The sequence below is a fragment of the Streptomyces sp. NPDC050416 genome, assembly GCF_044458845.1.
Classification (GTDB): domain Bacteria; phylum Actinomycetota; class Actinomycetes; order Streptomycetales; family Streptomycetaceae; genus Streptomyces.
In genome coordinates, this window is sequence record NZ_JBITII010000009.1 from 226,894 (window position 1) to 337,726 (window position 110,833).

Below are 110,833 nucleotides of genomic sequence, written 5' to 3' on the forward strand. Positions count from 1 at the left end.
GTCCTGGAATCCGTAGGTACGAGGCGTCCCCTTCCCCGTACCTACGGAAGGGCCCGAAGGGGTTTTCCGGTACGGCGGTCAGTGGGCGACGGCCGTCAGCGGGAGAGAACCGTCAGTGGGCGACGACCGGCACCTGCACCTCGTCCGCCACGCCCTCGCCGGAACCGGAGCCGGTCACGGTGGCGCTGCCGGGACGGCCCGCGTTGACGAAGGTCAGGGCGATCGCGGCGGCCACGACGAGGATGCCGACGGCGAACCAGATGGCGCTCGTGTAGCCCTCGACCATGCCCTCCAGCTGGACCAGCTGCTGCTGGGACCGGCTGCCGGCCCCGGCGATGTGGTCCGCGATGTAGGACGTGGTGGCCGAGGCGGCGATCGTGTTCAGCAGCGCCGTACCGATCGCGCCGCCCACCTGCTGAGAGGTGTTGACCATCGCGGAGGCGACACCGGCGTCCCGCGGCTCGACGCCCTGCGTGGACAGCGACATGGCCGGCATGAACGCCGTACCCATGCCAAGGCCGAGCAGGAGCATCGCCGGCAGCAGCAGGGCCGCGTACGAGGACCCGATCTCCAGCCGGGTCAGCAGCAGCATGCCGAGCGCGGCGACCAGGAAGCCGGGGCCCATCAGCAGGCGCGGGGCGACCCGGGTCATCAGGCGGGTGCCGATCTGGGTGGAGCCCGTGATCATGCCCACGATCATCGGCAGGAACGCGAACCCGGTCTTGACCGGCGAGTACCCCTTCACGATCTGGAGGTAGTAGGTCAGGAAGAGGAACAGGCCGAACATCGCGATGATCGCGAGACCGAGGGAGAGGTAGACACCACCGCGGTTGCGTTCGGTGATCACGCGCAGCGGCAGCAGCGGGGCCTTCACCCGGGACTCGACGATCACGAAGGTCGCGAGCAGGACGGCGGAGGCCACGAACATGCCGATGGTGACGGAGTCGCTCCAGCCCTCGGACTCGGCGCGGGTGAAGCCGTAGACCAGGGCGACCAGGCCGAGGGTGGACAGGATGACGCCCGGGATGTCGAGCGGGGAGCGGTTGCGGCCGCCCTCCGGCTCACGGATGACGAAGTACGCACCGGCCGCGGCGACGATGGCGAACGGGATGTTCACGAAGAACGTCCAGCGCCAGTCCAGGTACTCGGTGAGGAAGCCGCCCAGGATCAGGCCGACGGCGCCGCCGCCACCGGCGATCGCGCCGTAGATGCCGAACGCCTTGGCGCGCTCCTTGGCGTCGGTGAACATCACGGCGAGCAGGGAGAGCGCGGCGGGCGCGAGCAGGGCACCGAAGGCGCCCTGGAGAGCGCGGGCGCCGAACATCATCGCCTCGTTGGTGGCCGCGCCGCCGAGCGCGGAGGCCGCGGCGAAGCCGCCCAGGCCCACGACGAAGGCCTTCTTGCGGCCCCACAGGTCGGCTATCCGGCCGCCGAACAGCAGCAGACCGCCGAAGGCGAGGGCGTAGGCCGTGACGACCCACTGCCGGTTGCCGTCGGAGATGCCCAGGTCCTGCTGGGCGGAGGGCAGGGCGATGTTCACGATGGTGGCGTCCAGGACGACCATCAGCTGGGCCAGCGCGATGAAGACGAGCGCTTTCCAGCGACCCGGATCCGGTTCGGCCGGGGCGCCGAGTGCCTTTGAGGCTGTTTCAGACATGGGGATACCCACTTCGGGACAAGGTGACGGAAAAAACGGAAAAGCTGCGAAAAAAGGGTGTCGTTGAGGGACGACTCGACGACCGGCGCCGGCCGTGAGTTCTGCGTGTGATGACTGGGGTGACGCCTGGAACTGATCGGTCCGGCTGGTCAGGCTTGGCGGAGGTCCTCCATGGTCACTGCCGTGCCCGGCAGGACGGAACGGGCCGGGGCCCGCAGTCCGTCCAGGAACAGCTGGAGATGACGGTGTACGAAGGCGTCGGCGCTGAGGCACGCCGTGCCGGCCGGGGGCCGGCTGAGCTGGGCCACGGCGACCATCAGGTCACCGACGCCGACGTCGGGGCGAAGCTGCCCGACCGCCTTGGCGCGGTTCATGACCGTCTCGAGGATCCGCTCCACGCGCTCGCGCGCCGCTTCGAGATCGGGGTGGTTCTCGTCGAACGTGCTGGAGACCATCGGGCACAGCGCGCTGATCCGCTCGTCGGCGGAGGTGTGCACGAAGCGCTCCAGGGCCTCGAACGCGTCCCCGGTCTCCGAGAGCGCGCGCTCGGCCGCCGCGACCGTACGGTCCAGTACGGAGCAGACGACCTCGCGCACGAGCGCGTCGCGGTCCGGGAAGTTGCGGTACACCGTGGCGTTGCCGACGCCGGCCCGGCGGGCGATCTCGTCGAGCGGCACCTCGGGGCCGTGCTCGACGAACATCTCCCGGGCGGCGGTGACGATCCGCTCCCGGTTGCGCAGGGCGTCGGCGCGGGGCCGGGGCGCCTTGCGCGGTGTGGGGGTGGCGGTCTGCACGGCGTACTCCTGGGTGGGTGGGGTCTTGGTGTGCGGTGAAGCGATCCGGGGAGAGGCTCCCCGTTTCGTTCGGACACTTGACTAAACGGGGACTGGGTCCCCGGTATTTCCCGCACTTGGACTTTTTGTTTGTGACCTGACTCACGCTGTCGGCGGGTCCGCTACCGACGGGAAACCCACGACGGGATCGCTACCGACGGGAAACCCACGACGGGATCGCTACCGACGGGAAACCCACGATCGGTCTCCTCCAACGCGCGCCCCCCACACCCCTCGACGCAGGGTGATCGCATGGGCGCAGCCGGAGACCGGGAGGCTGCCGTGGCGCGGGAGGTCCCTTGCAGGTCCCTGGCATGCAGCCACAGCCCCAGCGACCCCGGCCGGACGTCCCGGGGCCGCCCGGCCGCCGGATACCCCGGCGGCGCCTGGCCGCTCTCGCCTGCGTGACCGCCCTGACCTTCACGGTCAGCACCTCGGCCGGCACGGGCCACCTCACTCCGGGCGCCACCACGGCCGGTGCCGGCCCGATCGCCCTGTCCCGCAGCTCCGCGCACGGCCCCTGCCTGATCCGCAGCGCCCGCGAGGTCCAGATGTCCGAGGGCATCCCCACCACCGACGGCTACGCCCGCTCCACCGGCACCGTCCGCGCCCTCACGCTGATGATCGACTTCTCCGACGCACCCGGCGAGGGCAAGGCCCTGGACCGCTACCGGGAGTTCTTCCCGCAGACCCGTCACTGGTTCCGCACCAGCTCCTACGGCCGCCTCGACTACCGCCCCGCGGCCCCGATCCGGGAGTGGCTGCGCATGCCGAAGTCCTTCCGCGAGTACGGCATAGAGCGCGGCGCCCCCTTCGACCCCGGCTACCGCGCGCTGGTCCGGGACCTCGTGGCCGTGGCCGACCCCGAGGTGGACTTCCGCCGGTACGACCTGCTGAACGTGCTGGTCACCCCCAACGCGGGCCCCTCCGCCCTCGACACCGTCCTCTCGGTCACGTTCGCCGGCAACCCAGAGGCCCCGAAAGCCGACGGCATACCCGTGGCTAACGCCTCGTTCGTCTATTCCCGCCAGGACGACGGATCCGGCTCCTACGACCGCACCGGCTACCGCGTCCTCCCCCACGAGAACGGCCACATCTTCGGCCTGCCCGACCTGTACACCGCGGAGGGCGGGGGCGCGGTCGGCCACTGGGACATCATGAGCGAGGACTGGGGCGCCAACAACGACCTCCTCGGCTGGCACAAATGGAAGCTGGGCTGGCTGGACGCCGCGCAGGTGCACTGCGTGTCGGCCCCCGGCACCACGGAGTACACCCTGACGCCGCTGGCCCGCAGGGGCGGCTCGAAGCTGGTCGTCGTCCCCCTGGACAGCGGGATGGGCTACGCCGTCGAACTGCGCACCCGCGCCGGCAACGACGAGGCGGTCTGCCGCCCGGGCGTCCTGATCTACCGGATCGACGCCGCCGTGGACACGGGCATGGGCCCGGTCACCGTCGAGGACTCCCGCCGCGACAGCGGCGGCTGCACTCGTGTGCCGAACGTCCACGCGGAGCTGTCCGACGCGCCGTTCGCGCCCGGGGAGACGTTCCGGGATCCGCGCAGGGGGATCGTGATCAGGGTGGTGGGGGCGGACCGGGAGGGGGACTACCGGGTGCGGGTGACGCGGGGGTCGAGAGCGGCGGGTAGCAGGAGGTAGCGGTCGGCGGGTCGATAGCAGCAGGTAGCAGGAGGTAGCGGTCGGCAGGGGTCGATAGCGGTCGGCGGGGGTTGATCGGCGCGCCGTAGTTGGACCAATTCCGGATTACGGTAGGCCTGCCGCGACTGCCGCACCTGCGCGACCGCCGTACCGGAGAGCCGATGCCAGCGAAGCCCACGAACGACGCCCACGAGGCGGCCCCCCGGGCCGGGGGGACGGGGGCGGCTGCCTCACCTTCTTCCGGGGCCGGGGCCGGGGCGCCCACCGAGGCGGTCACACCGCTGAGCGCACCGTCTGCCGAGGCCGGGGCCGGGGCGCCCACCGAGGCGGTCACACCGCTGAGCGCACCGTCTACCGAGGCCGGGGCCGGGGCGCCCACCGAGGCGGTCACACCGCTGATCCGCGGCATCGCGGTCCTGCGGGAACTGACCGAGGCGGACGGCACGCTGAGCCTCAGCGCCCTGGAACGCGCCACCGGCCTCGCCCGCTCCACGATCGACCGCATCACGGCCACACTCGCCCGCATGGACTACGTCCGCGTAGACGGCAGGGACGTGCACCTGGCACCCCGCCTGATGGAACTGGGCAACGCCTACCTCGCCGCCCTACGCCTCCCCGCGCTCCTCTCCGCCCGGGCGGACGCCCTGGCCGACGAACTGGACGAGTCGGTGTCCCTGGCGGTCGCCGACCGCGACGGCATCCGCTTCATCCACCAGGCGACCCGCCGCCGCGCGATGTCCCTGAGCTTCCGCATAGGCGACCTGCTCCCCGCCGAACGCACCGCCCCGGGCCCGCTGTTCGCGACGCAGTGGACCGACACCGACTGGCAGCGCTGGCGGGACCGCAGGGCGTCGGACCCGAGGGACCTGTCCTTCACGGCCGTACCGCCCCGCAAGTACGGAGCGGACCACCGAAGCGACGAGGCCTTCGTCAGCCGCACCGAAGAGGCGGCCGCGAACGGCTGGGCCCTCGACGACCAGCTGATCGAACCGGGCCTGGTGGCGGTCTCGGTCCCGGTCCGGTCCGCGCACACGGGCGACAGCCGGAAGATCGCCTGCGTGGCGAGCGTGGTCAGCCACACGAGCCGCCACACGGCACACGACCTGCGCACGACCCTGCTGCCGAGGCTGCGCTCCGCGGTGACGGAGATGGAACGCGAACTGCGCCGCACGCCGCCCCCGGAGCCCGGCCCGCCCCCCTCGGACCTGGCGCTGTGGACGAGTGCGTCCAAGCAGCAGCTGGGCCGCGACTTCATCGAATCCCTGGCCCGCGGCCTGACGGTCCTCACGGTCTTCGGCGAGGGCAGGCCGGAATTGACCCTCACGGAGGTGGCCCAGGCGACGGGCCTGGCCCGGGCGACGGCCCGCCGGGCCCTGATCACCTACGAACACCTGGGCCTGGTGACGACCCCGAACCCCCGCACCTTCACCCTCACCCCCCGGGTCCTCTCCCTGGGCTTCCCGCCCCTCTCCCGCACGTCCCTGCCCGAGATCGCCCAGCCCCACCTGTCCGACCTGACGTCCCGCATCCACGAGTCGACGGCGCTGGCGGTGCTCTCGGAGTCGGGCGAGGAGATCCAGTACACGGCCAGGGTGGCGACGGGCCGCGTGATGAGCGTGAACATCACCGTGGGCACGCGCCGGCCGGCACACGCGACGGCCCCGGGCCGGGTCCTGCTGGCGGACACACACGACCAGGACCGACTCGGCTACGCCTTGGTCGACGAGGAACTGGAAGAGGGCCTCCGCTCCCTCGCCGTCCCGATCCGCGACCGGTCCGGACGGGTGGTGGCCGCCCTGAACACGGCGATGCACGCCAGCCGCCACACCCTGCGCGAGTGCGTGACGGACCTCCTCCCCGAACTCACATCGACAGCCGTCCGCATCGAGTCGGACCTCCGCACGGCCGGCCGCTTCACCCATGTGTCGCTGACCTGAGCCCCGCGCCCGGGAGGTTCCTCTCGTGGGATCAGCTGGTGACACCGCCGTCGATGACGAGGTCGTGGCCGACGACGAAGCTCGACTCGTCGGACGCCAGCCACAGCACCGCGTTGACGATCTCGTCCGTCGTCGCGACGCGGGCGATCGGAACCGTCGTGGCGAGCCGGGCGGCGCGGTCGGCGTCGGTCTCCCCGGGACGCAGCGACATGCTGGTGTCCGTGGCACCGGGGCTGACCGCGTTGATGCGCACGTTGTCCTTGATGTGGTCCAGGGCGGCGACCCGGGTGAGGGTGCTGACGGCGGCCTTGGACGCGGCGTAGGCGGCCATGCCGGGGCGGCGTCCGTGGTAACCGATGTTCGACGCGGTGTTGACGATGGCACCACCGCCGTTCGCCCGCATGTGCGCGATCTCCTGCTGCATGCTGAACAGGACGCCGTTCAGATTGACGTCCAGGACGGACTTCCACACGGACAGGTCCAGGTCACCGACCGGGGTGGGCTTGCCGAAGACGCCCGCGTTGTTGTGCGCGACGTGCAGGCCGCCGTGGCGCTCCACCGTGGTGCGCACCAGGCGCTCCATGTCCTCGGGCCGGGTGACGTCGGCGACGACGGCACTGGCGGTACCGCCGTCCTCGGCGACGAGTCGCACCGTCTCCTCGATGGATTCCGCCCGGGCCCCGGCGGCGACCACGGTGGCGCCCTCACGGGCGAAGGCCCTGGCACTGGCCCGGCCGATGCCGGATCCGGCCCCGGTGACGATGACGACCTTGTCCTTGAATCGGGCGGTCATGTGAGAGGTGCTCCTTGGTCCTTGGTCTTGATACATGTCGTAGCGGATCGAAATCAGGGTGCCGGAGCGGCGGGCGGACCAGGGCGTCTTTCCGCCAGCGCCCCGGGGCGGTGGCGTAAGGACCGGGGTAGGTCAGCGGCCGTCCGGGGCGGCGGCGCAAGGAACGGGGTAGGTCAGCGGCCGTCCGGGGCGGCGGCGCAAGGAAGGGGGGGTATGGCAGCGGCCGTCCGGGGCGGGCAGGGGCGCAGCAGGACGAGCGCGCACACCGCGGCGGCGGCGAAGGCCAGGACCTCGACGGTGAAGGCGAAGCCGTAGCCCGAGGTCAGAGCAGAGGCCGTACCCGTGCCCCTGTGCACCAGGTCCGTGGTGCGTGCGCGGGCCGCCGCCTCGCGCCGGGGGATGCAACCACGGCCTCAGCCCACCCACCCCACCGCCGATCCGCTACCCTGTCAGGGGCCGCCACCTCGGTGGCGGTCCCACCCTCGCCTTCGTAGCTCAGGGGATAGAGCACCGCTCTCCTAAAGCGGGTGTCGCAGGTTCGAATCCTGCCGGGGGCACCAGCCAAAAGGCCCCGGACCGATCATGGTCCGGGGCCTTTTGACGGCACCATTTGACGGCAGTCGTCTTTCAGGCGGCCGGCCGCCGTCGCTTCAGCAGCCGGTCCATGTGACTGATCGCCTCGCGCTGCGTGTCCTGCACGACGTGCGTATAGACGTCCATCGTGATGCTGATCTGGCTGTGACCCAGGATCTCCATGATGACCCGGGGCGTGACGCCGGCAGCCGTCAGCAGCGTGGCAGTGCCGTGCCGAGCATCGTGCAGCCGGACCACTCGCAGCCCAGCGTCACCGGCGACCCTGGTGAAGGACCGGTAGACGTTCCGGGGCTCCACCGGCCGCCCGTTCCTCGTGGCGAAGACATAGCCACTCTCCGACCAAGCAACGCCCGTCCGCTCGAACGCCTCGCGCTGGCGCAGCCGGTGCCAGCGAAGCGGAGCGAGGCACAGCGCAGGCATCGGCACCACGCGGCTGCGCCGGCTCTTAGGATCGTCGTCGTACAGCTCTCCCCTGCGACGCTGCGTTTGGTGACGGACGTGGAGCACCCGGTTGTCCAGGTCCACGTCGGACCAGCGCAGGCCCACAAGCTCACCGCGTCGCAGCCCCATGGCGATGGCCAGGACGAATGCGGCGTACAGCGGGTCCTTCCGCGCCGCTTCCAGGAAGGTCAATGTCTCTTCCAGGGACCAGGGCCGAATCTCCCGCTGTTTGACTCGCGGTGGCTCCACCAGCGAGGCGACGTTCCGGGTGATCAGTTCCTCCCGTACGGCCGCCGTGAGCGCCGTGCGGAGCACGCGGTGTGCCTCCTTGGCAGTGGCGGCCGTGTGCGTGGTCTGCATGCGCGTGATGAAGCGGCGCACGTCGGCAACACTCAGCGACTCCAGCCGCTTGGTACCGAGCACGGGCACCAGGTAGAGCCGAACGTGCGTCTCGTACTTGTCGTACGTGCTGAGCTTTCGTCGCGGCTGGACGTAGTGCGCGAGCCAGTACGGCAGCCACTCGGAAAGCTTCGCGGAGCGGGTGGGGGTCGGGATGCCTTGGCGGTCCCGTCGCACCAGCTCTTGACGCTTGGTGTCGCACTCCTCCCACGTAGCGCCGTAGACCGTCTTGCGCTTGCGCGTGCCGTCTGGCTGCGGGACGTACACGCGGGCTTCGTAACGACCGTCCTTGCGCTGCCAGATGCTCCCAGCGCCGTTTGGGTTTCTCTTACGGGAGGCCATCAGGCTGCGTTCTCCTCGATTCGTTCCTGCATGAAGGCCCGCACGCTGTCAGGGGAAACGCGGCGGGCGCGGCCGATGGTGAAGCTCGCCAACTGACGCGAGCGGATGAGGTCGTAGACCTTGCTGCGACTCAGGCGCAGCGCGGTCATGACCTCGGGCACGGTGAAGGCTTCGGGTGTTTCGGGCACGGTGGTGCGCACGTCGAACCTCCGGAATTCGGGCGGGGACACTCCCGCCCCCTCTGGGAAGTCCGCTACTTCCGCTACCGCCGCTACCGTGCAGGTCAGGGACCTGTGAGGGGTAGCGGGAAGGGGTAGCGGTAGCGGATAGGTAGCGGCGGGGTAGCGGCAACCGAGGCCGGTTGCCGCTACCGCATTAGTGCTGGTCAGGCCACGTTTTCGGTGCCGGGTAGCGGAGGTAGCGGACTTTCCGGGGGTGGGGGGCAGTAGCGGGCCCACGCGTCCCAGAGATCGGCGCTGTAGTAGCCCTTGAGGACGCTTCCGGCGGTCTTGATGTTGCGGGAGGCGATGGGCTCGTTGTCGGCCGTCATGTACTCGGCGAGCATCTTGGACAGGCGCCGGTTGTCGAGCGGCTTGCCGTGGAGGTCGGCCCACGGGGCGTCGTCCAGGGCGTTGAGACGGTCCAGGATGGCGACTGTGGGCAGGCGGTCGATGCCGACCATGACGTGGTCGCGCAGGTCGGTCAGCAGCCGCACCCCGAGGCTGCCTTTGTCGTTGGCCTTGGATGCGGTCACCAGGGTCACGCATGCTTCGCGTGCTCGCTGGGGCCAGTCGCCGCCGGCGGCGTCGGCGATGGCGAGCAGGGGTTCCCACACGTCCGCCGGCCGGTCTGTCACACCGTCCGGCATCTCCGGCCACGCCCCCATGACCGACGGGCGTGCCTGCTCCGTCCACTGTGCGAGCCGATCGCGGAGCTTGTGCCCCTCGGCCTCGTGGAGGCGCGCACGGAAGGCTTCCACGCGTTCGTTGCGGGCCCGGCGACGCATCCGGATCACAACGGAACGGGTCATGATCGTGTCGGGGAGCGCTCCGAGTCCGGCGACCGCGACCGCGCAGTAGGACGGGAAGGCCTGAACGGTCTGGTTGCCACCGTCGCCGATGCACCGGTAGGTGACCCCGGTTCGGCGGTGACCGGCGTTGAGGAAACCACGCAGTTCCTCGTTGTCCCCGGCCTTGGGGCCAAAGATCGTGTCAATTTCGTCGAACAGGATCGTGGGCCGTCCGTTGGGGTTGGACACGGACCGGAACAGGGCGGCGGCGGACGCGTTGACGGCCGTCATGGGCTGCGGCACGAGGGTTTCCACGACCTCCAGCGCCCGCGACTTGCCCGACCCCGGTTCCGGGGAGAGGAACGCCAGGCGCGGCGTGGAGTCGAAGCAGTCGAGCAGGTGAGCGTGCGCGTCCCACAGCGCCACGGCCACGTAGGCGGCCTCGTGCGGGAAGACGTTGAATTGGCGATGGAAGGCTTCCACCTCGTTGAGCAGCTTGGCCCCGTCGATGGTGGGGGTCATGCGGCGGTCCTCCCTTCCTGGGGTGCGGCAGGGTTTCCGGTGCAGGCGGACTTGTGGGCTTCGTGCTCGGCGACCAGCGCGGCCACGGCACGGGGGCCGGTGGCGGTGCCGGTCTGCCCGCAGGTGCAGGCGTAGGCGGCGGTGGGGGTGTTGCCGTAGCGCTTGGACCAGCGGGCGCCGTCGTAGTGGTGCCGGTAGACCGGCGGGGCGTAGATGCGGATGCCGGGCCGGTCCGGTGTCGGGTCGGCGTCGGGCTGCACCTCCGCCGCCGGGAGCCGGTTGGAGCGGGGAAGAGCAGTCACGACGCCCTTACGGGCGGCGCCTTTCGGCTCGCCCACGGCCGCAGCGTCCACAGGCTGTGGAGCGGCGTGCGGCCTGCTCGGGGCGTTGGTGGGGCAATCCAGGCGGGGGGAGTTGGAGGCGGTCATGAGGCTGCCTGCCGGGGTGTGGCGTGGGCGATGACCCAGTCCATGGCGCTGCGGATGGTCGTGCGGCACTCGGCCGGCGGCAGTCCGGTAGCCTCCCCCGCCCCCTGGATTGCCTGCTCTGCCGCGTCCCGGGGCAGGTGGCCCCACGCGACGAACCGGGCAATCTTGCAGGCGCTCTTGTGCAGGGTGTTGTTGCGGCCGTCCGGCCCACCCTCGGTCGCGGCGGCGATGACCGCGCATTCGCGTTCCAGCGCCGCCCTCGCGGCCCGGGTGCCGTCCCTGACCACGGCCAGGTCGACGACGGACTTGGCCGGCTCGGTGAGCCGCTCGGCCACCCACGCGGGCAGCGGAGCCACCGGGGCGTCGTCGGTCACCTCGTACGCCCCATCGGCCGTCGAGCTGCCGGGAGCGACGACGTAACCACCCCACGCCCGGGTGTCGATGTGCGGCCCGAGACGGTTCGCGCTGCACTTCAGACGCACCCCGGGCGGGGCGGTGAAGTACAGGTGCTCCCCACCGCGTGCAGACCGCACCCGGTAGGTCGTGGGGACGGTCTGGCCGGTGCGCTCGCAGAGCGCCGCAAGGGAAGTCGCGCCGTCAGGCGCCCCTTTCGGCTCTTCGGGCTTGCACACGTCCAGGTCGACCACGAGTAGACCGGCCGGGCCGGTCGCGATCCCCACGTTGTACGGGCGCGTGGCCCATGTGGCGTGGATCAGGTTGGGGTTGGTGGTGGCGCGCTGTTCGGGCTTGCGGTGTCCACTCGCGCACCGGCCGGTGCCGGGGCAGTCGCGTTCGGCGTGCCCGGCGGGCCGCTTGGCGCGCGGGTGCAGGGGGATGACGGGCCAGCCGCGCTCCGCGCTGCTGAGTGCGGAAGCCAGCAGGGGCAGGCAGGCCAGATCGGCGGTCGGGATGCCGCTCATGCCGCCACCCCCAGTGCGGCTGTGGCGAGGAACGCGGTGCCGATGTGCTCGGTGTAGGCAGGCGGGATGGCTTCGGTGAGTTCCTCGCGCACGTCGGTCCAGTCGATGCCCATCGCCGCTTGCAGCTCCGGAACCGACGGCTTGCCGCCGCCGTTGCCGTAGGCGGCGACGTACGGGCCGTCGAAGTACCGGCCGTGTCGGTAGCCGCGCACACGGCCCCGGTGCGGGCGGTGCGCGGGCTGGGTGATGGTCCAGCCGCCGGCCTCAAAGTTGCGGTGCCGGATCACCCCGAGTCCGAACATCTCCCCGCACAGGGTGAGGTCTTTGCGGATCTTCGCGCGGCCGTTGGGCTGCTCGATCACGTACGGCAGGCCGGTGGCGTCCAGCAGCTCACGCGTGGGCGCCACGAGGTCGACATGCGCGCGTCCCCAACCCTGCGAAGCGTTGGTTCCCACGGTCAGCGCACAGCCGTGCTGGCACGGCGGGGAGGCGTGCACGAACGTGTACCGGCGGATGCCGCCGGTCTCGATGAGGTGGGCGAGGTAGGTGAGCGCGTCGCCCCGATGGCGGGGGAAGGGGTAGTTGGGCCGGTCGGCGATGTCACAGCCGTTCACGGCGAAACCGGCGCGGGCGTAGCCCACGGCCGCACCGCCAGCGCAGCAGAAGAGATCCAGTAAGCGGGGCTGTTGGCCGCGCACTCGCCGGATGGTGGCGGGTTGCGTCATGCTGGGAGACCTCCAACAGGTCTGTTGAGGACAGTTGGGCCGGGGCGACCGCCGCGTCTCGCCAAAGAACTGCGGTCGCCCCGGGCGGAGCTAGCTGTGGAAGTGGTTGCGCTTGAACGTGGCCTTGCGGATGTTGACCGTGGTGCCGCCCTGGTGGCCGCTCGCGCTGAAGACCTGAATGGCGATCCATCCGCCGAAGCAGACGGCGGCCAGGGTGATCAGTTGGGTGATGAACGCGGTGAGTGCGGCGATGAACGAGGTGAGCAGGATCAGCCCGCCGCACACCGCGAGGAACCCGACGCCTCCGAGGGCGACGTTCACCGCCGCGCGGGAGACGGGCGGCTTGGCAGTGACCGGCTCAGATTGGGCGGGGTTGATGGCGTAGCCGGTGACGACTCGGCCGTCGGGCAGGACGATGCTCGCGACGGCCGGCACTGTGGTCGCCTGGACCGGGACGACCGGTGCCGGCACGGCCACGGCGGGCGGGAGCGGGGTGGGCTGATGGACTTCCACGGCCCGTTCGGCGGGCGGGCACGGGGTTTGGTCAGCATGCATGTGGAATCCCTTCCGAGGGGTGTCCGGGGAGGTAGCGGCACACCCTTCGGGGTGTGCTGTGGAGGGGTGTTTCGGGGGTCTGGGCAGGTAGGCTCCCCGCCTCCCTGAAACGGTGTTTTCGCTGATCAACGTGGGGGAGGCGCCTCGGGGAGGGGGTTGGGGAGTTCTCCCCGCCTCCCCGGGCCGGACGGCCGTGCCTCCCCGCTACCGGGCGGCGGAAGCGGAACCGTTCTCGTCGCGGTTGGCGAGGGCGCGTGCGACGTGGTCGCGGTGGACGACCATGACGCCGTGTGACTTCTTCGGCTCCTCGCCGTGCTCCTCCAGCAGTGCCTTGAGCCGGTCGTTGGTCCACTGGTCGCCGTAGACCTTCGGGTCCAGAGCATGCAGCCGCTTGAGGACCTCGTTGGTCCGCAACCGGGCCTCATCCCCGATGACGGCGGCCACGTCGGCGAGCGCGTCACGCTCCTCGCCCTGGTCGACCACGCGCAGGGTGGTGACCCCGTCGCGCAGGGCCTTGGCCCGCTGGGCGATCTCGGCTGCGGGTTCGTCGTCGATGAAGTGGGTGCGGACCGTGATGGACGGCTGGCCGGCGGGGATGTCGATGCCGTCGGAGGCGACGACCAGGGTGCCCTTGTCCAGCCCTTGCCGCAGCAGGTGCGGTGCGGCGCCGCCGTTGACGGCCTTGTCTCCCAGCGCCATGCGGGACTGTGATTCGGTGCCCAGCACGAGGGAGGCGCGGGTGTGGGCTCCCTCGCGGACCAGCTTGGGAAGGTTCTGGTCGGTGGGGTCCTGCGTGCCCTGCCACATCAGCACGTCGACCGCACGGCCCTGGTTGTGCAGCTTGCGCACGGCCATGAAGTAGCGGGACGTGGCCTTGGAGCCGCCGTAGGGCCGCTTGTCCTCGCCGACGACCGGGCACATGAACGCCAGTTGCGCCTCATCGACCAGCACGATCAGCGGCGGGAACACGACGGTCGGGTCCTGCCGCTGTGCCTCGATCCGCCGGTTCATCTCCTCGACCGCGTCCTCGACCATCTCGGTGGCCTGGATGACGTGGTCATCGGAGGGGCCCTCGATCAAAACCTGCGCGATGCCGTCGAACATGGCCCAGTCGCCGATGCCCTTCAGGTCGGCGATCCAGAACTGCACAGAGCGGTCCAGGGCCAGCCACAGGGCCAGGGCGCGCAGGGCGGCGGTCTTGCCCTGGTTGGACAGACCCGTGACCAGCACATGCCGCTGATACAGGCTCAGCTCAGCCGCGTCACCGCGCAGATCCTGACCCCACGGCGCCTTGCCCTTCTTGTAGTCGGCGGCCATGGTCTCGTCGGTGACCAGCGGGGACGGGCCGATCGGCTCGTCCAGCGCCCCGGAGTCGGCGATCCACAGCCGCACCGTGCGGGCCGCTTCGGGGATCGTGATGAACACCTCGTGCTCGTGCCGGGTGAGGTTCTCGGCGAGCTTGCGGCGCCGCTTTTGCACCTCATTCGTCGCCACACCGGACGGCAGGGTCACATCGACTTCCACCCCACACCCGGCAATGCGGATCGGGCCGAGCATCGAGGCGCCGGCGTCGCCCATCTCCTTGATGGCGTTCTTCAGCGGAGCGATACCCAGGTCGCGCAGGGCCTTGACCACGATGGACGGCGTGATCGGCTCCCCCTCGCCCGATCGGACATTCGCGGGCAGAGCCCACTGGGGTGCGGCCTGCTGCTTGCGGCCCACCGCCCACAGGGCGAGCAGGGCCAGGAACGGGCCGATCGTGATGGCCGGTCCCCAGACGATCTGAACGATCCGCATCAGGGTGCCGATGAACTCGATGGTCGCGCTCAGCGGGGTGATGACGTCCCCAACCTGCTTGGTGTTGAGCGCCATCACGACCCCGAGGGCGATCAGCAGGCCAACGCTCATGCCGGCGCCGACGGCCGCACCCTTGGCCATGTCCATGGGCGAGTGCAGGAGGTCCATGCGGCGGCGGTGGCGCGCGTCGCGGAAGCGCTGCAAGCGCTCCTCCCACTCAGCGGCCAGCTCCATGTTCCCCGCGGCTTCCGCCGCGCGCATGTATCGCTCGTAGCGGGAGCCGGTGCGGCCGTCCCAGGTGCGGCGGGCCACGATCCGGCCCCCGTTGACGGTGTAGAGGCTGTGGCGGGCCACCCCGCGCATGACGGTCTTGGCGTTCTCGTGGGTGGCGGCGGTCTTGATGGCCCGCCCGGAGCGCACCCACAGCGGCACGGGTGCGGGCGGTGCCGGGTCGGGGACCACGGTCAGGGTGGTCACGGTCGCGGTGTCGGTCGGGTCGGTGTTCTTGTGCAGGGGAACGACGTTGTCACCCATGACGGGAAGACTCCTGACTGCCCCGAACGGGGCGGGAAGACGAGAGACGGGCGCCGGCGCGGCAGGGGTTAGCGGCGGTGACTGGCCTTGTGGGCGCGCAGGGCCGCCTTGCAGGCCGGGCACTTGCGTTCCGGGCCGTCGCCGACGACCGGGGCGGGGATGACGTGGCCGCAGATGGCCCGGGTCACGCCGAAGACCAGCGGCCCGCAGTCCGGGCAATGGAAGTGCGAATTCGGGGCAGCCTCGCCTGCGGTGCGCGCCACGGTCACCACCACCCCGATGGCTTCTTGGCGCTCTTGGCGGCGGCGTGCTCGTTGACGATGCGCTGACGCTCGGTCTGCAACGCGGTCAGTTCGGAGATGAGCCGGGTCTGAGCCGCGCTCCACGCCGACTCCAACCGACGCTCGGCACGATCCGTGCTCCTGCCGCGTACGACCCGGTAGGAGCCGCCGGCCAGGGCCGCGAGCACCGCGCGGCGTTCGGAGCCGTTCAGCGGCCACAACTCTTGCTGCTGGACCGCTTCGAGCTTGCGAGTCGTCGCCTTGATCTCGCGGTCCAGGCGGCGGGTGTCGGGCTTGCCCATGGTCAAGGACTCCTCAGAGGCTCGGGGTGGTCGGGGAAGGCGCAGGTCACGCACATGCCGAGCGAGGTGGGGATGACGTAGCCCGCGTCGAGCCCGCAGCCGGGGCAGGTGCGGCGGGCGAGCATCGCCAGCGCCAGAGCCCCCCACTTCCGCGACGTCATCGGCCGGACCGGCTTGGCCAGGTCGACGCGGTAGAGGTAGGCGACGCGGGCGGCGCCGGACCGGCGGGACGCCCGCATGACCTGCGCCGCTATCGGCTGACCCCCGGGACGCAGCCCCAGAGCCCGTAACTGCCGCCGCGTGGCCAACCCGTCCGGGGCGTAGCGCCACGGATAGGTGGGGACGCCGTAGCAGGTTCCGGCGGGATCGAAGCACTTGCCGAACGCGGCGGACATCAGGCCGCCGCCTCAGCGTCACCGCCACCATCGATCTCAGCGCGTTCGCTGAGGAGCGTGTCGCGCAGCATGCGGGCGTTGACGGGCGAGGTGTGGATGGCGCGGCGGATGCCCTCGGCGGTCACCTTCGCGTCCGGCCAATCGGCCGTCGCCTCACGGGCTTCGGCGAGCAACTCATCCGGGGTGCGCTTGGGTCGTCGGGGCGGTCGGGCCACGTCCGGGAGTCGACCAGTCGCCCGGCGGCTCGTGGGGGTCGATTCCGCCGCCACCGCTCGCACCGGCTTCGCGGCCACAGGCTCGATCGGGGCGGGGATCGCGGGCACCGGCTTGAGGGGAGGAATCGACTTGCCCAGGTCGACAGCGACCGGATCCGGCACACTCAGCCGGGTCAGCGTCACCACCTGATCCGGAGTCGATTCCCGCAGCTCAGCCGTAGATCGTTTCATAACGGTCTCGGTGGGTTCCTCCGCATTCGCGGGCTGTGCGGGATCGAGGGCGGGCGTGGGGGCGGCGCCGCCGAACATCGAAGCGAGCGCGGCGTCCGCACCGGCGGTCACCCGATCGCGCTGCACATCGAGCAGCCTCGACCCGAGTGCCGTGTCGCCGACGCCAACCTTGCGGGCCAGCCGCCACGACTTGCGCTCCGACCACGTCCTGACCCGGTCACTGGGGTGCTGGGTGGCACGAGCACGGTGGTAGGCGAGCGCCTGCACCAGATCGGCGGTGCGGCGCTCGTTCTCCGCGTCGCGGCCGTCGGTGTGGACGACGATCCGCCGGGCGAGGAACGCCATGCCCTCAGCCGACACGGACATGCCCATCGGGGTCAGCGCGTAGATCACGGTGCGGCCCGGATCGGGTGCAGCCATGGCGCCCATGACGGCGGCGGCGGCCGGCAGCGCCCACAGACCCACCCGCACGATGCACGGGGAGGACTGCCCCAGCATGGTCAGCCCCAGCAGAACGAGGGCGAGCACGGCGGTGGCGCCCTCACCGGCAGCGAGCGCACCCAACGCGGTGCCCTTGCCGTAGGCGTGGCCGATGTTGCTGTACGTGCCGATCCCGCCGAACACGCCCGTGGCGAGCATCGGCACGAACGCGGCTGTCAGCACTCCGATCTGAACGCGGGTCAGCTTGGTGGGGTTCACCGGGCACCCCCCACGGTGAGCAGAGCGGCGAGGATGAGCAGGGCCCCACCGGCGCAGGTCAGATCGACCGCGCGGCGCAGCACCGTGAACTTGGCGACCGCCAGGCGGGACAGTCCGGCGATGTCGGCAGCAAGGTCGGTCGCGACGGCGTCGGCGATCTCCTCGGCCGTGAGCGTGGCCCACAGCGGGAACCCGTGCCGGCCGCGCAGGTTCGGCCGGGTGGAGCGCAGCAGCAGACCGGCGGCCGTCACGAGCAGCGCGATACCGGCCCCGCCCACGAGGTAGGCGGGCAGGTTCATCGGCAGGTCCCGGGCGACCGTCCATGCGCTGGCCAGCACCGCACCGACGAACGCCAGCAGGAGACCGGTCTTGGTGTCGGTTCGCGTGATCTCCGCCTTCACCTCGGCGTGCGCGGCCGTCAGGCTCCGTTCCGTGGCGCTCATGCCGCACCCCCCGGCAGGGCAGCGCCGACAGTGCGGTTGGCCAGGGCGAGACGCGCGGCCAGCGCCCGGCGGCGGGCCCGGCGAAGGCGCCGGTTGTCCAGCTCGGTCGGGATGCGGTCCAGGGTGATGATCTGCGCGTCCAGCAGGTCGACGTCCGCCAGGATGACGGGCATCTCCTGCTCGATCGCGTCCAGCTCGGCGTCCGTCGGTTCCATGAAGTCGGGGAACGCGGTAACAGCGTCCTGAACAGTGACGATGTGGTTCATGGGTCGTGGTCTCCCTAGCAGGTGAAACGGCCCGAACAGCGCCCCCGGTGTTCCAGCACCGGGGGCGCGCCGTTTATGGATGAAGCAGGTCTGAGGTCAGCGGCGAAAGGCCCAGGAGATGAGGCCACTGACGGCGTCGGTGCAGTCGGTGACCCGGCCCGACTCCAACTCGTCGGCCCGAGCCTCCATCTCCTTCGCGGCGGTGTCCTTGCCTCGTCGGCGCAGCACCTTCGCCGCCTCGCGGTTCTTCGCGGCCTGTGCCTTCAGGCGGTCCATGAACAGTCCTCTCGACTGGTGAAGGTGAAGCCCTCGCGGCTCCCCGCGCTCCCGTCCGTACGTCCTCACGCAGCGCGGGGAACGGACGGACGGGAGAGGCAGCCGGCCGCAGCGTCGCTGCGGAACCAGGAAGAAGCGGACCGGAAGTCGCTCGGGCGCCGCCGATCGGTCCGCAGCGGCGGCGCCTGGATATGGCGTCGGTTCACACCGACGTCCAACAGGACGCAGGAACACGGCTTCACCGGTGTGCCGTTGCCACGGAGCACCGGTCCCGAGCCGGAAAAGTCGGGCGCGTCATCGTCACTGCTCTGACGCCAGCAGGGCGGCGCGCACCAGGTAGCACCCGACGGGCTGACCTCCCGTGAGGAAGGGATGATCCCGACGGACGTTCTCCAGAGCCGGCACGCAGGACGGGACAGGTTCGCCCGCCACGAAGTGGCCGCCGACGGCCATCACCCGGGCCGCTACGGGGACGGGGCACGAACGCCCCGTCAACTCGAAACCCTGTTGAGTTCTCAACCAGCCGGCGCTTCCTTCGTACTCACCCCTGCGGGCCTTCCTCCGGGCGCTGCCACCCCCTCTGACCAGGACCGTTTAGGCCCAGGGCATGTCGAGGTTCGGTAACCGCCGATCGGTCGAGCTGACCGGCGGGCACATCCCTAAGGTTCCCTAGGGTTCCCTGCGGTGTCAAGCGGTAAGCTAGGGAACCTAAGGGCACTTAGACGAGGGAGCTGACGTAATGGCTGGTCAGGCCGACAATCGGGCGCCGTACGCGCGTATTGCCGCCCACTATGCGGAGCTGATCGCCTCGGGTCAGCTACAGCCCGGAACGCTTCTGCCGAGCATCAAGAAGCTCTCGGAGGAGTGGAACGTAAGCACCGCAACGGCGGAAAAGGCCCTGCGCAAGCTGCGCAACGATGGCCTGGTCAGAGGGATTCACGGGATCGGGACCGAGGTCATGGACCTGCCGGCCCCGATGTCCTCCGGTTCCCAGCGTCAGGACCGGGGCCGCCGCACCGGGTCGAGCTGGGGGTCTGGCGAGCGGTCCGACTCGCACCAGGCCGCTGTCGTGCCCGCCCCTGCCGAGGTGGCTGAGGCTCTGGACATCGAGCCTGGTTCCGACGTGATCCGCCGACGCCGGGTCTACCGGGACCGACACGGCATCGTGGCGCACAGCACGTCCTGGATCCCTGCTCGGTACGCGAAGCTGATCCCCCAACTGACCATGAGCGAGCGCCTGACCGGGGGTACTTCACTCCAGCTCATCGCCGAGGCGACCGGCCACCCGATCAGCCATCGCATCGACACGGCCTCTGCACGCCTGCTCACAGCCGAGGACGCGCAGCTTCTGGAGCTAGACCCCAGTGACCCGCCGGCCGAACCAGTGGTCGTGATGACAGCTAAGTTCGTCAACAGCGAGGGAAGCATCGTGGAGTACGGCGTCGACCTGGGAGGCCCTGGTCGCACATGGCGGACGGAATCGGAGGTTTCCTCGTGACGGTCATGGATGACACGCTCGCGAGTGCGCTCGAAGACCGCTTGGGCGCACTGCTTGCGGCTCGCAGGGCTGGCACAATCACGCCCGAAGCCGAACAAGAGATGACCGCGATCTTCGAGACCCTGACGAGCCCCATGTCCCCACGCCCACCGTTCTGCGTCCTGATGGCCGGCCTTCCCGGCTCCGGCAAGACCACGCTTTCCCGCACACTCACTGATCGCGGGTTCGTACGCCTGTGCCCGGATGAGGAGATGTACCGTCGCCATGGCGTGTATGGGGTCGACTTCCCACGCGGTACTTTCCCGACCCTTGAGCGGCCGGTCCTTGAAGACATCGCGCTTGAACTGCGCGAGCTACTCCTCGCGGGGCGCGATGTCGTGGTTGACCACGGCTTTTGGACTCCGGACGACCGTGCCCGGTGGCGAGCCATCGCGACCGACGCCGGCGCCGCACCGATACTGGTCTATCTCGACGCAAGCCATGAAGAGCTCTGGTCACGGATCAGCAAACGCAATGAGGATCATGCGCATGATCCGAACGCGATCTACTTCTCCGAGAGCGACCTTCAGCGGTACCGCAACCGTTTCGTCCCTCCCAAGTCGGACGAACCGCACATCACGTACGCCGGCGATCCTGCGGCCGTGCTCTCGGCACTGGACGCGGCCGCGCCCATCGACGAGACGGCACGGAAGGGCTGAGGTCATGGTCGGCGCATGCGCGTCCTCCGTCTCAGTTTCCGTCTCATTCATGCAAAAGAGGCGAAGAGTATCGTTCGAAACCGTGAAATCTTCGTACGAGAAACCATTGCGCGGAATCAGGCAGAGATTCTCGCGGCGCGGCGCTCAGGGCGGGGGAGTTGAGGAAGCGGACGCGGCTAGGCCGTGGCTGGCGGATCGATTTGTGGATGCCCTACGAGAGAGGAAAACGGCCCCTGCAAGTACCCGAGAATGGCTGCGCGCGTGAGATCAGACAGTAGCGCGAACCGCATACTTCCCGGATCACTGGCGGCAGTCAGAGCACCACTGCTTGAAAGTCCAATACCCGTGTGCGTAGGTACGGAGCGCATGTCGTAAAGCTGATTTAGCAAGGCGTAGCGACGCTTGGACGGGCTACCTTTCAGCTTCAACCCAAACGCGACCTCTACGTTGGGGTGTGCCATAAGCTCATTGACTGTGTTTGGGCAGAGTTGTTGGACTCCTTTGATGAATCGCTTGGTCACCTTCTCCTTGCCCCACTCCTGGTGGGGAGCGATCAATGCTTCAATTGCTGAGATGAAGAGCATGGTGGCAACATCGGTGCTGCTTTGGGTCAGTGCACTGTGATACGAAAGCAGAGCCCTTTGGGCTCGTATTGTGGCTTCTGTCCCGCCCAGCGCTGCGAGGTCACCAAAGATGTCAAGGGAAATGCTGTTGCGAGCCAATGTGAGGATGCTTGGGTCGCTTTGGATCGACTTCGCTTCCTCAGTCACCTCCTCTGTGGCCGGGAAGGTTGTTGCGGCAGGCGGAAGGTTAACCACTCTGCCCAAGGCCAGGGTGCAGATGGACGCTACTGTCTCGGCTATTCCAGCCGCAGTACGGCGCGATAGATCTCCGGCTGATGGTCCAGGGCTAAAGATGAGCGCCCGAATAGTGGTCTCGGGCGCAAAAAGCATATGAGTACCTGGCACCTTTGGGGGAGTCTCAGTAAACTCCAACAAAACACGGTCGCATAGGCGTCGTTTTCCGACGATTCTTACTTGGTCCCCCAGTGCCCGCATGAGTTGGAAGAATATCCCCGAGTCGATCCCGATTGTCGCAGTCTTCATGCCGATCTCGTAAACGACATCGGGTCCGAAATCTTGGGCAGCCACCTTAGCCAACGCCTCTTCGATGACAGGAACAACCACTCCCTCGTTCGGCAGGCTGGTAGTAGCCAGCGTCCACTCATCCCAGGTTTCCGTCGTTTCCAATATGAAGTGGCTACTCGTCACGTCACCGAATGTATACGTCTGGCCGCCGTCGCTCGATCCCCCTGAGCCCGTGGAGGTAAGGCCAAGATGATCAGCGGAAATGACTCCGACCCACTGAATAAGAAGGAGGGCGGAGATCTCAGACGGAAGTTGATTGGCGGGAAGCTGGAAGGTGTAAGTGTTTGCCATTTTGTGATTTTACTCCCGTGGGGAGCGGCTGGCGAGCGCATAGGCGTCGGCAGGTGGATCACGCTTCTCGCGCCCCCCTTTCCGGGGCGCCTGCTGTTCAAAAGACGCCTACGACACGGTGAATGAGGACGAGACCGGGTTCCGTTGCGTGGCGTCGCCTGAGCAGGTGACCCCCGCAAGGGTGGCGGCGAGGGACCAAACCCGGACTCATGGGCCATGTGTGGGCCGGGTCCCCCCTTGCGGGAGCTGACAGGCCCCTGACCAGCACGTTAGTCCTGCATGCTTGACGCTCTTGAAAACCGTCGTGGCAGCGATGTCACCCTGGGTTCAGCGCACCACGCGCCAAGGCCGAGTTGCTCATCACCAGCTGACCACGGCGCCGGCCAGAAAAAGGTCGTGGAACATCTGCAATTCCTCGTCAAAACCTCTTAGGTCATCGAGTAGGTACGTGTGGTCCCCGATTGGATTCCCACGGATAAGCTGATCCAGCGTGTTATGAGACCATGCGCCAATGCAGTAATAGTGCCCCTGTTCATCAGTCAACATCCCGACTCCCATTTGCTTGCCTGCGAATTGCAGAAAAGGAGGATGGGATGCAGCCTCCACTTCGTGAAACCTTTTAGATCCGTCGCTATCCGGCATTGTCATGATAGGTTCAGACTTCGCGGGCAAGATAAACCGCGATGGATGCCCTGCCCAAGCAGATCGCAGAAAGAGACCGCTCTTGATTACTGCATTGAGATCTCCGACCAATGCCTGCCGTACCCCGGGGTGAAGGTCCAGGCCCATGCTGTCCTCTCCGAGGGCGGATGCGCATTTAATCCCGCTTCCTTGAATGATCGCATCGATAACATCATCATAGTCGTCCGGATGAAAGGTTCTGAACTCGCGAAAGAATCTGTTGTCGTGGAGGAATTTGTAAACTTTCATGAATCGACTCGGGGGATACAGGTCGTCCCATGAAAGGTCCGTTACTGTTTGATCCCAATATGGAAGCGGTGGATTAGTTGCGATGTGAACGGCCACCAAAAACATCGCGACCGTATTGATTCCATGAGTAATCTCGTTGGCGACTTTCCAGGGACCTCCGTAGACGGGATCCTGTAGCTTATAACCAGCCATTCGCCTCAATTCTGCCAATGCTCCCTCGTCATCTCCTGTGGCTGATGCCCGAATCTCGTCAAGGGTTGAGGCACACTCCCAGAGAGAGCGAGTTGTTAGATGGACCCCTCCAGGTGCCACGAGGTACACGTTGCCACGATAGATATGATCCGCGATATCGTTCCCAGGATGTGGCAGCATTCCGGGGAAGCAAGCGGCTGCTCGCCAAGCGTCAGATATCGCACTGCTCATCGCATCGTCAGGAGACCAGCGAAGCGGTGTAGGAACCTTAGAGGCGTCGAAAAGTATTCGGTATGCCAATTCAAGGTCTAGCCACGCCTGGCCCATAAGCGCAAAATCTTCTCCCGCCAATGAAGGATTATAGCCTGAGTCGAACGTCCAGATTGGTTCGCCTCTTCGGGCGCGGTCCACAATCATTGAACGTGTTGAGGTGGATAGCTCGCTTATGGCTCGCTGGGCTGTTATGGCCTGTGCCCGCTGTAGCAGAGTCAGGAGGAGACCGATGCTCGAGGTCTGATATCGGACCCAATGTGAGATTTCATGCTGAAACGTCACACGCCAAAATTCCCCTGTCTCTGCGTCTCCCCCAAATTGGGTCGGACTGAACATGATGTGGCTTCTGAGATCGAGGTGCCAACCGCACGCCCCAGCCGACAAAAGTGGCGGTGAAGACATTAGGCCTCCGGGTGTTCCGTGGATTCCCTTAGATCCTCGGTATGCTCCATTCCTTCTGTGGAAACGAAACCCCTTCTTCGGGCAGCCGCGACCGCAGTTTTGAGAAGGTCATATGTTGCGTTGCCAGCGAGTCCAAGAGCGAGATCGATCACGAGCGTAGCGAGATGTGCGTTGCCTAGCCCGAAGTCGTCTGATTCCATGGGAACCATGCGGGCCGCTGCTACAGCTCGGAACTCAGGATCCCGATTCAAATCTTCGAGCAACATCCTGAGATTAGGCACATCACCACTAATGCTGACTCTGGCCATAATTCTCCCCTGTTTAAGGGAGCTGCAGTGTTCTTTCATCGTCACCCGTCCCCTTGTGGGCCGCAACTCCTGGGGAAGACGAACAGGGCGATGTGTGCTTCGACCTCCGCCGCCTAATTAGCATGATCGCGGTGCGCCTGGAAGTTCAGTACGCACTTGAGTGCGCTACTTCGCGAGGCTGGCGAGCCGGCGGCACTCGCTCGGCGCGCGTGCCACCGCACTTGTCCACGCCCTTGCGACGCAGAGCGCCAGCGATCGACTCCCAGAGCGGGTCTCGACCCACCTGGCTTGCCTGCCTCCTTCGGCCACGCCCCAACGGAGGGCTGTGGGCCATGTATGGGCCAGCACAGGCGGTTGAGCCGCGTAGCCCCATATCGATAGAGGTCAGAGCGCTGCGATGGCTCAAGGCGCGCGCGATGCTCTTGAAAACCGCTGTGGGAGCGTCGGTGCCTCGTGCCAGGCAATGATCCGTGACGTCCCCAACGTTGAAGCGGGCCAGGGGAAGCAGTGGAGTGACGGCAGTCTTTGACGGCAACACCAACGCACGTTGCCGCCCTGGGAGGATCGACCGCACACCACTCATGGAAGACGGGCAAGCCTCAGCGCTGACCAGCGGAGCACCCGGATGATCTCCTAAAGCGGGTGTCGCAGGTTCGAATCCTGCCGGGGGCACAGCCAGAAGGGCCAGCTCAGGAGGGGTTTCCTCCCAGGCTGGCCCTTAGCCGTTTCAGGCGCCGTGCCACACGCGTGCCACTAAGTCCGCTCGGCGTCCTCTCCGGGGGATGCCGAGGCCACTCCCCCGCCGCCCCGGATCATGGCCCCAAGGCGGTCCGCGATGGCCCTGTCCCGGTCGCTGGTCATGTGCTGATAGATCAGCGCGGCTCGGGAGCTACTGTGCCCCATCCGCGTCATCAGCTCCCGGGTGCTGGCCCCGGCCGTGGAGGCGAGCGTGTTGCCAGTGTGCCGTAGGTCGTGAAAGTGCAGTTCGGCCGTGACGTCAGCTGACTTCCGGGCCTTGACCCAGTCGTCGCGGAAGTTGCTGCGCCGCAACTGCCCACCCTGCGGCCCGACGAAGACGTGACCCTCACGGCCAGGAGCGGCGAACTGCTCCAGGTGGTGCGTGACCGCGTCGAGCAGTTCGGCCGGGAAGGAGACGGTGCGCACCCCGGCAGCGGACTTCGGCGCCTTGTCGAAGAGCCGACCGTCCTGCAGCTCGGCCTGAGCACGGCGCACGGTGACAGTCAGTCCCTCCAGGTCGACGTCTCGGCGTCGCAGGGCTGCCAGCTCCCCGAACCGCAGAGTGGTGAAGGCCGCAAGGAGCACGAGCAGCCGGTAGCGCGGCGCGATGGAGTCGGCGATGGCGAAGACCTCTGCCACTGTGAGGACGGGCCGCTCGGGCACGTCGTAGCGGTCCGCGCCCTTGATCCGGCACGGGTTGCGCCGGATCAGCTCGTCGTCTACAGCTGTGTTCATCAGGGCACGCAGCAGTTGATACGCCTTAACCACCGTCGGCTCACCAACGCCGGCCGCGAGGAGCTTGCCGCGCCAGCCGCGCACCCGGGCCGTCGTCACGTCGGCCACACTCCCGGCCCCGAAGGCGGGCAGGATGTGTAGCCGCATCACCGACTCGTTCCGCTCACGGGTCCGGTCAGCGAGCTTCCGATCCCGCAGCCACGCGGTGGCGTACTCCTGGAAGTTCACCGCCCCGGCGTCCGGGTCTGACCACTGCCCACGCGTGATGTCCGACTCGATGTGTGTCAGGGCGACTTGGGCGTCCGTCTTGGTCGGGTAGGTCTTCTCCGCCGGGCGCAGCTGCCCCGTCTCCGGGTCCCGGTAGCGAACCTGCCAACGGCCGGACGGAAGCTGCCGCACCGAGCCGAAGTCTCGTCGCCTCCCTTTCTTGTTGGCCATCAGGCAGCCCTCAGCAAGGAGCTGCGCCGGTGGCCGATCGGCTGCACCGTATGGGCGTCGATGAAGGCGTTCAGTGCGCTCTCCGGGATACGGACGTGTCGGCCGACCTTGACGAACACGATGCGTCGCTCGGCGATCAGGCGGCGAGGAAAGCGTTCTGTGGTGCCGAGGAGTTCGGCCACCTGCGACACGGTCAGGTAGCGGTCAGCCATGGGTGGGCTCTCCTTCCGTTCCGGGGGCAGGTTCGAGGGTTTCGGTTAGCCAGGCTTCGGCGTCGGTGAGGCCGGTCCCGGCGTAGACCCAGTGCGCGAGGACGAGGGTCGTGTCCTGGTCGTTCTCGGCCGCTGCGGCGGCTTGTGCGCGGCGCCATTCGGCGCGGGCGTCGCGGAGGGCGCCGAGGGTGGTGGAGTAGCGGCGGGACTTGGTGGAGAAGTGGCCGCGGAACCCGAGCATGTGGGCCCATGCCCGCAGGCGGAGGTGTTCGAGGTCTTTGCGTGCGCCGAGCGTCCAGGCGGTGCGGATGAGTCGGCGGGCGTGGTCGCTGATGTCGAGCTGGGCGAGTTCGGCGAGGAACTTCAGCGGCCGGTCCAGAGCTCCCGTCGCTGTCTCGGCACCCTTGGTGGCGTACTTCGCGATGTACGCGGCGACGGCCTGTTCGGTCAGCTCCTGGCCGCCGTCGAGGTCGGCCGAGCGGATGGTGCGCACGTCGAGCTGACGGCCGAAAGCGAAGGCGTGGGCGCGGCCGTCGATGACTGGGCCGTCCACGCGAGCGGCGGCAGCGGCGGCCTGGGTGGCGTCGGTCAGCAGCTCGGCAGTGGCCCAGGCAGGTGGCGGGGTGTCGCCTCCCTCGGGGCCGTCGATGCGGATGACGGCGTGGAAGTGGACGGCTCCGCGCTTCTGGTACTCGGCGACCTTGGCGAAGGACACCCGGGCGTACTCGCGGAAGGCCCGTTGTGTGAGCCCGGCGCGCTTGGCGACCTCCCGGCGCAGGTAGGTCGAGAAGCGCCGCCACAGCGGACCGGCGTGCGCGTTCCAGAGCACGGCCGCTTCGTAGTCGTAGGTGTCCGGGTCGAGCGGGGTGCCGAGTGCGGGGTCGTCCTGGTCGTGGAGCGTGCCGCAGCGGCAGCGGCGGACCGAATCGGCCGGGCCGGTGGGGCGGTTGTGGACCGGGCCGAAGCTCGGCGCGGTGAAGGTGGCGAACACGCGCGGATGTGCGGCAACGCGTTCGGGGACGCCCTTGCCGCCGCGCAGTCCGGAGGTGATCAGGTGGAAGGTGTCGCGGCGGTAGACCTCGGCGCAGGCCGCGCAGCGGGTGGTGCGGCGGTTGTTGCAGCGGACCAGGAGGTGCCCGGCCGGGAGGCTGGAGGAGTTGAGGTGGTGGAGGACGTTGCCGATCTCGCCGGTGCGGGGGTTGACGTCGTACTCGGTGCGGTGGCCGTCGAGGCGGATCGGGTGGGTGCAGCCGCCGAGGCCGGCGAGCTGGCGCAGGAGTGCGGGCATGGTGCCCAGGGCGGCCAGTTCGCCGAGTTCGTGGAGCGGGGGCGGAGTGGCGCGGGTGATGATGGCTTCTCCTTCTGGTTTCGGCTGGAGGGAGAGGGCCCCCGGGGCGGCGGATGCTTGGCGGTATCGAGGCCGCCCCGGGGGTCTGGTGTGTCAGCGGCGGTGCTGGTCGCGGAGCATCGAGCGCAGGACCACGGCTGCGACGGCCACGGAGACGGCCGTGACGGCGACGGCGGCCAGGAGTGCGGTCAGCACGACGCCGCCGACGAGGACGGCCGCGACCGCTCCCGTGCTGACGGAGATCTGAGGGGCGGGGCGCCGCGCGGGCGCCTGGTCGGCAACGGTGCGGGGGTATGCGGGCGGCGGCGTCGGGCTGTCGGGTTACTTGGGCAGGAACACGGCGAAGCTCTCCTTACCTACTCGTCTAGTCATGTGAGCCGTTGACGATGTCCACGCCGGAGCGCGTACCGGACTCGATGGCCGGGGCCATGAACGTGTGCGAGAGCCAGAAGCCGAAGAGGGCGATCAGGACGACGATCCACGTGCGGACGCCGAGGAACTTGACCGCTCCCCAGGCGAAGAAGCCGAGGACGACGACGAGCGGCAGGCTGACGGTCACGGTTTCCGGGTCCTTTCAGCGGACGGGGCAGCGGTGGGTACGGGCGGCCAGCTCGGCGGCAGCGCGGCTGTCGTAGTCGGCGGAGAAGCCGCAGCGCGGGGCTGTGCAGGCGGCGGTGTGCTTCTCCTGGCCTCGACCGTCGTAGGACGTGCCGACCTGGACGGGGCCGATGCGGGTGACGGAACGGAAACGGCGGTTGGCGCTCACGTGGGTCTCCTCTCAGAGCTGGGCGGCGATGGCGTCGGCCATGGGCGGCGGGACGCCGAGGCGGGCGCGTAGGGTCGGGGTGTCGATGGCCGTTCCGGTGCGGGCGTGGTGCTCGGCGGCGACTTTGCGGGCGTGCTCGACCAGGGCGACCGGGACAGCGACCGGAGGCGGGGCCGACGGTGGGTCAGGTGCCGGGTCGGCTACCGGTGGCATCGGTGATTCTTGTGCAGGCTGGGGCACGTCCTCCTGGTCCTCGATGTCCTCGGGTTCCTGTTGGGCCACGGCGTTCCCGGTCTCGTCGGGCGACGCCGGCGGCGAGTGGACCAGGAGGGTTCCGCCAAGGAAAGCGACCGCGGGCCAGCCCGCGACGAGGATGCGGAGCCAGGCCGGTACGTGGTCCAGGTCGAGCAGTCCGGCTGTGGCCACGTTCGCGCCGAGGGACGCGGCGAGTGCGATCAGGAACCAGCACCACCCGGCCGCTTTCGCCTCCCCGGAGCGCAGTCGGCGCCAGGCAGCAACGAGCAGCAGGTCAACGCTGATCGGGTAGGCCCACGCTTTCCACCCGTCCTGTCCGGCCGCCGAGGCGACGTCGTGGAGGTGGGCGAAGGACAGCGCGGCGGCGATGACCGCCTGAACGAGCACCGCATCGACGCGGGCCAGGTGGGCACGCATGCTGCGGCTCCTTCCGGTTCGGGCATGGGAGGGGTAGGGACGTGGCGTGAGGCGGTCACGCCGACCGAGGTTGCGCGGGTCAGTCGGTCACCGGTCGGGGCCGCACCGCCGGGCCCGATGTCTCGACGGGCCGTACGGGCACGTCGGGCCGGAAAGGCTTGAGCGCGGGCAGGTCGGGAACCAGGTGGGCCGACTCCCGGCAGGTCTCGGCCGCGTCGCCCAGCGACAAGTACGGCGTGCGGATGCGGGACCAGCCGCCCGAGGTGTCACCGGCCACGGCGAGGCCGGGGCGTTCGGGTGCGATGGCGCAGGCGGCCGTGACCGCTTCGGGTGCGATGTCGCCGAGGGCCATCTTCGCGGAGGCTTCGTCGTTCACTCGGTGGCAGACGCGGCCGGTCAACTGCGCTCGCAGCATGGTGGCGCCCTTGCCGAGTTCGGCGCCGAAGCGCTGCCCGCAGACCTCCAGGTAGATGCCGGCCGCGCGGCCGAGTTGGGCGAGCCGGATGAGTTGGGTGACCATCTCGTCTCGGCGTTCCTCGTCCTTCCTGGTGGCGACGAGGAACAGTTCAGCAACCTCGTCCACGAACAGAACGAGGGGAACGGGGCGTTCGGAGTCGGGCAGCCCCCAGACGTCCGAAGTGATTTCCTCGGCCGGAGTATCCGGGGCGATGCCCTGCCGGGCCTTTATCAGGTCGTATCGGTCCTCCATTTCCTTCACGAGCACGGGCAGCAGCTCGGCGGCCTGCTCCGGATCGGTAGCCAGCGCGGACAGTCGAGGAGCGAACGGTGCCAGCTCCACACCACGCTTGCAGTCGATGCCGACCAGGGCGACCGGCTGAGAGGCGAGTCCGGCGATCAAGTGCCGCAGATACATGGACTTGCCCGACAGCGTCGCGCCGAGGGTGAGTTGGTGGGGCACAGTCCGGTAGTCGCGCACGAAGGGCGTGGCGTCCTCCCGCAGGGCAACCGGAACGCTCAGCAATCCACTGTCGATCTTGCGCGGCATCCGCACCCGGTGCAGGACATCGAAGCCGACAAGACGCAGTTCGACCACACCGGGCTTGACCGTCGAGACGTACACGGCGTGGACGCCCCAGGCGTGCCGCAGCCGTTCGGCTGAGGCGGCGACGTCGGCGGGTTCCTGCCCCGGAGCGAGCCGCAGACGGAGCCGCAGCCCAGTCGAGGTGGGGCGGATGATGCCGCGACGCGGCGGTACGGGCCGGACCTCACGGCGAGTGGTGGCCTTGACCGCCAGCATCCGCAGCCGGGACGGAGCCACGGTCAGGCCGCAGGCCTCCATGACCGAGCCGTAGGAGCTGAGGAGCCGGGCGGTGGATATCGGCAGGCCGACCGTGGACCAGTACACCCCGGGGTGGTTGGCCCGGGCGTAGGCGGCCCCGCCGCCGAGTGCGGCGACAGGACCACCCACTTCCAGGAGTGTCGTGAGGTCGGTCATCAGGCAGCGGCCCCGGTGGCGGCCGGGAACGCGGCCGGTGTCACGGCGGCGGCGCGGTAGGCGATGCCGTGGCGCTGCTGCCCGTTGAAGACGCTCTCCCACGGCCGGGCCACCAGCCCCGGCAGCGAGACCGGAGCCCCGAGGGTCAGCCCCTCGGACACCCCGCTCTCCGGAACGGTGACCTTGATCAGCGACGACTCGCCGTCCTCCAGGTAGACGACGCCGAGCGTCATCAGCGCCTCTCCGCTGGTGGCGTCCTTGGCAATCTCGCCCGTCTGCCGGTCGCGTACCTTGGGCTCGGGCGCCTCGGTCAGCAGGATCGTTGCGGCGGAGGTCTCTACACGGATGGTGCGCAAGACTTCTTCCCATCTACTCGTCTATACAAGATGCGGTGTTTGAACCCGATCTCCCGGGAACGGCAACCACCTTGCCACACAACTTGCCCGCTCGTCTATACGAGTAAGCGTGTTGGGGTGTACGAGTTCGGAGAAGCCTCCCCGCGCACCACCACCGGTCAGGCGCTCACGTCGCCGGGAGCTGGTACGACAGGACGTACGCGTCGGCCGCCATGACCGTGTCGCAGACCTCCACGGCCCGTCCCTCCTGGTCGAACGCCGTGCGGATCAGGTGAATGACCGGCACGCCGGAGGCCAGCCGCAGCGTGCGCACCTCATCGGGCGAGGGCATCCGGGCACGGATCTCTTCCTCGAAGTGGTCGAGGCGGTGCCCCAGCTCCTCAAGCCGGGCGTAGATGCCACCGGGCCCGGGGTTGGGCTCGGCGATCGGCGTGCCCCGCGCGATGTCGAGCGGCAGATACGAGGTGGCGAACTCCACCGGCCGCCCGTCCAGCAGATACCGGCGACGCCGGGCCAGCACTCGTCGCACGGACCCGAGCCGGGTGGAGACGTCCTGGCTGGCCTTCTCCTCCTTGACCTCCAGGCTGTCCACCTGCGGGTGACTGCCGGCGGCGTCGGCCTCGACGATGAACGCGGACTTCCCCTGCTCGCGGTGGCGCCGGGCGAACCGGTCGGAGGCGAGCCGCCGTACGGGCGGTCGTGGTCGCACGAAGACGCCCTTGCCGTGCTCGGCGTGCACCAGGCCCTCGCCCTGGAGGACGGAGAAGGAGTTTCGAACCGTCATACGGGAAACCCCGTAATGCTCGACGAGTTCAGCCTCGGAGGGCAGCTTTTCGCCCTCTTTGAATCGCCCACGGTCGATGGCCTCGCGCAGCTGGTCGGCGATCTGCCGGAAGACCGCACGATCGCTCGTGGGGTCGAGATCGCCGAGGAGGCCGGAGGAAAGAGAGGGCACGTGTACTCCTTTAGGTATCTAGACGAGTGGGCGAGCTTTGTTGCTACGGTGGAGAGCCTAGCCATCCGAGAGGGCAGAGGAACGTGAGCACCGAACGTCCGCACTCCGTGAGCGTCGCCGGAGTCATCGTCGACGACCAGGACCGCGCCCTCTTGATCAAACGCCGCGACAACGGCCACTGGGAACCCCCGGGCGGAATCCTCGAACGCGAGGAAACCATCCCCGAGGCCCTCCAGCGCGAAGTTTTGGAAGAGACCGGCATCAAGATCGCGCTTCCCGCGATGCTGACCGGGATCTACAAGAACATGAAGGGCTTGATCGTCTCCATGGTCTTCCGCTGTGAGGCCGCCGACGGTACGCCCACCACCGGGGACGAGACCCGAGCACTGCGCTGGGCCACTCGTGAAGAGGTCATCGAACTCGCCGACGAGGCATACGCGATCCGCGTCCTGGACGCACTCGACGCGGTGTCCCCGCCGGCCATCCGCGCGCACGATGGCGTGAAACTCGTCTAGCCCGAACCCGCTGCACATGGCGGCCTACCAGCACGAAGGAACTTGTATGCACGAGTATACGAGCACCGCCCGGGTCTGGGGACTCACTTGCCCAGGTTTTCCGGAAGAGGTGAGCCGGGCTCGCCGCTGGACCCGGGACATCCTGCGGGGATCTCCCCTGGCCGACGATGCCGAACTGATCGTGAGCGAGCTGAGCGCGAACGCGATCCTCCACACCGCGAGCGGCGGGACAGGCAGCTTTCACCTGGCCTTGGCGGTCTCCCCCAAGGTGGTCGCCCTGTCGGTCACCGACGAGGGAGGGACGGGCACCGCACCGAAGGTCAAGCGGCCGAGCGAGGACGCGGTACACGGCCGCGGCTTGGGCATGGTCAGCGTCATCGCACACCGGGTCGTCGTCCACGGCAGCCACAGCGGCTACACCGTCACCGCCGAACTCTTCACGGACACCCAGCCGGGAGGACACCCGTGCTGATGGACAAGCCTCAGCGGGGCTTCTGGTGCGAGTGCTGGACGCAGGACGTCAACGACGAGACGGGGTGGCCAGCGCTCCGGGCATCCTTCGACGCGTACTCGGCACCACAGGCAGACAGATGGGTAGCAGTCGCCCTGCGCACCATCTCACCAGCACTCGACCCGGACGCCTCCGACGAGGCCTGGGAATGGCTCTACGACGGCCGCATCGATACCCGACGAGCCCTCTTACGCATGGAACCCTGCACGGTCTCTCTGACACACGCCAACACCCGCATCACATGGACGATCCGGCCAGTGGTCTTCCTACCGCTGGCCCACCGCCAAGGCGTCGATCTCCCAGCCTGCGCATACGACTTCAACGCCCGCGCCGCAGACTGAGTTACAACTTTCTCTACTGGTTCAAGGCGGCTCGCTCCGCTCCCCGCGCGCGGCCCGGCCCCCGGCCGGGCCTGCGCTCCTGTCTCCGCCCCGCTCCAGCCCGGCCGGCGCCCGTGCCGCGCGCAAAGCAATCAGCCACCTGGTGCCAGAGAAGGGGTACGTCGTGGCTGGGGCGGTCGACTCCACGGCTTTAGGCAGCCACTTTGGCGCGAGCCTCGAAGATCATGGCCCCAACGTCGTGCTTTACCGGGCAGGTCCACAGACTGCCCGACGCGCCGAAAGCTTACGGGGCCATGATCACTCGCGCCAAAGCAGCTCCAGCCCAAAGCCGCTACGCCGACCTCTCAGGGACGCCCTCTAACACGCTGATCTACTGATGTTGCCTCCGTGCCGCTTTGTGTCGGAATTATTAGACCATCCGGGCGCGGCACAGCCCTGCCTCAGACATGGAGAGAAGTTTCAGAAATACCCTTTCCAGACACGAGCCCGACTAACATCCCCTGGGGGGATCCGTGAATCAAAATCTGAAGAATTGGATGCAATCACACTTTGCCGATATTGTAATTTCCCTACTTGCTGCAGCAGCCGCTGCCATCCTTCTAATTAATGAACCCTCCGTGCACCCAACAAGCAAAATGCCCAACGAAAAATGCAAAGAAGAAAGGGGAATTGCCGCAAGTTCCCAGTCGGCAAAAGTCGTCGAAGTAGAGGACTCCAAGGGAGTTGACATCATCATTCCGGGGAGTTTCGACAGTGATGGAATTTCGAGGAGTACAGCGCGGCTGAAGCTGGCTGAAAACGCTACGCTTCCACCAGGGACGCATCTCACTACCTCGACCACTGGCCTAGCCCGCCAGACAGACGGAGTGTCACTCCCCGAGGAACAAGTAGCCAGCACGGCGCGAGTTGGCCCCAGTGGACGAACAGTCTTCCTGGCCGTTTGCGTTGCACCTCGCTATGGAGAGGTGAGCGCTTTTGGGTCGTACGCAGGAGCGGCAGGTCTTGACGATTCGCGGGTGCTGGGCGGCAATGTCCCTATCGTCATCCACGTTAAGTACCCCTACATGAACCGGGTTGGCTTGGCAGCGCTCCTTTCAGCCTGCGCGGGATTGATCTGGGCCCGAGTCGTGCGCCGTGGAGATGCCGGATTGCAAGCTGACTCGAATCACTCGCAGTGGGTACTGCTCGTCGTCAGCGTCGCTGCCGGAATTGCCTGCGTGTTTTCGGTTGACAAACTCGTGTGGGATCCAAAGGAATGGCAAGGGACTTCGTCCGAATACTGGGATCTCGTGGTTGCAGCTAGCGGGGCAGTTATCGCAGCCGTGCCCACTTTGCAATCACTCTTGAGTCATGTCACTAAAGCCAACTCAGAGACCTCCCACTAGCGCCTCTGCGATCTACGCGTTGGCGGCTCTTCGTGGACGTCGATGCAGACGAGATATCGCCGTGAATCACCTCCGGCGAGTTGCCGAGCCGGCGACCCACCGACGGCACCTCTATTTCTGAACCTGATTAAGTCGCCGAAGCTTCTCCTCCAGTGAAGCAGATTCATCCAAGATCCAAGAAAATACATTCAGAAAGTGGGGGCGTTTTACCTCCTCGATGCGCCTTGATGACCAGCACTGGAGTACTAGTGAGATGAATCCGCGGAACTGGAGCAGGAAACCTTCTGGGTGGTCATCGTGGGCACCCATGGGAATTTCCCTCGACATCTCATGAACGATTGCAGCGATGGCTGCATACCTAGTGATGAAGTCCGGGTGCGTCCCGCTTGCATCTTCGCTGTGCCAGTGTCCTGAAATATGCGACAAGGCAATAAGGGAGAGCATCGATCCCGAAATCGCCTTATAGATTTGGCCTCGCTGAAGGTCGCCGCCCAACTCTCCTGACATGAGCAGGAAGGCGGCTACATCTGCCTCAAGCTCGGAGCGCTGCGATTGATTTAGGGAGCTCCATAAATCGCGGATTCCAGACCTTTCAATCCAGCTAGCCATTTCACGAGAAACGCTCACGGAGTGCTTGAAAAATTCATCAGTGTGCCCAAGTAGGTGATGCGATATTTCGTGCGCCAACACGAATTCTTCGGCAGCCGCGATCGATATTCTGTAGCTATCAACACGGTGCTTTGGTACATCTGTAAGTGCCTTATGGGCGACGATCACCGACCTCTGCTGACGCCAAACGGACGCGGCCTCTTCCGCCAATAGGACAGGGTCGACGGCACCCCGGTCGATCTCTTCAAGGATCCACCAGAGGACCTCGTCGTCGTCCATCCCCAGGTCGACGTCGGTCACGATGGTATGCATGGCATCAAAGAACTGACTGAACAGGGTTGCGTAGACGATCGCGGCGTTAGTAAACCCTTGATTGATTTCGACCACTCCACTCTGGCGCGAGGACCAAGCACTCGCGTTTGCTTCGCCGTCAGCGACGCGGGCGGCGAAGATGTTACGGAGTGTTGCCTTCCACGCTAACGGGGCGACGTGAATTAGGTCGTCCATCATGCCTTCGAGCTCAGGGCAGTTAGATCTTGTAGGTCTCCACTCTCGGAATTCATTGAACTCCTCGCCCTGAAGCAGTTCACCCTTCCCTTCGGATTCGAAGAGTGATACCCAGTAGTTAACTTCCTTGGACTGTTGCTCGGAGTAAAAACGCCTTCTGGATTCCTGCAAGTTCCACACTGCTGTGCCCTCCTAGGCATATTAGGACTCAGATCGAGCGTCAGCTTACTGGTGATCGTTTTTGGGGTCTTGACTCCCTGAGGCAGCTTTCAGCCAATGTAGATGGCGACCAAAGGTCAGCTTTGTCATTAGGCAGCTGGCAACAGCGAAAGCGCGTCAGGAGTCGACTGCCGAGTCCACCGCTATCCGGACTGGGTGGGAAGTCCAGCTGCTGCGCTGAAGGACGCCCCAGAGGTACGTACCGGCGGCCGGCTGCGGTGTCGGCACATCGTTCTTCTTCCACTCGTTATCCCCCTCCCCGGCCGTGCTTTGACGGACTGCTCGACAGACGTCACTTTGCCGTGGCGGGAGACGATCCGCTCCTGCGGGCTGCTCACGATCCCCCTCGTTTCATCCAAGCTCCCAAGTGTGACTCAGAGCACACTTCGGTGCGGGGGTTTCGCAGGATCCGTGGAACCCGGCCGGTCACCACCGTCTCAGTTTCCGTCTCATTCAGCCCCGTTCACGGCCGTTCAGGCGGGAGCCAAAGCCTCCCCGGCGCAAGCGGCCAACCTCCCGTGAACGCAGGTGAACGCCCCCGCACGAGCCTCGCTGGACCGCTAACACAGTTGGAAAGCGTGTTGGCCAACGCAGGCGCCCGAATCCATGGCATCACCAGTCGAAGACTAGGCGTCACGGGGGCCAGTGAGGCCCCACCTGACAGTTCCCGCAGGTCAGCGGCCCAGCCCGCCGCAAATGACCGCAGCTTCCCAAACTGAAGAAACGAGCCAACCAGCTCGGAAAACCAGCACGATTCAGAGGCAGGAGTGGAGGCTGTTGCTAGTGCCTTCTACTGCACGAATACGCGCACTCGAACATCTTGCCTTCCCCTTCACACCTGGAGACGATGGCGCCTATCACTGCGTCGAAGGGTAGATCATGACGCCTGGCAGGCTCTGGAAACAGTGGACCCTCTGGACAACAGCTGTAGTTGGGACCATCGCCCTCATCATCTCCTTCCCTTTCATTCTACGCATGGTAGCTCCCTCAGGGATGGACTGGAGTCAGCTGAGCGAGGTAAGTGAGGCTTATGGGGCATTAGCCGTGCTGTTTTCTGCTGCAGCTTTCCTGGGTGCGATCGTCTCGATTTTGTATCAGGCTAAACAAACACGGGCCATGAACGAAGAAATCCGATCCTCGATACACAAGGAGTTGACGCTTCATAGTATCGAGGATGAAACCCTGATGCATTGCTGGCAACCACCATCCGAGCCCTGCACACTGGCACAGGCGCGACAGCACATGTTCTGCAATCTGATCTATCGGTTGTGGCTCGCCGATTACGTGGTCGGACGCACAACCCTAGAGGCAACTCGCATCGTCCTGACGAACCACTTTGCAGGCGAGGTCGCGCGCCGTCACTGGCGAATCATGGGACGTCAATGGATCAGTTGGGCAAAGGCTAACGCAAACCGACGAGACCGGGAATTTGTTGCACTCACCCAGCAAGTCTACGAAACGGCGGTGGCGGCTGGACCGCCGACTGAAGAAAATTCCTACTTCTTGCCGGCTCAATCGTAATGGCTGATCGACCGGCTTACCCGTTGGCGTAACTGACTGTCAGTCGAGGTTTGACGCACCATCGGCGCTGCCGTATTGATCGGACTGCTGGGCAGGATCGTGGACTATCTGTGGACTGAGGCCGCCCGGTCCACCACGGACGAGACCTCTACCTGGTGTGTTGTCGAATAATCACAGGGCCTCCGGGAGCCGTGTGTGGCTCCCGTTCCTTGCGCCCCCGGGAAGTAGACGCAGAGCGGCTCTCTCCGGGCCGAGCCCTTCCCCGGCCGGGGGGGTGACCAGCCGATGTCCACCGTGGGTACCGGTTGGGCAGGCTGGCTTGCATCGATCCCGAATGAGACGACGCCAGCCACGAGAGTCCGGACCCAACTGAGGCGCCAGTCTGTGAGGGTTCGTCGAGGGCGGCTGTGCTCAGTTTCGGTGAAAAGAGCCGGCTGGGGGGACGGCTTGTTGTACATCTGCTAGACCAACAAGCACGTCGGTGCTTAGGCCCAGAAGGGGACTGGGATAGAGATGCGCGGAAGGGAGCTGCCGTACCCGGACGGGTTCGGTCAGGACGATGCGGCCCAGTGGATGCAGGAGTGCTATGCCGATGAGGGTGTCGACCGCTTGGGCGAGCCCGCGGTGCTGGTGCGTGCGAGCGCTCCAGCCAGCCGCGACGTGTTCCACGGCGACGAGCAGTGCGGGCTCATCGTCGGCGAAGGGCGGCAGCTGAATGACGCCAGTTGGATGCTGCTGGGCGACGCGCAGGCGGTGGGGTATCGGCCGTGCGGGCGCTGCGGTTCTCCCGCGAGGTAGGAAGATGTGACCAGCGCAGACCTGCCTGAATCGCGCCGTAGCGATTCCAAGCGCGCCCAGGATCAGCGCCGCCGTGAGCGCATGCGGAGCAACGGGAGCGTCGAGCGCTATACGGCGAAAGAGATCGGCGCACGGGACGGCTGGGTCTGTGGCCTGTGCCAAGATCCAGTGGACCAGGCCTATCAGCACCCAGATCCTCGGTCCCCGAGCATCGACCACGTCTGCTGCATCGCGGCCAGCGGCACTGACACGCGCGACAATGTGCGCCTCACACACTGGGGCTGCAACCATGAACGCAACGCCGGCACCCCGCTGGGGACTGTCGAGGAAGCCGAAACGCAGCGCGCTCTCCTCCTCCGGATACCCGCGCTCCGGGCCTACGCGGAAAGCCTCAGGGCAGAGGACATGGTCCGCCGCTCTCAGGCCTTCCATACACCCGAGAGATATCGCGCCAAGTTGGCGCGTCGAGTGGAGCGCTACGAGCGCGAAGGACGCTGATCACGTACGCATCTACGAAGGGGTCGCGTGCCACAACCGTGCCAGATCCACGGGTCAGCCACGGTCAACGAGGGTAACTGACGGGCGCACTCGTGCCCGCTAGCTCGGCCAAGGAAGCCGCAGGTCACCTGGCCTACGCCCCAGCCGCTCTCCTAAAGCGGGTGTCGCAGGTTCGAATCCTGCCGGGGGCACCAACAAAGGCCCCGGACCGATCATGGTCCGGGGCCTTTGCCATCCACTTCTGACATCAACTCGGGCGATCGAGAGGTCCCGGCGCAATCTCGACGCCCCTGGAAGTTGCTGGGATCCCGGGCCGGGAACGTCGAGGTGGTGCGTGCGCGCCGTCCCTGCCGGTACTCCTCATTCAACCGGTCGGCCGTCGCGCAGGGAAGTTCGAGGTTCACGCCCTCCTCGTCCACAGCCATGCACGTCACGCAGGTGCTGCAGTGTTTCGCCAGCCGCGCGTACACATCCGCCCACGGGACATCGACGAATGACGGATACGGCGTACCGCTCATGACTCGGGCTCCGTCTCCAGGCAGCGCCGTCCGGCGGCGATCAGCCGGGCCACCGCGAGCGGGGCGCATAGCACTGCCGCCGAGTCCATCGGCACCGACCAGTAAGACGTCGTTTCACTTGGTGACTCGGCGGTAGCCGATGAGGGCTGCGGCTACGCCGACGAAGGCCAGGAAGTGCTCGGCTTTGCGCTCGTAGCGGCGGTGCAGCCTTCGGCATCCGGCGAGCCAGGAGACCGTTCTCTCGACGACCCAGCGGTGTCGGCCAAGCCACGTGGACGACTCGATGCCCTTGCGGGCGATGCGGTGGCGAATGCTGCGCCCGCGAAGCCATTTCCGCAGGTGGTCGTAAGTCGTAGCCCTTGTCGGCATGGAGCTTGGCCGGACGTCGCCGACGGGGTCCGCGGCGGGAGCGGATGGGCGGGATTCCGCGAACGAGCGGCTGCAGTCCGAGGCTGTCGTGCATGTTGGCGCCGGAGATCCCTAGCGACAGCGGCATGCCACTCCGGTCGGTGATCAGGTGAATTTTCGACCCCTGCTTGCCACGGTCGGTCGGATTCGGTCCAGTCAGTGGCCCCCTTTTGTAGCTCGGACGCTGACGGAGTCGATCGCGCACCGCGACCAGTCCAGCTCACCCCGAGCGCCGAGCTCGTCGAGGATGAGCCGGTGCAGCCTGGCCCAGACCCGGTTCCGGCTCCACTGGGCGAAGCGCCGGTAAACCGTGGGCCAGGCCGGCCCGAACACCGGCGGCAACTGCCGCCACGTGCAGCCCGATCTGGCCACGAAGACGATCGCCGCCAGGCATTCGCGGTCTCCGGCCCGCCGTCGCCCGCCACCTTGCGGGCGTATGACCTCCGTCGGCGGGACCACCCGCCGGAACATCGTCCACAACTCGTCCGGCACCAACCGCTCGATCAGATCCGTCATGCACGGCTCAACGAGCGATTCCGCGATCAGAAGCGACGTCTAAAACTCGTCGAAAACGTGTTCCAGACGTCGCTGGAGTCGACTTCAGCCCTCTGTGCGGCGAGATCCTTGGCGCCGACGGCTGCGGCCAGACGGCCTGATCAGGCGAGGCCAGGCGGCACTGCAGTGGTGCCCCTGCGGCCGCACGTGTGCCATCGGGCCGGTTTCCCGCGCTGTTCAGGCGGATTCGAGGATCGGGCGGATCTCGACGGTCTCCGGGGTGGGGAGGCTCATGGCCAGTTCGAGGGCTTCCTCGCGGTCGGCCACGTCGACGATGAACCAGCCGCCGAGGGTCTCCTCGCCGGTGTGCGCGGGTCCGTCGGTCACGATCGATGTCCCGTCGGCCGCGCTGCGTACTGTCGCGGGGGCCGTGTGTTCGGTCTCCAGGGCGTCGCCGCCGGCCAGCTTTCCGGCTGCGGCGAGTCCGCCGATCCAGCCTTCGTACTCCCTGCGGTACCCGGCCCGGTCGGCCTGGATCCGACGACGCGACTCGTCCGTCTCGAAGATCACGAGTGCGAATTTCATGGGAACTCCTCTCCGGTCGTCGTACGGGCGACCGCTGCTGATGGTGTGGGAGGGGGTGGTTTTTCAGCGGTGCTGTCGGCTGAGGTGATGCGGGCGAGTGAACCTATCTCCAGTGCGGTCCACAGAGCGCCGTCGGGCCCGATGGCGATGCCGTGCGGTTCGGAACGTGGGGTGGGCAGGTCGTGACCGGTGACGGAACCGTCGGCGGTGAGGGTGCCGACGCGGTTGCCGCCCCATTCGGTGAACCACAAGGTGCCCTGTCCGTCGACGGTGACGGCGTGCGGGCGGGCGGCGCGGTCGGGCAGCGGGAACTCGTCGATCTGCCCGTCGGGTGTGATTCGGCCGATCTGACCTGCGGCGATTTCGGTGAACCACAGCACGCCGTCGCGGCCCGCGGCGATCCCCACCGGTGCCGCCTCCGGCGTCGGCAGGGGGTGGAGGGTGACCGTACCGTCCACACCGATCCGCCCGATGGCGTTGGCCTGGTTGAGGGTGAACCACATCCCGCCGTCGCCGCCGGCGGTGATCGCCGAGGGGAAAGCGTCGGTGACGGGCAGCGGGAACTCGGTGATGCGGCCGTCGACGGTGATGCGGCCGATGCGGTCGGCAGTGGTCTCGGTGAACCACAGCGCGCCGTCAGGGCTCGCCGCGATGCCGAACGGCCCGGAACCAGGTGTGGGGGTGTGGAATTCGTCGATCACGCCGTTGGTGGTGATCCGCCCGATTCGGTCCGCCTGGTACTCGGTGAACCACAGCGCACCGTCCGGGCCGGGGGTGATGACGGTCGGCCCGCAGTCGGGATCGAGCCGGTGACTCGTCGGCTCCTCGCCGGGGACGAGGCGGCCGATCCGGCCGCTGTGGACGAGGGTGAACCACAGGGCGCCGTCCGGTCCCGTGGTGAGGGCGTAGGGCCCGGCTGCGCCGTCGGCCACCGTGTGCTCTTCGACGAACATCTGGGTCACATGACTCAAAGGGACTTCCTTGCTCCCTGCTCGGTGGCGATGCGTTCGATGTCGGCCGGGGTTCCGGCCATGATGGTGCGGGCGTGTTCGGTGACCAGGTCGGCGGGCCAGTCCCACCACGCGGCGCGCCGCAGTCGATCGATGTCGGCGTCGTCGAAGCGCTGCCGGATCGGTCGGCCCGGGTTGCCGCCGACGATCGTGTAGGGCGGAACGTCGGCGGTGACCACGGCGCCGGCCGCGATGATGGCACCGTCGCCGATCCGAACGCCGGGCATGACGGCCGCCTGGTATCCGAACCAGACGTCGTTGCCGACGACTGTGTCGCCGCGGCTGGGCATGGCGGTGACGACGTCCAGGGTCTGCTCGGCCCACCGGCCGCCGAACATGGTGAACGGGTACGTCGAGACGCCCATCGTCGGGTGCTCGGCGCCGGCCATCAGGAAGGTGGTGCCGGTGGCGATGGCGCAGTACTTGCCGATGACGAGGCGCTCCTGCCCGTACGCGTAGAGGACGTTGCAGTGTTCGAAGTCCGTGGCGCCGTCCGGATCGTCGTAGTAGGTGTACTCACCCACGACGATGTTCGGCGAGGTGACCAGCGGGTTGAGGAACACCACGCGGTCGTGGGCGGGCAGTGGGTGAACGGAGGTCGGATCAGGTGACATGGTCTCGGTCTCTTGCCGGGTTACGGGATGACGTGCATGGTCCGGGCCGTATGTTGCCGGGACCGGACGGAAGGCGACGTGATGGGCACTGCCTGGCGTTCCCCGGGCCGGACGGGGTGACCCACTCGGCGAACTGAACGATCACGCCGCTGCAGGGTGCCTCCCCTCGTCGATTACCGGACATGAGGTCCTCCGGGCAGTCGGAGCACCACATCATATCGGCACACATCGTGCCGATGCCGGGACATCAGATTGCCTGGAGAGGCCCCGACTGTCAACGGCACTATATGTGCCGATAGGATCGGCAGCATGACCGACGACAAGGCCGCCGAGCCCCGCCGCCGTGGCGCGGTGCGAACCGAGGAGCTGCTGCGCGTCACCTTCGAACTGGCCGCGGAGGTCCGCTACTCAGACCTGACGATCGCCGCGGTAGCCCGCCGTGCCGGCGTCGGCAAGCACACGATCTACCGGCGCTGGCCGACGAAGTTCGAGCTGCTCCTGGATGCCCTTCACCGTGCCCTCGGCTCCGACCTCGACTACCGCGACACCGGCGACGTCCGCGCCGATCTGCGCGAGCAGTTCGTCCGCTCCAGTGCTGCACTACTGAGCCCTGACATCTGGCCCGTCTACCGCGCCGTCATCATCGCGGCCCAGGACGACGACGCACTGCGCGAGCGGCTCTACCAGCAGTTCCTCGCCACGATCGAACAGCGCACCCTGGACCGCCTGGCCAGCGCCCAGCGCACCGGCGAGCTCATCGCAGACGCCGACCTCACTTACCCCACCGAGGTGCTGTGTGGCGCCCTCTACTACCGGGGGCTGCTGTCCACCCGCCCTGTCGACGAAGCGGCGATCGACGGCCTGCTCGACATGTTCATGGCCGCCTATGCCGTGTCCCCATGACCCCTCGCGAACTGGGGCGGATTCCGGCCGCGCCCCTGACCGGGCGGCATGGCGGCGCTCGTCGCCGAACGATCGACGCCCGACATCAGGAAGTGGCTGCTGTGGACTGCTAACGGAATTGCGTGACCGCCGGGGTGCAGCACACTGGTCCGGGCGACCGGCAGGCCCACCCCAGAACGTCCAGAGCGCCCGGGGCTCGATCCTGCTCTGGCAAGATCCGTTTGAAGACGGACCCTAGGAGCGAGGGTGACCGCCGCTTCGTAGGAAGTGGCGGTCTTTTCGTATCTCGTGGCGACCCCGCGGAAGCCCTTGAGCCGGTTGAAGCAGCGCTCGATTGTGTTGCGCCGTCGGTAGGGCTCCCGGTCGAACCCTGGTGGTCGGCCGCCGTGGCCACCGCGCCTCAGCCGGTGCCGTCGCTGGTCGGTCTTCTCGGGGATGGTGTGCGCAATGCCGCGTTTTCGCAGGTAGGCACGGAAGCCGCGGGAGCTGTAAGCCTTGTCCGCGATGACCTGGTCGGGCCTGCAGCGCGGCCGACCCGGGCCAGTGCGGGGAACACGGATCCGTTCCAGAAGAGGGCGTGCGCAGACACTGTCGTGGCACTGGCCGGGCGTCACCAGGATTGCGAGCGGGCGGCCCTTGTCGGCACAGGCGAGGTGGATTTTGGTGGTCAGTCCGCCTCGGGATCGGCCGAGGGCGTGATCGTCCGGTTCGTCCTGCCTCTGGATCCCCCTTTTCGGCCGGTGGCGGCGGCGTGCTGGTGAGCGCGGACGATGGTGGAGTCGATCTGGACCAGCCAGTCGATGTCGCCGACCGCGTCGAAGTGGGCCTGGATCTGCCGCAGGGCCCGTGTGAAGACTCCGTCGAGGGCGTAGCGGCGGAAGCGGGTGTAGACGGTCTGCCACGGCCCGTAGCGTTCCGGCAGGTCACGCCAGGAGATCCCGGTGCGGATCTTGTAGACCATCCCGTTGATGACCTGCCGGTCCTCCACGCGTGGCCGTCCCGTCGCAGCCCGGGGTATCAGCCAGGGTGGTGTCGTTCAGGCGATTCGTTCAGGTTGATTCTGATTCGGCACGGTGAGAAACGCGTGGGTTCCCGGATTCCTGCGGGTCGGACCCTCGGAACTCGGACGAGAGTCCCGCTTCTTGGAAGTCAGGTAGATGGGTTCCTCGATGCTGGTGTGCAGTGTGTCGTCGAGGACCGCTGGCCGGCGGGCCGCGGAACGATTTCAGGTAAGCCATACCTCCGCAGCCCACTGGGCAGGCCGATCCCGGATGCACGGCGCCGCTGGGATGCAGGACCGCTCCAGCCGCCCGCAGCACCAGCCCCGCCGGACCCCGGCCGCCACTGATGAACAGGTTGTGCGCCTACGGCGCGAGCACCACATCGGACCCATGCGGCTGGCCGCTCGCACGGGCATCGCAGCCCACCGCATCCTGCAGCGTCACGGCCTGCCCGTCCTGGCCGCCACCGACCGGGCCACCGGCGAATCCGTGCGCCGCTATAAACGCGGCCAGCCCGGCGAGCTGAACCACATCGACGTCGTGAACCTCGGCCGCATTCCCGATGGCGGCAATTGGCCAAGTAAGCACGCTGAGCCCCGAACCCGTCCTGCAAGAGAACGACCCCTGAGTCGGTAAGGCTAGCGGGACCTATCTTCAGCAGGTACCTTGTTACGCATGGTACTTCCGGGTGGAGCACGTTCTGGAGTGAGTCAACTCCGTCGGGGGATCCTGCAGTTCTGCGTCTTGGCGTTGCTGCGTGACGGCGAGAGGTACGCCTTTGAACTGGTGCGGGAGCTCTGCGACGCCCACGGACTCGTGACCAGTGAAGGCACCATTTATCCGCTGCTCTCACGGCTTCGGAAGGAGGGGTGGGTCAACACGGTCTGGAAGGAATCTGACTCAGGTCCTCCACGCCGCTACTACACGCTTACCCCGACGGGGCGACGAGCGCTGGATGAGTTCGCTGGTGAGTGGGGGCCGTTCAAAACCGCCGTTGACAACCTCCTGGACAGTGAGGAGAGCCACGAGTGACCTCGAGGCGCAATCAGCTCATAGACGAGTACCTGCACCGCTTCGACAATGCATCTGTATTCCTCCCCGCTGATCGACGCGAGGAGCTCAAGCAGGAGATCGTTGAGCACATAGATGCCGGCCTGGAAGAAGCAGACGCCCGGCACGCCGAAGCCGTCCGCACCGTCCTGGAACGACTAGGGCCTCCTGCGGACATCGTGGCTGCTGAGGTGAGCGGCCCAAGGTCCACTGGTTCCACGCCGGTAGTCAAACCGATCGCTCTTACCGCCGATGCGACGGATGGACACAAGGCTGACCATCAAGAACAGCTACGACAGGACGACGTTGCTGCGCCTCTTGCCTCTTCGCCGCCTTCACGAAGAAGGACAATGCTCCTGATCGGGGCAGCAACGACAGCACTTGTCGTCGGCGCGCTGGCCTTCGGCGTCAGCACATCCAACGACGATCAAGGGCAGCCACCCGCCTACGAGGGGCCGACCATCACTCCCTCCGAAGGCGAAGGGCCTAGCAGCACGTCGCCAAGCGAGTGGCCCACGGATGCCAGCGACGAGCCCACCGCGCCGCCCTCCGACGGACTCTCCGAGGTCCCGGACGATCCCATGGCCTCGACTTCCTGACGATCACGCACGGCGGCGGGCTTGAGCGTTTTCACCCTGCCGTCGGCCCTCCCCGCAGTTCCCGCACCTGCTGTCTGCACCCTCGTTTCCACAGGGGCTGACGGGATCTGAGTCCTACCAGTCGACATGAGGCTCTGGCCCTCTGACCTCCAGGGCGTCGACGGTGAGCCGGGCAGGCTCGCCGGGCGCGAGCGGCTGGACCAGGGTGCCGGTGACGCGCAGCAGATCGCCGGGCTGCATGCGTGGGTGATTCGAGGGTCTCCGCTGGGGCGGGTGTCGCGTCGACCCAGCCGTCGACAGCGCAGTGCTTGGTGTCCGTCAGCTGGCCTCCGCCAGGGGCTCAAGCCTCTAAACGGGTCCACGACTCGGATAACGACGAAGTCATCCTGGGATGATGGCGCTGACGGAGGAATTTGAGACGGGTTGCCAGGTTGACTGAGACATGCTGGTCGCCGTGGATGTCCGGCTACCGGGGTAGCTTCGCGGTTCGCTCCGGGTAGGCGGTGCCGACATAACGCATGGCGGTCTGTTCGGTGATGCCGAAGAGCCTCATGAGCTTGAGCGGGTCGCCGGTGGCGAAAGCCTCGTCGAGAATCCGGTCTTGGCGCAGCGTGTCGAGGGTGAGTCCGTTGGGTAGGACGACCTGGCCGGGAGTGACCCTGTGCACGGCCGGGTGGTCCGGGTCGAGGGCGGTTTTCTGGCTGACCAGCAGGTAGGGATTGACAGAGGCGGGCCAGCGTTGGTGGCGGTAAGCCAACCAGTCGGCGGCAAGCCGGTGGGTGAGCTCCTCCAAATAGAGGGTGTGTCGCAGCAGGCCGCGGCGCAGTTCGAGGGTTCCACGGGCGAGGTTCAGGTCGGCGGTTCGCGCGGTGCGGATCTCGGCGGCAGGGACGGCGTGGACGGCGGCCAAGGCGATGGTGAGCCGCGCGAATGGGGTCTCGGCACGGTCGAGCAGGCCAGCCAGCACGTCGGAGGGAACCGGCCGTGGAATGCTCGTCAGATCGCCCACAGTGAGGTGGCGGGCAAGGTCGCGGAAGATCACCCGCTTGCGTTTGAGTGCCCGGAACAGGCTGCGCAGTGCGGTGGCGAGCTGGCGTCGGGCGGTCCCGGCCAGGTCCTCCAGCGTGTCGTGAAGGTGGTCCGAGGTGACTTCCCGAAGGGTCGTCATGCCGGCCGCTGTCCAAGCGGTGAGGGTCGGTTGGAGAGTGGTCAGGTAGCGGCGGATGCCCTCCCAACTGCGCGGTTCGTTCTCACGGGGGCCTTGGCCGCGCAGCACGTCCACCCATGTGCGGATTTCGTCGGCGACGGGTTGCGGTAGCGCATGGAGCGCTGTTTCGATCCAGGCCAGGTCGCGGTCCCGGTGGAGTTCGGGATCGTCGACGAGCAGGCCGCGAGCCCGCAGGAACTGGCAGACGTGCTTGGCCGCGAGGTGCGGGTCCAGCTGGGCCAAGTCGTGGACGTCGCGCTCGTGAAAGGCGTTCTCGACGCCGAGCCAGTAGCCCAGGATGGTGAGGGTGCGGATGTTCTTGCGCAAGCCTGACTTCTGCTGGTCGCGGCGAAGCTCGGCGAAGTCCTCCACCAGTGCGGTGGCCGCGGCGGTCAGCGGCAGTTCGCCCGGCGGCCGACTCCGCAGTCGGGCCAGCAGCGGCGACCAGTTGCGGCGCATGGTGAACAGACTCTCCTGTCCCGGGCAGACCGTCGTTGCGGGCGTCATGTCCGCGGGCAGCGGGAGGGGTTCGTCGTCGGCTTGGAGCGGCAGGTTCGGTGCGCCCCCGCCAGCGGGCAGGTCGATCACGAGCTGCGTACCCGACCTGACGGGAGGCCGAGTGCGGTCGGCATCGCGGTAGGGATGGCAGGTGCGGCAGTGGCCGGCACGCAGCGGCAGCCCGTTCCGGTGGCAGCGCGTACAGAACCCAGACTGTTGTCGCTCCCGCCAATACCGGCAGGGGTCGCAGAGGAATCCCGCATGCCGCCTCCCGGGCATCCAGGCTTGGCAGTCGCTGCACTGGCGCGGTGGGACCATGGGTTCGGGACTGCGGCGACCTCGAGGGCCTGTGGCTGGCTGGCCCGGGGGAGGTGTCGGGGTTGCGGCGCGGCCAGCAGGCCGGCGCGCAGCAGGACCAGGCAGACCGTGTCACCGTTCGTCGGCAGGTCCCGCAACAACGTCTCTGGGGCCGTCGCGAAGCCGTCCGCCTCGCGCACGGCCAGAGCGACGCGAACCATCTTGGCGGCCCAGTAGTACCAGGCTCTGGTCAAGCGGCGCTCCGCCGTCAACGCCTCCAGCACCGGTTGGGCCTGGTCCCAGCCAGAGACCGTCCGGCCGGCGATAGCGCGGACCGTGGCGTCGGTGAGGGTGCGCGGCAGGGTGCAGGGGAAGCTGGCCCCACACTTGCGGCTCCAGTACCGGCGCACCGGCCGGCTCTTCGCACTGCTGATTCAGCATGCGTTTCCATCTGGCGTTCACCCCGCGCCCGCCACTTTCACCGCGCACGATCTTGCGGGCCTGAGTCGCGTAGTGGCGGTAGGTGCCGATCGTGAGCTGCAGGGCACGCGGCCGTGCCCCGGGGATGGCCAGCGCCCATTCCGCGTCGTCCTCGACCCGGATGGCTTGAAGGCAGGGCTTGCACAGGCCCTCGGTGTTGAGGTGGGCCTCGTGTCGGCATCGCGGGCACACCCCACGTGCGGGGTAATCGTATTTCCAGTGCTCGCAACCGTGGCAGATCCAGCGCCCGTACAGCACCGACCAGCTCAGGCACATCGCGCAGCTGCGAGCACGTCCCGTCTTCTTCGCCATGCCCGTTCCTCAACTCGGCGGCAGTGAACGCGGCCCGCCGCCGTGGCGGGTACGGGGGACGGGCCTCGCCGGCCCCGGCTCCCGCCCCTCGGCGCCGACCGCAAGTTGGCCGAAGTCCTGGGCGGCCTGCGCGCCGGCGACGGGCTCGGCCTGGAGCAGGTCGGCGACCGTGCAGCCGAGCGCCGCGCACATCAGGTCCAGGTCGTCCAGGCGAACCGTGACCGGCTTGCCGCCCCACAGCGCGGCGACCTTGCTCAGCGACGGGTTGAATCCCACCTGCTGGAACGCGGCCAGCACTTCGGTCGGCCGCCATAGGTCCCGTTGGGCGGCGACCATCCGCAGATTCCACTTCACCGCAGGTTCCCCTTGTCCATCACCAGTCGTTGGGCCGCCCGGGCGCTGGCAGCCAGATTCGCGTGCTCCGGTTCGGCGTGCGCGGTCGCCATGTACCGGAGTGTCGTGGTGGCCCAGGCGTGTCCGAGGACCTTCTGCACCTCCCACAGCGTCATCCCGCGCTCGTAGTTGTGGGTCGCGCAGGCGTGACGCAACAGGTGCGGGAAAAGGTCGGTGACCGGCCCGGTCAGATAGGTGCCGGCCGCGTTGTGCAGGGCCCGGCGGAAGGTTGAGGGGACGATCGCCGGGGCGATCGGCAGGTTCAGCGCCGCGACCGCGGTGGGTTTGCGCTCCGACGGCCACAGTGGCGCCTTCGGGTGCTCGGCGTTGTCGCCGAATTCGCCGCGGATCTCCTCGATGTACCACCACAGAAGGGCCCGGCCCTCCTGGAACATGTACGCCTCGCGCGGTCGGGGCCCCGACCCGCCGGCTCCCTTGCCGAGTACGACGAAGCGGCCCCACTGGCCGTGCTCCCAGTGCAGGTCGCCCATGCACACCCCGCATAGCTCGTTGGCCCGGACGCCGGACAGGTACGCGATCTTTGTCATCGCATAGTCGCGGCAGGCAACCAGGTACTTCCGGGCGCCTGGCAGGTCCTCGCGCCAGCGGCCGAAGAAGTCCCGCATCGCCGTCTGCGAGGGCGGGACACGCAAGCCGAAGTCGCCGCGGTGCCGGGGCCGGCTGAACGGGTCGATCGGCGACTCGACGGCGTGGCCGAAGCGGCGCATGATCTCGCCGGCATAGCGCTGTTCGAGGAACGGAAGTAGGCGTCGATCTTGTTGATCTTGCCGCGCAGGGTCGACGGTGCCCGCTTGCCCGCACCAGCGAAGTACCGCTCGACCTCCCGGGATGAGAGCTTCCACGGCACCGTGCCGTAGAACTCGCAGACCTCGATCACCGGCTTGATCAGCCCGTCAAGTGTCGTCGGTGCCAGGCCGGCCGCGTCCCTCGCCCACTGGTACTCGGACAGCGTGTCGAGGAAGAAGCTCTCCTCGTCGTGCTCCGAGATGCGGGCCTGGCGGCGCCGCTGAAGGGTGACGACGTCCGCAAGACCGGACTCGACCGACACCGCGGCCGGATCTACCGGCACGGTCGGCTCTGGCCCGAGACGCACGAGCGTCAGCACGCGACTTTTGGAATCTGACACGAAGCCGCAGATTACGGCGACCACTCGCAGAATCTGCGAGTTACTTCTGAGATCTCACACCAACGAGTGAACGACCCGCACAGGGCGATCTACCAGCTGAGATGCGGATTCGCGGCCACCAGATGGCTTCCGGGAACCCGCGCGTACTCCAATAGGTGGCTTCGTTGGTGGCCCCGAGGACATATCTCCAGGACGCTGCCCTGGCCCGACTGGGCTACGGGGTCTTGCCGCACCTACTCGCCGTCCGCGCCATCGAGGCCCACATGGCCCGCACCCTTGCTGGCGGAAACCAGACCCGTGAGGAGTGGCGGCTGCCCATCCAGCTCAAGGCGACCATGCTCGACAGAGGAGACGGGCGCTGGCGTGTTGGCAGAATGTCAGTGACACAGGACTTGACGCGCTCATCGGCGGCGCCGGTCCGTCAGCGGGTAGTGAGGAGGCCGTCCACCAGAGCCCGGAGCCCGTCCGGATAGGTGTCCTCAGCGGTCAGCGACGCCCAGCGGTCCGCGACCTGTGCCAAGCGGGGAAGCTCGCCCGGGTCCAGATGGGCGAAGACTCGCTCCCGGTAAGTCGCACGGTCGTCGCCTGCGCGGCGCCGGGCCGCTGCCGCACGGACCGTGATCTCTCCGGCGGTGTAGTACCAGATCACGCGGTAACCGCGCACGGCCTGCTCGGGGGTCAGGCCGCACTCGACCAGGCCATCGACGATCTGCTCGACAAACCATAGGGCGGACATGGACATCAAGTCGTCGGCGGTCAGCACCTCCGTGATCCACGGGCAGGCGGCGAGCGCCTCGTGGACCGCGGTGGCGGCCACGATGATCTGCTCGCGGGGGTGATCGGGCAGTTCGGGCCGGCGCAGGGTCCGGGTGGCGTAGTCGTCCAGCAGGAGGACGAGCAGCTCCTCCTTGTCGCGGACGTGGTGGTAGAGCGCCATCGGAGTACTGCCGACCTCCGTGGCCAGCCGCCGCATGGTCAGCCGGTCCACGCCCCCCTCATCCATGATCCGACGGGCTGTCTCGATGATCTCCTCGCGAGAGATACGGGGAGGTCGGCCCAGGGTTTTGCGCGGTGCGGACGGTTGCGGCATGCCCCCATCATTCCCCAGGTGTCGACAACGGCATACCTCGCCGCTAACTTTTCTTACATGTATAAAAACTCTAGAGGGAAGCCCGGAGTGGTGCTGGCGGCAGCCGCCGTCGCCCAGTTCGTGTTCGCCCTGGACATGTCCGTGGTCAACGTCGCCTTACCTGCGATCCGCACGGCGCTGGGATTCGCACCGCTCGACCTGTCCTGGGTCGTGCACGTCTACGCGCTCGCGTTCGGCGGGTTCCTGCTGCTGGGCGGCCGCGCCTGCGACCTGTACGGCCAGCGTCGGATGTTCGTCTTGGGGCTGACCGTCTTCGGGCTGTGCTCGCTGGCAGGCGGGCTGGCCCAGACTCCCTGGCACCTGGTCGCCGCCCGCACCGGACAGGGCCTGGGCGCCGCCGTGGCCGCGCCGGCCGCGCTGGCGATGCTCACCACCACCTTCGCCGAAGGCCCCCGGCGCGTCCGCGCGCTGGGGGTGTGGAGCGCGGTGAACGCCGCAGGTGGCGCGCTGGGCGTGCTGGCGGGTGGACTGCTGACCGAGTACGCGGGCTGGCGCTGGGTCATGCTGATCAACCTGCCCATCGTCGTGGCGGCTCTCGCGCTCATTCCCGCAGGGGTGCCCGCCGGAACAGCACCCGCCCGGCGCGAGAGGCTGGACGTGCTGGGCGCCGCCCTGGCGACCGGCGGAGTCGGGCTGCTGATGCTCGGTGTCGTCCGCACCGACACCCTCGGCTGGGGCTCCCGTACCACGTGGGCGACCCTCGCCGCCGCAGCCATGCTGCTGGCCGCCTTCGTCGTCGCCGAGTCAAGGGCCACCACGCCTCTGCTGCGCCTCGGCCTGCTGCGCAGCCGTTGGGTCGCCGGCGCGAACGAGCTCGTGTTCCTGGCCGCAGCCGGGCAGTTCACCTCGTTCTACTTCGTGTCCCTGTACATGCAGCAGGTCCTGGGCATGGGGGCCGCAGCGACCGGCACCGCATTCCTGCCCTTCTCCCTGGGCCTGGTCGCGGGAACCATCGTCGCCACCCGTGTCACCGCCTCCCGCACCCCCCGGGTGTCCCTGGTGCCCGGCGCCCTGCTGGCTGCCGGAGGACTGGCCTGGTTCGCGCTCATCAGCCCCGACGGCAGCTTCCTCACCGACGTACTCGGCCCGTCCCTCGTCACCAGTCTCGGCGCCGGACTGGTCCTGGCCCCGGTCGCCGCCGCCGCGACCACCGGCGTCGCTCCGCGTGAGGCCGGCATGGCCTCCGGCCTGATGAACAGCTCCCGCCAACTCGGCGGCTCCATCGGCCTGGCCACCCTGGCCACCATCGCCGCACATCGCACTGGCACGGCCACCGACCCGGCCGCGCTCAATGACGGCTACGCCCTGGGCCTGGCCGTCGCCGCCGCCGTCTTCGTGCTCGCGGCGGTCGTGGCGATCGCTGTGCTGCCACGTCGCCGGGCCGCCACGCGGTTACCGCAGTCCACCGCCCCCGCAGAGAACCAACTGGAAGGAACTCCGTCATGAAGACCACCGTCGTCGACCTGTTCGCCTCGGCGCTGCACTTCAACCCCGACGGCGACGTCCGAGCCGTCGAGCGGCAGATGACCAGCAGCGGCTCGGGGGCCTGGCAGATCGCCACGTTCCACGTGGAGACCGATGCCGATGTGCACGCCGACCACTGGGAGATGCACCCGGAGGCCGAGGAAGCGGTGTGCTGCCTGGCCGGCGGTATCCGCCTCTACTTCCGTCCCGACGGGCCCGGCGGCACCGAGGACATGGTGCGGTTGCAAGCAGGCGCCGCCGTGGTCGTCCCCCGCGGGCGCTGGCACCGCCTGGAACTGGACGCCCCCAGCGACCTGATGTCGATCACCCTTCGCCACGGCACCCGCCTCGAAAAGCGCACCGACACCCACTGACCGAACGTGGCCCGGCAGACCCGCTGCCGGGCCACCACAAGCCTCGCCAGCCAGCTACTTTGCCCCTGGGGCCGAGCTGGGAGCCCGGAGCCCAATGAGCTGTGTCCATCTTGAAGTTGCAGGTCACCGGGCGCCTGCTTGTTCATCATCGCCCATCCCAGCTGGTCTGGGCCAACTCGCCGATGTTGCACCCACTACTGCGGACGAGACCGCCGGGCTGCTGGTCCGTCTGGCCGCGGTCCCCGATCCGCGCCGCGCCAGGGGCCGACGGCGTCCCATCGCCTTGGTCCTGGCCCTGGCCGCCTGCGCTGTCCTGGCTGGGGCCCGATCGCTGGCCGCGATCGCCGAGTGGGCGGCCGATGCCCCCGCCGAGGTCCTGTCCCGGCTCGGCGCCCCATGCCGCGAGCCCGACCGTGGACCGACCGCCCCAGCCGAGGCCACCGTCCGCCGCGACAACCACCCCGACCGCGACGCCGATCAACCCCGCCCCTCGCTCGCGGTGGACGGCAAGACCGTGCGGGGCGCCTACCGGCCCGACGGCACGCAGGTTCACCTGCTCGCGGCGATGACCGGCACCGGCCAGGTCATCGCCCAGCGCGAAGTCGACGGCAAGACCAACGAGATCACTGTCTTCCAGCCTCTGCTTGCTCCACTCGACCTGCACAACACCATCGTCACCTTCGACGCTCTGCACTCGCAGACCGGCCACGCCCGCTTCCTGGTCGAGGACAAGGGCGCCCACTACATCGCGCTGATCAAGGCCAACCATCCCACCCTGCACCACTACTTGAAGAAGCTGCCTTGGCGGGACGTGCCGCTGCAGGGCAGGACTCGGCCACCGGCTCACGGCCGCGACGAGATCCGACGGGTCAAGACCTGCACCGTCACCGCGGGCCTCGACTTCCCGCATGCCGTTCAGGCCGTCCAGATCGTGCGCCGACGCCGGATCATCACCACTGGCAAGGTGACTCTCGAACGCGTCTACGGTGTCACCAGCCTCACGCCCGAGCAGGCCGGCCCGGTGGAGATCGCGCAGCGCGTCCGAGAGCACTGGGGCATCGAGAACAAGATCCATCACGTGCGTGACACCGCATACGTCGAGGACGCCTCCCGCGTCCGCACCGGCACCGCGCCCCGAGTCATGGCCACCCTGCGCAACCTCGCCATCGGGGCGCTGCGACTGACCGGCCACGACAACATCGCCGCAGGTATCCGCCACCACGCCCGGGACGCCGCCCGCCCGCTCATCACACTGGGCATCACCTGATCAAACCGGACACATCTCCAGAACGACGTCGCCCTGGGGTATCAGCGGAGCGAGCAACTCCCACTCCTGATCGCTGAGTTCATGACGACGTACCACGACACCATGATCTACCACCCGGATGATCTTTGAAGACGGACCCTAGTTCGCCTGCACAGCCATAGCCACCAGCCTGATCAACTGTCGCCGACTCACCAAGTGAAACGATGTCTAAGAGGCGAGCGCCTGTTCCCGGTTCACAGCATCCAGCCGTGGCACTCCCAAGTAGCTGCCGCGGCCGAGACAATCCACATCCAGGGCACGCCACGCCTCGACCATCTGATGCAGCGTCGCCGGCATGGTGGCGGGCAACACCGCGTAGTACCGCGAAAAGCGCGGGTCACAGATGACCGGCCCGCCACCGAGGGCCTCGGCCAGGAACTCGTCCAAGCAACCGGCCCCGGTGCCGGTGCTCAGAGCGGCCAACAGGCATTCGGGAATGCGTAGGGCGGAGAAAAGCCCACCGAGCGGCAGCATCGCCACCCGGTGCTGCTGCCACTCCCACCGGGCCCGGCCCCGGAACGCGGGCGGCAATGTCGCCAGCAGCCAGTCCTCCGTCGCGAGCCGACGGTCCCCAGTGGGGTGGATGAGCGCACCGCGCCCGGCCCCGATCGGGCGCAGAACGCTGAGTGCGCCCGAGGCTTCCCCCGGCTGGATACCTGCTGCCGTATCGGCGTCCACGGCTGAGTGTCGGACTGGTCGTCGTAGCCGGACAGGTACAGCGCCTGGCGCCGTAACTCCCGAAGCGATCTGCGCACGAGACGCAGACAAACTGGATTGCATGCTCCAGGGCATCGAGTACAAAGCCCAGGGCTACGAGCACGCACAGCGCTGGATCGACAACAGCCGCGGCCGCCTCGTCACAAAGACGGCGAATGAACTGGCCGACCAACTACTGGCAACCGACCCATTGGACTGGCTGCGCAGCACGATGGGCGAGCTGGGCTGACTCCTCTGCCCTTCCCCCACCGGCGGCAGAACACTGAACTGCCGTCTATTGCACTCAACGTCAAGGCCCGCGCACGACGCGGGAGTACGCCGCCTCTGCAGCGTGGCCTGCCTCCTGTCTCCGCCCCGGCTGGCCGCGCCCGGCGTGCGCTACGTGCAGCGGGCAGATCAGAAAAAGTCTGTGTGGCTGAAGCCGGTCGGCTCTACGGCTATAGCCACCTCTCCGGTCCAGGACCCGCGTCGAGCAAGACCAGGTGGCCACTCGTGCACATTGCGGGCAGGTCCAAAGCCTGCCAGCGTACGGCCCCCGATCATGCTCGCCCCCAGACTGGGCAGGCCACCGGCCAGACCCGCTGCACCGACCTACGGAAGACGCAAACCGCTGGTGGCGCCATCCCAGCAATGGGACGATGAGCGCCATGGAGTCGCGGTCGGTTGATCAGTTCATTTACATCGGAACGATGATTCGCTTCATGCAGGATGTCAACAAGGGGTGGCGGGCTTCCGGGAGAGGTGGCGTTCTTGAAAATTACGAGATGCTACTTCAATGGCTATCAGACAATGGCATGCATGTCAGCTGGAGGGCCGCGCAAACTCAATTGAGCACAGTAATGAACGAAGTAAGGGAGAGGGTTTCCGCGGAGGCGGAAGACGATCAACACGTGATTCTCCTGACAGCAGATGAAGCCAGCGAGATCAACGAAGGAGCTAACTCGCTGCGTGAGACCCTACTGGCCGAAACGGAGGGGTATGAGTCATACGTTGTCACCGATAAGAGGTACCCGATCGAGACACTACTCGCGCACCCTGAGAGGCTTATGACTCCCGGCGTCTTTCAGGCGCTACCACCTATCGCGCAATACGACTTCAAGGAAGCTGGCAGGTGTATCGCCTTCGAGTTGCCCACTGCGGCCGCTTTCCACCTCATGCGAGGCACTGAAGACACGTTGAAATACTTTTATTGCGAGGTCATTAAGCAGAAGCGTGTTGCATTCATGTGGGGGCCTATGATTAAATCCCTAAAGGAGAAAAAGAGGAATCCGCCTCCCGCGGTCTTATTGACGAACCTGGATAACCTGAGAGTCGAATTCAGGAATCCAACTCAGCATCCGGAGAAGGTTTACGACATCCACGAAGTTCAGGATTTGCTGAGCCTGAGCGTTGACGTCGTAAATCGGATGATTAAACATCTGGGTCAGGCCTAGCAGGAGCGAGCTCGAGCGCTCCCTCCGGCCGCATCGGTGTTCCGAAGATTCCCGGCGGCCCCGTCACTGAGGGCCGCGTCTAGGGCGGCACGACACCAACGGACGCGGCCCTCAGTACGACACCCCCTCCTGACCCCGACACCCGAGCGGGGCCGCAGGCGCAACCGTCTGCGGCCCCGCCATGGCGGTCAGTTCGTCACGCGGAACGTCGCGTCGCTGCGCGCCGTCGTCGTGGTGATCGGGTCGAGGCGGAGTTCGTAGGCGTAGTGGCGGATGTAGCGGTCGGGGTGGTTGTACGACTGGAACGAGGACCAGGATGAGTCGGCGAGGCCGGTGACCTGGCGGAACGTGGCGTCCGCGGCGAACTGGGGGGTGCCGTCGTTGTAGGACAGTTGGAAGTCGTAGCCGGCGTGACGCAGGAAGTGGCCGGGGAAGTTGACCGACTCGAAGGAGACGGTGCCCGAGCCTGCCAGGCCGGGTCGCAGGCGGAACTGGGCGTCCTGGCCCGTGACGTTCTGGTCGATGCGTACGTCGAAGTTGGTGTGGCGCACGTAGCGGTCCTGGAAGTTGAAGGACTGGAGGCGCTTGGCCGGGGTGTTGGGCCAGCGTGCGAGGACGCGGTTCTCCTCGGCGGCCGTGAGGGGGAGGATCGCGCCGTGGCGCTTCTTCGTGCCGCCCAGGTTGTAGCTTCCCGATGCCGGGAGGCGGTAGGTGTCGGGGGCTGAGGGGTTGGTCGTCGCGACCGGCATGTAGCCGCGTCCGGAGGCGTATTGGTCTAGGTAGAGGGTCCACTCGTCGCGGTCCCTGAACTTCATCCACATCGGGCCTTCGACCTGGGAGCCGGTCAGGCCGATGCCGGAGAGGTTGCCGAGGTTCGTCCAGGTACCGAGGATCGAGTTGCTGCCCTCGAGGGTGATCTGGCCGTCGCCGGAGGCCCGGACGTAGCGGAAGTTGCCGACGCCCGACGGCACCTCGACGATCTGGGTGTCGATGATGTTCTGGGTGCCGGGGCGGTCGATGTAGAGCTGGGGGGTGGTGATGGTACGGAAGTCCGTGGTGCGGGCGTAGTAGATGCGGTGTTTGAGGACGCCGTCCCGGGTCGCGTTCGTCGCCCAGTACAGGACGTAGTCGTTGGTCTCGGGGTTCCAGATCGCCTCGGGCGCCCACGCGTTGCGGCCGTCGGGGATCGCGCCGGCGACGTTGAGGAGCCGTGGCTGCGACCAGGTGACCAGGTCCGTCGACTCCCACACCACGAGGTTGCGGCTGCCGTTGTTCATGGAGTCGTCCCATGACTGCCCGCAGCCGATGCACAGGTCGGTCGCGATGATCCAGTACTTGTCGCCGCCGGGGGCTCTGACCAGTGCGGGGTCGCGCACGCCACGGGTGCCCACGGTGGAACGCAGGGTCATCCCGCCGCCGTTGAGGTCGCTCCAGTTCAGGCCGTCCGTGCTGTGTGAGAAGTAGATCTGCTGACCGGTCGACCCCTCCCCGATGAAGTGCGTCATCAGGTAGCCCGGGTCGGCGGCGGCGGCCCGGTCAGGTGTGGTCAGGGCCTGGCCTGTGAAGAGGAGGCAGGCGGCGAGCAATATCGCCGGCAGCCGTGAGAGAAGCACGCGCATGTGCATTTCCTGTCCTTCCTTTGACTCTCGCCGTGCCTTGGCCCGTCAGGTCTTCCGGCGTGACGTCATGGTCCGCTGGATCAGGATGAAGGCGCACAGCAGCACACCCGTGGCGATCTTCGTCCACCACGAGCTGAGCGTCCCCTCGAACGTGATGACGCTCTTGATCAGGCCGAGCACCAGCACCCCGAAGAGCGTGCCCAGCACATACCCGGAACCGCCGGTCAGCAGGGTGCCGCCGATGACCACGGCGGCGATGGCGTCGAGTTCCATGCCGACGGCGTGCAGCGGGTCGCCCGACTGGATGTAGAGCATGAACAGCAGGCCTGCCAGGGCCGAGCAGAAGCCGCTCACCGTGTACACGGCGATCTTCGTGCCGCCCAGGGGAAGGCCCATGAGCAGGGCCGACTGCTCGTTGCCGCCGATGGCGTACACGCGGCGTCCGAAGCGGGTGTAGTGGAGTACGTAGGCGGCGACGGCGAGGACGATCAGGGCCACGAGGGCGCCGATCGACAGGTCCCCCATGCCGAGTGACACTCGCGTCTGGGCCAGGGTGCCCACCGAAGCGTCGTTGATGGAGATGGACTCCTTGCTGATGACCAGGCACAGTCCGCGGAAGAGGAAGAGTCCGGCGAGGGTGACGATGAAGGGCTGGATCTCGAAGTTGTGGATGACGTAGCCCATCAGGAAGCCGCCGAAGGCGCCGACGGCCAGTGCGAGGGGGACGACCAGGAGCAGCGGCAGTCCCTGACGTTCCACCAGCCATGCCGTGAACATGGTGGTGAAGCCGATCACGGAGCCCACGGACAGGTCGATGCCGCCCGACATGATGACGAAGGTGGCTCCGATGGCGGCGACCAGCAGATAGCCGTTGTCGATGAACAGGTTGAGGAACACCTGGGGTTCGGCGAAGCCGTAGTTCTGGTACCGGCTGAGGCCGGCGACGTACATGGCGATGAACAGGGCGGCCGTGACCAGGACGGGCAGCCGCCGGTCGCCGAGCAGGCGCGTGGCACGGGCACGGGAGGCGGTGCTGCCGCTCGGGGCCGCCTTGGGGGTCTGGGTGGTCGCGCTCATCGCGACACCTCCATCTTCGGGGCGGCGTCGGCCGCCGGAGCGGGCCCCACCGGGGCGGCGCCCTGGCGCGGGCCCTTGGGGCCCTTCGCGCCGAAGACCTTGGCCCGGAACTTCGGGGACTGCAGCAGGCAGACGACGATGACGACGGCGGCCTTGAAGACCAGGTTGGTCTGGGTCGGTACGCCGATGGTGTAGATGGTGGTGGTCAGGGTCTGGATGACGAGGGCGCCGACCACCGTGCCGCCGATGGAGAAACGGCCGCCGAGCAGCGAGGTGCCGCCGATGACCACGGCGAGGATCGCGTCGAGTTCGATCCACAGACCGGCGTTGTTGCCGTCCGCGGCCGAGGTGTTGGAGCTGATCATCAGGCCCGCGATGCCCGCGCACAGCGCGCAGAACATGTAGACCATGATCTTGATGCGAGTGGACCTGATGCCCACCAGGCGGCTGGCCTCGGCGTTGCCGCCGACCGACTCGACCAGCAGGCCGAGCGCCGTACGGCGGGTCAGCGCCACGGTGACGGCCACCACCGCCGCGACGACGAAGATGGAGAAGGGCAGGGTCAGCCAGTAGCCGCCGCCGATCAGCTTGTACGGCTCGCTGTTGACGGTGATGATCTGGCCGTCGGTGATCAGCTGGGCGACACCTCGGCCCGCGACCATGATGATGAGGGTCGCGATGATGGGCTGGATTCCCATCCTGGCCACCAGGAAGCCGTTCCACAGACCGCAGACGACCGCGGCCACCAGCCCGATGCCCATCGCCAGGAACACCGCGGACAGGGTGTTCTGGTCGGCCTGGTCGCTGATGTACGAACAGGTCAGGGCGCCGGTGATGGCGACCACGGCACCGACGGAGAGGTCGATGCCGCCGGTGGCGATGACGAGGGTCATGCCGACCGCGACCAGGATCAGCGGTGAGCCGAACAGCACGATGGAGACGAGGCTGCCGTAGAGGTGGCCGTCCGTCATCCTGATCGAGAAGAAGTCGGGCGTGAAGGGGACGTTGACGAGCAGCAGGGCGATCAGGACCGCGACCGGCCAGAACAGGTGGTGACGCGTCAGTGCTCGCCGGCGGGAGGTGGTGGTCACTGGTGTTCTCCGCTCGCGATGGTCTCGAGGATCTTGCTGGTGGTGATCTCCGGCCCGTTGGTCAGCCGCGCCACCAGCCGGCGGTCGCGCAGCACTCCGATGGTGTGGCTGAGCCGGAGCACCTCCTCCAGTTCGGCCGCGATGTACAGCACCGACATGCCGTCCTCGGAGAGGGACACCACGAGTTTCTGGATCTCCGTCTTGGCGCCGATGTCGATGCCGCGCGTCGGCTCGTCGAGGATCAGCAGCTTCGGCCGGGTGATCAGCCAGCGGGCGAGCAGGACCTTCTGCTGGTTGCCGCCGCTGAGGCGGACCACGCGGGCCTCCGGGTCGGCGGGGCGGATGTCCAGCGCCTTGATGTACTGGGCGACGAGTTCGTCGCGCTGGGAGGCCGGGATGGGCCGGGTCCAGCCGCGGGCCGCCTGGAGGGCGAGGATGATGTTCTCGCGCACCGTCAGGTCGGGGACCAGACCCTCGCTCTTGCGGTTCTCCGAGCAGAACGCCACACCGGCCGCGATGGCGTCGTTCGGGGCGCTCATCGAGACCTGCTTGCCGTCGATGGTCACCTTGCCGCTGTCGGGCTGGTCGGCTCCGAACAGCAGCCGGGCGAGCTCCGTGCGGCCCGATCCCAGGAGGCCGGCGAGGCCGAGCACCTCACCCTTGTTGATCTGCAGGTCGAAGGGGGTGATCCCGCCGGTGCGGCCGAGCCCCTCGGCCTTGACCAGGGTCTCGCCGACGTCGGAGCGCAGCTGGTGCTCGTGCAGTTCCTCGAGCTGGTCCAGGGCCTTGCCGATCATCAGCTCGATCAGCCCGACCTGGTCGAGGTCGCGGACCAGGTGCTCGCCGACCAGGGTGCCGTTGCGCAGGACGGTCATGCGGTCGCAGACCTCGTAGATCTGGTCGAGGAAGTGCGACACGAACAGGATCGCGACGCCCTCGTCCCTCAACTGCCGCATCAGGCGGAACAGTTCGAGGACCTCGTCGCGGTCGAGGCTGGAGGTCGGCTCGTCGAGGACCAGCACCTTGGTGCCGGAGCCGGCGGCGTCACGGTCCCCGGTGCCCACCGACCGTACGATCGCGACCAGTTGCTGCACGGCCAGCGGGTACGAGGACAGCGGCGCGGCGACGTCGATGTCGAGTCCGAGCCGGTCGACCAGCTCCGCCGCCTCCTTGCGCATCCGCTTCCACTGGATGCGGCCGGCGCGGGTGGGTTCGCGTCCGATGAAGATGTTCTCCGCCACCGACAGGTTGGGGCAGAGGTTGACCTCCTGGTAGACCGTGCTGATGCCGGCCTGCTGCGCCTGGAGCGGGCTGCCGAACCGTACGGACTCGCCGTCCAGGGTGATCGTGCCGCCGTCCAGGGAGTAGACGCCCGTCAGCACCTTGATCAGCGTGGACTTCCCGGCGCCGTTCTCGCCCATCAACGCGTGGATCTCACCCGGGAAGAGACGGAAGTCGACGCCCGACAGAGCCCGTACCCCCGGAAACTCTTTGACTATGCCCGTCATCTCCAGGACGGGCCGCGGCTCTGCCATGGCAGCGCTCCTCGTGAATGGTCCAGGTCCGCGGGGAGCCTCCCGGCCGGGGATGCCGGCCGGCCGGAGGCTCCCGCCGGTGGGGACGGTCGGTCAGTACTTGCGGGTGGGGAGCGCGTCCTTGGCCTGGTCCTGCATGAAGTCGCTCTCCTTGGTCTTGATCCAGCGTTCGACCGTCTCGCCGTCCTTGACCTTCTTCACGACCTCCATCAGCTGCGGGCCGAGCAGCGGGTTGCACTCGACGATGGCGTTGATCTTGCCTTCGGACATGGCGACGAAGCCGTCCTTCACGCCGTCGATGGAGACGATGAGGATGTCCTTGCCGGGCTTCTTGCCGGCCGCCTCGATGGACTGGATGGCGCCGATGGCCATGTCGTCGTTGTGCGCGAAGAGCACGTTGATGTCCGGGTTGGACTGGAGGAAGGCCGCCATGACCTGCTTGCCGCCGGCCCGGGTGAAGTCACCGGTCTGGCTGACGACGACCTTCCAGTCGTCCGCGTGGTCCGCCTCCATGACCTCCTTGAAGCCCTTGGCGCGCTCGATCGCGGGGGCGGCGCCGGTGGTGCCCTCCAACTGGGCGATCTTCACGGGGCCCTTGTGGCCTGCCTTCTCCAGGACCTTCTCCAGGATCTTGGCGGCGCGCCGGCCCTCGTCCGTGAAGTCGGAGCCGACCAGGGTGACGTACAGGGAGTCGTCGGAGGTCTCGACGGAGCGGTCGGTGAGGACCACCGGGATCTTCGCGGCCTTGGCCTCCTTGAGCACGGCGTCCCAGCCCGTGACGACCACCGGCGAGAAGGCGATGACGTCGACCTTCTGCGCGATGTAGTTGCGGATCGCGGAGATCTGGTTCTCCTGCTTCTGCTGGGCGTCGGAGAACTTGAGGGTGTAACCCGCGTCCTTCGCGGCTGACTTCACCGAGTCGCTGTTGGCGGTGCGCCAGCCGCTCTCCGAGCCGACCTGGGAGAAGCCGAGGGTGATCGCCTTGCTGCCGCTGCCGGCGGAGGCGGCGGCGTCGCCGTCCTCCTTGGCGCAGGCCGCGAGTCCGGTCGCAGCCGCCACGCCGACCGCCGCGGTGAGGAAGTTCCTTCTGCTGAGCATGCTTGATCTCCTTCGTTGAGCCGGCCCGGGGAATGGACCCGTGTGCTGCGGCTTCTGACGTTCCGTCGGGAACCGTGGAAGTGTGATGACGTTCTGAGAACCGACCAATGTTCGAAATATTGAACATGCGTGGCCGCGGAGGGGAAGTGGTCGGAGTGGCGCCGGCGTCGCCCGGCCGACGCGGGCGATGAGTCACCGACGGGGTGATGAGTCGCCGACGGGGGCGATGAGTCCGGGCTCAAAGAAGGGCCGTCTACGTTGTGCCGTCTAATCGTTGGACGCCACCTGCCAGGGAGGTGCTGCTGTGCGCCGGATGTGCCACGGCTGTACCTCCCTCAAGTGGTCAGTGATGGGGAGGTCATATGAGCGCCCACCGTCACTTCTGGTCAAGAGGTTGCGCGAGAAGCAGGCCATCACGTTTGGGTAACGCGGGGCAGCGGGCGAGGCCGACGGCCTGCCGGTCGCCCGACGCGAAAGCGGTCTTCTTCGGCAGGGATATTGACGCCCGGCAGGCATGGCCATACCTTTCGATCGCTGAACGAAGTATCGAACTCCGTGCGACATGCCGGACGGTCGGCTCGCTGACGGTCCCTCCTTGCACGCTGGTCCGGGTCGTAGCCGCGAAATGAGGGCACCGTTATGACGGCGACTACGACGACTACGACGGCGGCAAGAGGTCAGGTGACAACGGGTAGGAGGTCCCTGTGGCGGGGGCCGGGCTACAGCACCCGCAGGGCCTGGTGTACGTCGCGCTCGCGCCTGGCCAGCGCGCGCAGCACGGCCTGGTCGCCGTGCCGGTCGCGGGCGGCTGCGACGAGGACGTCGACCGCTATGGCGAGGGCGGCGTCGGGCGCCCGGTGATCAGTGCCCACGCTGAGCGCGAGGTCCTCGATGTGAACCGCCAGCTCGACACAACGGGTCTGCAGGTAGCCGTCGAGCAGCATCTCCTCTCCCGGCCGGTGGAGGACCTCCACCCGTCGATCGACCGGCTCCGTGCACAGGCGCCGCGTCAGCCGCTCCCACGCCACCCGTGCCTGCTCGGCCACGGCAGCGGGGCCGGCGGCGGCTGTTTCCTCGCTGCGGGTACGCACCCCGACATTCAGCGCCGAGTCGGGCTTCGATGTGCCGACGAGTCGCGCGTAGTACCGCACCGGCGACACCGGTTCCGCGCCGAGCACCTGGCCGTCGAGGAACCACTCGACCTGCAGGACGCTCCGAGCGAGGTGACCGGCCAGTCCACCCACCGACATCCCGGCGAGCACGGACTCGTCCTTCCAGCAGCGGGCTACCTGCTCGGTGGCCAGCAGGTCCACGGCCTTCTCGGCCGCCTCCAGATACGCGTTCCGTATCCCATCAGTCATGCGGGCATCGTCCCAGAACCAAGATCCAGACCGCTCTTCCGTCCACGCCATGGACCGGCGGTCGCACAGCTGCGGAGCGGCCTGCCTTCCGGGGACGGGCTCCACGGCCGCCCGCCCGAAGCCAACCGCGTCTGCGCCGCACGCCGCACGCCGCAGCGCCGTGATCATTCCGCTCCGGCCGATCCCTCCGGCCGGGCGAAAGCGAGGATGCCGGGGACCGCTTCGCGCAAGCTCGCGAAGTGCCGGTGGACGCCGGCCACCGCAGCCGCGGTGTTGACGCCCCACACCGTCATGCCGGCCCGCAGCCCCGCTTCGACTCCGGACGGGGCGTCCTCGATGACCAGGCACGCCTCGGGCCGGACACCGAGCTGCTCCGCGGCCACCAGGTAGGGCACGGGCGAGGGTTTGCCTTCGCCCACTGCGGCGGCGTCCACGATGACGCGCGGGACCGGCAGGCCCGTTCGGGCAAATCGCCCGCGCACCCGGTGCTCGTAGTTGGAGGTCACGAGCGCCCACGCCCCCGAGGGCAGGGTGCCCAGCAGCTGCGACGCGCCGTCGAAGGCCGCATAGACGCCGGACCGGACGTCCTCGTCCTCCAGTTCGTGCAGCACGGCCAGGCACTCCCTTGGCTCCTCGTCCGGAGCCACGGTGGCGAAGGTCTCCATCGGCCGTGTCCGCAGGGCCACCCGGTAGACCTCGGTCGCGTCCAGCCCGTACCGCTCCGCCCAACCGGCCCAGACCCGGCGCTGGTTGTCCACCGCGTCGATCAACGTGCCGTCGACGTCGAAGAGGACGCACTTGCCGGGGCCGGGTCGCACAGGGTCAGTGGTCACGCCGTGATCATGCCAGGGAGCCTCCGTCCTGCCCTCCCCCGGAGGCGTGATGGTCAAGGTCCGCAGCTCTGGGAAAGGTCGCCCTTCCAGGGTGGTGGCCAGGGGACTGACTCCGCTATGCGCGTCCGTGAGAGGAGGGCAGCCGTGGGGGGCCACGCGTCTTCGGCCTGCGCGGCAAGCCCCGACGTGAAACGGTGTGGAACCACCTCGCCGACACCTCTGTCGCGGCGCGGTTGTGGGAGGCGAGCTGCGACCTGACCCGAGTCGGCCCCGGCAGCATCCCCGGATAGCGCCGGGGGCGGATCGGCCGGCAAGCGTAGTCACACCGCTATGCGGGATCAGGGGTCAGCCGGTCGAGGCGTGGGTCGGGGAGGGCTCGGTGGCGGGGCGGGGCTCGGCGGCCGACTCCGAGGGCGGTGGCTTCGCGTGGGTGTTCGCTGGGTCCAGGCGGAGCATGGCCGTTTCGTCCGGGGTGCCGGGGGCTGCCTGGTAGACCACCATGCGCTGGCCGCCCGTCCGGGCCAGTCGCATGACCTCGTAGGTCAGGGTCATCCGGCCGGCCTTCGGGTGCTGGAAGCACTTCTGCCCGCCGCCGCGTTCACAGACGTCGTACCGCTCCCAGAGCTGCGCGAACTTCGCCGACTTCAGCATCAGTTCGCCGACGAGCGCGGTCAGCTCGGGATCGTCCGGATCGGCCCCGGCGACCGCCCGCAGGTGTGCCACCGAGGAGGTGACGGTTTCCTCCCACGGCTCGTAGAGCGTCCGGCCGACCGGGTGCAGGAAGAGGTAGCGGGTCAGGTTGCGCTGGTTTTCGGGCCAGTCCCAGAGCCCGGGCAACAGCCGTCGGCCGGGCGGGTTCGCGGCCAGGAGGCGGTTGTAGCGGCTCACCACGTACGCGGGCAGCGGGCGCACCGACTCCAGCATCCGCAGGACCGACTCGCGGACGGTGTGGTCCGAGCAGGCCGGCAGCTCGGAGGGCCGGCCGGAGGCCAGCTCCGCGAGTTCGTGCAGGCGTTCGTAACCGTCGCCCCGCAGCCGCAGGGCGCGGCCGAGGGCGTCCACGACGGCGGGGGAAGGGTTGGTCTCCCGGCCGCGCTCCAGACGGATGTAGTAGTCGACACTCACTCCGGCCAGCGCGGCCAGTTCCTCACGGCGCAGTCCGGGAGTGCGGCGCAGGCCCGCGCCGGCCGGGAGACCGACGTCCTCCGGGCGTACCTGCGCCCGGCGGGCCTTCAGGTATCGGCCGAGTTCCGTGCCCCTCGTGTCCGCTGCTGCCATCCGGCCATTGTCGCAGGCGGCCGGGGAGCGTGGGGGGCCGTGTCAGGGCCTGGAACGCCGCACCCCGGGTACAGCGCGGTCTGCCGCGCGGCCGCGTGCGGGAGGAGAGTCGAGCTTGCCGGAGCGGGCGGCCCGTCCGCCGGGGCCCAGGGGGTGCGTGACACCGGTCCGCGGCCTCGGAAACGGGTTGGTGCCGCCCGCCCGGTCTTCGCTGTGAAGTCGTCCCTCGCACCAGGAGTTCACCATGCCGGCCACCCCTGCCCCGTCTCCGTCCCCGGCCCGGACAACCGGGTCGCCGCCTGCCGAGGGCCCCGTACTGCCGCGGTGCGGCGGGGTCGCGCTGGTCGCTTCGCTGCTCGGGTTCACCGTGATCACCGTCGACGTCTCGGCCGTGAACATCGCGCTGCCCGCGATCCGGGACTCCCTCAGCGGCGGAATGGCCGGGCTGCAGTGGGTGGTCGACGCCTACACCCTGATGTTCGCGGCCCTGATGCTCTCCGCGGGTGCCCTCGCCGACCGCATCGGCGCCCGTCGCGCCTACGCGTGGGGCGTCGCCCTGTTCACCCTCGCCTCGCTCGGCTGCGCGCTCGCGCCCGGGATCGGCGTGCTGGTCGGGGCGCGCGTGGCGCAGGGTGCCGCCGCCGCGATCGTGATGCCGGCCTCGCTGGCGCTGATCCGGCAGGCCTACGACGACTCCCGGGCGCGTGCCCGCGCCATCGCGCTGTGGACGGTCGGCGGCTCGGTGGCGATGGCCGCGGGCCCGGTGCTGGGCGGGCTGCTCACCGACTCGGCCGGCTGGCGGGCGGTCTTCCTGCTCAACCTCCCGGTGGGCGCGGTGATCCTGGGTCTGCTGGTGCGGGTGCAGCGCTCCCCGCGCCGGCCCGCCGCGCTGGACGGCGGCGGTCAGCTCACCGCCGTACTGGCCCTGGCCGGGCTGGCCTTCGCGGTGATCGAGGGCGGGCACCTCGGCTGGACCAGCGGCCCCGTACTGGCCGCCGCCGCGCTCGCCATCGCCTCCGGGTACGCCTTCTACGTCGTGGAGGCCCGGCACCGGCAGCCCATGGTCCCGCTGGGCATGCTGCGGGACCGCCGGGTGGCCGTCCCGCTCGCGGTCGGTTTCGCCCTCAACGCCGCCTTCTACGGGGGGATCTTCCTGCTCGGGCTGTACTACCAGCAGCTGCGCGGGATGTCGGCGATCGCGGCCGGGCTGATGTTCGTGCCGATGTCGGCCGTGGTGACGGCGACCAACCTGGTGTCGCCGCGGCTGGCGGAGCGGATCGGGCGGCGGCCGGTGATCGTCGCCGGGCAGTTGGTCTTCACCGGGGCGATGCTGGCCATGCTGCCGCTGGCCCCGCACACCCCGGTGTGGCTGGTACTCGTCCTGCTGCTGCCGTTGAGCGTCGGCGGGGCGCTCGCGGTGCCCGCGGTGACCGCGCTGCTGATGGACGCCGTCCCGCAGGAGCGCGCGGGCACCGCGTCCGGGCTGCTCAACTCCCTTCGCCAGACCGGTGGCGCACTGTCCGTCGCCCTGTTCGGCAGTCTTCTCGCCGGCCCCGGCGGGGACTTCTCGCTCCCGGGCATGCGCGTCGGCCTGCTCGCCGTCGCCGCGCTCCTGTTCGCCACGGCCGTCCTCTCGCGCCTCCTCCTGCCCCGCGGTGGATCCCGTGTGCAGGGCCTGGGCGGGGCGGAAGCGTAGGTGCCGTCTGACGCTCCCCCACGGCACGGCCCTAACGGTGACTCCGCTGCGCGAGCCACCCCGCCATCGCCCGTACCCCGATGCCGATGGACCGCTCGTCCGGCGCGAAGTCGGGGAAGTGGGGGTAGCCGGTGGTGACGGGGGCGCCGGGGGTGCGGACGCCGAGGAAGGTGTAGGTGCCGGGGAGGCGGTCCAGGTAGAGGGCGTAGTCCTCGCCGCTGAAGGGCGGGAACGCGGAGTGGAGCGTGGTGACCGGGTCACGGCCCGGTGCGCGGCGCAGGTGGCGGGCGAGCGCGCGGGCGTCGGGTTCGGGGCAGACCAGGGCCGGGAACGGCTCGGCGGGGAAGCGCACGGCGGCCCCCGCGTACGACGTGGCCAGCCGGCGGATCTCCCCGCGTATCTCCGTGTACCGCTCCTGCGGCCAACAGCGGTAGGACACGCTCACGTTGGTGTCCTGTGCCGAGGCCCGGAGGGCGACGAAGCGGGCGAGCGGGCCGTCGGGCGTCTGGGCGTCGGTGACCATCCGCTCGATGTCCGCGGGCGTCTGCGGGGGTGTCACCGTGGCGAGCGCGCCGATCTCGGCGGCCAGGCGCCGCGCGGCCTCGGGTGCGTCCGGGCCCCGGAGCGTCACCTCCGCCTTGTCCTGGCCCGGCATCCCGTAGCCCCCGGTCACGGCGAACCGGCCGACGGGGAAGGGTCCGCAGTGCAGCGCGTGGATCTCCTCGACGCGGGTGCGTTCCAGCACGCCCGCCTCGATCAGTGCGCGGGCTCCGGACAGGCTCTCCTCGGCGGGCTGGAAGAGGAACACCACCGTGCCGCTCAGGTGCCGCCGCAGCCGGGCCAGGACCTTGGCGACGCCGAGGGCCACCGTCGTGTGGATGTCGTGCCCGCAGAGGTGGGCCGCGGCCTGGCCGCCCCCGACGATGTCCTTGGGCGGTACGGCGTCCATGTCGGCCCGGTACGCGACCGTCCGGCCCGGGCGCGTGCCGTGCAGGACACCGACCACGCCGTGGCCGCCGATCCCGGTGGTGACGGTCAGCCCGGCCGCTCGCAGTTCCCGGGCCACCACGCCGGCGGTACGACGCTCCTCCCCCGGCAGTTCGGGGTGCCGGTGGAGGTCCCGCCGCAGCTCGATCAACCCGGCCTCCAGGCGCGTCACTTCGGCGTCCACCGCCCCGTACGCCAACGGTCCCCTCCACCCGCCGGCGACGGCCTTCCCCGTCGTACCCCACACGGTTCCGGCACCGGCTGCTGCCGCCATGCCGGCCGCCAGCAGCGTGCGGCGGGCCGGACTGTGCTCCGTAGGACGCTTCACCGTTCCCCCTTCGTGATCCGTCAACGTGGTCGCCCGGCGAGCGGAAGCCCGTCGTGGAAACCCGTTGGTACACGATCACTTCTCACCCCTGCCGCCGCCCATCCGGCGAGCCACCGCACGTCAGGGGGGGCAGCCCCCGGCCCCTGAGTCCGACCCCTCACGCGCCACCGGAGTGAGGTTGCTCCGAGAGGACGGAAGCAGCGGACTTCACCAAGGCCGGACCGCTGACGTCCTCGGCGCCGGAGACGTAGGCGAGCCACCGGAGTTCGTCACAGGCGAAGAAGGACTCGCCCCACGAGTCGACGCGGATCCGCGCCCGGCGGTCCCCCGATCGCGTCAGGTCCCACCAGGCCCACCCTCGGAATTCGGATGCGGGGTCGAACTGGTACAGCCATTCCTGCAGGTTCCACGGCCCCTGCCCGATCGCGGCCGTGTAGCGCTCCCTGCCCCGGGCCGCGAAGTCGGGGACCGGCCCGGTCCCTCCTCGGCAGGCGGCGACGAACCAGGCCGGAATCTCGCCGACGGGAAGGTCCTCCCCCTCGAACGGCTGCGAGAGCACCAGGTTGAGGGCGGGGTCCAGCACGGACCGCACCCTGCGGCCGAACTCGTCGACCGGGCAGCTCGTCCGCAGGTCGAAGGCGCTCAGCACGGGGGGCGCGTGTCCTGGTGCCGGCCCGTTCGACAGGCGGCCTCTCTCCTGCTCGATGTCCTCGATGTCATGCATCATCCGCGAGCCTTCTCCGCGGGTGGCGTCAGCCGCGTACGGCCAGGTGGTACGACGAGGCCCACAGCACCACCGCGCTGCCCAGACCGACCACGATCCGCACGGTCTCGCTCGCCAGGCCGGCCGCGACGAGGACGAAGCCGGTGACCGCGATGGCCGTCAGCAGCGCCGCCGTCCACCGGTACTGCCACTGGTCGTACAGCCGGGCGAGCGGAAAGAAGTGCAGTCCCACGACGAGGGCGATACCCGCGGGGACGGCCTCGGGGTGGCCCGAGGCGTTGGACACGGCGATGACGATGAAGATGGCCACCAACTCGACGGAGTTGACGATGCCCACGCCGCGCGCCCAGTTCGCCGGCAGGCTCACCATGCGGGGCGAGGGCGAGGCGCCCTTGCGGTATCCCAGGTAGATCGCCGCCGCCGTGAGCGCGAGCGCCGCCAGCTCGATGCCCAGCGGGGTGACGTCCGTCGCCGAACCGGTCCCGGAGGCCGCCGCGAAGGCCCACACCAGGGCGAACACGGAGAGCACGAGCGTCCCCCTGCGGCGCAGGCCACGGGTGAGCGCGAGGCATTCGGCGTCCGTGGCGGAAGGGGTGGGAATTCCCGGGGACGTAGATGTCACTCGCGGAGAATACACGCGCCCATCTGCCTTCTTTTGGCGGTTTTCGGCCAGCCTTCAGGCGATGGACCTGGCCCCTGCCTGATCCGGAAACAACCCGAAACATTCGAGTACCGGAACTCTGGCCTCCGCGCCAGAGGGGCAGGCGGCTCGCCGACACGGCCACCCATCCAGCCGCTGAATACCAATTGAACTGGGCGTACCCCTGCGACCGCCCCCCGACAGCCGACGAATATTTCGTAACTCCTACCGAAACCATTGACAGTTGACAGGGTCCGGCCAACACTCCCGATGACACAGGCTCCCCATCGACCGACCCCCACGAGGACGAGGAGGAAGCACCCCCATGAAGAAGTCATCGAGCCGCTTACGGCTGCTCATCAGCAGCGCCTGCACCATGCTGCTGGTCGCCTTCGCCGCCATCGGCATGCCGGGCACCGCCTACGCCGACACGGTCGTCACCAGCAACAAGACCGGCACCGACAACGGTTACTTCTACTCCTTCTGGACCGACGCCCCGGGCACGGTCTCCATGACCCTGTCCTCCGGCGGCAGGTACAGCACGTCATGGCGGAACACCGGCAACTTCGTCGCCGGCAAGGGCTGGAGCAACGGCGCCCGCCGCACCGTGAACTACTCCGGCACGTTCAACCCGTCCGGCAACGCCTACCTGACCCTCTACGGCTGGACGGCGAACCCGCTGGTCGAGTACTACATCGTCGACAACTGGGGCACGTACCGGCCCACGGGCCAGTACAAGGGCACCGTCACCAGCGACGGCGGTACGTACGACATCTACAAGACGACCCGGTACAACGCCCCGTCCGTCGAGGGCGTGCGGACCTTCGACCAGTACTGGAGCGTCCGGCAGTCCAGGAGGACGGGCGGCACCATCACGGCCGGCAACCACTTCGACGCCTGGGCCCGGGCCGGCATGCCCCTGGGCAACTTCAAGTACTACATGATCATGGCGACGGAGGGTTACCAGAGCAGCGGCAACTCCAACATCACGGTGCGCTGACGATGGGAACCACACCACGGTCCCCGCTCCGCGCCCTGCTCACGAGGCTGACCGTCCTCACGACGGCCGCGGCCGCCGCCCTCACGGCCACCACCACGACAACCGCGACCGCCACCCCGTCCCGGGCCGACGCCTGCACCGGATACGTCGGCCTCACTTTCGACGACGGCCCGTCCGGCAGCACGACCGGGCTGCTCGACGCACTCCGCCGCAACGGGCTGCGGGCCACGATGTTCAACCAGGGCCAGAACGCCGCCGCCAACCCGTCCCTGGTGCGGGCCCAGGTGTCCGCCGGCATGTGGATCGGCAACCACAGCTACACCCACCCGCACCTGACCGGCCTGAGCCAGGCCCAGATCGACTCCGAGATCTCCCGGACCCAGCAGGCCATCGCCGGCGCGGGAGGCGGCACACCGAGACTGTTCCGCCCCCCGTACGGCGAGACCAACGCGACGGTGAAGTCGGTCGCGGCCCGTCACGGCCTGACCCAGATCATCTGGGACGTCGACTCCCGGGACTGGAACGGCGCGAGCACCGAAGCGATCGTCCAGGCCGCCGCCCGCCTCACCAACGGCCAGACCATCCTCATGCACGACTGGTCGGCCAACACCCGCGCGGCGATCCCCCGCATCGCCCAGGGGCTGGCGGCCCGGGGCCTGTGCGCGGGGATGATCTCCCCCCAGACGGGGCGAGCGGTGGCCCCCGGCTGAGCGAACGGCGGGGGGGGCGCCCCCCCCCCCCGCCCCCCCCCCGCCCGCCCCCCCCCCCCCCCCCCCGCCCAACCCCCCCCCCCCCCAAACCCCCCCAGACAGAGTTTATTGAAATGACCCGCCCCCGCCACGACGCACCCCCCCCCCCCCGCGCGCCGGGGGGGGGGTGGGGGGGGTGGGGGGGGGTTGGGCGCGGCGGCCCCCGCGCCCGCCGGCCCCCCGGGGGGGGGGGGGGGGGGGCCCCGGGGGGGCCGCCCGGGGGCGCGCCCCCCCCCCCCCCCCCCCGCCACCCGGGCAGGACCGGACCGCACGGCCCGTTGTCAGTGCCTGCTCCTACGATGCGGCGCATGCCTGATTGGATGCATGTGCCCGGCCCGGTCCTGGAGTCCGGCCGGCACGACGAGGTGAATCTCGTGTTCGCGCGCGGGATGACACCGGACACTCTGGCCGAGGGGTTGCGCGAGCTACGGCGGGAGCCGCTGGTGAGCGGGGAGGGCGACGGGTGGGTGTGGGTCGTCCACGACATGTGCAACGCCGAGGTCGAGGACTTCGACCCCGTGCCCTACGGGCGGATCTGCGCGGGCGCCGAGCTCGTGGTGTTCGTGACCGAGCCGTGCAGCGCGAAGGCGCACCCGCCGCATTTCGAGTACTACCGGGACGGGCGGCTGATCACCTGGTTCAGCTTCGAGGACCTGGTGCAGCGGCTGGGGGACAACCCCGACCACCTGTCCGCCGAGTTGCTGGCCGCGAACCTGATCGGGCCGGACGCCGAGTGCGCGGAGGCGGACGATGCCCGGCACGACTGCTTCGACCACCACTACGAGGACCACGACCGCATCGTCCGGGCGGTCGCCGGCTTCTTCGCCCTGCCCTCGCCGCCGCTGTCCCCGGAGGTGACGGACCGATGACCTGGCTCGCGCCCGCCGCCTTCCTCACGTTCTGCCGGGGGATCCCCCTGGCCGACCTCACCGGCTTCTTCAGCGAGGCGGGCCTGCCGCCCACGGCCTCCGGCTCGGCGGACGGCTGGGCCTGGCTGACGCACCGCCCGGACACCACCCCCGACGGCGGCGCCGTCCAGCAGCTCGGCCAGTACATCACCGGCTTCCGGTACCAGGACCGCGTGCGCGACCAGAGCCACGTCGACATGGTGTTCCTGGCGTCCACGCCCGCCTGCTCGTGCGGCGACCGGTACGCGGTGCCCCACTGCGCCGAGCACCCGTACCAGTTCGCCTACAGCCGCGGCGGCTTCGCCATGTCCATCTTCAACGTCGGTGCGCGTCGCGAGTCCCGCCGCTTCGGCAGCCAGGCCGACCTGTTCATACGGCAGTTCCTGGAGCAGGGGATCGTCGGCCGCACCACCCGCTACGACACCGACCCGGACTTCAACCCGGACGGCACCCACACCATCCGCATCGTCGCCGAGCACTTCGGGCTGCCCGCCGCACCCCTCGGGACGGGAGGCGGGTAGGGCGTTCCCGCGTGGCCGAAACCCCACGCCGGCCCGGTGGCGGACCGGACAACATCCGTGTCCGGCCGAGGAGTTCACCTAGGTTGGTGGACGGTCCCCCTTCCCCACCCCCAGGAGGCCCCGCCGTGCCCGACGACAGCCTGCGTGCCCGTATCGACACGTCCAAGCCGCACTCCGCCCGGTTCTGGAACTACTTCGTCGGCGGCAAGGACAACTACGAGGTCGACCGCGAGATCGGCGACCAGATCAAGTCGATCTTCCCGGGCCTGGTCGACGTGGCGGTCACGAGCCGCCGGTTCCTGGGGCGGGCCGTCCGGTACCTGGCCGTGGAGCAGGGGGTGCGGCAGTTCCTGGACGTCGGCACCGGGCTGCCGACCGCCGACAACACGCACGAGGTCGCCCAGCGCGTGGCGCCGGACTCCCGGATCGTGTACGTCGACAACGACCCCATCGTGCTGGCCCACGCCCATGCCCTGCTCACCAGCACCCCGGAGGGCAGGACCGCCTATCTGGACGCCGACCTGTACGACGCGGAGGCGGTCCTGAAGGCCGCCGCGGGCACGCTCGACCTGTCCCGGCCGGTCGGTCTGATGATCCTCAACACGCTGGGGCATGTCGCCGACTACGAGCAGGCGCGGGAGCTGGTGCGGCGGCTGATGGCCGGACTGCCGTCCGGCAGCCACCTGGTGATCAGCGACAGCACCGCGACGAGCGAGGGCATGATCGCCGCGTCCGAGGCCTACAACGCGAGCGGGGCCGTGCCGTACTACGTCCGTCCGGTCGCCGAGATCGCCGGGTTCTTCGACGGGCTGGAGCTGGTGGAGCCGGGAGTGGTACGGGTGCCGCAGTGGCGGGCGGAGCCCGCGGATGTCGACGCCGCCGGTGTGGACGCGTACTGCGGCGTCGGCCGCAAGCCGTAGGGGATCAGTTCCCCGCGCCCCTGAGAGGCCACCCGGCGATAATCAAGGACATGTCCGCACCACCCCCCGCCCCCGAGCCGGTTCGGCGGCTCGTCGGTGATCTTCTCGCGGTGGGTGAGGCGTACGGCCTCGTCCTCGCGGGCGGATACGCCGTGCTCGCGCACGGGCTGGTGCGGCGGGGCGGCCGGGACGTGGACCTCGCCACCGAGCACCCCGCCGGGATGGACGGCATCGCCGACACCGTCCGGACGGGCCTGGTGGCGCGCGGCTGGCTCGTGCGGACGCTGGAGAGCGATCCGCTGTCCGCCCAGTTCCTCGTCACCGACGCGGCGACCGGTGAGGAGTACGAGGTCGGCCTCCACAAGGAGGTGCTGTGGCGCCCGCCCGTGACGACCGGGCTCGGGCCGGCGCTCGCGCTCGACGACCTGGTCGGCACCCGCGTGCGGGACCTGGCCGACCGCGGACTCGCCCGCGACCTGGTCGACGTCCACGCCGCCTCCGCCCGCTGGAGCCACCCGGAACTGGAGGAACTCGGCCGCCGGCACACCCCCGAGCCCTTCGACCTCACCGATCTCCAGGCCCGGCTGACCGGCACGGACTGGCTCGACGACAGCGCGTTCACCGCCCAGGGCCTCGACGCGGAGGCCGTCGCCGGGCTCCGCCGCTGGGCCCAGGAGTGGGCCGACGACATCGCCGAACGGCTCATCGAGGGCGGTGCCCCGGAGGAGAGCGCCCCGGACGAGGAGTGACCCACGCGGGGACTGGCCGGTCGGTGCTCTGACCCGATGGGGAAAGGGCCGACCGGGCCGGTCACTGTCCTGACACCGCCGCCACCGCCCGCCGCTCCCGACTTGCCGCCGCCATCAGCGCCAGCGTCACCCCGGCCGACACCGTCGCCATCGCCGCCATCGCCCCCGCCGGAGAGGTCAGTTGGGCCACCGAGCCCGCCAGCGTCGCCGCCACGCCCTGCATCGTGAGCATGCCGGCCGAGTGCAGTCCCAGGGCGTGGCCCGTGAGGGCGTCGGGTGTCAGGGCCACCAGGCGCTCCTGCTGGACGAGGCTCGCGCCGAAGCCGACCGAGGCCAGCGTGACGGCGGCTGCCGCGAGCGGCAGTGGCGGATGGAGCAGGAAGGGCACGTACGGGGTGGCCAGGAGCAGCAGGAGCGGGAAGCCCAGGCGGGGGCGCAGGCGCGGTGGGACCAGGCGGCCCACCAGGACGTCCCCGGCCAGCATGCCCAGCGCCGCAAAAGCGAACAGGGTCCCAGCGGAGTCGGGGGCGTAGGAGACGTAGAGGGATTCGCAGCCGACGACCAGGCCGTTGGGGATCCACAGCGCCAGATACGCCTGGCGACGGGGTGCGGACGACCAGAGCAGGGCGTTGGCGCGCCACGTCGCCGACACCGAGGGGCGGCCGGTCGCGCGGGGTGAGCGGCTGGTCAGGCCGAGGCGGACGACCGCGGCCGCCAGAAGGTAGAGGGCGGCCGATGCCAGCAGGGAGATCCGCGGGGACAGCAGGGCCACGAGCGCGCCGCCGGTGGCGTATCCGGCGATCTGCATGAGGCCGCTCATCATGTTGAACACCGAGCGGCCCAGCAGATAGCCGTCCTTGGAGAGGATCTCGTTCAGCAGGCCCCAGCGCACTCCCCCGCCCACCGACTTCGCCAGCCCCATGGCCACGACGATCGCGAAGAGGACCCAGATCGGTAAGCCGGGCAGGGCCAGGGCCGCCGTGCCGGCCGCGAAGAGCAGGGGCAGGGCCGTGAGGGCCGCGCGCGGGGGCAGCCGGTCGGCCGCCGAGAGCAGGAGCGTCGCGCCCAGCACCTGCACCAGCGAGGAGCCGAACATGCTCAGCGCGGACAGCAGCGGCGACTCGGTCGCCCGGTAGACCAGGGTGCCCAGCGCCAGTCCGCCCATCGTCTGGGCGACCGTCTGCGCCGACGCGGCCAGGAAGAACGGGGTGAACTCGGGGGTACGGAACAGTTCGCGGTAGCTGCGCATGCCGGGAGTCTCCGGCGGCCCGGATCGCGTGGTTATTGTTTCGCGCAGGTGCGAAACGTCGGGGGTGCGCATGGGCTGGTGGCAGGTCAACGCCGACACCCTGGCGGCAAGCCGGTTCGTGCTCTCCCCGCTCGCCGAGACCTTCGCCTGCCTCCAGTTGCTGCACCGGGGCACCCCCGCGCACCCGGGCGAGCGGGCCTGGCTGCGCGACCACCTGCCCGGCTACCGGGCCCGGCTGGCCGCCGCCCCCGTGACCGCGCTGCTCGTCCGCGCCGGGCTGGGCCGGTCCTGGATCGCCGACTTCCTCACGCCCACCCCGACAGACCGGGAGACCTTCGAGGAAGGGGTGGCACGGGTGCGGGCGGCCCGCCCCGACGAGGCCCGCGCCCATCTGCGGACCTCCCTGGCCGCCCCGCTTCCCGCCGCCCTGGACCGGGACGATCTCCCCGAGCGCGCGGCCGGCCTGCTGACGTACGTCTGGACCGAGACCGTACGGCCGGACTGGGACCGGCGCCGGCGGGTGCTGGAGGCGGACGTGGTCGCCCGTACCGCGCAGGTGAGCCGGGGCGGCTGGGCGGCGGCGCTGGACGCGCTGCGACCGGGCCGGACCCGGTGGCTGGGTGACAACCGGCTCCAGGTGAACCTGCACGAGTACCCGCCCCGCGAGATCTCCGGCGCCGAGCTCCTGTTCGTGCCGGTGACCCCGAAGACCGGCTGGGTGTCCTGGGAGGAGCCCGACCGGTACGCGGTGATCTACGCGTGCGCGGGCGTGCTCGCCGACCCCGGCGGCCGGACCGTGCCCGCGAGCCTCGGCGCACTGCTCGGGGCCGCCCGGGCCGGTGTGCTGGTCCTCCTCGACTCCCCGCTGAGCACCAGCCAGTTGGTCGCCATCACCGGGCAGGGACTCGGCTCGGTCGGCCGGCATCTGAGGGTGCTGCTCGACGCCGGCCTGGTCGAGCGGCGGCGGGCGGGCCGGTCCGTGCTGTACGCGCGGACGGCGGCGGGGCAGGTCCTGGTGGAGGCCGGAACCGGACGGCCCGGCACCCGCCGGAGTTAGCATCCGCTCATGACGACTGACAACGGTTCCTCTCCCCTCGACGTCGAGATCGGTGCCCTCCAGGGCGGTTCCGCCGACCTGTCCCAGTACGCGGGCAAGGCGGTGCTGGTGGTGAACGTGGCCTCCAAGTGCGGCCTGACCCCGCAGTACAACGGGCTGGAGAAGCTCCACGAGCGCTACGCCGAGCGCGGCTTCACCGTCCTCGGCGTGCCCTGCAACCAGTTCCTCGGGCAGGAGCCCGGCAGCGCCGAGGAGATCGCCGAGTTCTGCTCGGCGACGTACGGCGTGACCTTCCCGATGACCGAGAAGGTCGAGGTCAACGGCGACAACCGGCACCCGCTGTACGAGCGCCTGACCGGCTTCGCCGACGCCGAGGGGCACAGCGGGGACATCCGCTGGAACTTCGAGAAGTTCCTGATCGGCCGGGACGGCACGGTCGTCGCCCGCTTCTCCCCGCAGACCGAGCCGGACTCGGACGAGGTCGTGGCGGCGATCGAGGCGCAGCTGGCCTGACACCTCGTTGACCTTGCCCCTGGGGCAGGGCCGAGCCTCCTCGTCATCGGGCGGAAGAGCCGCCCGATGACGGAGGATGCCGTGGTGGACGTACCGGACCGTGACCTGCTCACCATCGGGGCGTTCGCCGCGCGCGCCCGGCTGTCGGCCAAGGCCCTGCGGCTGTACGACCGGCTGGGGCTGCTGTCCCCGGCGTACGTCGACGAGGCCACCGGCTACCGCTACTACCGCGCCGGCCAGGTCGAACGGGCCCGGCTGGTCGCCCTGCTGCGGCAGCTGGACATGCCGCTCGCCCGGATCGCCGAGGTGGTCGCGGCGGGCGACGGGCCGACCGCGGCCGAGCTGCTCGGCACGTACTGGGCGGACGTCGAGGCGCGGGTGGCGGGACAGCGGACGCTCGCCGCGTACCTCCGTGGACGACTGTCGGGGAGGAGTTCCGAGATGTACGGGAAGTTCAAGGTCGAGACGGTGGACATGCCGGCGCAGGTCGTGATCACCGAGAAGCGGCACACGCTGGCGGACGAGCTGCCCGCGTGGATCGGGGCGTCGCTGGGCCGGCTGGAGGCGGCGGCCCGGGAGTGCGGGGGCGTGGCCGGGGTGCCGTACGTCGCCTACCACGCCGAGGTGTCGATGGAGAGCGACGGCCCCGCCGAGGCGTGCGTGCCGGTCACCGACGAGGCGGCGGCGCGGGCGTGGGCGCAGCGGCACGGGCGGGCCTGGGAGACGGCGGTGCGGATGGAGCCGGCCCAGCGGCTGGCGTACACCCGGATCACCAAGGCACAGGTGGCGCACCCGCAGATCCTGGCCGCGTTCGAAGCGGTGGAGGAGTGGATGGCGGCTCAGGGGCTGACCCCGGCCGGCCCGTGCCGGGAGCTGTACTTCGCGGACTGGGAGGCGGCGGGAGCCGAGGATCCGGTGTGTGACGTGGCGTTCCCGGTGAGCTGATCGCCCTCAGGGCAGCGCGGGCACAAGCGGAGCCCTCTCGGCAAGGACGGCGAGGCTGGTCGAGAGGGCTCTTTCGGTGGTGCTTGTGCTGTTGTCGAGCGGTGGCTCAGGCCTTGACCGAGGCCACGAAGGCACTCCACGCATCGGCGGGAAACGCCAGCTTGGGACCCTCGGGGACCTTGGTGTCCCCGAGTTCCAGGGCCTCTTCGACGGTCGACCTGACCATCACACAGGCGCCGTTGTTGTTGGTGTAGGAGGACGTCGTCCACGTTTCCGTGGCGCCCAGACGAATTGCCATGTTCGCTCCGTAGCAGTTGCGTTTACGCCAACACGTGCTGGTGGTTGGCGTGATCGACGCTACTCGCCAACATCCTCGTTCGGAGCAGTCATTCACTCGACTGGATGGCATATTCCAGGGGAGACTTCCAGTCAGGCGTGTCAGGGGTGTAGCATCCCGCACTTTGCCGGACGGCAGGTCCCGCGCCACGGAGTGCGCCACGCACGGTCAGCGCGCGTACTCCTTCGCCCGGCGCTCGATGAGCTGCCGCGACTGGTCCACGTTCAGCGACTGCGCGCGCAGGTGCTCGTACATCACCGTGTACTTCTGCACGTCCAGCGGCTTCTCCAGGTACAGGTCGCTGGTCACGCCCTCGATGTACACCACGCTGGAGTCGGCCGCGTCGGCGAACTCCAGGATGGAGTACTGGCCGTTGATGCCGGCGTGCGCGCCGACCTCGAACGGCAGGACCTGCACGGTGATGTGGGGCAGCTGCGACATCTCGATGAGGTGCTCCAGCTGCTCGCGCATCACCTGCCGGCTCCCCACGGTCCGGTGCAGCGACGCCTCGTCCAGGACCACCCACAGCCGCAGCGGGTCCGTCTCGGCGGTGATACGGCCCTGCCGGCGCAGCCGGACCTCGACGCGCTTGTCGTTGTCCGCCTCCGACGCCTCGGGCGAGCCGCCCCGGATGATGGCCTCGGCGTACGCACGCGTCTGCAGCAGGCCGGTGATGATCTGGGGTTCGTAGACCCTGAGCGACTCGGCGTCCGTCTCCAGACCGATGTAGACGCTGTAGGGGATGTCCCCGAAGGCATGCCACCAGCCCTGCTGCCGGGAGTCCTTGGCCATCTGCATCAGAGACTCGACGATCCGCTGGTCCTCGACCTCGTAGACCCCGCACAGGTCGCGCACGTCGCGCTGGCTGATGCTGCGCCGGCCGTTCTCCAGCCGGCTGATCTTCGACTGCGACACGAGCAGCCGCTCGGCGACCTCCTCGGCCGTCATGCCCTTGAGCTCACGGAGCCTGCGCAGCTCCTGGCCCAGCCGGCGCCGCCTGACGGTGGGATTGACATTGGACGCCACGGGACGTGCACCTCCGGCTGCGTGCCTCTACTTTGCGTATCTGCTGTTGAGCAGACTGCCACCAAGGTGCTTCCTACCGCTGGGAAACGGTGGATATGCGACGGGTACACGCCAGTTCGGGCAGGGCACGCCGAGCGGGGCGGGGAGAGTGTGTGCTCTCCCCGCCCCGCTCGGACAGCGGCTCCCGTGACCGGGTCTGGGGTGCTGCGTGGTGCTGTGGGTCCGCGGCTCAGTGGGCCACGGCGCGCGCCATGCTCCCGTGGCGCGGCTGCATCGGAACGCCTCGGGCGGGTTCCGCTGCGGACCTGGCTCCGCCGGCGGCCTGACGGCCGGACGGGGCCGGGCTGCGGCGCGGCTGCGCCGCCACGCCGTTCTGGACGTCCATCACGGCGTGCGCGACGAGACCGCCCATGGGGTCGTGCCTGATCAGGTCCCGCAGCCGGGACCGAGAGGAACGCCCCTCGTTGCCCGGATACAGGTGCTTGCCGAGGCCGACCGCGTGTGCCAGGGCGGCGAGCGCGGCGGTCCGCGGGTCCGGCGGTACGCCGGTGCGGATCGCCGAGTCCAGCCGGGCCCTGATCTCCCGGCTGATCTCCGTGTCCGTCGCCTGGTAGCGAGTCGTCGGCAGCACTCCGCACATCTGGCCCGCCACGGCATGCACCATGCCGCACCGCTCCAGATGCGAGAGGTAGGTCTGGCGGAGCCCGAGACGCGGCCCGCCAATCCAGTTCACTGCCCGCACGGGAGCGCCGCGCCTACGCAGCAACTCCAACGCGCAGTCCAACGTTGGATCTCCAGTCGGCCGTGGTACAACCACGGCGATACGATCCCCGTCTGGGGCTATCCGTCCGGCCAGCGCCAGCTCCACTAGCTGTGCTCCGGCCAGACCGAGGTCGAGCGACTGCGGCTGCGCAGTGGTACCCGTGGTCGGGTCCAATGCCAGCAACAGAAGCTCCTCCGGAAGTGTTCTGCGGCTCCTGCCCATCCATGCCTCCCCGCGTGGATGAATGACAGGGTGACCCCTCTCACATTGGTCTGTCGAGGGTGCGTGACCGGTTCGTAGTGGAACCAGTAGGTATGTCGTTCTCGTCTACCGGGTGGGTTCAGTGCGCGCACAGGACACTGGTACATGGTTCGGACAGCGCCGGGGAGCGGTGTCACGGGCGGCGGTTCACGGTTCGGTACGCGCACGCGGGGCGTGCGGCGCGAGGAGGAGGCATCGGTGGCGGGCGAGTCCCCCGACAGGTCGAAGCAGCGCGAGTCGTCGGCAGAACCGACGTCGGGGAGCGCGAGTCCGGTTCCCGAGGCCAGGAGCGAGGCCCCACCCAAGCGCGATCCGCGCCTGGCGGTGGCCCGGGACACGGAGAGGTCCACGAAGCGCGGCGGCGCCGACACGGCGACACGAGTGCTCTCCACCCGCACGGCGGAGAGGCCGGCGGAGACGCCGGACGCGGAACGAGCGGCTGACGCCGAGCGAGGGCCTGACCCCGAGCGGGACGAGGGCGACGCGGACGCCGAGGTGACGCCGGCTGAGGCGGATTCGGCGGCTTGCAGCGAGCAGGACGCCGGTGACGCCGAGCAGGACGAGAGCGACGCGGACGCCGCGGGTACGGCGGACGCCGAGCGGGACGCGGACGAAGCAGACCCTGCGGCTGACACCGGGCAGGACGCCGGTGACGCCGAGCGGGACGAGAGCAACGCGGACGCCGCGGGTACGGCGGACGCCGAGCGGGACGCGGACGAAGCAGACCCTGCGGCTGACACCGGGCAGGGTGTGAGCGGCGCGGGCACCGAGCGGGACGCGGGCCAGGCGGACTCGGCGGCGGACACCGAGCAGGACGACGGCGACGCCGAGCGGGACGAGAGTGACGCGGCCGCCGAGCAGGGCGCGGACGAAGCCGACTCGGCGGCTGACGCCGGGCCGGACGCCGGTGACGCCGAGCAGGACGAGAGCGACGCGGACGTCGCGGATACGGCGGACGCCGAGCGGGACGCGGACGAAGCAGACTCTGCGGCTGACACCGAGCAGGGTGTCAGCGACGCGGGCACCGAGCGGGACGCGGGCCAGGCCGACTCGGCGGATGCCGCCGAGCAGGATGCCGGTGACGCCGACGCCGCCGACACGGCTGACGCCGAGCCGGGCGAGAAGGACGCCGGTGTCGAAGGGGCGGCGGACGACGCCTCCCAGGAGCAGGAGAAGGGCTCCGGCTCCGGTGAGCGCGGGGACGGCGCCGCCGCCAGTGACGGGCGGCTGCGGGACGCCGTGGCCGCGTGGGTCGCTACGGCCGACCAGGACGAGGAGCCTGCGGCGGCCAAGGAGGCCGACAAGGACGCCGACAAGGGCTCTGAGGACGGCCAGGAGGCGGCTGAGAGGGCGGAAGAGGCCGCAGAGGCCGACGCGGACGCCCAGAAGCCTGAGAAGCCTGCTGAGGCCGACGAGGACGCCCGGGAGGACCGAGAGGCCGAAGACGCCGACGAGCCGGAGGCGGACCGTTCCGCCACCGGCGGCACGGGCGATTCCGAGGCCGCCTCAGAGTCGGACGACTCGGACACCGACACCGACAAGGGCGACGCCGCACCCCCCGTCGACCAGCCCACCGCCGTCTTCAAGGCCGTGCGGCCCCCGGTCGATCAGCCCACCACCATGCTGAAGCTCGGCGGTGCCACAAAGGACGCCAAGGACGCGCCCGAGAAGGAAGCCGAGCGGACCAGCAAGTTCGTCGCGCTCAAGCCGCTGGACGACCCGTCGACGCGGAAGCCGGCGTCCGGCGCACAGGCCGGACAGACCGCCCCGGCCGGACAGGCCACCCCGCCTGCCCCCGCCCCCGCCGACGCCACCGCCCCCGTGCCCACCGTCGGCCCCGAGCGGACCACCCAGCAGCCCCTGCCGCCCCGGCCGCCACTGGATCTGCTGGCCGAGCTGACGAACACCCCGCCGCCGCCGGACACCCCGCTGCGGACGGCCATGCGGCGGGTGAAGATCTGGACGCCGCTGGTGCTGCTGCTGGTGGTCCTCATCGGCGTCGCGCAGAGCGTGCGCCCGCTGCCGGCGCCCACCCTGGACCTCACCGCCGAGGACAGCTACACCTTCGAGGGCGGCAAGGTCGACATCCCCTGGCCCGCCAAGGGCCAGGCGGCGCTGGACGTGCAGGGCATCGGCTCGTTCGGGTCGTCCGGCGAGCAGAAGCCCGTGCCGATCGCGAGCGTCGCCAAGGTCATGACCGCCTATGTGATCCTGCGCGACCACCCGCTCAAGAGCGGCGAGGACGGGCCGAAGATCGAGATCGACCAGGCCGCCGAGGACCAGTCCGACGCCGGCCAGGAGTCCACCGTCGACGTCACCAAGGGCGACAAGATCAGCCAGCGGGAGGCCCTGGAGAGCATCCTGATCGCTTCCGCGAACAACGTGGCGCGACTGCTCGCCCGCTGGGACGCGGGTTCCGAGAAGGCGTTCGTGGGCAAGATGAACGACGCCGCCAAGGACCTCGGCATGAAGAACACGACGTACACCGACCCGTCGGGCCTGAACAACACCACCGTGTCCACGGCCGTGGACCAGGTGAAGCTCGGCAAGGCGGCCATGGAGCAGCCCGCCTTCCGCGAGGTGGCCGCGATGATGTCGTACGTCGACTACAAGGGCACCAAGCACGACAACTGGAACCGTCTGGTCGGCTACAACGACGTCACCGGCATCAAGACCGGCACCACCACCTCGGCGCTCGGCAACCTCGTCTTCTCGGCGAGGAAGGACGTCGACGGCGAGACCCGCCGGATCGTCGGCGCCGTGGTGCGCCAGCCCGCCGGCGGCCCGGACAACACCATCCTGGGTGCCGCGCTGTACGAGGGCGACAAGCTGATCAAGGCCGCGCAGGGCGCGCTGGAGTCGGCGACGATCCTGAAGAAGGGCACGGTCGTCGGCTACGCGGACGACGGTCTCGGCGGCCGTACGCCGGTCGCCGTCACCGAGGACGTCACGGCCGTCGGCTGGGCGGGCCTGTCCGTCAAGCTGACGTTCGCCGCGGACGAGCTGCCGCACACGGCGAAGGCCGGCACGAAGGTGGGCACGCTCACCGTCGGTGACGGCAGCGCCAACGCGGTCAAGGTTCCGGTCGCCCTCCAGAAGGACCTCGTGGAGCCGGGCTTCGCGGACAAGCTCACCCGCCTCGGCTGAGAGCCGGGCCGGCTCGCCGGCCCGCAGCACCGCACCCCGCCGGTAACGGCCCGTCCGGGCGCCGCCCGGCGGGGTGCGTGCTAGCGTCGCGAACCGGGCAGGCCGCCGCCCGCGGCGGCACGGCCGTGGACCGCTGACCGACGGGACACGGCCGGTGGGGCCGGTATGAGAAGACGAGAACAGAAGACGGGACAACGGGGAGTGCCTTCGAGTGGCCACTGCGGAGCCGACACGCGCCGACGACGCCGATCCGGGCCCGGTATCCGCCGGCCCGCGAATACCCCTGCCCGCAGCCGGGGAAGGCGGCAGCCGGGACGGCCGTGAGGACCGGCTGCACACTCTCGCGCTGACGCTGCGTGAGCGCATGCTGCGCCACCCGGTCCTGTCCGTCACGGGGCTCGCCGCACTGCTCCACGTCCTCTGGTTCTTCACGTTCGCGAACAGCGGCGGCGATCTGGCCGCGCAGGACGCCTGGGCCGAGTTCGTCGGCCGGCACCCGGACTCGGCGTACAACCTCGCCTGGTACGGCGGGATGCACCCGGTGTCGTACAGCGTGGTGTCGCCGTATCTGATGTCGGTGCTCGGCGTGCGGACGACGATGATGATCGCGGGGACGGTCTCGGCGGGGCTGCTGACCCTGCTCCTGCTGCGCAGCCGGTCCGTCCGCAACCCCCTGTGGGCGTCCATGGCGGGCGTGTTCGGGCTGTTCTGCAACGCGGTGTCCGGGCGGGTGACGTTCGGCCTGGGCATGATGTTCGCGCTCGGCGCGGTCGCGGTCGTGTTCTGCTGGCCGTACCGGTGGCGGTACAAGCGCTGGGCGAAGGCCCTGTCCGCGGCGCCGCTGGCCGCGCTGGCCACCATGGCGTCGCCGGTCGCGGGCCTGTTCGTGGGCCTGGTCGCGGTGGCGCTGTTCCTCCAGAAGCGGCGGCCGGGCGCGTGGGCGCTGGGGCTGGCGCCGAGTGCGGTGGTGGGGGTGTCGGCGTGGCTGTTCCCGTTCTCGGGGACGCAGCCGATGGTGATCGGCTCGGTGCTGCTGCCGCTGGCGTTCTCGGTCCTCGTCTTCGTCCTGGTGCCCAAGGACTGGCAGACGGTCCGGCTGACGGCCGCGGTGTACGGGCTGGGCGTCGTGCTGGTGTGGCTGGTCAGCTCCCAGATCGGTTCGAACATCACGCGGCTGGCGATGCTGTTCGCCGGGGTGGCGCTGGTCGCCGCGCTGCCGTTCACGGTGCCGCGGAGCCGCAAGTGGTACGCGGCCGTCGTCGCGCTCGTCGGTTTCGCCGTGTGGATCGGCTTCAAGACGGTCGACGACATCGTGCACACGGCCCCGGCGGCGTCCTGGTCGCGCGAGCTGGCGCCGCTGGTGAACGAGTTGCAGGAGGTCGGCGCCGAGAAGGGCCGCGTGGAGGTCGTCCCCGCCCGCTCCCACCGCGAGGCCTCCGCGCTCGCCCCGTACGTCAACCTGGCCCGCGGCTGGAACCGGCAGGCCGACATGGAGCGCAACCCCCTCTTCTATGACGACACGCTCAACTCGGCGAACTACCACGAGTGGCTGAAGCGCTGGGCGGTGCACTACGTGGTGCTGCCGAAGGACGAGCCGGACGGGGACGGGGGTCAGCGGGAGCGGGCGCTGGTGCGGCGCGGGCTGCCGTATCTGACCCAGGTCTGGGGCGATGCCAACTGGCAGCTGTTCAAGGTGACCGCCCCGACGCCCCTCGCCGAGCCGAACGCCGTCGTCGACCGGGCCGAGCAGGGCGAGATGATCCTCCGGGTGAAGAAGCCGGGCCGCGTCCTGATCCGCATCCCGTACTCCCCCTGGCTGAGCATCGTCGACGCGGAGGGCAAGAGCCTGAAGCCGCCCCAGGAGACGCAGGCCTCCAAGGAGCGCCCCGAGGACGAGCCGAAGACGTACGTCAACGTCAACGGCTGTCTGACGGAGACCGAGGAGGACGCCCAGGGCGACAAGTGGACGGAGCTGCTGGCCCCCAGGGCGGGCACATACCGTCTGGCGGCGCCGTACCAGCTGCCCAGGGGGACGCCCTGCCCGGAGGAACTGCGCTGACCCTCAGCGGAGCCGGTCGACGTGGGTGTCGGTGCCCGGCACGGTCGGGATGAACGGCGCCACCAGTTCCACGCTTCCCAGCCCCGACTCGGCCACCGCCGCGTCCAGGCCCGTGAAATGGGGGTCCCAGCACTCCCTCGGGTCCGTCTGGAGGAACCACAGCAGGGTCAGCCGGGTGTCGACGCCCTCGACCTGCTTGACGTAGGTCATGCGGTCGCCGGGGAGCGGGGTCGGGCGGAAGACGGTCACCAGCGCCGCCGGGGAGCCGGCGAGCCGCTTGGGCAGGTGGCGGGAGCGCAGCCACTCCAGCAGTCGCGGGCGCTGCTCGGGGGTGCCGGCCTCGACGACCTGGAGGACCAGGCCGGCGTAGGGGTGGTCGAGGGCGTGGACGTCGCGCGGGCCGGCCGCCCCGTCCCGGTAGACCGTCGCCTCGTGGTCCTGGAACGCGGTGAGGACGTGGGTGCGGTCGTGGTAGACGCGGCCGTCGCGGTTGAGGCGCTTGTTGATGGCGACCGTCCAGCGCATGTGGTCGTCGTAGCGGCCGGCGGTGATCCAGTACGTGGAGAGGTAGCAGCCCGTGGTGACGGGCTGGGCGACCGCCGACTTCTCGGGGTAGCGCAGCAGTTGCAGGTCCCGGGTGGCCACCCAGCGGCGGCCGGCGTACATCCAGGGCATGGCCATCGCGCCGGCGTAGTAGTGGTCGTCCTCGTACCAGCGGTTGTAGGCGTACTCGTGGCCCGGGTGCGGTTCGACCATGGTGATCAGGGCGTGGCCGGGGCGGGTGCCGTAGGGGCCGACGGCGGCCAGTTCGGCGTACAGCTCGCTGCGGGTGTCGTCGCTCATGCCCTTCCCCTCTGTTGGCGGCTGGCTCATACTCTGACGCTCCGTCAGATAATGCGCCAGGGTTCCGGGGAGGCTTCGATGTCGCTGCTCGCGGGGAAGACGGTCGTCGTGTCGGGGGTCGGGGCCGGGCTGGGGCGGCAGGTGGCGGCGGCCGTCGTACGGGACGGCGGGCGGGCCGTGCTCGGGGCCCGCACGGAGGCGAACCTGGCGAAGACGGCGGCCGAGCTCGATCCGGACGGGTCGCGCACGGCGTACCGGGCGACCGACATCACCGACGAGGCGCAGTGCGAGGCGCTGGCGGGGCTGGCGCGGGAGCGGTTCGGGCGGATCGACGCGGTGGTGCACGTGGCCGCGCTGGACAGCTGCTTCGGCGGTCTGGAGGACGCGGACTTCGAGGCCTGGCGCTCCGTCCTGGACGTGAATCTGCTGGGCACGCTGCGGATGACCCGGGCCTGCCTGCCGTCGCTCAGACAGGGCGGCGGGGCCGTCGTGTTCATCGGGACGCAGTCGGCGGTGGCGGCTCCGTCGCAGGTGCGGCAGGCGGCGTACGCGGCGTCGAAGGGGGCGCTGACGAGCGCGATGTACTCGCTGGCGCGGGAGCTGGGGCCGTACCGGATCCGGGTCAACACCGTGCTGCCGGGCTGGATGTGGGGACCGCCGGTGCAGGCGTACGTGCGGTTCACCGCCGGCCGGGAGGGCGTGTCGGAGGCGGAGGTGCTGGGCAGGCTGACGGACCGGATGGCGCTGCCGGAGCCGGCGACGGATGCGGACGTGGCGGACGCGGCGGTGTTCCTGGCCTCGGACCGGGCGCGGGCGATCACGGGCCAGTCATTGCTGGTGAACGCGGGTGAGCTGATGCGCTGAGGGCATTTTCCAGCCACACGACTCGGTTCACGTACATAAACGCAAGTCACCTCACCGAACTTTTTTACGGTCTCTTGACCTTCCTCTTCCTTGCCGTGCGCACGTCACCGAACCCAGAGTTCACATGCCTGACCCTGGCGGCGCACCGTGGAAGGGGACTCATGAACGGTCTCGACTGGGCCGTGCTCATCGGCTACTTCGCCGTGATGGTCGCGATCGGCGTCTGGTCGCACAAACGCGTGGACAACGTCAGCGACTTCTTCACCGCCGGCGGCAAGATGCCGTGGTGGCTCTCCGGCATCTCGCACCACATGTCGGGCTACAGCGCGGTGATGTTCACCGGGTACGCGGGCATCGCCTACACCTACGGCGTCACGTCCTTCGTCACCTGGTCCTTCCCGATCGCCCTCGGCATCGCCATCGGGTCGAAGCTGTTCGCCCCGCGCATCAACCGGCTCCGCTCCCGGCTCCATGTGGCCTCCCCGCTGGAGTACCTGAAGAACCGGTACGACCTGAAGACGCAGCAGGCGCTGGCCTGGTCCGGCATGCTGCTGAAGATCGTGGACGTGGGCGCGAAGTGGGCGGCGATCGCGACGCTGCTGTCCGTCTTCACGGGGATCTCCCTCAACCAGGGCATCCTCATCACCGGCGGCATCACGGCGGTCTACTGCACGATCGGCGGCCTGTGGGCGGACGCGCTGACCGAACTCGGCCAGTTCGTCATCCAGTTGCTGGCCGGCGTCGCGATGTTCGTCGCCGTCTTCGTACGCCTCGACGACCACGGCGGCTTCTTCGGCGTCTGGGACTCCCCCGAGCTCCAGGGCCACGAGAAACCGCTGGTCGGCCCGTACGGCACGGTCTTCCTGCTCGCCTTCCTCTTCATCAAGCTCTTCGAGTACAACGGCGGCATGCTCAACCAGGCCCAGCGCTACATGGCCACCCCGAACGCCAAGGAGGCCGAGCGGTCGGCGCGCCTCTCGGCGATCCTCTGGCTGGTCTGGCCGCTGGTGCTGTTCTTCCCCATGTGGATGTCCCCGCTGCTGGTCGAGTCGCAGAAGGCCGACGGCTCCGACTCCTACGCCCTGATGACCGAACAGCTCCTCCCCCACGGCCTGCTGGGCCTGGTCATCGTCGGCTTCTTCTCGCACACCATGGCCATGTGCTCCTCGGACGCCAACGCCATCGCGGCCGTGTTCACCCGGGACTGCGCGCCGGTGATCTGGGCACGGGCCCGGGCCTGGAACCAGAGCCAGGGGCTGCGGGTCGCCCGGGTCGCGACGGTCGTCTTCCTCGGCCTGTCCATGGCGGCGGCGACCCAGGTCAACTCCCCCGCGTTCAAGGACATCATCACGGTCGTCATCAAGTGGGTGGCCGGTCTGATGGGCCCGATGGCGATCCCGATGATGCTGGGCCTGCTGCGGGCGTTCCGCCGCTCCGGCCCGACGGCGGCCCTCGTCAGCTGGTCGATGGGCCTGCTCGCCTTCTGGCTGGTGAACTACCCGATCCACTGGAACGTCGAGGGCGGCGTGCCGCTGCAGTACCAGGTGTCGATCCCGCTGGCGGTGTCGCTGGTCCTCTACATCCTCGTCGGCTACATCAAGCCGGAGGACACCCCGGAGCGGCTGGCGCTCATCGAGAAGATCAACACGGACGGCGACGGGGCGGCCTCGGCCGTGATCCCCACGCCGGCCGGGGCGGCGGACGGCGTGGTGGGGGCGGCGCGCAAGGAGTAGCGCGGAGTAGGTACACCGGGAGGGGCGGCCGTCCTGCGGGACGGCCGTCCTGCGGCGCGGCCATCGATCGGCGGCCCCGCCGCCGGTTCCCGGGGCGCACGTACACCCGCCGGAGCTGTGCCGTCTCGCCCGAGGGGGACCGCTCGGGCGGCCGGCGCGGGTGCGGCGGACGCGCCGGCCGTGCGCGTCCAGCACGGCCGTGGCCGCCAGTGTCCCGTCCGCTCCTCCATCGCGACCAGGAGCGTGCGCCGTGGCGGCAGGATGCGCAGCGCGGTAGCCCTGCGGAGCGGGCCGTCCAGCCGGGGGGTGTCCTGCATCTGGGCCGTCCTGCGGGGGCCATCCGGTGGGGGCCGTCCTGCGGTTCACGCCCGGGGATGGCCCGGGTTCACGCCCGGGGGCAGCCCGGGTTCACGCCCGGGGGCAGCCCGGGTTCACGCCCGGGGATACCGCGCGAGCCAGCCCGGGGACGCGCCCGCCGGGCTGTGCAGGGCCGGGCCCTGGGTCATCTCCATGGCGAAGTCGTCGGCCAGCTCCAGCATCGTGGGACGGCCCTCCAGCTCGGCCAGCCAGGCCGGGGGGAGGGCCGTCTCTCCGTGCAGGGCGCCGAGCAGCGCGCCCGTCAGCGCGCCGGTGGCGGCGGAGGGGCCGTCGTGGTTCACGGCGAGGGTCAGCCCGTGCCGGACGTCGGCGGCGACGAGGGCGCAGTACACGGCGGCAGCGACGAGGCTCTCCGCCGTCCCGGCCCCGCACAGCTCCGCCACGCGCTCCGGCCCGGGCAGCCCCTGCCGTACGGCACCCAGCGCGTGCTGGAGCGCGTCCGACACGGGCTGGTGGCCGGGCCGGGCGGCCAGCAGCGCGAAGCCCCGCTGCACGGCGCCGTCGAGACTCTCCCCGAGGGCGAGCGCGTGCACGATCACGGCGTACGCACCCGCCGCGAGATACGCCGTCGGATGACCGTGGGTCTGCGCCGCGCACTCCACCGCGAGCTGGACGACGAGCTGCGGCTCCCAGCCCACGAGCAGCCCGAACGGGGCGGACCGGGCGGCGGCCTCGGGCCCGAGCTCACCGGGGTTCTTGGGCGCCTCGGGCGTCCCCATGGTCGCGTCGGCGAGCCCGAGGAGCAGCGCCTTGCTCGGGTCCCTGCGCGCGTACAGCCACTCCTCCCGCGCGAGCCACCCGTCGTCCTTGCGCCGCAGGTCGGGCCCCCAGTCCCGCTGGGTGGCGGCCCAGCGCAGGTAGGCCCGGTGCAGGTCGGTGGGCGGATGCCAGGCGCCGGTGTCCCGCCGCACCTGGGCGCGGATCAGCCCGTCCACGGAGAAGAGGGTGAGCTGGGTGAGATGGGTGACGGCGCCGCGTCTGCCGTAGGCGGGGGCCAGATCGACCAGCCCCTCCGCCCCGTACGCCTCCCTGATCCCGTCGATGCCCAGCCCGTCCACGGGCGCGCCCAGCGCGTCCCCGACGGCCAGCCCGAGCAACGTGCCGCGCACCCGGCTGCGAAAGTCCTGCTGCTCCGTACGCCCCCAGACGGCACCGGCAGTCGCACCCACCTTGACCTCCCAGGGACCGTCCATACGTACGACGACAGCACTGTAATCGAACGGGGACGGCGGGCCGCCCACAGTGCATTCAGTTTCCATCCATTGCAACGCACCCTCTCGGGCTGTTGCTTTCCATTTGACTCGTTGCAACGATTCTGCACCTCTGACCTGCATCTATGCTGGAAATACGCAACGAAGGTGTTGCCGATTCTGAGAACGCAACGTAGCTTTTCCATTGTTGGAAACGACAAGCCCAGAGGAGATCACGATGCAGAAGTTCGCCACTCCCGCCCCGGTCACCGCCGTCCTTGACATCCCCGCCGGACGTGTCCAGTTCATCGCCGCGGACCGTGCCGACACCACCGTCGAGGTGCTGCCCGCCGACGCTTCCAAGAGCCGGGACACCAAGGCCGCCGAGCAGGCCGCCGTCACCTACGCCGACGGTGTCCTGCGGATCAGGGCCTCGGCCACCGCCGGCCGGCTCCTCGGCCCCTCCGGGGCCGTGGAGGTCACGGTCCGGCTGCCCGCGGGCTCCCGCGTCGAGGCCAGGGCCGACAGCGCCGAGCTGCGCGGCGTCGGGCGGCTCGGCGACATCGTCTTCGAGGGCGCGTACCGCAGCATCAAGATCGACGAGGCTGCGAGCGTCCGGCTCACCGCGAGCGACGGCGACGTCGAGGTGGGCCGGCTGGGCGGCCCCGCGGAGATCAGCACCGCGAGGGGCGACATCCGGATCGCCGAGGCCCTGGGCGGCACGGTCGTGCTGCGCACGCAGTCCGGTGACATCTCGGTCGCCGCCGCCGGCGGCGTCTCGGCCGCCCTGGACGCGGACACCGGCTACGGCCGTGTCAGCAACTCCCTCAAGAACGACGGCAGCACCGCACTCGACATCCGCGCCACCACCTCGCACGGCGACATCACCGCGCGCAGCCTCTGAACCAACAGCGCCAGAACTGTTCGGCCGAGCCCATCACCAGGGGGAAACATGACGAAGAACAGCACGTCCGCGACCGGTTCGACCTGGACCGGCATGGTGCCGGTCGACGACACGGCCCTGGCCGTCACCGACACCGGCGGGCCCGGGATCCCGGTGGTCTACCTCAACGGCCAGTTCGCCACCCAGGGGTACTGGCGGCGGGTCATCTCCGAACTGGGGGCGGGGTGGCGGCACATCACCTACGACGAGCGGGCCCGCGGCAAGTCGAAGCGGTCGGCGGACTATTCCTTCGAGGCCGCCGTCCGCGATGTCGACGCCGTTCTCGCGGCCCGGGGTGTGGACCGGGCGCTGGTGGTCGGCTGGTCCTACGGAGCGGTCGTCGCGGCGCACTGGGCCCACCGGAATCCGGAGCGTGCCGTGGGGGCGGTCCTGGTCGACGGCGCCTTCCCGTACGACTGGCTGGACGAGGCCATGGAGCAGCGGATCCGTAAGCTGTTCCGGCGGCTGGGCTGGTTCATGCCGCTGCTGCGCCCGACGGGCCTGACCCCGCGGATGACGGCCGCGCAGCAGGCCGAGAGCAACATCGAGCTCGGCAGGCTGTCGCGGGAGCGGGAGCTGGGTCCCGTGCTGGGCGGCATCACCGTCCCGGTGCGGTACGTGATCGCCTCGGGGACGTCCTTCGGCAGCCGCGGCGACGAGCAGGAACGGATCCGCACCGGCCTCGACGCGGTGACGGCCCAGTACCCGAACATCCGGATCGCCGCGAAGGTCGCCAGCAACCACGGGGCGCTCCTGAAGAAGGACTTCCGGGCCATCGCCGAGGCCGTACGCGAGGTCGCCGTCCTCCACAACGGGGAGCGCTGATCATCATCGCCGTCCGGATCGACCGCGTCCGTCCCGCGCAGGGTCCCCAGTGCCTCGCGCGGGACGTGTCACGTACCGGGGTCCTCGCCCGGATCCGCGAAGTCCCGTAGCAGGGCGTCGGCATCCTGGGAGGAACGCAGCCGCACTCCGGGGTCTCCCGTCACGCCCAGATCGCGGCGCATCGCTTCCCTCATCGCAGCTATCAGTGCCCAGACCTCATGCTGCGCCTCGGCGGCCGACCGCGTGCTCTCGCCAGGGCGTGGGTTGCCCTGCTCCAGGCGTTTGGCCTGTCCGTAGACCCTGGTAAGAGCGCCGTTCACCTCGCCGGCCGGGGCGATCACCGTGTCAGGCGCGATCATCAGCGCCTCTGACCAGCGATCCCGGTGGGCGTCCTTGGCGGCTTCCAGCACCTGTATGTCCTCGTCGCCGGGCGCACGGTCGCGCAGGATGTACAGATGGCGGCTCAGCGCCGTGCAGAACTGCCGTGCCTCGCGGTGCAGTTCCGAATAACAGCGCCGCCGCAGCTCCCGATTCTCGCGGGCCTCCTGGATGCCTGGGTCATCTCCAGCTCGCGCCGCTTGGCCCTCTCGGCACCCTGCTGGGTGAGCAACGCGCCCCCGAGCGTGCCCGCCACACCGGCCACGGCTATCAAGACCGCCCCAACATCCATGGGATCACCCTAGATCGGCGGCATCGCACAAGTCCCTGTGTGTCATGGCCAGTTCTGCCCACACCGTCTTGCCGTGGGCCGGGGCCTCCACCACGCCCTAGCGGTTCGCGTACGCCTGGACGATACGCAAGCCGTGTCCGCCCTCCGCGTCCTGCTCCGCCGGGGCCGGGAGGCGCGGGACCCGGTCGCCCCGGGCATCGGTGACCTCGATACGGAGAGTGTGACCGGCCCGCAGTGTCAGTCGCAGCCGGAAGTCCCTTCCCCGGACCCGTCCATGCAGGACGGCGTTGGACGCCAGCTCCGCCACGATCTGCGCGGCAGCCTCGTAGGGCACGCCCCAGTCGTCGAGTTGGCGCTCGGTGAGCAGCCGGGCCAGTCGAGCACCTCTTCGAGTAGCGGACAACTGCACCGCGAAGTGACGGGTGGGGGCGGTGATGTGGGCGGGGGATTTCCGGCTCATGTCACCCAGCGTGGCCGCACCTCCCTACTCTGAACAGCAACGACCCCGGTACGGAGGGTGACTGTCCGGACGCGTGGCGGGGTCGTACGGCTCGTACGTCAGGAGGGGAAGGCGTGGAGGACGAGGAAGCGGCGGCCGTGCTCAGGACGGTCGGGCGGCAGATCAAGATGTGGCGCGAGGCCGCGGGGTTGACGCAGCCGGAGCTGGGTTCGGCCATCGGGTACGGCGAGGAGATGGTGTCGTCCGTGGAGCGGGCGAGACGGATTCCCAAGCCCGACTTCCTGGACAAGGCCGACGAGGTGCTCGGGGCCGGGGGCAAGATCTCGGCGATGACGAAGGATGTGGAGGAGGCTCGGTATCCGAAGAAGGTGCGGGACCTGACGAAACTGGAGGACGACGCCGTCGAGCTCGGCGCCTACGCCAGCCTCCACATTCACGGCCTGCTCCAAACACCCGAGTACGCCCACGCCTTGTACGCCATGCGGCGGCCGGCCTACACCGAGGAAGAGATCGAGCGACTCGTCGCCGCCCGTATGGCCCGGAAGGCCGTCTTCGAGAGGGTGCCCCGGCCGCTCCTCACCTTTGTCCAGGAAGAGGCGACACTGCGGCGGCCCATCGGGGGCAGAATGGTTCTGCGGCGCCAGCTCGAACATCTGTTGGACGTAGACAAGTTGAGACACGTCTCGATCCAGGTCATGCCGACGGACCGGGAGGACCATGCGGGCTTGATGGGCCCGTTTCGGGTGCTGAAACTTCGGGACGGCAAGACGCTGGGGCACTCGGCGGGCCAGTTGCACGACAGAGTCATCAGCGACCCAAGAGACGTCCAGGTCCTGGAGATGCGCTATGGAATGATCCGAGCGCAGGCTCTCTCACCCCGGGAGTCACGAACCTTCATCGAAAAAGTACTGGGAGAAGAGACATGACACCCACCCCGCCGAAGTGGTTCAAGAGCAGCCACAGCGGAAACGACGATGCCGATTGCGTCGAGGTCGCCATATCCCCCACCCCCCACTCCACGGTCCACATTCGCGACTCCAAGAACAAGGACGCCGCCCGCCTGGCATTTACCGACGGTGCCTGGTCCGAATTCCTGGAGTTCGCGGTGGGACGCTGAGTCTCAGTCCTGGGCGGGGGCCGCTTCCTCAGCGGCGTTGTCGTTCTCTTCGGCCTCCGCTCGCTCCTTCTTCAGAGCGAGTTCCCGGGCCAGGGCCTCCGAGTAGAGCCTCATTTCCGCTTCTTTGCGCTCGTCGAACACCGATGCCTCCTTTGAATGCAGGGGTGTTGAGGGTGAAAAAGGGGGGCCGGTCAGGCGGAAGCGCGCTGGAACCGGGAACGGCAGTGGTCCGGGAGTGAGTGTGCCGACTGGTGGCAGGGTTCGTCAGGGATCAGCCGCCGCACCATCGTCATCGCACACCTCCCAGAAACAACTCGACCAGACCACAAGCCTCTTGGCTCGAAGATTACCCCGCCGCCACCCGATACGTCACGGTCGAATTACATTCACACACAGGTAATTCGCACGCCGTTCACTCGGCGAGGATGGACCCGAGTACCGCACGGTCGGTATCCGAAAAGCGTTCCACTGCCCCGGAGTCCAGCTCGCGGACTCTTTCCACATCGGCCCGTGCCTCGCCGAACCGCCCCATGAGCGCGTGCAGCACCGCCCGGCGGCACAACGCCCAGACGTACCCCGGCCGGAGTTCCACCGCCCGGTCCAGGTCGGCGAGGGCCTGCGCGTGGCGGCCGAGGTTGGCGAGAGACGCGCCCCGGCTCGCGTAGGCCGAGGCGTAGGCGGGGTCCAGGGACAGGGCGCGGTCGAAGTCGGCGACAGCCTCCTCGTCGCGGCCCTGGGCGCGTAGCGCGTCGCCGCGTTCGCAGCGGGCCCAGGGCCAGTCGGGGCTCAGGGCGAGGGCGTGGTCGAGGTCGGCCAACTGGCGTGTGGGGTCGCCCAGGGCGCGCCAGACCCGGGCGCGGCGGGCGAGCGCCCAGGCGTAGTCCGGCTTGAGGTCCAGGGCCCGGCCCAGGTCGCGAAGGGCGGCGTCCAGGTCTCCGCGGCGTTCGTGCGTGGCTCCCCGGGACGCCCAGGCGAACTCGTTGGCCGCATCGAGGCGGATCGCTTCGCTCAGGTCCCGGACGGCTTCGGCGTCGTGCCGGGCGAGCCGGTGGTGTTCGCCGCGCAGGGCGACGTACCAGGAGTTGTGCGGCTCCAGCGCGACGGCCCGGTCCAGGTCGGCGATCGCGGCGTCGTCGTCGCCCAGCTCCCTGCGGATTCCGGCCCGGTGACGGTAGGCGACGGCCAGTTCCGGATCCAGGGCGACGGCCCGGTCGTACTCCGTGAGGGCCTGCGGGAACGCGGCCCGGCCGCGCAGCTCGTCACCCCGAACGACCCGGGCCCGGGCCTGAGCGGGCGCGTCGAGCACCGCGCGGCGCAGGAGCAGGCCGAGTGCGGCGAGGATCCCCTCCGCGTCGAGGGCCGCCGTCAGGTCGGTGCCCCACTCGGCCACCGCCGCCGTGTCCCCGTCCTGCCCGGCCTCCACCAGCACACGCGCCCACTGCGCGGCCACGCCCGCACCGGCCTCGCAGGCGTGGACGAAGTCCCGCAGCGCCTGCGGCAGCGCGTCCCGCTCACCGGCGCACAGGAGGTGGTACACCTCGGCCAGGCGCAGGTTCCGCCACGTCTCGTCGGCCCACGGCTCGGCCCCGCCGGCCTCGGTCTCTTCGCGCCAGCCGCCGAACGTCCGCGCCAGGTGCCGCTGCCGTTCTGCCCACCCGCGCGGCGACCGGCTGCGCTGCGCGCGCAGCATCGGTGCCCGTACGACGTCGTGGTAGCGCAGGCGTCCCCCGCCGCGCTCGCCGACGAACGGCATGCCCCGCAACCAGGCGTAGAGCGGCTCCAGTTGGTCCTGGGGGCAGTCGGTGACCGCCCGGAACACGTCCGCGTCCAGCCATCTCGGCAGCGCGCAGGCCAGTGCGGCCGCCCGTCGTGCCGGGTCCCGCTCCCACCTCAGGAAGCGTTCCACCGCCGTGGCGCTCGGGTCGCCCACGTCGTCCGGGTCGGCGGGGCGGGATTCGGCGAGGGTGGAGACCAGGACGGGGAGGCCGCCGGTGAGGCGCAGCACCTCCTCGACGACCGGTTCGGCGGTCACGCCCTTGCCGGCGAGCAGGCCGCGTGTCTCCGTCTCGGTGAAGGGGGACAGCGCGACGTCCGTCACGAAGTCCGTCAGGCCGCCCCACAGGGCCGTGTCCAGGGGGCGCTGGCCCGCCGTGACCACGACGGTCGTGGCCGGCATGGCGCCGTAGCGGTCGGTGACCATCGTCTGGTGCAGCCAGTGGTCCAGGTAGGGGGCCGTCCGCTCGTACGTGTCGAGGAAGAGGGCGATCCAGGGAGCCGAGGCGGCGGCCTCCGTGAGCTCGCGCAGGAGCACCGGTGTGAGCACCTGCTCCGGGGCGAGGACCAGCCGCACGTCCTCGTGGTCGCGGAAGCGGGCCAGCACACTCTCCCGGAACCGGTCCACTGAGCCCGCGAGTTCCTCGGAGTCGAGCATGCCCGCGAGGGGGCCGACCACCGGGACCATCCCCAGCGCGACCGTCCCGGCCCGGGCCACGATCCTGCCGCCCGCCGAGGGGCCCGCGTCCTCCGCCCGCGCGTCCAGGGCGGCGAGCGCGGCCAGTTCGGCCTCGTGCCTGCGTTCGTCGTGGGCGGCGAGCATGCGGTCGAGTTCCTTCAACCGGCGGCCCTGCGCGGTGAACTGGCGGCTGATCTCCGCCATCACCTCCGGCACGCTGCCGGCGCTGTCGTCCACGTACGCGGTCAACGCGCCCCGTTCGCGGGCGATCTGCTCCAACTCCCGCAGGAGGAAGGTCTTTCCGACACCCGCGTTGCCGTGGACGTGGAAGCGGAAGCGGTGGCGTTCGTCCTGCGGAGGAGTGCCGAAGTTCGCGCGGAACAGAGCCCGTTCAGCGGCCCGGCCGACGAAACCGGCCCGGGTCCGCTGCCGTATCAGGTCCTGCATCGAAGGCCTGGCCTGCGCCATCCGTACGTCCCCCTCGCCTCGCCCGTCCGGCTTCCGCCGTCATTGTGTCGCGTCGGCCACCCAGACTCGGGAAGAATGATCGCCATGGCCACCTCCCCAACCTCACGCCGCGGCGCGCTGCCTCTGGCCGCCGCCCTGCTCACCGCATCCGTCGCGCTCTACATGGCGCTGGTCGCGTTCGGGAACATCACCGACTTCGGCACCAACCAGCAGTTCGTCCGCCATGTTCTCGCCATGGACACCACGTTCAAGGACGAGGACCTGATGTGGCGGGCCGTCACCAGTACGGGACTTCAGGACACCGCCTACGTCCTGATCATCGTCTGGGAGACCGTCTCGGCGCTCGTCCTCATATACGGGACCTGGCTGTGGGCCAGACGGGACCAGCAGCAGGCGCGGCGGATGTCCACCTACGGGCTGCTGATGGTGCTGCTGCTGTTCGGGGCCGGGTTCATCGCGATCGGCGGCGAGTGGTTCTCGATGTGGCAGTCGAAGAGCTGGAACGGGCTGGACGCCGCCACCCGGGTGTTCCTGTTCAGCGGGCTCGTGCTGATCGTCAACCACCTGCCGTCCAAGCAGGCGGACTGAACTACCTGACCACGGTCACCGTCGTGCCGACCGTGCCGAACGCCCACAGTGCCGTGCCGTCCGCCTTCCGCATCCTGACCCCGCCCGTCTTGGCGCCGGAGTCGGCGGGCGGCGGCGAGGCGCCGTCGACCGCGTTGGAGAACGCGACGGAGACGCCGGACTTCGCGGCGAAGTACATGATGTGCTCGATCCGGACGCCGTCCGAGCCGGTCGTGGCCTCGGTGCGGGACGACACCGTGTAGGTGCCCGGGTCGGGGCTGACCGTGCCGGGCCACACGGTGAACGTACGGCGGGTCGCCTCGCTCGCGTCGACCAGCCACACCCGCTTCTCGCCGAGGGAGTAGACGATGCGGCGGCCGGTGCCGGAGCCGTCGGGCACCCTGGCCGGGGCGGACGCGGTCGGGGTGGGCTGCGCGCCCGCCGACGCCGAGGCGCTCGGCTTGGCCGAGGTGGCGGCGGGCTGAGGGCCCTGGTCCGCCTGCACGGCCAGGACCGTCACCGCGGCTATCGCTCCCACGGTCAGCCCGGTCACCCAGGCCCACGAGGGAAGTCGGGCAGGCACGGGCACGCATCTCCTCAGTCACGGGACCCCGCGGAACGGGGGTTCCGATCATCGTACTGCGAGCCCGTCGCTCCCCAGGCGGCTCAGGGTCCGTCGACGGTCTTCCGGACGGGCACCGGGCCGGTGCCGGCTCCGTGGGCGGTGTAGAGCGGGGTGCGGACGGGGGCCGGGTAGGAGAGGTGCACGAGCCGGGTCTGCTCCTGCCGCATGTGGGTGAGCGACTCGAGGATGTAGCCCACGAGCAGGACGAGCGCGGCGATGGTCATGATCGCGGCGGCGAGGATCGCCGTGGGGACACGGGGCACCGTGCCCGTGCGGACGAAGTCGGCGATGACGGGGATGCCGAGGACGACCGAGATCAGGGCCAGGACGCCGGCGATCACGGTGTGGACGAGGGAGGGGCGCTCCCGGCGGGCCAGGTCGAGGATGACCCGCAGGATGCGCCAGCCGTCCCGGTAGGTGCGCAGCTTGCTCTCGCCGCCGGCGGGCCGGACCCGGTAGTTCACGACCACCTCCGCCGTGGGAAGGCGCAGGTGGAGGGCGTGGATCGTCATCTCGGTCTCGGTCTCGAACTCCCGGGCCAGCGCCGGGAAGGACTTCACGAAGCGGCGCGAGAAGACCCGGTAGCCGCTGAGCATGTCGGTCACGTCGTTGCCGAACAGGGACCGCACGGCCCCGGTGAGCACCTTGTTGCCGACCGCGTGCCCGGTCCGGTAGGCACCGTCGTCCGTCACCCGGCGGGCGCCGACGACCTGGTCGTAGGGCCCTTCGAAGAGCAGGTCCACCATGTCCCGGGCGCGCGAGGAGTCGTAGGTGTCGTCGCCGTCGATGATGAGCAGGGCGTCGGCGTCGACGTCGGCGAAAGCGCGGCGAATGACGTTGCCCTTGCCCTTGCGGGATTCCTGCCGGACGATCGCGCCCGCCGCGCGGGCGACCTCCACGGTGCGGTCGGTGGAGGCGTTGTCGTAGACGTAGACGACGGCCTCGGGGAGGGCCGCGCGCAGGTCGCGGACCACCTTGCCGACGGCCGCCTCCTCGTTGTGGCACGGCACGACACACGCGATCGTCGGTTCCACGACCACTCCCCACTCCTCGTCCGAGCACCCGAATCCGAGCATCCGAGCCGGTGTCGAATAGTCACATATGAGGGAAATCATGCGGTATAAGCGCGTCCATGAGGTGAGGGCGCGCCGGGTGGCTACTCTCGCTTCGTGCCGGTTCTCACCTCTATGACACGTTCCGTCCGTGATGCCGTCCGGGATGTCTGGCGTGAGGCCGCGAAGTTCTCCGTCGTCGGGGCGCTGGCCTTCGTCGTGGACAACGGCGGCTACAACCTGCTGGTCTTCGGCCTGCCCGGCGGCGCTCCGGGCGGGCCGATGGGGAGCTCTCCCGTCCAGGCGTCCGTCGTCGCGACGAGTGCGGCCGCGCTGTTCAGCTGGGCCGGGAACCGCTACTGGACCTACCGCCACCGGCACCGCGAGCAGGTCTCCCGCGAACTGGTCCTGTTCCTCGTCGCGAACGGCGTCGGACTCGCCATCACCGCCGGCACGGTCTTCGCGTCCCGGCAGTTGCTCGGGCTCGACTCGGCGCTCAGCGACAACACCGCCCGCATCCTCGGCTGGGTGCTCGCGACGCTGTTCCGCTTCTACACCTACCGGCGCTACGTCTTCGTCGCACCCTGAGCCGTGGGCAACCAGCCACCCGCTAGCATCCGGCATATGGGACAAATGCCGTGGCTGCCGCGTGCGCAGCGCTGGGTCTGGGGGCTGGCCGCCGTCGCCGCGGTCTGTTGCCTGGGCACGATCCTCGTGTTCACCCCCGGCTACCTGAGTCCCGACAGCCTCGACCAGCTCCGGCAGGCCGAGGGGAAGACGCCCCTGACCGACTGGCACCCGCCCGTGCTGAGCCTGGTGTGGCGTGCCCTCATCGCGGTGACCGGCTCCATCGCGTCCATGCTCGTCCTCCAGGCCGTTCTCTTCTGGGGAGCGCTCTGGGTGCTGGCCTGGTGCGTCTGGGACCTGACCGCGAGCCGCGGCGGTTCGCTCGCCGTACTCGGCCTCGGTCTGGCTCCCTTCGTGCTGACGTTCGTCGGGGTGGTGTGGAAGGACGTCCACGCGGCGGTCGCACTGCTCGCCGCGTGCGCGGTCGCGCTCACCGGGCTGCGGCTGCGGAACCACCGGCCTCCTCGTCCCGCCGTGCGGTGGGGGCTGCTCTGCCTGGGCGTGCTGTTCCTCGCGTACGCCATGCTGGTGCGCAAGAACGCCTTCTTCGCCGCGCTGCCCGTCTTCGTCATGCTGGTCCTCGCCCTGTGGCGCGCTCCCGGACGCCGTACGTGGGTGACGTGCACGGCGGCACTCCTGGCCGCCCTGGTCGTACCGACCGCCGCCATCTCCCTGTTCGCGCGGCCTCTCGGCACGAAACAGGCCGCACAGATCATGATCGACGACCTGGTCCACGTACTGAAGGCGGACGAGCTCCGGACGGCGGACGTACCCCCCGCGCTCAGGGACCGGCTCGTGGCGTCCGCGCAGGAGTGCGAGCGCGTCGGGGCCCTGTCGGACGCCTACTGGGCCTGCTACGAACGCCCCGCGGACGGGCTGCGCGGGGACTCGGGGGAGATCACGTCCCTGTGGCTGCGCGAGATGAGCGGGCATGTGCCGGACTATCTCCAGTACCGGCTGCGGCTCTTCACGACTCTGCTGTTCGAGACCGACGATCCGTACAAAGCGGGGATCAGCCGCAACGACATGGGCATCGAGGTGGCGCATCCCCGGCTGGAGGACATGCTCGGCACGTACGTCAACGGCATGGTGACGGACGTGCGGTGGCTGTTCCGCGGATGGTTCTGGCTCGCCGTCGCGCTGGTGCTCGCCATCCGCCCGGGCAAGGGCCGGTTCTCGATGCCGGTCCGGGCGCTGGGCATCAGCTCGGCGGCCTACATCCTCGGCTATCTGCCGATCATGCCCGCGACGGACTTCCGCTACGTCTACTGGCCGGCGATCGCCTGCACGCTCGGCCTGCTCCTGCTCTGGCTGGGCCGGGGCACGGCTCTCCCACCGCCGAAGACCCCCGGCGCCGCGCCCGACCGTGCCGTGACGGCACAGCAGCCGACGGACGCCGGGGGTCGGTAGGTCCTGGCCGGTGGCTCAGTCCAGCACCGGCAGCAGCTCCGGCAGACGCCCATCCGACGCCTGTGCCGCCCGCTGCCGCTCCTGCGGGACCTCCCCGTACAGGGTGTTCCGGGGCTTCGCCGGGCGGCCCGCGGCGTCGGCCACCGCGATGAGGTCCTTGACCGACTTGTACGAGCCGTAGGAGGAGCCGGCCATGCGGGAGATGGTCTCCTCCATGAGCGTCCCGCCGAGGTCGTTGGCGCCCGAGCGGAGCATCTCGGCCGCGCCCTCGGTGCCCAGCTTCACCCAGCTGGTCTGGATGTTGGGGATGTACGGGTGCAGCAGCAGCCGGGCCATGGCCGTCACCGCGCGGTTGTCCCGCATGGTCGGGCCGGGCCGGGCGATGCCCGCCAGGTACACGGGCGCGTTGGTGTGCACGAACGGCAGCGTCACGAACTCGGTGAAGCCGCCGGTGCGCTGCTGGATGCCGGCGAGGGTGCGCAGGTGGCCGAGCCAGTGCCGGGGCTGGTCGACATGCCCGTACATCATCGTCGAGGACGACCGGATGCCCAGCTCGTGAGCCGTCGTCACGACGTCGATCCAGTCCGCCGCGGGCAGCTTGCCCTTGGTCAGGATCCAGCGGACCTCGTCGTCGAGGATCTCCGCGGCCGTGCCCGGGATGGTGTCCAGGCCGGCCTCCTTGGCCGACGTCAGCCACTCCCGGACGGACATGCCGGTGCGGGTCGCGCCGTTGACGACCTCCATCGGCGAGAAGGCGTGCACATGCATGCCGGGGACGCGTTCCTTCACGGCCCGCGCGATATCGAAGTACGCCGTGCCGGGCAGGTCCGGGTGGATGCCGCCCTGCATGCAGACCTCCACCGCGCCGACGTCCCAGGCCTGCTGGGCCCGGTCGGCGACCTGGTCCAGGGACAGGGTGTAGGCGTCGGCGTCCGTGCGGCGCTGGGCGAAGGCGCAGAACCGGCAGCCCGTGTAGCAGACGTTGGTGAAGTTGATGTTGCGGGTGACGATGTAGGTGACGTCGTCACCGACGGCCGACTTCCGTACGTCGTCGGCGACCCGGGCGAGGGCGTCCAGGGCCGGGCCGTCCGCGTGCAGCAGGGCCAGTGCCTCGTCGTCGGTGAGCTTCGTGGGGTCGTCGGCCGCCGTGCGCAGGGCCTGCCGTACGTCGGTGTCGATGCGCTCCGGTGCCATGCCCGGGGCGGCCGCCTCGCGCAGGGCGCCCCAGTCGCCGTACACCTCGTCGAAATCGTCCCGGCGGTCGCTGCTGCGGCCCTCGCTGTCGATCGAGGAGTGCAGGTCCGTGCGGCCTGACGCGACGAAGACCTCCTCCGGCTCCTGCCACGGCAGGCCCTCGGGGAGGGCCTCCGGGCGGGCGAGGCCGGTCTCCGGGTCGGCCAGCGCGGCCACGTGCGGGCGCAGCCGCGGGTCCAGCCAGGGCTCGCCGCGCCTGACGAACTCCGGGTACACGCAGAGCCGTTCGCGCAGCTCGAACCCGGCGGCCCGGGACTTCTCGGCGAGCTGCTCGATCTGCGGCCAGGGCCGCTCGGGGTTGACGTGGTCGATGGTCAGCGGGGACACCCCGCCCCAGTCGTCGATGCCGGCGCCGATCAGCCGCTCGTACTCGTCGTCGACGAGGTTGGGCGGGGCCTGGATGCAGCCGCTCGGGCCCATGAGGAGGCGGGCGACGGCCACCGTGGCGACCAGTTCGTCCAGTTCCGCGTCGGGCATGCCGCGCATCGCGGTGTCCGGCTTGGCGCGGAAGTTCTGGATGATCAGCTCCTGGACGCCGTGGTAGGCCCGGGAGACCTTCCGCAGCGCGAACAGCGACTCGGCGCGCTCCTCGTGGGTCTCCCCGATGCCTATGAGCAGCCCGGAGGTGAAGGGCACGGAGGAGCGGCCCGCGTCCTCCAGGACGCGCAGACGGACAGCCGGTTCCTTGTCGGGGGAGCCGTAGTGGGGGCCGCCCGGCTCCGACCAGAGGCGGGTCGCGGTCGTCTCCAGCATCATGCCCATGCTGGGCGCGACGGGCTTGAGCCGCTGGAAGTCGGTCCAGGACATGACGCCCGGGTTCAGATGGGGCAGCAGGCCCGTCTCCTCCAGGATGCGGATGGAGATGGCTCGGACGTAGGCGATGGTGTCGTCGTAGCCGTGCGCGTCGAGCCACTCGCGCGCCTCCGGCCAGCGGTCCTCGGGCTTGTCGCCGAGGGTGATGAGGGCTTCCTTGCAGCCCAGGGCCGCGCCCTTGCGGGCGATGTCCAGCACCTCGTCGGGGGACATGAACATTCCGTGGCCGTCCCGGCGCAGCTTGCCGGGGACGGTGACGAACGTGCAGTAATGGCACTTGTCCCGGCACAGCCGGGTCAGCGGGATGAAGACGCTCTTGGAGTACGTGATGACGCCGGGCCGGCCGGCCGCCTCGAGCCCCGCGTCCCGCACCCTGGCCGCCGAGGCCGCCAGGTCCTCCAGGTGCGCACCCCGGGCCTGGAGCAGGATGGCCGCCTCGGCGACGTCGAGGGAGACGCCGTCCCTGGCCCGTTTCAGGGCGCGACGCATGGAGTTCTCGGTGGGGCCGGTTCCGGGGGTCGCGGAAGTCGTCATCCTTCGAGCATACGATCGCGCTGATCAGCTCGGCCGGACCCCGTCAGTGGAAGGCCAGCCATCCGATGCCCAGGGCGGACACGAGACCGCTGAGGGCCACGGCGAAGGGCCTGTTGCGGTGCTGCAGGCCGAACCAGACCAGCGCGGCGGTCACGAGCACGGCCGTCGTGCCGATCCCGGCCCGCAACAGCCCCTGGCTGTAGCCGTATTCGGTGAAATGCCGCGCGAGCCACGATAACCAGGCAAGCCTCATGACGCCGTGCTCTCCCCCTGTGTCAGGGCCGAGTGGTCAGCTCGGCAAGTTGTCAGGTACCTGGAAGATATCGCGTGAGCCCGTCGAGTGCCCTCAGCACCTCCGCCTCCCCCGCCGGCGGCAGTTGCGCCACGACCTCCTCGATGCCCAGGTCCGCGTAGTGCGCGAGCTTGCCCGGGGTGGGGTGAACGGCGTACGGGACCACGTGCAGGGCCTCGGGGTCGCGGCCCGCGTCGGTCCACGCGGCGCGCAGCAGCGGCAGGGACCCGGCCAGACCGCGCCCGCCGATGGGCAGCCAGCCGTCGCCGTACTCGCAGATGTGGGCGAACAGCTTCGGCCCCGCCGCCCCGCCGAGGAGCGTGCGCGGGCCGACGACCGGGCCGCGCGGCTTCCGGACGGGCTTTGGGTACGCCTCACTGGCCCGGATACTGCCGAACTCCCCCTCGTACGCGACGGGTTCCGGTGACCACAGCGCCCGCATCAGCGCCATCCGGTCCCGGACCAGCTCGCGCCGGGTGCGCCACGTCACGCCGTGGTCGGCGGCCTCCTCGACGTTCCAGCCGAAGCCGACCCCGAGCGTGAACCGGCCCCCCGACAGGTGGTCGACGGTCGCGACCTGCTTGGCCAAGTCGATCGGGTCGTGCTGGGCGACGAGCGTGATGCCCGTGCCGAGCCCGAGCCGCTCGGTGACGGCGGCGGCCTGGCCGAGCGCCACGAAGGGGTCGAGCGTTCGGCCGTACTCGCGCGGCAGCTCGCCGCCCGCCGGGTACGGGGTGGTCCGCTCGACGGGGATGTGCGTGTGCTCGGGCAGATACAGCCCGGCGAAACCACGGTCTTCCAGCTCGCGTGCGAGCCGGGTCGGGGTGATCGTCTCGTCGGTGAGGAAGATCGTCACGGCGATGCGCATGAGCTATCTGTACCTGGGGGGAACCCGACTGTCCATACCGACCGGTCGGCATTTCACGGCAGCTCACCCGGCGGGCTGACGGGAGGCCGCCGCGCTTAACCGGGGTTCCCCCAGAAAGCCCCGGCGTTCACGAAGGCGGCCACAGGTGCCCCTACATGACCGCCTCCGTTGGTCCCGGCGGTGAACTCCTGCTCCATTCGGCGAGCGAAGACGCCGTTGAGGCTGCTGACCAGCTTGGAGACGACGGCCTCCCGCGGGTGGCGGACCGGCAGGTGTACGTGATCGCGATCGTCAATGAGCGGCTTCTGCACCGCATCGAAGTCCTCGCCCACCTGGCGCAAGCGTCGACTCGAACGCAATTGCCCACATCGTGTGCAATTCCGGTTAGATGTGATCTTTCACTGCGAGCGGCCACGAAGCATCCATACGGTGATCGACATGCAGCTCCGTTACAACTACCGGGTCTATCCGGATGCCTCCCAGCGCCGCGCGTTGGCCAAGGCGTTCGGATGTGCCCGCGTGGTGTGGAACGACTGCCTGCGCCACCGCAGGGAAGCGCACGCGGCGGGGCTGCCGTATGTGAAGTCGGCGGAGCTGTCCCGGCTGCACATCACGCAGGCCAAGCGCACCGAGGAACGCGCCTGGCTCGCCGACGTGTCAGCGGTCGTCCTGCAACAGTCCCTGCGGGACCTGGACACCGCCTACAAGAACTTCTTCGACAGCCTGCGGGGCAAGCGGCAGGGCCGCAAGGTCGGGCCGCCCCGGTACAAGTCGAAGAAGGACACGCGGCAGTCGATCCGCCTCACCACCAACGCCTTCTCCCTAAAGAATGACGGCACGGTGTACTTGGCCAAGGTCGGCAACCTCAAGGTCCGGTGGTCGCGCCGGCTTCCGGCCGCGCCGACGTCTTTGACCGTCACCAAGGACAGTTCCGGCCGGTACTTTCTCAGCTTCGTCGTGGACACCGAGCCCGACATCCTCCCCGAGGCCGAGACCGAAACCGGTATCGACCTCGGCCTGTCTGTCTTCGCCGTCCTGTCCGGCGGCACGAAGATCAGCGCTCCGCGTTTCCTGCGCCGGGCGGAAAAGAAACTCAAGCGCCTTGGGAGGGAGCTGTCCCGCAAGGCCAAGGGATCGAAGAACCGGGCCAAGGCCCGTCTGAAGCTCGCGCGCCAGCACGCCAAGGTGGCGGACCGGCGCCGGGACTGGCACCACAAGGCATCAACAGAGATCATTCGCGACAACCAAGCGGTGTATGTGGAAGACCTCGCGGTGTCCGGTCTCGGCCGCACTCGGCTCGCCAAGTCCGTGCACGACGCGGGATGGTCGGCGTTCGTCGGCATGCTGGAGTACAAGGCGGTAAAACACGGCCGCACCTTTGCCAAGGTGGACCGTGCTTTCCCGTCCTCTCAGGTCTGCTCAGTCTGCGGATTCCGGGACGGCCCCAAGCCGCTCCACGTCCGTCAGTGGATGTGCGGCGCGTGCGGCACCGTGCATGACCGCGATCACAACGCAGCCCGCAACGTCCTGGTCGAAGGACGTCGTATCGTCGCCGCCGGGCGGGCGGAGACACTAAACGCCTGTGGAGCGCCGGCAAGACGGGCACACGTGCCCGCACAGCGCGGTGAAGCAGGAAGCCCCCGGAAGAGTCAGCTGACTCTGGCCGGAATCCCTGGACTTTAGGCCAGGGAGTACGTCAACTTGGGAAGCGTGAGCTTCGCTTCATCGGCCAACGGGGACCGGCAGACCAGAACCGTGCGCGGCACCCTGCCGCCCGGCTCCCCCGACTTCGTGTACGTGCCCGTCGAGGTCCCGGCCGGTGTCCGGGAGCTCAAGGTCGCCTACACCTACGACCGCCCGTCCGTCCCGGCCGGCACGACCGGCAACGCCCTCGACATCGGCATCTTCGACGACCGCGGCACCGAGCTCGGCGGCCGGGGCTTCAGGGGCTGGTCGGGCGGGGCGCGCACGGAGTTCTTCATCCGCGCGGACGAGGCGACGCCCGGATACATCCCGGGCCCGGTGGACGAGGGCACCTGGCACATCGCGCTCGGCCCGTACACGGTCGCCCCGCAGGGCCTGTCGTACGAGATCACGATCACGCTGACGTACGGCGAGCCGGGTGAGACCGTCCGGCCGGTGTACCCGCCGGACCGGGCCAGGGGCCGGGGCCGTGCCTGGTACCGGGGCGACTGCCACCTGCACTCCTGGTACTCCGACGGCCGCCGCACTCCCGCGGAGATCGGGGCGCTGGCGCGGGCGGCGGGGCTGGACTTCATCAACTCCTCCGAGCACAACACCCACTCGGCGCACGCCCATTGGTCGGACGTGGCCGGGGACGACCTGCTGGTCATGCTGGGCGAGGAGGTCACCACGCGCAACGGCCACGTGGTGGCGCTCGGCACCGACCCGGGCACCTTCGTCGACTGGCGCTACCGGGCCCGCGACAACCGCTTCGGCCGTTTCGCCGGCCGGATCCGCCGCGCCGGAGGCCTGGTCGTCCCGGCCCACCCGCACGCCACGTGCGTCGGCTGCAACTGGAAGTTCGGCTTCGGCGAGGCGGACGCGGTCGAGGTGTGGAACGGCCCCTACACGCCCGACGACGAGGTGACCCTCGCCGACTGGGACAGCATGCTGGTGGCGTCGGTGCGGGACGGGCGCGACTGGATCCCGGCGATGGGCAGCAGCGACGCCCACCGCGACCCGGACGCCGTCGGGCACCCCCAGACGGTCGTCCTGGCCGACGACCTGACCCGGCAGGCCATCCAGGAGGGCATCCGGGCGGGACGGTCGTACGTCGCCGAGTCCGCCAAGGTCGACCTGTCGTTCCGGGCGTCCGGCGGGCGCGGCGCACACGCGGGCATCGGCGAGCGGTTGCGGGTGGACCGCGACACCCCGGTCACCGTCCGCCTGGAGGTCACGGGCGCCCCGCGCTGCACGGTCCGCTTCGTCACCGACCAGGGCGTCCTGCACACGAGCGCCCCGCTGCCGGTGTCCGGCTCGGGTGCCGTCGAGTGGCGTACGACCCCGTCGTACGCGGCGTACGTACGGGCGGAACTGCGGCACGAGGCGGCGGCGGGGCCGGTGCCGGGGGCGCTGGCGGCGTTCACCAACCCGATCTTTCTCGGGCGTCAGTGAGATCGGGTGTGGACCGGGTGTAGCCCGCCCGGGAGATCTTCGGTCAGGCGATCCCGACTCCCACTCCGCCGGAGGTGGAGCACCGCGTCTCGCACCGCATCAAACGCCAGGACGTGGTGTTCCGGGAGAACCCGAATCCGTACAGCACCGTCATCCACGAAGCCGCCCTGCACATGCGGGTCGGTGGCCGACGGGTGGCCCGTGAGCAGCTCAAGCATCTGATCGACATGAGCGAGCGGGACCACATCACCCTTCGGGTACTTCCCTTCGACGTCGGGGCGTTCCCGGGATCAGGCCAGTCCATCAACTACCTATGCGGTCCCGTACCGGAGCTGGACACCGTACAACTGGACCAGTTTCACGGTGCCGTACTGCTCGACGCCGAGGCACATTTGGAGAGGTACCGACGGCTCTTGGACGTCGTCGAGGCCGCCGCGCTCAGCCCCGAGAAGTCCCGGGACCTGATCCACGCCATCGCCCAGAATCTGTAAAAGGAGCCGGTATGCCCACGCACCGCTGGCAGAAGTCGTCCTACTGCCAGGAAGGCGATGCCTGCGTCCACATATCCGTCAGCCCCGACTCCGTCCGCATAACCGACCGCCCCGACCCGCCCCACGTCATCATCAGCACCAGCCACACCGCATTCCGCGCCCTGCTCTCCTACGCCAGGTCGGCCACGACCGCCGCGTGATCCGAGGGCCACACCCCG

At 69.2% G+C, this 110,833-nt stretch carries 108 protein-coding genes, 2 tRNA genes and 9 pseudogenes (1 of these 119 cut by a window edge); 47 read left to right on the forward strand and 72 right to left on the reverse strand.

The window, feature by feature from the left end; translation table 11 throughout:
• Positions 1-112 precede the first annotated feature (112 nt).
• Together ACIBL4_RS27345 and ACIBL4_RS27350 are read right to left on the reverse strand one after the other, a co-directional pair.
• Positions 113-1,657 carry an MFS transporter gene (locus ACIBL4_RS27345; RefSeq protein WP_399414462.1) on the reverse strand — a complete coding sequence of 515 codons (1,545 nt, stop codon included), beginning with the start codon at positions 1,655-1,657 and terminating at the stop codon, positions 113-115.
• Positions 1,658-1,806: 149 nt separating this feature from the next.
• On the reverse strand, positions 1,807-2,451 hold the full coding sequence (locus ACIBL4_RS27350; protein ID WP_399414463.1) for a TetR/AcrR family transcriptional regulator: 645 nt from the start codon (positions 2,449-2,451) through the stop codon (positions 1,807-1,809).
• 353 nt (positions 2,452-2,804) lie between these two features.
• On the opposite strand from ACIBL4_RS27350, the gene ACIBL4_RS27355 reads away from it, so the two are divergent.
• Together ACIBL4_RS27355 and ACIBL4_RS27360 are read left to right on the forward strand one after the other, a co-directional pair.
• Positions 2,805-4,145, forward strand: coding sequence for a M6 family metalloprotease domain-containing protein (locus ACIBL4_RS27355; RefSeq protein ID WP_399414464.1), 1,341 nt, complete (start codon positions 2,805-2,807; stop codon positions 4,143-4,145).
• A gap of 161 nt (positions 4,146-4,306) precedes the next feature.
• Positions 4,307-6,082, forward strand: coding sequence for a helix-turn-helix domain-containing protein (locus ACIBL4_RS27360; RefSeq protein WP_399414465.1), 1,776 nt, complete (start codon positions 4,307-4,309; stop codon positions 6,080-6,082).
• 31 nt (positions 6,083-6,113) lie between these two features.
• Here ACIBL4_RS27360 and ACIBL4_RS27365 read toward each other — a convergent pair whose 3' ends face one another.
• The gene (locus ACIBL4_RS27365; RefSeq protein ID WP_399414466.1) at positions 6,114-6,875 is read right to left on the reverse strand and encodes an SDR family NAD(P)-dependent oxidoreductase; all 762 of its coding nucleotides are present in this window, start codon (positions 6,873-6,875) and stop codon (positions 6,114-6,116) included.
• A 173-nt stretch (positions 6,876-7,048) separates the two neighbouring features.
• A complete protein-coding gene (locus ACIBL4_RS27370; RefSeq protein ID WP_399414467.1) occupies positions 7,049-7,231 on the reverse strand; it encodes a hypothetical protein in 183 nt (60 codons plus the stop codon).
• Between the two features lie 128 nt (positions 7,232-7,359).
• Between ACIBL4_RS27370 and ACIBL4_RS27375 the strand changes: the two genes are divergently transcribed.
• Positions 7,360-7,435, forward strand: a tRNA-Arg gene (locus ACIBL4_RS27375).
• Positions 7,436-7,502: 67 nt separating this feature from the next.
• Here ACIBL4_RS27375 and ACIBL4_RS27380 read toward each other — a convergent pair.
• From ACIBL4_RS27380 to ACIBL4_RS27450, 15 genes are all read right to left on the reverse strand, one after another.
• Entirely contained in the window at positions 7,503-8,651 is a 1,149-nt protein-coding gene (locus ACIBL4_RS27380) for a tyrosine-type recombinase/integrase (protein ID WP_399414468.1), read from the reverse strand.
• Positions 8,651-8,851: a helix-turn-helix domain-containing protein gene (locus ACIBL4_RS27385; RefSeq protein ID WP_399414469.1), complete on the reverse strand. Its 201-nt coding sequence runs from the start codon at positions 8,849-8,851 to the stop codon at positions 8,651-8,653. The genes ACIBL4_RS27380 and ACIBL4_RS27385 overlap by 1 nt, the downstream gene beginning before the upstream one ends.
• Positions 8,852-9,036: 185 nt before the next feature.
• Positions 9,037-10,182 carry a DUF3631 domain-containing protein gene (locus ACIBL4_RS27390; RefSeq protein WP_399414470.1) on the reverse strand — a complete coding sequence of 382 codons (1,146 nt, stop codon included), beginning with the start codon at positions 10,180-10,182 and terminating at the stop codon, positions 9,037-9,039.
• Positions 10,179-10,520, reverse strand: coding sequence for a hypothetical protein (locus tag ACIBL4_RS27395; protein WP_399414471.1), 342 nt, complete (start codon positions 10,518-10,520; stop codon positions 10,179-10,181). Before ACIBL4_RS27395 ends, ACIBL4_RS27390 begins: the two co-directional genes overlap by 4 nt.
• 86 nt (positions 10,521-10,606) lie before the next feature.
• On the reverse strand, positions 10,607-11,530 hold the full coding sequence (locus ACIBL4_RS27400; RefSeq protein ID WP_399414472.1) for a bifunctional DNA primase/polymerase: 924 nt from the start codon (positions 11,528-11,530) through the stop codon (positions 10,607-10,609).
• Complete coding sequence (locus ACIBL4_RS27405) at positions 11,527-12,255, reverse strand: DNA methylase (protein WP_399414473.1); 729 nt, start codon at positions 12,253-12,255, stop codon at positions 11,527-11,529. Before ACIBL4_RS27405 ends, ACIBL4_RS27400 begins: the two co-directional genes overlap by 4 nt.
• 90 nt (positions 12,256-12,345) lie before the next feature.
• Complete coding sequence (locus tag ACIBL4_RS27410) at positions 12,346-12,810, reverse strand: hypothetical protein (protein WP_399414474.1); 465 nt, start codon at positions 12,808-12,810, stop codon at positions 12,346-12,348.
• A 204-nt stretch (positions 12,811-13,014) separates the two neighbouring features.
• Complete coding sequence (locus ACIBL4_RS27415; protein ID WP_399414475.1) at positions 13,015-15,141, reverse strand: FtsK/SpoIIIE domain-containing protein; 2,127 nt, start codon at positions 15,139-15,141, stop codon at positions 13,015-13,017.
• A 68-nt stretch (positions 15,142-15,209) separates the two neighbouring features.
• Positions 15,210-15,404: a hypothetical protein gene (locus ACIBL4_RS27420; RefSeq protein WP_399414476.1), complete on the reverse strand. Its 195-nt coding sequence runs from the start codon at positions 15,402-15,404 to the stop codon at positions 15,210-15,212.
• Positions 15,405-15,406: 2 nt separating this feature from the next.
• Positions 15,407-15,724, reverse strand: a complete 318-nt coding sequence (locus tag ACIBL4_RS27425) for a hypothetical protein (RefSeq protein WP_399414477.1) — start codon at positions 15,722-15,724, stop codon at positions 15,407-15,409.
• 2 nt (positions 15,725-15,726) lie between these two features.
• Complete coding sequence (locus ACIBL4_RS27430) at positions 15,727-16,119, reverse strand: RRQRL motif-containing zinc-binding protein (RefSeq protein ID WP_399414478.1); 393 nt, start codon at positions 16,117-16,119, stop codon at positions 15,727-15,729.
• Entirely contained in the window at positions 16,119-17,204 is a 1,086-nt protein-coding gene (locus tag ACIBL4_RS27435) for a conjugal transfer protein (protein WP_399414580.1), read from the reverse strand. The genes ACIBL4_RS27430 and ACIBL4_RS27435 overlap by 1 nt, the downstream gene beginning before the upstream one ends.
• 56 nt (positions 17,205-17,260) lie before the next feature.
• Positions 17,261-17,707, reverse strand: coding sequence for a Pycsar system effector family protein (locus ACIBL4_RS27440; RefSeq protein ID WP_399414479.1), 447 nt, complete (start codon positions 17,705-17,707; stop codon positions 17,261-17,263).
• The gene (locus ACIBL4_RS27445; protein ID WP_399414480.1) at positions 17,704-17,973 is read right to left on the reverse strand and encodes a DUF6284 family protein; all 270 of its coding nucleotides are present in this window, start codon (positions 17,971-17,973) and stop codon (positions 17,704-17,706) included. The genes ACIBL4_RS27440 and ACIBL4_RS27445 overlap by 4 nt, the downstream gene beginning before the upstream one ends.
• A 96-nt stretch (positions 17,974-18,069) precedes the next feature.
• The gene (locus ACIBL4_RS27450) at positions 18,070-18,249 is read right to left on the reverse strand and encodes a hypothetical protein (RefSeq protein WP_355714096.1); all 180 of its coding nucleotides are present in this window, start codon (positions 18,247-18,249) and stop codon (positions 18,070-18,072) included.
• 739 nt (positions 18,250-18,988) lie between these two features.
• Here ACIBL4_RS27450 and ACIBL4_RS27455 point away from each other — a divergent pair.
• Positions 18,989-19,747 (forward strand): GntR family transcriptional regulator, encoded by a 759-nt coding sequence (locus ACIBL4_RS27455; RefSeq protein ID WP_086853373.1) that lies wholly within the window; start codon positions 18,989-18,991, stop codon positions 19,745-19,747.
• The gene (locus tag ACIBL4_RS27460; protein WP_399414481.1) at positions 19,744-20,445 is read left to right on the forward strand and encodes an AAA family ATPase; all 702 of its coding nucleotides are present in this window, start codon (positions 19,744-19,746) and stop codon (positions 20,443-20,445) included. The genes ACIBL4_RS27455 and ACIBL4_RS27460 overlap by 4 nt, the downstream gene beginning before the upstream one ends.
• Positions 20,446-20,621: 176 nt before the next feature.
• Here ACIBL4_RS27460 and ACIBL4_RS27465 read toward each other — a convergent pair whose 3' ends face one another.
• The 12 genes and pseudogenes from ACIBL4_RS27465 to ACIBL4_RS27520 all read right to left on the reverse strand — a co-directional run bounded on the left by ACIBL4_RS27465 (position 20,622) and on the right by ACIBL4_RS27520 (position 31,665).
• Positions 20,622-21,884, reverse strand: coding sequence for a hypothetical protein (locus ACIBL4_RS27465; protein WP_399414482.1), 1,263 nt, complete (start codon positions 21,882-21,884; stop codon positions 20,622-20,624).
• Between the two features lie 360 nt (positions 21,885-22,244).
• Positions 22,245-23,006 (reverse strand): hypothetical protein, encoded by a 762-nt coding sequence (locus ACIBL4_RS27470; protein ID WP_399414483.1) that lies wholly within the window; start codon positions 23,004-23,006, stop codon positions 22,245-22,247.
• Positions 23,007-24,742: 1,736 nt separating this feature from the next.
• Positions 24,743-25,900 carry a tyrosine-type recombinase/integrase gene (locus ACIBL4_RS27475; protein WP_399414484.1) on the reverse strand — a complete coding sequence of 386 codons (1,158 nt, stop codon included), beginning with the start codon at positions 25,898-25,900 and terminating at the stop codon, positions 24,743-24,745.
• Entirely contained in the window at positions 25,900-26,112 is a 213-nt protein-coding gene (locus ACIBL4_RS27480) for a helix-turn-helix domain-containing protein (protein ID WP_399414485.1), read from the reverse strand. Before ACIBL4_RS27480 ends, ACIBL4_RS27475 begins: the two co-directional genes overlap by 1 nt.
• Positions 26,105-27,400 (reverse strand): replication initiator, encoded by a 1,296-nt coding sequence (locus ACIBL4_RS27485; RefSeq protein ID WP_399414486.1) that lies wholly within the window; start codon positions 27,398-27,400, stop codon positions 26,105-26,107. The genes ACIBL4_RS27480 and ACIBL4_RS27485 overlap by 8 nt, the downstream gene beginning before the upstream one ends.
• A gap of 153 nt (positions 27,401-27,553) precedes the next feature.
• Positions 27,554-27,799, reverse strand: a pseudogene (locus ACIBL4_RS27490) (SpdD protein).
• A gap of 25 nt (positions 27,800-27,824) precedes the next feature.
• Positions 27,825-28,019, reverse strand: a complete 195-nt coding sequence (locus ACIBL4_RS27495) for a hypothetical protein (RefSeq protein WP_018471713.1) — start codon at positions 28,017-28,019, stop codon at positions 27,825-27,827.
• 15 nt (positions 28,020-28,034) lie between these two features.
• Positions 28,035-28,226, reverse strand: coding sequence for a mobile element transfer protein (locus ACIBL4_RS27500; RefSeq protein ID WP_270890853.1), 192 nt, complete (start codon positions 28,224-28,226; stop codon positions 28,035-28,037).
• A 12-nt stretch (positions 28,227-28,238) separates the two neighbouring features.
• Positions 28,239-28,898, reverse strand: coding sequence for a DUF2637 domain-containing protein (locus ACIBL4_RS27505; protein WP_399414487.1), 660 nt, complete (start codon positions 28,896-28,898; stop codon positions 28,239-28,241).
• 79 nt (positions 28,899-28,977) lie between these two features.
• Entirely contained in the window at positions 28,978-30,354 is a 1,377-nt protein-coding gene (locus ACIBL4_RS27510; RefSeq protein WP_399414488.1) for an FtsK/SpoIIIE domain-containing protein, read from the reverse strand.
• Positions 30,354-30,710, reverse strand: coding sequence for a hypothetical protein (locus ACIBL4_RS27515; RefSeq protein WP_358966890.1), 357 nt, complete (start codon positions 30,708-30,710; stop codon positions 30,354-30,356). The genes ACIBL4_RS27510 and ACIBL4_RS27515 overlap by 1 nt, the downstream gene beginning before the upstream one ends.
• Positions 30,711-30,876: 166 nt before the next feature.
• Positions 30,877-31,665 carry a GntR family transcriptional regulator gene (locus tag ACIBL4_RS27520; RefSeq protein ID WP_020274970.1) on the reverse strand — a complete coding sequence of 263 codons (789 nt, stop codon included), beginning with the start codon at positions 31,663-31,665 and terminating at the stop codon, positions 30,877-30,879.
• A 107-nt stretch (positions 31,666-31,772) separates the two neighbouring features.
• Between ACIBL4_RS27520 and ACIBL4_RS27525 the strand changes: the two genes are divergently transcribed.
• From ACIBL4_RS27525 to ACIBL4_RS27540, 4 genes are all read left to right on the forward strand, one after another.
• Positions 31,773-32,180, forward strand: a complete 408-nt coding sequence (locus ACIBL4_RS27525) for an NUDIX hydrolase (RefSeq protein ID WP_381455227.1) — start codon at positions 31,773-31,775, stop codon at positions 32,178-32,180.
• 46 nt (positions 32,181-32,226) lie between these two features.
• On the forward strand, positions 32,227-32,652 hold the full coding sequence (locus ACIBL4_RS27530; RefSeq protein WP_399414489.1) for an ATP-binding protein: 426 nt from the start codon (positions 32,227-32,229) through the stop codon (positions 32,650-32,652).
• Positions 32,652-33,032, forward strand: a complete 381-nt coding sequence (locus tag ACIBL4_RS27535; protein WP_399414582.1) for a hypothetical protein — start codon at positions 32,652-32,654, stop codon at positions 33,030-33,032. Before ACIBL4_RS27530 ends, ACIBL4_RS27535 begins: the two co-directional genes overlap by 1 nt.
• A 512-nt stretch (positions 33,033-33,544) precedes the next feature.
• On the forward strand, positions 33,545-34,417 hold the full coding sequence (locus tag ACIBL4_RS27540) for a hypothetical protein (RefSeq protein ID WP_399414490.1): 873 nt from the start codon (positions 33,545-33,547) through the stop codon (positions 34,415-34,417).
• 111 nt (positions 34,418-34,528) lie between these two features.
• Here the strand turns inward: ACIBL4_RS27540 and ACIBL4_RS27545 are convergent, their stop codons facing one another.
• Entirely contained in the window at positions 34,529-35,713 is a 1,185-nt protein-coding gene (locus ACIBL4_RS27545) for a hypothetical protein (protein WP_399414491.1), read from the reverse strand.
• Positions 35,714-36,631: 918 nt separating this feature from the next.
• Between ACIBL4_RS27545 and ACIBL4_RS27550 the strand changes: the two genes are divergently transcribed.
• The 4 genes from ACIBL4_RS27550 to ACIBL4_RS27565 all read left to right on the forward strand — a co-directional run bounded on the left by ACIBL4_RS27550 (position 36,632) and on the right by ACIBL4_RS27565 (position 38,763).
• Positions 36,632-37,273, forward strand: coding sequence for a DUF6082 family protein (locus ACIBL4_RS27550; RefSeq protein ID WP_399414492.1), 642 nt, complete (start codon positions 36,632-36,634; stop codon positions 37,271-37,273).
• A 513-nt stretch (positions 37,274-37,786) separates the two neighbouring features.
• Positions 37,787-38,071 (forward strand): hypothetical protein, encoded by a 285-nt coding sequence (locus ACIBL4_RS27555; RefSeq protein ID WP_399414493.1) that lies wholly within the window; start codon positions 37,787-37,789, stop codon positions 38,069-38,071.
• A 6-nt stretch (positions 38,072-38,077) separates the two neighbouring features.
• Entirely contained in the window at positions 38,078-38,569 is a 492-nt protein-coding gene (locus ACIBL4_RS27560) for an HNH endonuclease (protein ID WP_399414494.1), read from the forward strand.
• Between the two features lie 116 nt (positions 38,570-38,685).
• Positions 38,686-38,763: transfer RNA gene (locus ACIBL4_RS27565), tRNA-Ser, on the forward strand.
• A gap of 18 nt (positions 38,764-38,781) precedes the next feature.
• On the opposite strand, the gene ACIBL4_RS27570 is transcribed toward ACIBL4_RS27565, so the two are convergent.
• From ACIBL4_RS27570 to ACIBL4_RS27590, 5 genes and pseudogenes are all read right to left on the reverse strand, one after another.
• Positions 38,782-39,087 (reverse strand): hypothetical protein, encoded by a 306-nt coding sequence (locus ACIBL4_RS27570; protein WP_399414495.1) that lies wholly within the window; start codon positions 39,085-39,087, stop codon positions 38,782-38,784.
• A 114-nt stretch (positions 39,088-39,201) separates the two neighbouring features.
• Positions 39,202-40,011 (reverse strand): annotated as a pseudogene (locus ACIBL4_RS27575) (IS5 family transposase).
• A 216-nt stretch (positions 40,012-40,227) separates the two neighbouring features.
• Complete coding sequence (locus ACIBL4_RS27580; protein ID WP_399414496.1) at positions 40,228-40,575, reverse strand: YciI family protein; 348 nt, start codon at positions 40,573-40,575, stop codon at positions 40,228-40,230.
• Positions 40,572-41,528: a virginiamycin B lyase gene (locus ACIBL4_RS27585; RefSeq protein ID WP_399414583.1), complete on the reverse strand. Its 957-nt coding sequence runs from the start codon at positions 41,526-41,528 to the stop codon at positions 40,572-40,574. The genes ACIBL4_RS27580 and ACIBL4_RS27585 overlap by 4 nt, the downstream gene beginning before the upstream one ends.
• 14 nt (positions 41,529-41,542) lie before the next feature.
• Positions 41,543-42,199, reverse strand: coding sequence for a CatB-related O-acetyltransferase (locus ACIBL4_RS27590; RefSeq protein ID WP_399414497.1), 657 nt, complete (start codon positions 42,197-42,199; stop codon positions 41,543-41,545).
• Between the two features lie 309 nt (positions 42,200-42,508).
• On the opposite strand from ACIBL4_RS27590, the gene ACIBL4_RS27595 reads away from it, so the two are divergent.
• Positions 42,509-43,102, forward strand: a complete 594-nt coding sequence (locus ACIBL4_RS27595; RefSeq protein WP_399414498.1) for a TetR/AcrR family transcriptional regulator — start codon at positions 42,509-42,511, stop codon at positions 43,100-43,102.
• A 239-nt stretch (positions 43,103-43,341) separates the two neighbouring features.
• On the opposite strand, the pseudogene ACIBL4_RS27600 reads toward ACIBL4_RS27595, so the two are convergent.
• Positions 43,342-44,123 (reverse strand): annotated as a pseudogene (locus ACIBL4_RS27600) (IS5 family transposase); the annotation flags it as partial.
• Positions 44,124-44,279: 156 nt separating this feature from the next.
• On the opposite strand from ACIBL4_RS27600, the pseudogene ACIBL4_RS27605 reads away from it, so the two are divergent.
• The 3 genes and pseudogenes from ACIBL4_RS27605 to ACIBL4_RS27615 form a co-directional block, all read left to right on the forward strand.
• Positions 44,280-44,673, forward strand: a pseudogene (locus ACIBL4_RS27605) (IS481 family transposase); the annotation flags it as partial.
• Between the two features lie 105 nt (positions 44,674-44,778).
• Entirely contained in the window at positions 44,779-45,135 is a 357-nt protein-coding gene (locus ACIBL4_RS27610) for a PadR family transcriptional regulator (RefSeq protein ID WP_399414499.1), read from the forward strand.
• Positions 45,132-45,752, forward strand: coding sequence for an HAAS signaling domain-containing protein (locus ACIBL4_RS27615; protein ID WP_399414500.1), 621 nt, complete (start codon positions 45,132-45,134; stop codon positions 45,750-45,752). The genes ACIBL4_RS27610 and ACIBL4_RS27615 overlap by 4 nt, the downstream gene beginning before the upstream one ends.
• A gap of 114 nt (positions 45,753-45,866) precedes the next feature.
• On the opposite strand, the gene ACIBL4_RS27620 is transcribed toward ACIBL4_RS27615, so the two are convergent.
• From ACIBL4_RS27620 to ACIBL4_RS27640, 5 genes and pseudogenes are all read right to left on the reverse strand, one after another.
• On the reverse strand, positions 45,867-45,992 hold the full coding sequence (locus ACIBL4_RS27620) for a hypothetical protein (protein WP_399414501.1): 126 nt from the start codon (positions 45,990-45,992) through the stop codon (positions 45,867-45,869).
• A 226-nt stretch (positions 45,993-46,218) separates the two neighbouring features.
• Positions 46,219-47,547: a hypothetical protein gene (locus ACIBL4_RS27625; RefSeq protein WP_399414502.1), complete on the reverse strand. Its 1,329-nt coding sequence runs from the start codon at positions 47,545-47,547 to the stop codon at positions 46,219-46,221.
• A 1,008-nt stretch (positions 47,548-48,555) separates the two neighbouring features.
• Positions 48,556-48,900: a helix-turn-helix domain-containing protein gene (locus tag ACIBL4_RS27630; RefSeq protein ID WP_399414503.1), complete on the reverse strand. Its 345-nt coding sequence runs from the start codon at positions 48,898-48,900 to the stop codon at positions 48,556-48,558.
• Positions 48,897-50,065 (reverse strand): annotated as a pseudogene (locus tag ACIBL4_RS27635) (tyrosine-type recombinase/integrase). Before ACIBL4_RS27635 ends, ACIBL4_RS27630 begins: the two are co-directional and overlap by 4 nt.
• Before the next feature lie 442 nt (positions 50,066-50,507).
• Positions 50,508-51,176, reverse strand: a complete 669-nt coding sequence (locus ACIBL4_RS27640) for a TetR/AcrR family transcriptional regulator (RefSeq protein ID WP_399414504.1) — start codon at positions 51,174-51,176, stop codon at positions 50,508-50,510.
• Between the two features lie 57 nt (positions 51,177-51,233).
• Here ACIBL4_RS27640 and ACIBL4_RS27645 point away from each other — a divergent pair, with 57 nt between their 5' ends.
• The 3 genes from ACIBL4_RS27645 (at position 51,234) to ACIBL4_RS27655 (ending at position 54,341) form a co-directional block, all read left to right on the forward strand.
• A complete protein-coding gene (locus ACIBL4_RS27645; protein ID WP_399414505.1) occupies positions 51,234-52,682 on the forward strand; it encodes an MFS transporter in 1,449 nt (482 codons plus the stop codon).
• Entirely contained in the window at positions 52,679-53,074 is a 396-nt protein-coding gene (locus ACIBL4_RS27650; RefSeq protein WP_399414506.1) for a cupin, read from the forward strand. The genes ACIBL4_RS27645 and ACIBL4_RS27650 overlap by 4 nt, the downstream gene beginning before the upstream one ends.
• 94 nt (positions 53,075-53,168) lie before the next feature.
• Positions 53,169-54,341 (forward strand): ISAs1 family transposase, encoded by a 1,173-nt coding sequence (locus ACIBL4_RS27655; protein ID WP_399414507.1) that lies wholly within the window; start codon positions 53,169-53,171, stop codon positions 54,339-54,341.
• A 207-nt stretch (positions 54,342-54,548) separates the two neighbouring features.
• Here ACIBL4_RS27655 and ACIBL4_RS27660 read toward each other — a convergent pair whose 3' ends face one another.
• Positions 54,549-55,058, reverse strand: a complete 510-nt coding sequence (locus tag ACIBL4_RS27660) for a hypothetical protein (protein WP_399414508.1) — start codon at positions 55,056-55,058, stop codon at positions 54,549-54,551.
• A 55-nt stretch (positions 55,059-55,113) separates the two neighbouring features.
• On the opposite strand from ACIBL4_RS27660, the pseudogene ACIBL4_RS27665 reads away from it, so the two are divergent.
• Positions 55,114-55,326, forward strand: a pseudogene (locus ACIBL4_RS27665) (HAD family hydrolase); the annotation flags it as partial.
• Positions 55,327-55,735: 409 nt separating this feature from the next.
• Complete coding sequence (locus ACIBL4_RS27670; protein ID WP_399414509.1) at positions 55,736-56,530, forward strand: hypothetical protein; 795 nt, start codon at positions 55,736-55,738, stop codon at positions 56,528-56,530.
• Positions 56,531-56,718: 188 nt separating this feature from the next.
• Here ACIBL4_RS27670 and ACIBL4_RS27675 read toward each other — a convergent pair whose 3' ends face one another.
• From ACIBL4_RS27675 to ACIBL4_RS27710, 8 genes are all read right to left on the reverse strand, one after another.
• Positions 56,719-58,149: a glycoside hydrolase family 43 protein gene (locus ACIBL4_RS27675; RefSeq protein WP_399414510.1), complete on the reverse strand. Its 1,431-nt coding sequence runs from the start codon at positions 58,147-58,149 to the stop codon at positions 56,719-56,721.
• Positions 58,150-58,194: 45 nt separating this feature from the next.
• A complete protein-coding gene (gene yjfF, locus ACIBL4_RS27680; protein WP_399414511.1) occupies positions 58,195-59,226 on the reverse strand; it encodes a galactofuranose ABC transporter, permease protein YjfF in 1,032 nt (343 codons plus the stop codon).
• Positions 59,223-60,317, reverse strand: coding sequence for an ABC transporter permease (locus ACIBL4_RS27685; RefSeq protein ID WP_399414512.1), 1,095 nt, complete (start codon positions 60,315-60,317; stop codon positions 59,223-59,225). The genes yjfF and ACIBL4_RS27685 overlap by 4 nt, the downstream gene beginning before the upstream one ends.
• Positions 60,314-61,852: a sugar ABC transporter ATP-binding protein gene (locus tag ACIBL4_RS27690; protein WP_399414513.1), complete on the reverse strand. Its 1,539-nt coding sequence runs from the start codon at positions 61,850-61,852 to the stop codon at positions 60,314-60,316. The genes ACIBL4_RS27685 and ACIBL4_RS27690 overlap by 4 nt, the downstream gene beginning before the upstream one ends.
• Before the next feature lie 93 nt (positions 61,853-61,945).
• Positions 61,946-62,950, reverse strand: coding sequence for an ABC transporter substrate-binding protein (locus ACIBL4_RS27695; RefSeq protein WP_399414514.1), 1,005 nt, complete (start codon positions 62,948-62,950; stop codon positions 61,946-61,948).
• 719 nt (positions 62,951-63,669) lie between these two features.
• Complete coding sequence (locus ACIBL4_RS27700; protein ID WP_399414515.1) at positions 63,670-64,311, reverse strand: maleylpyruvate isomerase N-terminal domain-containing protein; 642 nt, start codon at positions 64,309-64,311, stop codon at positions 63,670-63,672.
• Positions 64,312-64,475: 164 nt separating this feature from the next.
• Positions 64,476-65,144: an HAD family hydrolase gene (locus ACIBL4_RS27705; RefSeq protein ID WP_399414516.1), complete on the reverse strand. Its 669-nt coding sequence runs from the start codon at positions 65,142-65,144 to the stop codon at positions 64,476-64,478.
• A 345-nt stretch (positions 65,145-65,489) separates the two neighbouring features.
• On the reverse strand, positions 65,490-66,422 hold the full coding sequence (locus tag ACIBL4_RS27710) for a helix-turn-helix domain-containing protein (protein ID WP_399414517.1): 933 nt from the start codon (positions 66,420-66,422) through the stop codon (positions 65,490-65,492).
• Between the two features lie 244 nt (positions 66,423-66,666).
• Here ACIBL4_RS27710 and ACIBL4_RS27715 point away from each other — a divergent pair, with 244 nt between their 5' ends.
• Entirely contained in the window at positions 66,667-68,118 is a 1,452-nt protein-coding gene (locus tag ACIBL4_RS27715; RefSeq protein WP_399414518.1) for an MFS transporter, read from the forward strand.
• Between the two features lie 31 nt (positions 68,119-68,149).
• On the opposite strand, the gene ACIBL4_RS27720 is transcribed toward ACIBL4_RS27715, so the two are convergent.
• The 3 genes from ACIBL4_RS27720 to ACIBL4_RS27730 all read right to left on the reverse strand — a co-directional run bounded on the left by ACIBL4_RS27720 (position 68,150) and on the right by ACIBL4_RS27730 (position 70,779).
• A complete protein-coding gene (locus ACIBL4_RS27720) occupies positions 68,150-69,379 on the reverse strand; it encodes a M20 family metallopeptidase (RefSeq protein WP_399414584.1) in 1,230 nt (409 codons plus the stop codon).
• A 211-nt stretch (positions 69,380-69,590) separates the two neighbouring features.
• Entirely contained in the window at positions 69,591-70,160 is a 570-nt protein-coding gene (locus ACIBL4_RS27725) for a hypothetical protein (RefSeq protein WP_399414519.1), read from the reverse strand.
• A 25-nt stretch (positions 70,161-70,185) separates the two neighbouring features.
• Positions 70,186-70,779 carry a DUF7010 family protein gene (locus tag ACIBL4_RS27730; protein WP_399414520.1) on the reverse strand — a complete coding sequence of 198 codons (594 nt, stop codon included), beginning with the start codon at positions 70,777-70,779 and terminating at the stop codon, positions 70,186-70,188.
• A gap of 394 nt (positions 70,780-71,173) precedes the next feature.
• Between ACIBL4_RS27730 and ACIBL4_RS27735 the strand changes: the two genes are divergently transcribed.
• The 6 genes from ACIBL4_RS27735 (at position 71,174) to ACIBL4_RS27760 (ending at position 75,644) form a co-directional block, all read left to right on the forward strand.
• Positions 71,174-71,797 carry a glycoside hydrolase family 11 protein gene (locus ACIBL4_RS27735; protein WP_399414585.1) on the forward strand — a complete coding sequence of 208 codons (624 nt, stop codon included), beginning with the start codon at positions 71,174-71,176 and terminating at the stop codon, positions 71,795-71,797.
• A gap of 2 nt (positions 71,798-71,799) precedes the next feature.
• Positions 71,800-72,507: a polysaccharide deacetylase family protein gene (locus tag ACIBL4_RS27740; RefSeq protein WP_399414521.1), complete on the forward strand. Its 708-nt coding sequence runs from the start codon at positions 71,800-71,802 to the stop codon at positions 72,505-72,507.
• Between the two features lie 347 nt (positions 72,508-72,854).
• Positions 72,855-73,415, forward strand: a complete 561-nt coding sequence (locus ACIBL4_RS27745) for a DUF6461 domain-containing protein (protein ID WP_399414522.1) — start codon at positions 72,855-72,857, stop codon at positions 73,413-73,415.
• The gene (locus ACIBL4_RS27750; RefSeq protein WP_399414523.1) at positions 73,412-73,975 is read left to right on the forward strand and encodes a hypothetical protein; all 564 of its coding nucleotides are present in this window, start codon (positions 73,412-73,414) and stop codon (positions 73,973-73,975) included. The genes ACIBL4_RS27745 and ACIBL4_RS27750 overlap by 4 nt, the downstream gene beginning before the upstream one ends.
• Before the next feature lie 125 nt (positions 73,976-74,100).
• Positions 74,101-74,895 (forward strand): SAM-dependent methyltransferase, encoded by a 795-nt coding sequence (locus ACIBL4_RS27755; protein ID WP_399414524.1) that lies wholly within the window; start codon positions 74,101-74,103, stop codon positions 74,893-74,895.
• Positions 74,896-74,945: 50 nt separating this feature from the next.
• Complete coding sequence (locus tag ACIBL4_RS27760) at positions 74,946-75,644, forward strand: hypothetical protein (RefSeq protein ID WP_399414525.1); 699 nt, start codon at positions 74,946-74,948, stop codon at positions 75,642-75,644.
• A 61-nt stretch (positions 75,645-75,705) separates the two neighbouring features.
• Here the strand turns inward: ACIBL4_RS27760 and ACIBL4_RS27765 are convergent, their stop codons facing one another.
• A complete protein-coding gene (locus ACIBL4_RS27765; protein ID WP_399414527.1) occupies positions 75,706-76,893 on the reverse strand; it encodes an MFS transporter in 1,188 nt (395 codons plus the stop codon).
• A gap of 70 nt (positions 76,894-76,963) precedes the next feature.
• Here ACIBL4_RS27765 and ACIBL4_RS27770 point away from each other — a divergent pair, with 70 nt between their 5' ends.
• The 3 genes from ACIBL4_RS27770 (at position 76,964) to ACIBL4_RS27780 (ending at position 79,408) form a co-directional block, all read left to right on the forward strand.
• Complete coding sequence (locus ACIBL4_RS27770) at positions 76,964-77,950, forward strand: winged helix-turn-helix domain-containing protein (protein WP_399414528.1); 987 nt, start codon at positions 76,964-76,966, stop codon at positions 77,948-77,950.
• Positions 77,951-77,959: 9 nt separating this feature from the next.
• The gene (locus ACIBL4_RS27775; RefSeq protein WP_399414530.1) at positions 77,960-78,463 is read left to right on the forward strand and encodes a glutathione peroxidase; all 504 of its coding nucleotides are present in this window, start codon (positions 77,960-77,962) and stop codon (positions 78,461-78,463) included.
• A 66-nt stretch (positions 78,464-78,529) separates the two neighbouring features.
• Complete coding sequence (locus ACIBL4_RS27780; RefSeq protein ID WP_399414531.1) at positions 78,530-79,408, forward strand: MerR family transcriptional regulator; 879 nt, start codon at positions 78,530-78,532, stop codon at positions 79,406-79,408.
• Between the two features lie 106 nt (positions 79,409-79,514).
• Here the strand turns inward: ACIBL4_RS27780 and ACIBL4_RS27785 are convergent, their stop codons facing one another.
• The 3 genes from ACIBL4_RS27785 to ACIBL4_RS27795 all read right to left on the reverse strand — a co-directional run bounded on the left by ACIBL4_RS27785 (position 79,515) and on the right by ACIBL4_RS27795 (position 81,756).
• Entirely contained in the window at positions 79,515-79,706 is a 192-nt protein-coding gene (locus ACIBL4_RS27785) for a DUF397 domain-containing protein (protein ID WP_086564378.1), read from the reverse strand.
• 207 nt (positions 79,707-79,913) lie between these two features.
• Entirely contained in the window at positions 79,914-80,771 is an 858-nt protein-coding gene (locus tag ACIBL4_RS27790; protein ID WP_086564379.1) for a helix-turn-helix transcriptional regulator, read from the reverse strand.
• Between the two features lie 229 nt (positions 80,772-81,000).
• Positions 81,001-81,756: a GPP34 family phosphoprotein gene (locus ACIBL4_RS27795; RefSeq protein ID WP_306966089.1), complete on the reverse strand. Its 756-nt coding sequence runs from the start codon at positions 81,754-81,756 to the stop codon at positions 81,001-81,003.
• A gap of 237 nt (positions 81,757-81,993) precedes the next feature.
• Between ACIBL4_RS27795 and ACIBL4_RS27800 the strand changes: the two genes are divergently transcribed.
• Together ACIBL4_RS27800 and ACIBL4_RS27805 are read left to right on the forward strand one after the other, a co-directional pair.
• On the forward strand, positions 81,994-84,942 hold the full coding sequence (locus tag ACIBL4_RS27800) for a D-alanyl-D-alanine carboxypeptidase (protein ID WP_399414586.1): 2,949 nt from the start codon (positions 81,994-81,996) through the stop codon (positions 84,940-84,942).
• A 211-nt stretch (positions 84,943-85,153) separates the two neighbouring features.
• Complete coding sequence (locus ACIBL4_RS27805; RefSeq protein WP_399414532.1) at positions 85,154-87,001, forward strand: MFS transporter; 1,848 nt, start codon at positions 85,154-85,156, stop codon at positions 86,999-87,001.
• 3 nt (positions 87,002-87,004) lie between these two features.
• Here the strand turns inward: ACIBL4_RS27805 and ACIBL4_RS27810 are convergent, their stop codons facing one another.
• Positions 87,005-87,844: a hypothetical protein gene (locus ACIBL4_RS27810; RefSeq protein ID WP_399414533.1), complete on the reverse strand. Its 840-nt coding sequence runs from the start codon at positions 87,842-87,844 to the stop codon at positions 87,005-87,007.
• A 78-nt stretch (positions 87,845-87,922) separates the two neighbouring features.
• Between ACIBL4_RS27810 and ACIBL4_RS27815 the strand changes: the two genes are divergently transcribed.
• Complete coding sequence (locus ACIBL4_RS27815; RefSeq protein ID WP_399414534.1) at positions 87,923-88,708, forward strand: SDR family oxidoreductase; 786 nt, start codon at positions 87,923-87,925, stop codon at positions 88,706-88,708.
• A gap of 161 nt (positions 88,709-88,869) precedes the next feature.
• The gene (locus ACIBL4_RS27820; protein WP_399414535.1) at positions 88,870-90,441 is read left to right on the forward strand and encodes a sodium:solute symporter family protein; all 1,572 of its coding nucleotides are present in this window, start codon (positions 88,870-88,872) and stop codon (positions 90,439-90,441) included.
• Positions 90,442-90,872: 431 nt separating this feature from the next.
• Here the strand turns inward: ACIBL4_RS27820 and ACIBL4_RS27825 are convergent, their stop codons facing one another.
• Positions 90,873-91,988, reverse strand: coding sequence for an ADP-ribosylglycohydrolase family protein (locus ACIBL4_RS27825; protein WP_399414587.1), 1,116 nt, complete (start codon positions 91,986-91,988; stop codon positions 90,873-90,875).
• A 259-nt stretch (positions 91,989-92,247) separates the two neighbouring features.
• Here ACIBL4_RS27825 and ACIBL4_RS27830 point away from each other — a divergent pair, with 259 nt between their 5' ends.
• Positions 92,248-92,913, forward strand: a complete 666-nt coding sequence (locus ACIBL4_RS27830; protein WP_399414536.1) for a DUF4097 family beta strand repeat-containing protein — start codon at positions 92,248-92,250, stop codon at positions 92,911-92,913.
• A 48-nt stretch (positions 92,914-92,961) separates the two neighbouring features.
• Positions 92,962-93,777, forward strand: coding sequence for an alpha/beta fold hydrolase (locus tag ACIBL4_RS27835; protein ID WP_399414537.1), 816 nt, complete (start codon positions 92,962-92,964; stop codon positions 93,775-93,777).
• Between the two features lie 68 nt (positions 93,778-93,845).
• On the opposite strand, the gene ACIBL4_RS27840 is transcribed toward ACIBL4_RS27835, so the two are convergent.
• Positions 93,846-94,187: a hypothetical protein gene (locus ACIBL4_RS27840; RefSeq protein WP_399414538.1), complete on the reverse strand. Its 342-nt coding sequence runs from the start codon at positions 94,185-94,187 to the stop codon at positions 93,846-93,848.
• Between the two features lie 360 nt (positions 94,188-94,547).
• A pseudogene (locus tag ACIBL4_RS27845) lies at positions 94,548-94,907 on the reverse strand (ATP-binding protein); the annotation flags it as partial.
• A 113-nt stretch (positions 94,908-95,020) separates the two neighbouring features.
• On the opposite strand from ACIBL4_RS27845, the gene ACIBL4_RS27850 reads away from it, so the two are divergent.
• Positions 95,021-95,833 (forward strand): helix-turn-helix domain-containing protein, encoded by an 813-nt coding sequence (locus tag ACIBL4_RS27850; RefSeq protein WP_399414539.1) that lies wholly within the window; start codon positions 95,021-95,023, stop codon positions 95,831-95,833.
• Entirely contained in the window at positions 95,830-96,024 is a 195-nt protein-coding gene (locus ACIBL4_RS27855; protein ID WP_399414540.1) for a DUF397 domain-containing protein, read from the forward strand. The genes ACIBL4_RS27850 and ACIBL4_RS27855 overlap by 4 nt, the downstream gene beginning before the upstream one ends.
• 3 nt (positions 96,025-96,027) lie before the next feature.
• Here ACIBL4_RS27855 and ACIBL4_RS27860 read toward each other — a convergent pair whose 3' ends face one another.
• On the reverse strand, positions 96,028-96,165 hold the full coding sequence (locus ACIBL4_RS27860; protein ID WP_351409813.1) for a hypothetical protein: 138 nt from the start codon (positions 96,163-96,165) through the stop codon (positions 96,028-96,030).
• 271 nt (positions 96,166-96,436) lie between these two features.
• A complete protein-coding gene (locus ACIBL4_RS27865; protein ID WP_399414541.1) occupies positions 96,437-98,944 on the reverse strand; it encodes a tetratricopeptide repeat protein in 2,508 nt (835 codons plus the stop codon).
• Between the two features lie 84 nt (positions 98,945-99,028).
• Between ACIBL4_RS27865 and ACIBL4_RS27870 the strand changes: the two genes are divergently transcribed.
• Positions 99,029-99,532: a DUF2165 domain-containing protein gene (locus tag ACIBL4_RS27870; protein ID WP_399414542.1), complete on the forward strand. Its 504-nt coding sequence runs from the start codon at positions 99,029-99,031 to the stop codon at positions 99,530-99,532.
• Between the two features lies 1 nt (position 99,533).
• On the opposite strand, the gene ACIBL4_RS27875 is transcribed toward ACIBL4_RS27870, so the two are convergent.
• Both ACIBL4_RS27875 and ACIBL4_RS27880 read right to left on the reverse strand, forming a co-directional pair.
• Positions 99,534-100,094 (reverse strand): hypothetical protein, encoded by a 561-nt coding sequence (locus tag ACIBL4_RS27875; RefSeq protein WP_399414543.1) that lies wholly within the window; start codon positions 100,092-100,094, stop codon positions 99,534-99,536.
• An 83-nt stretch (positions 100,095-100,177) separates the two neighbouring features.
• The gene (locus ACIBL4_RS27880; RefSeq protein WP_399414588.1) at positions 100,178-101,176 is read right to left on the reverse strand and encodes a glycosyltransferase family 2 protein; all 999 of its coding nucleotides are present in this window, start codon (positions 101,174-101,176) and stop codon (positions 100,178-100,180) included.
• 147 nt (positions 101,177-101,323) lie between these two features.
• Between ACIBL4_RS27880 and ACIBL4_RS27885 the strand changes: the two genes are divergently transcribed.
• Positions 101,324-101,776, forward strand: coding sequence for a GtrA family protein (locus ACIBL4_RS27885; RefSeq protein ID WP_399414544.1), 453 nt, complete (start codon positions 101,324-101,326; stop codon positions 101,774-101,776).
• Positions 101,777-101,812: 36 nt separating this feature from the next.
• Positions 101,813-103,225, forward strand: coding sequence for a hypothetical protein (locus tag ACIBL4_RS27890; protein ID WP_399414545.1), 1,413 nt, complete (start codon positions 101,813-101,815; stop codon positions 103,223-103,225).
• Between the two features lie 15 nt (positions 103,226-103,240).
• Here ACIBL4_RS27890 and ACIBL4_RS27895 read toward each other — a convergent pair whose 3' ends face one another.
• The 4 genes from ACIBL4_RS27895 to ACIBL4_RS27910 form a co-directional block, all read right to left on the reverse strand.
• Positions 103,241-105,826, reverse strand: a complete 2,586-nt coding sequence (locus tag ACIBL4_RS27895; RefSeq protein WP_399414546.1) for a bifunctional FO biosynthesis protein CofGH — start codon at positions 105,824-105,826, stop codon at positions 103,241-103,243.
• Positions 105,827-105,869: 43 nt separating this feature from the next.
• Positions 105,870-106,079: a hypothetical protein gene (locus ACIBL4_RS27900; RefSeq protein WP_399414547.1), complete on the reverse strand. Its 210-nt coding sequence runs from the start codon at positions 106,077-106,079 to the stop codon at positions 105,870-105,872.
• Between the two features lie 52 nt (positions 106,080-106,131).
• Positions 106,132-106,986: an LLM class F420-dependent oxidoreductase gene (locus ACIBL4_RS27905; RefSeq protein WP_399414548.1), complete on the reverse strand. Its 855-nt coding sequence runs from the start codon at positions 106,984-106,986 to the stop codon at positions 106,132-106,134.
• A gap of 95 nt (positions 106,987-107,081) precedes the next feature.
• Complete coding sequence (locus tag ACIBL4_RS27910; RefSeq protein WP_399414550.1) at positions 107,082-107,318, reverse strand: transposase; 237 nt, start codon at positions 107,316-107,318, stop codon at positions 107,082-107,084.
• A 106-nt stretch (positions 107,319-107,424) separates the two neighbouring features.
• Between ACIBL4_RS27910 and ACIBL4_RS27915 the strand changes: the two genes are divergently transcribed.
• From ACIBL4_RS27915 to ACIBL4_RS27930, 4 genes and pseudogenes are all read left to right on the forward strand, one after another.
• Positions 107,425-108,669, forward strand: a complete 1,245-nt coding sequence (locus tag ACIBL4_RS27915; RefSeq protein WP_399414590.1) for an RNA-guided endonuclease InsQ/TnpB family protein — start codon at positions 107,425-107,427, stop codon at positions 108,667-108,669.
• A gap of 12 nt (positions 108,670-108,681) precedes the next feature.
• Positions 108,682-110,124: pseudogene (locus tag ACIBL4_RS27920) on the forward strand (CehA/McbA family metallohydrolase); the annotation flags it as partial.
• Positions 110,125-110,150: 26 nt separating this feature from the next.
• A pseudogene (locus tag ACIBL4_RS27925) lies at positions 110,151-110,615 on the forward strand (DUF5753 domain-containing protein); the annotation flags it as partial.
• 11 nt (positions 110,616-110,626) lie between these two features.
• Entirely contained in the window at positions 110,627-110,815 is a 189-nt protein-coding gene (locus ACIBL4_RS27930) for a DUF397 domain-containing protein (RefSeq protein WP_399414551.1), read from the forward strand.
• On the opposite strand, the gene ACIBL4_RS27935 is transcribed toward ACIBL4_RS27930, so the two are convergent.
• Positions 110,785-110,833, reverse strand: partial view of an endonuclease/exonuclease/phosphatase family protein gene (locus tag ACIBL4_RS27935; protein WP_399414552.1) — the 3' end only. The gene runs 764 nt beyond the window's last position; only the last 49 of its 813 coding nucleotides appear in the window; the start codon falls outside the window, past its right edge — the gene reads right to left on this strand; the stop codon is at positions 110,785-110,787. The genes ACIBL4_RS27930 and ACIBL4_RS27935 overlap by 31 nt on opposite strands.

Bases quoted from the DNA above. Each gene is read 5' to 3' on its own strand.
- ACIBL4_RS27345 (WP_399414462.1), bottom strand. From the start codon at position 1,657: ATGTCTGAAACAGCCTCAAAGGCACTCGGCGCCCCGGCCGAACCGGAT.
- ACIBL4_RS27355 (WP_399414464.1), top strand. From the start codon at position 2,805: ATGCAGCCACAGCCCCAGCGACCCCGGCCGGACGTCCCGGGGCCGCCC.
- ACIBL4_RS27360 (WP_399414465.1), top strand. From the start codon at position 4,307: ATGCCAGCGAAGCCCACGAACGACGCCCACGAGGCGGCCCCCCGGGCC.
- ACIBL4_RS27365 (WP_399414466.1), bottom strand. From the start codon at position 6,875: ATGACCGCCCGATTCAAGGACAAGGTCGTCATCGTCACCGGGGCCGGA.
- ACIBL4_RS27380 (WP_399414468.1), bottom strand. From the start codon at position 8,651: ATGGCCTCCCGTAAGAGAAACCCAAACGGCGCTGGGAGCATCTGGCAG.
- ACIBL4_RS27390 (WP_399414470.1), bottom strand. From the start codon at position 10,182: ATGACCCCCACCATCGACGGGGCCAAGCTGCTCAACGAGGTGGAAGCC.
- ACIBL4_RS27400 (WP_399414472.1), bottom strand. From the start codon at position 11,530: ATGAGCGGCATCCCGACCGCCGATCTGGCCTGCCTGCCCCTGCTGGCT.
- ACIBL4_RS27405 (WP_399414473.1), bottom strand. From the start codon at position 12,255: ATGACGCAACCCGCCACCATCCGGCGAGTGCGCGGCCAACAGCCCCGC.
- ACIBL4_RS27410 (WP_399414474.1), bottom strand. From the start codon at position 12,810: ATGCATGCTGACCAAACCCCGTGCCCGCCCGCCGAACGGGCCGTGGAA.
- ACIBL4_RS27415 (WP_399414475.1), bottom strand. From the start codon at position 15,141: ATGGGTGACAACGTCGTTCCCCTGCACAAGAACACCGACCCGACCGAC.
- ACIBL4_RS27425 (WP_399414477.1), bottom strand. From the start codon at position 15,724: ATGGGCAAGCCCGACACCCGCCGCCTGGACCGCGAGATCAAGGCGACG.
- ACIBL4_RS27430 (WP_399414478.1), bottom strand. From the start codon at position 16,119: ATGTCCGCCGCGTTCGGCAAGTGCTTCGATCCCGCCGGAACCTGCTAC.
- ACIBL4_RS27435 (WP_399414580.1), bottom strand. From the start codon at position 17,204: ATGCTCGCCACGGGCGTGTTCGGCGGGATCGGCACGTACAGCAACATC.
- ACIBL4_RS27440 (WP_399414479.1), bottom strand. From the start codon at position 17,707: ATGAGCGCCACGGAACGGAGCCTGACGGCCGCGCACGCCGAGGTGAAG.
- ACIBL4_RS27445 (WP_399414480.1), bottom strand. From the start codon at position 17,973: ATGAACCACATCGTCACTGTTCAGGACGCTGTTACCGCGTTCCCCGAC.
- ACIBL4_RS27450 (WP_355714096.1), bottom strand. From the start codon at position 18,249: ATGGACCGCCTGAAGGCACAGGCCGCGAAGAACCGCGAGGCGGCGAAG.
- ACIBL4_RS27455 (WP_086853373.1), top strand. From the start codon at position 18,989: ATGGCTGGTCAGGCCGACAATCGGGCGCCGTACGCGCGTATTGCCGCC.
- ACIBL4_RS27465 (WP_399414482.1), bottom strand. From the start codon at position 21,884: ATGGCAAACACTTACACCTTCCAGCTTCCCGCCAATCAACTTCCGTCT.
- ACIBL4_RS27470 (WP_399414483.1), bottom strand. From the start codon at position 23,006: ATGGCTGGTTATAAGCTACAGGATCCCGTCTACGGAGGTCCCTGGAAA.
- ACIBL4_RS27475 (WP_399414484.1), bottom strand. From the start codon at position 25,900: ATGGCCAACAAGAAAGGGAGGCGACGAGACTTCGGCTCGGTGCGGCAG.
- ACIBL4_RS27480 (WP_399414485.1), bottom strand. From the start codon at position 26,112: ATGGCTGACCGCTACCTGACCGTGTCGCAGGTGGCCGAACTCCTCGGC.
- ACIBL4_RS27485 (WP_399414486.1), bottom strand. From the start codon at position 27,400: ATGCCCGCACTCCTGCGCCAGCTCGCCGGCCTCGGCGGCTGCACCCAC.
- ACIBL4_RS27505 (WP_399414487.1), bottom strand. From the start codon at position 28,898: ATGCGTGCCCACCTGGCCCGCGTCGATGCGGTGCTCGTTCAGGCGGTC.
- ACIBL4_RS27510 (WP_399414488.1), bottom strand. From the start codon at position 30,354: ATGACCGACCTCACGACACTCCTGGAAGTGGGTGGTCCTGTCGCCGCA.
- ACIBL4_RS27530 (WP_399414489.1), top strand. From the start codon at position 32,227: ATGCACGAGTATACGAGCACCGCCCGGGTCTGGGGACTCACTTGCCCA.
- ACIBL4_RS27535 (WP_399414582.1), top strand. From the start codon at position 32,652: ATGGACAAGCCTCAGCGGGGCTTCTGGTGCGAGTGCTGGACGCAGGAC.
- ACIBL4_RS27550 (WP_399414492.1), top strand. From the start codon at position 36,632: ATGACGCCTGGCAGGCTCTGGAAACAGTGGACCCTCTGGACAACAGCT.
- ACIBL4_RS27555 (WP_399414493.1), top strand. From the start codon at position 37,787: ATGCGCGGAAGGGAGCTGCCGTACCCGGACGGGTTCGGTCAGGACGAT.
- ACIBL4_RS27570 (WP_399414495.1), bottom strand. From the start codon at position 39,087: ATGAGCGGTACGCCGTATCCGTCATTCGTCGATGTCCCGTGGGCGGAT.
- ACIBL4_RS27580 (WP_399414496.1), bottom strand. From the start codon at position 40,575: ATGAAATTCGCACTCGTGATCTTCGAGACGGACGAGTCGCGTCGTCGG.
- ACIBL4_RS27585 (WP_399414583.1), bottom strand. From the start codon at position 41,528: ATGTTCGTCGAAGAGCACACGGTGGCCGACGGCGCAGCCGGGCCCTAC.
- ACIBL4_RS27590 (WP_399414497.1), bottom strand. From the start codon at position 42,199: ATGTCACCTGATCCGACCTCCGTTCACCCACTGCCCGCCCACGACCGC.
- ACIBL4_RS27595 (WP_399414498.1), top strand. From the start codon at position 42,509: ATGACCGACGACAAGGCCGCCGAGCCCCGCCGCCGTGGCGCGGTGCGA.
- ACIBL4_RS27610 (WP_399414499.1), top strand. From the start codon at position 44,779: ATGGTACTTCCGGGTGGAGCACGTTCTGGAGTGAGTCAACTCCGTCGG.
- ACIBL4_RS27620 (WP_399414501.1), bottom strand. From the start codon at position 45,992: ATGCAGCCCGGCGATCTGCTGCGCGTCACCGGCACCCTGGTCCAGCCG.
- ACIBL4_RS27640 (WP_399414504.1), bottom strand. From the start codon at position 51,176: ATGCCGCAACCGTCCGCACCGCGCAAAACCCTGGGCCGACCTCCCCGT.
- ACIBL4_RS27645 (WP_399414505.1), top strand. From the start codon at position 51,234: ATGTATAAAAACTCTAGAGGGAAGCCCGGAGTGGTGCTGGCGGCAGCC.
- ACIBL4_RS27650 (WP_399414506.1), top strand. From the start codon at position 52,679: ATGAAGACCACCGTCGTCGACCTGTTCGCCTCGGCGCTGCACTTCAAC.
- ACIBL4_RS27655 (WP_399414507.1), top strand. From the start codon at position 53,169: ATGAGCTGTGTCCATCTTGAAGTTGCAGGTCACCGGGCGCCTGCTTGT.
- ACIBL4_RS27670 (WP_399414509.1), top strand. From the start codon at position 55,736: ATGAGCGCCATGGAGTCGCGGTCGGTTGATCAGTTCATTTACATCGGA.
- ACIBL4_RS27675 (WP_399414510.1), bottom strand. From the start codon at position 58,149: ATGCGCGTGCTTCTCTCACGGCTGCCGGCGATATTGCTCGCCGCCTGC.
- yjfF (WP_399414511.1), bottom strand. From the start codon at position 59,226: ATGAGCGCGACCACCCAGACCCCCAAGGCGGCCCCGAGCGGCAGCACC.
- ACIBL4_RS27690 (WP_399414513.1), bottom strand. From the start codon at position 61,852: ATGGCAGAGCCGCGGCCCGTCCTGGAGATGACGGGCATAGTCAAAGAG.
- ACIBL4_RS27695 (WP_399414514.1), bottom strand. From the start codon at position 62,950: ATGCTCAGCAGAAGGAACTTCCTCACCGCGGCGGTCGGCGTGGCGGCT.
- ACIBL4_RS27700 (WP_399414515.1), bottom strand. From the start codon at position 64,311: ATGACTGATGGGATACGGAACGCGTATCTGGAGGCGGCCGAGAAGGCC.
- ACIBL4_RS27710 (WP_399414517.1), bottom strand. From the start codon at position 66,422: ATGGCAGCAGCGGACACGAGGGGCACGGAACTCGGCCGATACCTGAAG.
- ACIBL4_RS27715 (WP_399414518.1), top strand. From the start codon at position 66,667: ATGCCGGCCACCCCTGCCCCGTCTCCGTCCCCGGCCCGGACAACCGGG.
- ACIBL4_RS27720 (WP_399414584.1), bottom strand. From the start codon at position 69,379: ATGGCGGCAGCAGCCGGTGCCGGAACCGTGTGGGGTACGACGGGGAAG.
- ACIBL4_RS27725 (WP_399414519.1), bottom strand. From the start codon at position 70,160: ATGATGCATGACATCGAGGACATCGAGCAGGAGAGAGGCCGCCTGTCG.
- ACIBL4_RS27735 (WP_399414585.1), top strand. From the start codon at position 71,174: ATGCTGCTGGTCGCCTTCGCCGCCATCGGCATGCCGGGCACCGCCTAC.
- ACIBL4_RS27740 (WP_399414521.1), top strand. From the start codon at position 71,800: ATGGGAACCACACCACGGTCCCCGCTCCGCGCCCTGCTCACGAGGCTG.
- ACIBL4_RS27745 (WP_399414522.1), top strand. From the start codon at position 72,855: ATGCCTGATTGGATGCATGTGCCCGGCCCGGTCCTGGAGTCCGGCCGG.
- ACIBL4_RS27750 (WP_399414523.1), top strand. From the start codon at position 73,412: ATGACCTGGCTCGCGCCCGCCGCCTTCCTCACGTTCTGCCGGGGGATC.
- ACIBL4_RS27760 (WP_399414525.1), top strand. From the start codon at position 74,946: ATGTCCGCACCACCCCCCGCCCCCGAGCCGGTTCGGCGGCTCGTCGGT.
- ACIBL4_RS27765 (WP_399414527.1), bottom strand. From the start codon at position 76,893: ATGCGCAGCTACCGCGAACTGTTCCGTACCCCCGAGTTCACCCCGTTC.
- ACIBL4_RS27770 (WP_399414528.1), top strand. From the start codon at position 76,964: ATGGGCTGGTGGCAGGTCAACGCCGACACCCTGGCGGCAAGCCGGTTC.
- ACIBL4_RS27775 (WP_399414530.1), top strand. From the start codon at position 77,960: ATGACGACTGACAACGGTTCCTCTCCCCTCGACGTCGAGATCGGTGCC.
- ACIBL4_RS27780 (WP_399414531.1), top strand. From the start codon at position 78,530: ATGACGGAGGATGCCGTGGTGGACGTACCGGACCGTGACCTGCTCACC.
- ACIBL4_RS27785 (WP_086564378.1), bottom strand. From the start codon at position 79,706: ATGGCAATTCGTCTGGGCGCCACGGAAACGTGGACGACGTCCTCCTAC.
- ACIBL4_RS27795 (WP_306966089.1), bottom strand. From the start codon at position 81,756: ATGGGCAGGAGCCGCAGAACACTTCCGGAGGAGCTTCTGTTGCTGGCA.
- ACIBL4_RS27810 (WP_399414533.1), bottom strand. From the start codon at position 87,844: ATGAGCGACGACACCCGCAGCGAGCTGTACGCCGAACTGGCCGCCGTC.
- ACIBL4_RS27815 (WP_399414534.1), top strand. From the start codon at position 87,923: ATGTCGCTGCTCGCGGGGAAGACGGTCGTCGTGTCGGGGGTCGGGGCC.
- ACIBL4_RS27820 (WP_399414535.1), top strand. From the start codon at position 88,870: ATGAACGGTCTCGACTGGGCCGTGCTCATCGGCTACTTCGCCGTGATG.
- ACIBL4_RS27830 (WP_399414536.1), top strand. From the start codon at position 92,248: ATGCAGAAGTTCGCCACTCCCGCCCCGGTCACCGCCGTCCTTGACATC.
- ACIBL4_RS27835 (WP_399414537.1), top strand. From the start codon at position 92,962: ATGACGAAGAACAGCACGTCCGCGACCGGTTCGACCTGGACCGGCATG.
- ACIBL4_RS27855 (WP_399414540.1), top strand. From the start codon at position 95,830: ATGACACCCACCCCGCCGAAGTGGTTCAAGAGCAGCCACAGCGGAAAC.
- ACIBL4_RS27865 (WP_399414541.1), bottom strand. From the start codon at position 98,944: ATGGCGCAGGCCAGGCCTTCGATGCAGGACCTGATACGGCAGCGGACC.
- ACIBL4_RS27870 (WP_399414542.1), top strand. From the start codon at position 99,029: ATGGCCACCTCCCCAACCTCACGCCGCGGCGCGCTGCCTCTGGCCGCC.
- ACIBL4_RS27885 (WP_399414544.1), top strand. From the start codon at position 101,324: ATGACACGTTCCGTCCGTGATGCCGTCCGGGATGTCTGGCGTGAGGCC.
- ACIBL4_RS27890 (WP_399414545.1), top strand. From the start codon at position 101,813: ATGGGACAAATGCCGTGGCTGCCGCGTGCGCAGCGCTGGGTCTGGGGG.
- ACIBL4_RS27895 (WP_399414546.1), bottom strand. From the start codon at position 105,826: ATGACGACTTCCGCGACCCCCGGAACCGGCCCCACCGAGAACTCCATG.
- ACIBL4_RS27900 (WP_399414547.1), bottom strand. From the start codon at position 106,079: ATGAGGCTTGCCTGGTTATCGTGGCTCGCGCGGCATTTCACCGAATAC.
- ACIBL4_RS27905 (WP_399414548.1), bottom strand. From the start codon at position 106,986: ATGCGCATCGCCGTGACGATCTTCCTCACCGACGAGACGATCACCCCG.
- ACIBL4_RS27915 (WP_399414590.1), top strand. From the start codon at position 107,425: ATGCAGCTCCGTTACAACTACCGGGTCTATCCGGATGCCTCCCAGCGC.
- ACIBL4_RS27930 (WP_399414551.1), top strand. From the start codon at position 110,627: ATGCCCACGCACCGCTGGCAGAAGTCGTCCTACTGCCAGGAAGGCGAT.